Origin of the sequence: Bartonella sp. PS17NMGDW, from assembly GCF_042193555.1 — a bacterium.
Classification (GTDB): Bacteria; Pseudomonadota; Alphaproteobacteria; order Rhizobiales; family Rhizobiaceae; genus Bartonella; species Bartonella grahamii.
This window is the reverse complement of record NZ_JBHILY010000003.1, coordinates 193,722-283,478: the sequence shown is the minus strand read 5'-3', so window position 1 is coordinate 283,478 and position 89,757 is coordinate 193,722. Positions and strand designations below refer to the sequence as shown.

Below are 89,757 nucleotides of genomic sequence, written 5' to 3'. Positions count from 1 at the left end.
GATCAATTTTACTGAAAAGTTGCGTGAACACTGTAAAGTCCATGGAATTCCTCTTTAACGAATTTTCAACTTTTTATATGATTTTTAAGCATTTTTCGTTGATTTTTTTAGGATAGAATTAAATTTCCTAGATCTTTTCAGTCTATGGGAGAGAACTGAATATTATGCACTAACCTTTGCTTTTTACGAGCATACAGGAAAAATAATACACGAAATATTGTTATAAAAAGCCTTATTTAATAAATCTTATGGTAGGCATTTTCGTGTTTTTACTATTCAAAATTTTTATGTTATGTTTGTCCTTCTGCTGTTTGATAAGTGTATATTCAGCATTGCGTAAATGTGTGACCATTTGTAGTTTTGCTGTTTCATTTTGTAGCATAGCGAGCATTCCAATTATATGTGCTTGTAACTCAGCAATACTTTTTAGATCTTTTGTTGTCTTGATTTCGTTTAATAGTTCTTCAATTTGCTGAAAACGATTATTTGCTTCTTCAAAAGTCTTTAGACTTACGGCTTTATCAGTGATGGCTGCATATTGGCTACGCTTGTTGATAAAACTGCTAGATTCATGGACAGAGATAGGAATTTCTTCTTCTTTTAAAATATTTTCAAGTGATGTAGCTAGAGCAGAAGATTTATTTCTATTGTAGAGCGTCTCCGGATTTTTGAGAAAAAAACTGCTGTGATCTGTTTGTGCATTTTTAAGTTTTTTAGTGTCGAACTTTTGGTTTCCCGTTATAGACTCGTGTATCTTTTTTACTTCCTCAAGTTGTTTTTTTAGTGTTTCGAGAAGTGGGTCAGGTGGCGCTTCCTTTTGTTGTGGAGGTGTTTTCTTTGATGTTTTTGAACTCCCAAAAAAATTGGGCCACGTCGTTGGAACTGATGATGACAAATCCGCTGCTCCAGCGCCCCAAATCCAAGCCATTGCTGGGTCTGAAATTCCTAAAGTTATTACAACTACTATTGAAATGACCTTTTTTTTCATGTTTCCCTCCTGTCATTTTTTGCGTGCTGTAAGAAAATTGGTAACCATATTGCCGGATCATCACCAACTTCCGCGATAATGCTTTCGGCTAATTCTGCGTTATCAGGTGTGCCTGATAACACCAAGAGCTCGTCACTAAAGTCGTGTTCGATGGTTTTTCCACTGCTTGTCAGATGAAATTTACCAAGATTCAGTTCTGCAAGCGCAGATTGATCACCCTGCTTAATGAGGAATTGGCGACTAAACTCACCAAGTCCTTTAACGAGTTCAAATTCGGTATCTGTTAGTTTAAAACCTTTTGTATAATCTTCATAGTTTGCCTTGGGATTGGCTAGAAAAATGTAAGTCGCACACTGTTGAATGAGTGTTTTGGCAATATTACTTTCTAAGGCATCGCTAGGCTCTTGTGTTGCGTAAACAAAAATACCATTTTGTTTACGGATAGTTTTTTGCTTATTTTTCGCCAAATCTTCAAAGTACGGATCTTGTAAAGGCTTCCAAAACTCATCAAAGATATACATAAATCGCTGTCCGCTAATCATGCCTTCTGTGCGGTAAAGCAAATACATCATCACTGGGGTGCGAGTTTCAAAATTATCTAAGAATTCCGTGATATCAAAGCCGTAAATTTGATGTGTTGAGAGATCAAGAGCATCGTGGGGATTATCAAACAACCATCCATAATCACCACCTTCACACCATTTTAGTAAGCGAGCATGAACAGATGGGTGAGCATTATAATCACTTAAACGTGGATTTGGTAAAAATTGTACTAGAAAGGACAAACGACGGAGTGATCGGTCAATGTTACTGCTCATAACAGACATAACTGCTTTGTTAATTTCTTCTTCGTCGTGATGCGTGACTTCACCACCAGCTTCTGCCAATTTTTTAACAAATTGTTTCAGAAAAATAAGATTTTCTTGTGTGGGTGGGAGTTGGAAAGGATTGAAACCACTTCTCCTGCCTGGCTTGAATGTTAAATATTTTCCACCCATCGCTCGAATGGCAACTTCCATGCCACGATCTTTATCAAAAACAACAGTTGTCGGCTTAAATTTTTGTGCTTGTGCTAACAAAAAGCCAAGTAACACGGTTTTACCGGAACCAGATTGTCCGATAAGTGCGGTATTACCGAGCAAACGTTTATCTGTTGAGTCCTCTTCAAGTTTGGAGGCATGAAAGTTGAAATAAAGCGGTGTTTTACTGGTTGTTTTAAGAATTGTGACGGCTGGGCCCCATGGGTTACCAGTGGGTTTTCCTGACATAAAATTATGAAAAGATGAAAATGATAAAAAGTTTAATGATGTAATCGGAGCAGGACGTGGTCTCCATTTCCAATTGCCAGGAAGTTGTGCCCAATAGCCAGCCTCTATCGCTAAGTCTACAGGTTTGGGGAGTAGCGCAACGTCTAGTAATGCTGCACTCGCTTTGGCCATATGGTCGCGAACTTGTTGAATTGTATCACCATAGATAGTCAATGTGCAGTGATGTTCTCCCATGACAAAATGCCCGCTGATAAGCTGGTTTAGTGCTTCGTCAATTTGTTCAATTTGGCTCGTTGCCACATCTCGTGCATCAATAAGGTTACGCTGATGCCGTTGTAAATAGTCTTTAGCAGCATGTCGAGAAAGCACCGAAAAGCTCTGTGTCAATATGAACTCGAAGTCACTTTCCAACAAAACATTTAATTGTCCCGGTTTGGTTGTTGCATCATATTCTTTAACTTCCAGCATTCCAAATCGACGCATTCCACTGGTTGTTCGCAGTTCACCAAGAGCACCCCATTTTGAGAAAAAAGGTCGATTGATAGACATATAGTCAGCAAAACGGTCATGGCAAATTGGCATGGGGCGATATTCACCATTGACAAGCATTCCAAGGAACTCAAGTGCAGAAGAATAAGCATGTCCATTTTTTTCATAAGCACCAAGAAGTTCTGCACCGTAACGGTTTAAAGATTGGCCTAAAGTACGATTGATGTCATTGAGTTCTTTGATACATGAGTCTTGTCGCATCTTTTTTTGGTCAAGCGTTTCACGTTCATGTTGAGAAAAGAACGACATAATTTTATCCGCTATCGGCTGAAAAATGACAGTCAGATATAAATCATTGACCATCAAATTATAACCAGTAAAGCTTTGCCGATATTTTTCATCAAGTTGATAGCAAAACATTTGATCAAATGTTGAATCAGGATATTCATAAACACGGCGGCGCACAATATGTGTCCAAAATGATAAATTGGCTGATGAAATACCCCGTAGAGTATTATTAAGCTCTTTTATCCATTGAAAGATATCTTCTTCTGAAGCGCTTTGATGTGAACGCCCGTCAATCTTCCAAATCGATAAATATTCCGCATTTTTAGTAGAGATAATCGTATCTGTAATATGATGTGAATAAGGCAGAAATAGGCTTACAGGTGTCTCTGATGCAAGGCGTTTGCTACTTTCAACAACTGTCATGTTTATCTCCTTTTACTGTAATCAGAGGGACTATAACTTGATGCGCCCCAAAAACCTTTGTTTCGATTGCGAAATTTAGTATCGATCCATAACCACCAGATACGAAATGCCTTATCATCGTTTTTAGTAATTTGCACCATAATGAACCATAATGGAGGCGCTATAATCCACAAAAAGATACTTACTGTCATAGCAATAACAGCAACCCCCATAACCATAACGATAAATGGCATCATGGGGACACCCCATATTGTTGGAACACGTGTTGCTCCTTTGAATAGGGGGAATTCTTTTTTTTCTTGTGATTTCATAGGGTGCTCTTGTCAGTGGAGGTAAAATAATATGTGGCTAATATAAAAGGCTGCACCAGCAATAATGACACTGAATGCCCATCGCATAAATGTAGCTCTTGCGATGATGCGAAATATATAAATAAGCAAAAGAAATAAAAGAATAATGATGGCGACGATAGGAATAAGTATACTTAATCCATATTGCATTCCTATGAAGGCATCCAAGCTTTCAGTTTCCGTCTGAGCATATGCAGATTTCGTTATTAATAACATTATTGAAGTGATAATAATAACATTAATCCTGTTGCACGCCTTCGCTTGAAACGTATTTGATTGTTTCATATCCTTTATCCCCTTTTGATTAAAGTTGCTATAAATAATATTCCTTTTTTCAGTATGGCTACATTATTACTGGTACTCACCTAATAATCGATGGATGTTAAAAACATTATGTATTATACTGATTCATGAATTACCTTTCAATAGTATTGAAGTAAGTTTGGTTGTAGAGAACACGATAATAATACTGGTTGTTTATCGTATAAACGTATCGTGTTGTATTATTTATAATTAATGCCATTATTACGCTGTTTTAAATAGCAATGTAACAAGTTGGGTTGCAGAACCTGCGATGACAACACCGATTGCCCATCGTACAAATGTGTCTTTTCCTATGTAGCGCCCTGCATAGCCGATTGCTAAGCACAAAAGTATAACGGCAGCAGCGATAGGGATAATCACTTTCAAGTCTGCCTGTAAATCTGTTAGAGCTGTCTTCGCATTTGTTAAAACTTTTGCGTTTTGTGCATGAGCAGAACTATTCATAAAGAATGCAGTCATAGCTGCAGAAATTGTGATGATTTTGTTGTGACTTTTCGATTGAATACTATTTAATCTTTTCATATTTCACTCTTATTAAAATCTAGATAACATTTTTATACAAATAAACATATTGTATTTTATAATTAACGCTATCACTTAAATAGCAATGTAACAAGTTGGGTTGCAGAACCTGCGATGACAACACCGATTGCCCAACGTACAAATGTATCTTTTCCGATGTAGCGTCCCGCATAACCAATTGCTAAACATAAAAGTATAACGGCAGCAGCGATAGGGATAATTACTTTTAAGTCTGTCTGTAACTCTGTTAGAGCGTCCGATGCATTTTGTAAAGTTTTGACTTTGGCTTGTGCATGAGCAGAACTATTCATAAAAAATATGGTTAAAGCTGCTGAAAATGCAGCAATTTTATTACGAGCTGTTGTGTGAAGAATATTTAATTGTTTCATGTTGTTTATCCTGATTAAGATTAAAACTCCCACAAATGACCCCTCGTTCATGAAGAAACTTAAAGAGATATTTTGGATCAGCCCAAGTTCTTAGTTTTCCTCTTTGTGTAAGTAACGTATATTTATTTGGCTTTCCGGTGATTGGATCATCGGAAATAAACGTAAAATACCATTCTCTTTCTGAAAGCATCACGACTGTAATCTCACGTGCTGCTTTTTGACTAAATGCTATGTCAACGCTGTTTTGTTCTATCATTTTCATTATCTTTGCCCTCAATTAGAAGAGATTTTGTCCAATCTTACTAATTAGAGCTTTAACATTTTCTTATCTACCTTTCATTATAATATCCTATCAAAATTCTAGAGTTTCGTGAAAATATCAGTTGTCACTCTGCGATCTTCTCGATGAAGAAAAATCTTCAGCTGAAAAAGCATCGCGGGCGCTACTTTCTTTATGTGTAAATGCATCTTCTTCTCCTTTTGAAGAGAGAGGAAGAGAATCTACGTTAGTTGCCTGTTCTAGTTCTTCTTTTTTAAGCTTTACAGGCTCCTGCAAATCTTCATTTTCTCGTACAGCAGCTTTTACTCCAATATATGAAGTAACTTTTTGTATAGAGGTGTGGTTTGAGTTTTCTGTGTTGTAGAAATTTAGCACAGATTGCAAAGTCGCTTTTTCAAAGATGCACTTTGATGTTGTTTGTTCATAGCAGTAAGTTAGAGCGTTTTGTACAGCTGTAAGATTTCCGCAAAAATCAAATGCATCAAAAAGAGAAAACAATTTCACATTTCCAACACCAATTTGCCCTAAAATTATGTTAAAATTATGTTCTCTCTGTTCAGTTGTTGCGATTGTTTCCTTAAGCTGAGATGATTGATAGAAGAAGTTATCTTTATCATCTGTTACGTAGACATTGTCCCGCGCTTCTTGTTCGGCGATAACTGAAAATGTTATGGGGGGCGTATTGGATATGTATGCCGCAGCAAAAAATGTGAAATCTGGAACAATCATTAGCAATACACCTTATTATGAAGAATTTTATTAATACAAATGCTCATTCTTTGTGGTGCATTTTCTCGTTGTTTTTTGATTTTATAAATTTGCAGAACGAGATTGTTTAGCTTAGAATATTCCTTGTGATTATTGTTTTGTTCTCTTCTAAAAATATTTCTAATATATGCGAGTATCCAACCAACAAGATAAAAGTGCGGAATAAAATAGAGCACGTTATGCCAACCAATATTATTGGAATCACGAAAAAAGGCGCTGCTTTTAAAAAATAATAATCTTTGATACTGTATTGAAGCTGCTTGTTTTACATAATTCTCTGGTTGCAAAAATCTTTTCAAAAAAAATTTATACGAAGTAAAAAGCCGTTGTGTGTAAGGGGAGGTTTTATTGTCATAATGAACTACACTATCATTATACAGAGAGGGCTTGTTCTTTGTTGCGTATTGCCATAACTTATAGAGTGACGATTTATATTTACTTTTGACTACTGATTCATGAGAGTCAGAGAGGTGTGATGGCGTTTGAGCACTGCATTTAGTAGTTTCAGCGATTGAGCTGAAAAAAGATGCAGTGATGGTAATTGATGTACCAATAAACAGTTCTTTGTGGTCCAAAGCACATCTCCGTCAAAGTGATATATGCATCGTAATTTTAATTTCGATAATAAATGGACAGAAATTGTCTATAATTGTGTTTAAAATATGGCAAGAAAAAAATTCTTTTTTGCAAGGGGAGTAATTAAGGTGAATGATCTCAAAAATATGAATTTTGATGAACTACAAGAGATGCGTACACAAATCGATGTGGAATTAAAAAAACGGCAAGCAAAGGAAAAGCAAAATGCGCGACGAAAAATTCTTGAAATTGCTAATGCCCATGGAATTGATATCGCTGATCTTGTGAGCAAAGAGCGCCATTATAGAAATCCCAATAACCAATGGGAATTATGGAATGGGCGTGGACGTAGACCTAAGTGGATTAAAGAGTGGCTGGAGAATGGGTATACACTTGATGAACTCGAAGTAACGTAACACGTGTGCGATATTTAAAAGATAAGGGAATACCAATGAATGTAAATGCAAGAAGTATGCTCTTTTGGGTAATTTGATTATATAAACATACTGAATGAATATATTAAAGTATTGAGTGATCAAATAAAATGATAGGGGGTATGAACAAATGTATTTAAGTGAAAAAGGTCTTGTTGTTATAATCTGGCAAGCATAATGATGATGCCGGATTAAAATATTGTAATTGCTTTTTGCATTTGAGAGAGGGGGATATTTTACTTCTTTTTATAGTTTTATTGACTCTTTACAAAAATGGTCGAAATGAGAATGATTTATTGCATAGGGATTTTACTCAATATGTAAAATAATAATTTTATCAATTAATATGTTAATAAATTAGCATACTTATATTTTTGAAATACTGTTCTGTAAAACAAGCCTGATGTTATAGATTTTGTTTGGTCTTTTTTCTGTAAGATTATATATGAGGCATTTACTTTATTTATCGATTTATCGTTCGTTTAGTTGAGATGAGTGAGTGTGTAGGAAATGAAAAATCTCTATGGCTGTTATGAGTTTTATAGAATTTATGACATATTTCTGAGCGTTTGTGATTAAAATTCATTTATGAGCATTTATGAATAATGAATTATGAATAAAGAGCGTATTTGAAAATAAAAGGATTAAGCCATTCTATTGCGGTTTATCTTCTTTTATGGTGTGAAATAGGGGGGTGATATGCACGTTTACAATTTTGTGTGATGGTATAGAGTACGGAACACTTTGTTATATATCGGAATATTTTTTCTAAAATTGTGTGGTATTCCACAATAAGTTAAAGGGTTTGTCTGAGGAACAGAATACCCCAAACGGAATACAGTTGTGTTACCAATTTACGCGCTTGTTTTAAAAGAAAAATTTTTCAATGCAACGAAGCTTATTTTATGATGCTTTTCGTGAATAGTATAACGTGAAAGTCCCTATGATTACATAAAATCCATTTTTGTACACCAGCTTTTATTTCAATAAAAAATATAAGCCGGCGTCCTTATACACTTTACTCGCCTCCAATATTGCTAAAGTCCTTAGTTCTTGAGAGAGGGAGGTTTTTTTTATTGCTTTGTTTAATTTTTTTTATTTATACGACACTCTCGTTCGTGATGTGCAAGTGAATGATTTTGATTGCTTCAACATGAGAGAGATTTGAAATAAGGGTATTTTATGATCGTTAGATTTCTTACTCAATATGAGAACAATGAATTTATTATTATAAATAAAATGTTGTGTGCTAAAAAGTCTTGTTTATTTCGTTATGACGTGAAATGCCTTCTTTTAAGGTGTGGTGATATAAGGCAACCTCTTTGAGACATTATTTTTCAGTGCGTGGTGAATATTCTTAGAATGTACTCGCTTGTCGAGTCTTATGTTAAGTGAAATATGGGAGGAGGAAGTCAAGAGAAAATTACTCGACAGGAATCTGGTTTGTAAACAGATTGGATGAGATAGGAATTTTTTGTTCTTTGAAGGAGGAAGGCAAAGGTTGTAAAAAAGTGAAATAGGATGAATTTTTGCTTAAAGTGGGAAGCCGTGTAGAAGACGTGGGGCATTGGGAGTGAGACCGGCAGCTTCTTGAATGAAGTATTTTTTTATTTTTGGCGCTTGATTAACGATACCAAGGCCGGTATCGCGGAGCATCCGTAAAAGAAGGCTATCATTAGAAAAGAGTTTATTAAGCCAATCATTGCTTAAAGCCATACGGACAACTTCAAAACGTCTCCAGCTTTGATAGCGCTCTAAAGCAGTGAGGGAGCCAATGTCAAGACCTAGTCGTGCTGCTTCAATAATCACTTCAGCGAGGGCAGCGCTATCGCGTAATCCTAAATTGAGTCCTTGTCCTGCAATGGGGTGGATGGTATGGGCGGCGTCGCCAACGAGAGCAAAACGTGGTTTAACGCATTGACGTGTTAAAGAAAGACTTAAAGGAAAAGCTTGACGTTCGCCATTCCAAGAGAGTTTGCCTAATCGATGGCCAATGCGTCTTTCGAGTTCTGTTTCAAAAATAAGGGCATTAGCTTTGAGATAATATTGCGCAGTTTTATGATCTTCATTCCACACAATGGCAGATCGGTTGCCTTTGAGAGGGAGAAGAGCAAAAGGACCGGCAGGTAAAAAATGTTGAATTGCTTGACCATTATGGGGTTTTTCATGTTCAACTGTGCAGATGATTGCTGTTTGTTTATAGGGATGAGAAAAGTTTTTAAGACCTGCTTTTTGGCGTAATTTCGAATGGGCTCCGTCGGCTGCAATAAGCAATTTTGTTTGCCAAACCTCTTCATTATTTAAAGTGACGGTTTTATGTTGGTCTTCTTGATGAAAATCAATGACACGTGTGTTTGCAATAACAGGGATATTGAGATCTTTGACACGTTTTTTTAAAGTGTTGATGAGTTCTCTCTGCTCTACCATAGCAGCAAAGGGCTCACCAGGGGTAATGTCGCCTTCAAAGGTTAAAAGAGTGGGTTTGACAGGGTCACTTGTGCTTGTATCTGTGATGATCATTGAATGAATGGGTTGCGCATAGGGTTTTATAGGTTCCCAACATTGTAATTGTTTTAACATACGAATAGAAGCGGCAGCAAGGGCAATGGTTCGTATGTTAGAAGCAGGAGTATCTCCTTGCGGAGCAGCATCAACGATTTTTATTTTCAGATTAGGGGCTGTTTGCTTGAGTGCTATCGCTAAGGTTAAACCGACAGCCGCCCCCCCTGCAATGAGCAGATCACATTGTTTCGTTTTATGAGATTTAATTTTTTTATTGGGCTGTACGTCTTTATTGCGATTAGAACACACAATACTTCTTCCATTGTTTACAGTTTGCTTTTTTTAAAAAAGAATATCTTTTTAAATTGCCTAAAATATCTTAACGTTTACTTTTCTTTCTACTTTACAAAACGAGGTTTCTTTTTGGCACCAATCTGATGACAGATTGGTTTTTCAGAGTTCTTCTGCTTCATCATTTATGTGATTCATTTTACAGATTTATCGGATAAGCTTTTTTGAATGTCCTCTTCAATTCTTTTTACACTTGGTTGATAAAAAAGAAAACTAAAAATAACCAAAGATGGTCGTGTATTTTTTTAAGTTGTATGAATTACTTTAGTATGCCTGTCCTGAAGGGGGACATTTAGTTAGTATGATAAATAAAAAACTGTGTTCATTCGTGATGGTTAAAACAGTATTCATATTTTGCCGTTATCATGATGTAGCGTAAAAAACATCGTCTGTTTAGGAGGTGCCTATAGGACCCATGTAAAACTTTACACATGAGGTGTTTTTTGGTTGATCGTGTGATAAAATATTCAGCGAGAGCTTTTTGTGCGCCTTATGAAGGATAGTCTCTTAGGGTGGTGATGTATGAGTGATATGAAGTGGTTAGAAGGTAGAATGCGCTAGACTAGATAAAAAGCCGGATTGTTTACAGGTTATTTGTTTACAGATTGGCACAGAGTTTAAGCTTCATCCTTTTTTACGAGAGAGAGTTATAACTCTTTAAAATATGAAAGTTTTGTATTTGGAATTGATAGATGCACCGAAGTTCTTCTCCTTATGATTCATTAGAAGTGCGAAATTCTCAAGGTTCGCGTCTTATTGAGATGTTTTTACGTCAGATAGGGGTATTTATTGGGCTTGGGCTTTTGGGCTTTATTATTTTTTGTGTATTTGCTTTGGCGACGTGGAATGTTGAGGATCCATCTTTAACCCATGCAAGTACAAATGAGGTTACAAACCTTATGGGGTGGATGGGGGCAATTTTTTCAGATTTTATTATGCAGTTTTTTGGCTTGGCAAGTCTTGCTGTTTTGTTACCGCCATTATTTTGGTCTTTTCTCTTGTTGGCGCAAAAGAATATCTACAATTTGACTTTGCGCTTTTTTTTATGGGCGCTATCAACGATTTGTTTTTTAATTGCTTTTGCCCTTATGTCACCTGTTGCTTCTTTTACTTATTGGCCATTGCCAATGGGATTGGGAGGGGTTTTAGGAGATAAAGCTTTAAGTGTTGCTTCTTCAGTTTTTCCTCTTTTTCTTTCTCCTCTTTACACGGTGTTTTTCAGTGTTGTTTTTATTCTTTTAGGTTTTTTCACTGCTGCTTTTGCTGGCAATGTGATATGGCGGCGTCGAACAAAGAAAAGAAAAGAAAAAAGCATTCCAAAAGATGCAATCGTTAATCCAGTTTTTGAATTGGAAGAAGATACGGAATATGCTGCAGAGGATGATCGTGAAAATCATGGTTTTTTTGCGACAACTTTTGGCGCTCTTTTACATCTTTTTTATTTTTTACAAGCGCGTTTCTTTCGTTTTTTCTGTTTCAAAAGGCGTTTTCAGAGTAAGGTGCAAGGAAAGCCATTTGATCGGATTGAGCCAACTTTTTTGGGTGAAAAAGTAAAGTGTGAGGAAAATCAAAATAAAACCTATGTTGCTTCTGTTAAAAATCGAAAGTCTTTAACAGCTTCTTCAAATGGTGATTTTGTTCTTCCTCTTGTAGATTATCTTTCGGTTCCACCACCGTCTGTTAGAGATGCAAAACTTTCTCCTGCTGTTTTAAGAGCAAATTCTCAGGAACTTGAAGGGGTTTTGTTAGATTTTGGAGTTAAAGGGCAAATTATTGATGCTTGTCCTGGACCGGTGGTGACTTTGTATGAATTTGAACCGGCTGCTGGCATTAAGTCCTCCCGTATTATTGGTTTGGCAGATGATATTGCACGCTCGATGCGTGCGATTTCAGCGCGTGTTGCGGTGGTTCCAGGACGCAATGTGATTGGAATAGAATTGCCTAATGCAAAGCGTGAGATGGTTTATTTACGAGAAATGTTGCAGGCGCAAGAATTTATTGACAGCAAAGCAAAGCTAGGACTTGCTTTAGGTAAGACAATCGGGGGGGAAGCTGTTATTGCAGATTTAGCAAAAATGCCCCATCTTTTGGTTGCTGGTACAACAGGATCGGGAAAGTCTGTTGCTATCAATACAATGATTTTATCATTGCTTTATCGTATGACACCTGAACAATGTCGTCTCATTATGGTGGATCCGAAAATGCTTGAGCTTTCGGTTTATGATGGCATTCCTCATTTATTAACACCCGTGGTGACAGATCCTAAAAAAGCCGTGATTGCTTTAAAGTGGGCTGTTCGTGAAATGGAAGAGCGCTATAGTAAAATGTCAAAATTAGGCGTTCGTAATATTGATGGGTTTAATGCACGTCTTAGGGAAGCAGCAAGTCAGGGAGAGACAATGGCGCGGACAATTCAAGTTGGATTTGATCGCGAGACTGGTGAGCCTCTTTATGAAACGGAAACACTTGATTTTAGTCCTATGCCCTATATTGTTGTCATTATTGATGAAATGGCTGATTTGATGATGGTTGCTGGTAAAGACATTGAAGGCGCGGTTCAACGCTTGGCACAAATGGCACGTGCTGCCGGTATCCACGTGATTATGGCGACGCAGCGTCCTTCTGTCGATGTTATTACTGGGACGATCAAAGCCAATTTTCCTACACGTATTTCTTTTTCTGTAAGTTCAAAAATCGATAGCCGAACAATTTTGGGCGAACAGGGGGCTGAGCAATTATTGGGACAAGGAGATATGCTCTTTATGATGGGAGGAGGACGTGTTCAACGTGTGCATGGTCCTTTTGTTGCAGATGATGAAGTGGAGCAGGTTGTTGCGCATCTCAAAGCGCAAGCACGACCTGATTATTTGGAAACAATTACGCAAGAAGTTGAAGAGGATGGTGCTGATGTTTCTTTAGCTTCTCCTTCAGAAGATGATCCCTATAGCCAAGCTGTTGCTATTGTGCTTCGTGATCGTAAGGCTTCGACTTCTTATATTCAACGCCGTTTAGGCATTGGTTATAACCGTGCTGCTACATTGATTGAGAGGATGGAAGAAGAAGGTATCATTAGTCCAGCAAATCACGCAGGGAAACGAGAAATTTTAGTGCCTGCCGAAGAAGAACGCTTTTGAAAAATCTTTATAGTTGCTTTCTATAACATCTTATAAAACAAGTGTTTATCCTACTGTATCGTAGAAAGTCTGTATTTTCATATACCAGTTCTCGATTTGCGATAGCTCCTTGGCACTTGAGACTCTTTATAAGGGGATTCTTTATCTTATATAACTTTTATCCATACACCAACCTTGCTTGTAACGTGCAAGCAAATGATTTGAGTTGATTCAATATGAGAGAGTATGAGATGAGAGAATCTTCCTGTATTTGGCGTTATGATTTAAGTTAAAAAGATAATTTATTATAAATCAATATCTTGGTATAAAATAATGTCATTGCGAGTGTAGGGGTATAAAAGCATGTAAGGCTTGATATTTAAGTGTCTTTTTAAGTGCGCTCTAAATATTTAGGGGCAAGGCTTATCTGTGGAGCCTTATATAGATGAATCATATGGGGTGGGAAGCCAAGTGAAATCTGCTAAACTCCAAACTGTTTACAGACTGGTTTGAGTGAAAATTTTTATTCTTTTGGATTGGAAGGAAGTCAAAAAAGCATTTTTGCCACTTAAAGGAGTTTTCAGGTTCGCGAGCAATATATGTTTAGTACTTAATCCGTTATGTATTGACTATAATTTATATTGCTTCACAGATTAGGGGTGGGAAAGAATATATAAAGAATATATTATGCGTTTAGAAAATCAGCAGAAAAGCGGGAAATTTGAATGCCTTCGGAAATTTAAACGCAGACTGATTATTTGGAAACGATACCGCAGGCAATAAAGAAGGATGTTTCTTTGGCTTTTTCTTTAGCAGATGATCCCTATAGTCAAGCTGTTGCTATTGTGCTTCAACTTCTCATATTCAACATTGTTTAGGTATTGGTTATAACCGTGCCGCAACATTGATTGAAAAGATGGAAGAAGAAGGCATTATTAGTCTAGTAAATGATATGGGTAAGCAAAAAGTTTTGGAGATTGTCGAAGAAGAATACTGTTAAAAATATTTTGATATTTTTTTCAAACAATATCTTTATTTTATAAAGAAGGGTATTTATTCATCGTTGATCACTTAAGTTATAAATTATAAAGTCAATTAAACATTGCTTGGGAGCATTTTTTATGAAAACGTCTTTTTTTCCGCAAAGAAGAGTCTTTGGGTTGGTGGGAATTATTATCTTTTGGTGTTTAACTTTTCCTGTTTTTTCGCAAGCGTCTAATAAAGTGATAAAGGCGCAAAATGTTGTAAATCACTTTGCGGCAATCAAAACAATGACAGGTGATTTTATTCAGTTTAGTCCAAAGGGAAAAATGTCCCAAGGGACATTTTATTTAGAGCGCCCAGGGAAAATTCGTTTTATTTATAAGAAAATGCCTTTACAGATTATTGCAGATGGCCAATTTGTAGGTATTAACAATCGGGCTTTGAATACTTGGAACTTTTCACAACTTTCGCAAACGCCAATGAAGTTTCTGTTGGCTGATAAAATTGATATATCTTCTGGGCGCTTGTTGGCATTTCGCGAAGATCCAGGGGCTGTGACGATTGTTCTGCGTGATAAAACGATTGGGGCAGGGAAAATAAGGATGGTTTTTGATTCTAAAGGCTCTGCTTTGCGGCAGTGGACAATTGTTGACCAACAAAATTTGGAAACTACTGTGCAGATTATGAATGTGCGGACAGACGTCCGTTTCGCTAATGGAATGTTTGCACTTCCTTCGAAGAAATAGTGCGGTGTTGTTTCATTGGGATTGAAATGGATGTTATTTCGTATTGCAACTTGGAATATTAATTCTATTCGTTTGCGTCTTGCACAGGTTTTTCAGTATTTGGAACTCTTTTCCGCAGATGTTTTGTGTCTACAGGAAACAAAATGTCCAGATGCTTTATTTCCAGTGGGGGCTTTTGAAGCAGCGGGTTATGAGCATATCGCATTGAGTGGACAAAAATCTTATAACGGGGTGGCTATTGTTTCTCGTTTGCCTTTTAAAAAGGTAGAAAAGCGTTTCTTTTGCCAAAACCAAGATTGTCGCTATATCTCAGTTATTGTGGAAGCCCATGGGAGAAGCTTGCGGATTCATAATTTTTATGTTCCTGCTGGGGGAGATATTCCAGATGCTGATGTGAATGAAAAATTTCGGCATAAGCTTGATTTTTTAGAAGAAATGTCCTCTATACGTGCGGATCAAGGAGATGGTCTTTCTTCTCTTTTGGTGGGCGATTTAAATATTGCTCCTTTGGCAGAGGATGTTTGGTCTCATCAGCAATTGTTGAAGGTTGTAAGCCATACTCCCATTGAAACCGAGCGTTTACAGGACTTGTGTTGTCAAGGTGGATGGGTTGATCTGATGCGGTTTCATATTCCTGCTCCTACCAAGCTTTATACATGGTGGAGTTATCGTGCACGCGATTGGGCATTTACCGATTATGGACGGCGGCTTGATCATGTTTGGTCTTCTCCTGATTTAGCACCTTTTGTTGTAGATCTTTCGATTTTTCGTGATGCGCGCGGATGGGAACGCCCTTCAGATCATATTCCTGTGCAAACTGTATTTGATTTTTCACGTCAAGTTTGAAATAAGAGGTAAATAAAGTATTAATATTAAATAATGATTCTGAAAGAATGCGGGAGACTAGATGTATATCAGAAATCTCAAAAGGGGCGCTTCTCGTGGATTACTTTCTTGTGTCTTGTTGTGTTTGCTTTTGTCAGGATGTATGGTTGGTCCTAATTACCAGAAAACATCTTTTCGTGTTCCAGCAGTTTGGGGAGAAAAATCTGCACAGACTGTAGGACAGCCAGTTGCGCTTGCCGGATGGTGGCGGCGTTTGAATGACCCTGTTCTAGATGCATTAATGGATTATGCGATTTCTGGAAATAATAATGTTGCTGTTGCCAAAGCTCGGGTACGTGAGGCACGTGCGGGTTTAGGACAGGTTGTGGGAACTCTTTTGCCAAATGTGTCCAATTCAATTTCAGGAACCCGTAGTTATTCTGGACAGTCTGATGCATTGTTAAACCAATATCATAGTGGTTTTGATGCAAGCTGGGAGCTTGATTTTTTTGGTGGGCATAAACGAGCGGTTGAAGCAGCGCGTTATGGTCTTGATGCGGCTGTGGAAGATATGCGCGCTACCATGGTGACATTGTTAGGAGATGTGGCAACAAATTATGTACAAATGCGTGGTTGGCAACAGAAATTGTTAATTGTGCGGCAAATTGCAGTATCACAACGTAAAACCTATGAATTGATGCGTGCTAGATTAACAGCTGGTGATGTTTCTGAGCTCGATGTTTCAAATGCGCAAGCACAAATGGCAAATACAGAAGCAGATATATCACAGATGGAAGCGAATTTAGCAATGAGCGTTCATCGTCTTTCTGTCTTAACTGGTCGTGTGCCTACGGCATTGAAGGCTCTTTTACAAAAAAATGCTAAGCATACAAAGATTCCACAACCGCACTGGCCGATACCAGCAGGAATTCCAGCTGATATTTTGTTAACACGTCCGGATTTACGACGGGCAGAGCGTCAATATGCGCAAGCGACAGCGCGGATTGGTCAACGTGAAGCAGATCGCTATCCCTCACTTACTTTAACAGGTAATATTTCGACAGCCGCAACGGCGATAGATCAGTTATGGAAAAATTCAACGATTGGTTGGTCTTTTGGGCCTGGTTTGCGTTTTCCTTTTTTTAATGGAGGTCAGGTTGAGGCTTCTATTGCGGTAGCGCGTGCACAGCGTGATCAAGCTTTTATTACTTATCGGGCTGCTGTTTTGGGAGCTTTAGAAGATGTAGAAAATGCGCTGGTAAGATTAACTAAAGAACATCAACGCTTAGAAAAGCTGATCATTGCGAATAAAGCTTCTCTTCATTCCTTAAAACTTTCACGGAGTCTTTTTGAGAATGGAAATACCAGTTTTCTTGAATTGTTAAACGCTGATCGCTCTTATTATTCTGCACAAATGGCACTTAAAGATAGCCGTGTTTCTTTGGTTACGCAATATATCACGTTGATGAAAGCATTGGGGGGGGGCTGGGATGGCGTTGTTGATGTATCACGTCCGGAAGTCGTTGATGGTGCACCTCGTTCGCGTGCAAAGGTAGGAAAATGAAAAAAAGTCTACTCAAAAATTTCATTACAAAACACAAAAAACTTTCTTTCTTTTTAGCTGCTATATTTCTTCTTCTCTTGTTTTTATGGTTGCGTTCTGTTGTTTTTGGAACATCTAGCCCAACTTATATAACTGCGGTGGTGAAGCGTGGGGATATTGAGGAAAGTGTTTTAGCTTCTGGTCTTGTACGTCCTTATCGGTTGGTGGCTGTTGGTGCGCGTGCAACAGGGCGTGTGGTGTCAATGCGCGTTTCTCCTGGGAGTGTTGTGAAAGAAGGCGATCTCTTGGCAGAAATTGATCCTACAGATCAAGAAAATGATTTAAAAAGAAAAAAAGCAGCATTATCTCACTATTATGCGAGTTTGGTAGAACAAGAAGCCCATCTTTCTCTTGCGCAGAAAAATTTAGCACGTCAGAAAAAAATGATCGAGTCACGTGCGGTTTCACGGGCTAATCTCGATGATGCTGCGACACAAGTAAAAATACGTGAGGCACAAATTGCTCAACTTCAACAGCAGATTGTGCAAGCACAAATTGATGTGGATAGTGCAGAGGTCAATTTAGGTTATACACGCATCATTGCTCCTTCAGCGGGAACGGTTTTGGCAACAGTTGTGGAAGAAGGACAGAATGTGAATGCGGTTCAGTCGGCGCCAACAATTGTTATTTTGGGCGATTTGTCAAAGATGACGATCAAGGCGCAAATTTCAGAAGCTGATGTTCTTAAAGTTCAAGCTGGACAACCACTTTATTTTACAGTTTTAGGGAATTCGCAGCGTCGTTATGAGGGCGTTTTAGAAAAGATAGAGCCGGCTCCTGAAGCAATTCGTGCTGATGTGAGTATTAATCCTGGTATGGTAGGGGGGTCTAGTGCTTTAATCTCATCAGCTATTTATTATAACGGAATTTTACATGTTGATAATGCGGACAATTTTTTGCGAACCTATATGACTGCTCAAGTTCATATTATCTTAGGGCGTGCTCAAAATGTTTTGTTGGTTCCAAGCGATGCTTTACGCGATGAGACAAAAGAGCATAAGGCATGGGTTTCTGTTTTGGAGGGGGGGAACAAGGTGGTTACTAAACAGGTGAGCGTTGGTTTGAATAATAAAGTGATGGCAGAGATTGTTTCAGGACTTAATGAGGGTGATGTTGTTATCACCGGCTCGCCTGATGGGGTGATGCCAGAACCTTCTGACGTGCATAGTGAAGACGAGATTTAAGCCATGAACACAAACCAAGCAGATGCTGTCCTTGTGTTGGAAAATATTGTACGTAAATTTCCAGCGGGCGAAACATTTGTTACTGTTTTGAAGGATATCAATCTTACCATTAAGCGCGGTGAAATGGTAGCGATTGTGGGAGCTTCTGGTTCAGGAAAATCTACATTAATGAATATCTTAGGCTGTCTTGATCGGGCAACTTCTGGTCGTTATTGGATTGCAGGGAAAGAAACAGCCTCTCTTTCAGCTGATGAATTGTCGGCTTTGCGGCGCAATCATTTTGGTTTTATTTTCCAGCGCTATCATTTGTTGAATGAATTGACAGCTCTTGGGAATGTTGAAATTCCGGCTATTTATGCAGGATGTGCTGTGGAAGCAAGGAAAAAGCGTGCACAAGATCTTTTAACGCGCTTGGGCATGGGCGATCGGGTGAATCATCGTCCAAATCAACTCTCAGGTGGTCAACAACAACGGGTGTCTATTGCTCGAGCGTTGATGAATAATGCGGAGGTTATTCTTGCCGATGAGCCAACAGGTGCACTGGATAAACAGAGTGGACAGGAAGTGTTGCGTATTTTGGATGAGCTTCATCAAGAAGGTCGTACTATTATCATTGTAACTCACGATATGCAGGTGGCCAAAAGAGCGGAGCGTATTATCGAAATCAGTGATGGAGAAATTATTGCTGACAGTATGACAAAGGTTGCGAAGAAAAGAGCAGCGGGGGCAAAGATAAAAACGGATAGTCAGTCTTTTTACGAAAAACAGACACTAAAAGTTAAACAACAGCTTGGCTCTTTTCGGTCTTTTGTTGAACGTTTTCGTGAGGCATTTGTTATGGCTTTGTTGGCAATGAATGCACATCGAATGCGAACTTTTTTAACAATGCTTGGGGTGATTATCGGTATTGGGGCGATTATTGCTATGGTCGCTTTGGGAAATGGTACACGAGAGAAAATTTTGGAAAATTTTAAAAGCTTGGGTGCTAATACATTAACAATTTTACCTGGCAAAAGTTTTTCTGATCCACAAGCAGAGAAAATAACAACTCTTGTTGAAGCTGATGCAGAAGCATTGTCTGGGTTACCTTATGTTTCTGGTGTAACACCTCAGATTTCAACAAGCTCGAAAGTGCGTTTTGGTGCAGTTGAAGTCAATGCCGTCATTGTGGGGGTGGGAGAACAATTCTTTCAGACACAGGGGCTTAAGGTTTTCAAAGGACAGTTTTTTGATCAAAAAAGTGTGCAGGATCGGGCGGTTGATCTCGTGATTGAGAAAGAAGCATTGTCTGTTCTTTTTCCCCATAGCCATGAAAGCCCCCTTGGCAAAGTGGTGCTTGTGGGTAATGTTCCAGCACGTATTATTGGTGTTGTTGATTCACAAAATAACGCAAATGGAAATACATCAAATACATTACAGCTTTATTTGCCCTATACAACAGTGCAAACGCGTTTTCTTGGCACAACAGAAGTTCGTGCGATTACCGTTAGGATTGCTGATGATGTCGATTCACATTTAGCGGAAAACATGGTGAAACGTTTTCTCATTATGCGGCATGGTGGAGAGGATTTTTTCATTAGAAATTCAGAATTCTTTCGTGAACGTATCATGGAGAGTACACATATCTTAACACTTTTAATTTCTTCAATTGCAGCGATTTCCCTGATTGTGGGTGGTATTGGGGTGATGAATATTATGCTGGTCACCGTTTCTGAGCGGATCAATGAAATTGGTGTACGTATGGCAGTTGGTGCACGCCAAAGTGATATTTTGCAGCAGTTTCTCATTGAAGCGGTTTTGGTTTGTGTCATTGGTGGTGGTTTGGGGATTCTGTTTGGGCTTTCTATCGGTGGTTTATTTCTTCTGTTTAAGGCGCCTATCCACTTGGTTTATACGATTGATTCGATCATCCTATCCCTTACTTTTTCGACCCTCATTGGAATATGTTTTGGCTTTTCTCCAGCGCGGCAAGCTTCACGGCTTGACCCTGTTGTCGCTCTTTCACGCGATTAAGCTTTATCAATTGGAGCATATTTGTTGTGATGTTTACCACTTGGAAGAAGCGTTTATGAAGCGAAACATGGATGGGAAAAGTTTAGCATTATTCCCTGTTCCATTTTAGAAAACGCTTTATTCGTTAAGTGGAGCGTGCTCTATATAACGTTAAAGGATGACGTTTTACGGCCCAACGTATCATGAATAAATTTCCCTTGTATTTTTATAACTATACAAAATACAAGGCGCGATAACTTTAGGATTTTAACCTAAAAGTTAAGAGGGGAAGGGGAGTGTATATCTGTTAACAAACAAGATAAAAAAGAAGAAAATTTAAACGAAAAACAGCTTATATCTCAAAAAAACGAACGGGTATACGAGGCGAGTTGGTCTTCTATAGTTTTTCTTTTCCTTTTGTTTATTCGTGCCCCTGTTTTTTGTCACAAATTGTATGGCAAAGGGAGGGGCGTTGGCATTGGTAACGTTTGGTTTTAAGATTCTTTATGGCTTTATGCGACGGAGATATAGGTTTTTACGAAGCTCCAATTTTGTAGGGAGAATGAGATGAATGCACTTACGGGCTCATGTTGCTGGGAATGTTAATTACTGCATTCATTATTATGTGTATTGGTATAGCTGGTAATTGGTTTTATGATATGCTTTTATTGCGTTTAGCACCTTCTGAGTATGAACTTATACTCTTTCAATAGATAAATATCAAGAAGAAGCTCACCCAAATAATAAAGTAAATCTCTACATTTTTGTAAGTGATTACATGATATTTATCAGAGATGAGTAGGAAGCAGATTCCACTCTTTTGCTGATAAGTAAAACTTTATTCATTTGTTTTGCTTAGTACATATTCCATTATTAAATAGTCGGTTCATTCAGTAAATCGAGTTATCTAAAGTCTTTTGGGTGAAACAATAGGCATTAACCAGTTTGGCTAGACTCGATAGTTGAAAGTATTTTTCATTGGGGGGAAGCATGAAGCTGCAATCGCTTTTACAGACATATCGTGACGAAGCGCGTACCGAACGGGACAAAGGTACGTATTTTGAGCGTTTTGCTCTTGCTTATCTGACACATGATCCTCTTCAGTCTGGATGTTATGAAAAGGTTCAAACCTTTAAAGATTGGGCTCGTGAAAATGATTGGGATGGTCGTGATACTGGTATCGATCTTGTGGCAAAGATTCGTGATGGAGAGGGTTTTGCAGCAATCCAATGTAAATTTTATGATGCAGCCTATCGGATTAGAAAAGCAGATATTGATAGTTTTATTTCGGCATCAGGGAAAGCTCCATTTAAGCGGCGTGTTATTATAGATAGTACTGAAAGTGCTTGGAGTGATAACGCTGAAACAATGATACGGGGGCAGGATATTCCTGTTATACGGATTAATCTTTCCGATATACAACAAAGTCCGATCCGTTGGGAAACTTTTGCAGTCCAGGGCAAAGTTGTGTTGGAGGATAAAAAGAAAATCCGTCCACATCAGCAGGAGGCGTTGCGTGATGTGCGTGCTGGGCTTGCTCAAGCAGATCGGGGTAAGCTTATTATGGCTTGTGGTACTGGTAAGACATTTACCAGTCTTAAAATTGCTGAGGATTTTGCGGGTGAAGGCAAGTTTGTTTTGTTTCTTGTTCCTTCCTTGGCACTGATGTCACAGACGGTTCGTGAATGGACAACGGATGCAGAAATTGGATTGAGATCCTTTGCTGTCTGTTCAGATACACAAGTGGGAAAGCGTCGTAAAAATAGTGATGATGTTGCTGAAATTGATGTGTTTGATCTTGCTTTTCCGGCGACAACCGATGCTGCTAAACTTGCAGAACAGGCGGGTAAGAGTGTTGCAGATAGGATGAGCGTTGTGTTTGCAACCTATCATTCGATTCAGGTGGTTGCGGATGCTCAGAAAAAGTATGGTTTGCCAACATTTGATCTTATCATTTGTGATGAAGCGCACCGTACAACAGGGGCAACGCTGGTTGGAGAGGATGAATCCAATTTTGTTAAGGTGCATTCTAATGATGTTATTCGTGCCAAGAAGCGCCTTTATATGACAGCGACACCACGCATTTTTGGTGATAACGCAAAAAGTCGTGCGAATGAAGTTAATGCCGTTCTTGCTTCGATGGATGATGAAAAGCTTTTTGGTAAAACACTTTTTTATCGGGGTTTTTCTTGGGCAGTACAGAATGATCTTTTAACGGATTATAAGGTTATTGTCTTAGCAGTGGACGAAAAATTGGTCAGTTCCGCTGTTCAGAAGCGTCTTAGTGATGACCAGTCTGAGCTTGTTCTTGATGATGCAACGAAGATTATTGGCTGTTATAAGGCGCTGACAAAACAAGATCTGAAGGCTGATGTTGGTGCGGATCCACACCCCATGCGTCGTGCTTTAGCGTTTTGCAAAACTATTAAAAGTTCTGAACTGGTGCGTGATGAATTTTCTGCGGTTGTTAGAGAATATCTTGATTATACGAAAGAGGATACGGAAAATGAGCACTTTCTGAAGTGTGAAATTGAGCATGTTGATGGCACTTTCAATGCGAAGGATCGTGGTGCATTACTTGATTGGTTGAAAGCTGATAGTGGTGAGGATGTTTGTCGTATTTTGACCAATGCACGGTGTTTGTCTGAGGGGGTGGATGTTCCGGCTCTGGATGCGATCATGTTTTTAAATCCACGCAAGAGCCAGATTGATGTTGTGCAAGCGGTTGGGCGGGTGATGCGTCGGTCTGAGGGCAAAAAGATGGGGTATGTCATTTTGCCAATTGGTATTCCCTCTGGGATTCCAGTGGAACAGGCTTTGAACAACAATGATAAATATCGGGTTGTTTGGCAAATTTTAAATGCTTTGCGTGCGCATGATGATCGTTTTGATGCGACGATTAATAAGGCATCGCTGAGCCAAGATATCAGCAATGTGATTGAGATTATTGGCGTCACACAGAGCACGGAGTTACAGGCTGTTACAGCTGTTGTAGACAATCTTCCACTACGCTCACAGCCTGCACGAGCGGGAATTGGAGCACCGGAATATGATTTAACTCGTACAGATCAGCTAAACAAGGAGTTTTCTTTCTGTGTGGATGAACTGTCTCGTGCGATTTTGGCAAAGATCGTCAAGAAATGTGGGACACGTGATTATTGGGAAGATTGGGCGAGCAACATTGCTGAAATTGCTAAGAATCATATCACGCGCTTAACAGGTATTCTGGCAGAGCCAGATACTGAGGCGCGTCAAGCCTTTGATAGGTTTGTGGCAGAACTGCGTGATGATTTAAATGATGCGATTACAGAGGCTGATGCGATTGAGATGTTGGCACAACATATTATCACGCGTCCTGTCTTTCAGGTGTTGTTTGAAGGGTATCAGTTCACACGTGAGAATCCTGTCTCGCGTGCTATGCAGCGTATGCTTGATGTGCTTGATGAGGCGAATCTTGATAAGGAATCCAAAGATCTGGAAAAATTTTACACAAGTGTAAAGTTACGCGCCAGTGGCATTACGGATCCAAAAGCAAAACAGAGGTTAATTATAGAGCTTTATGATAAGTTTTTTCGTTATGCTTTTCCACGTACTGTAGAAAAACTAGGCATTGTTTATACTCCCGTTGAGGTTGTGGATTTTATTTTGCACTCTGTCAATGATGTCTTAGAGCAAGAATTTGCGCAAACGCTTGGCTCATCGGGTGTGCACATCATGGATCCCTTTACAGGAACGGGGACTTTTATCACGCGGCTTTTGCAATCGGGTTTGATAAAACCAGAGGAGATGAAACAAAAATTTTGTCATGAAATTCATGCCAATGAAATTGTGCTTTTAGCCTATTATATTGCAGCCATTAATATTGAGACAACCTATCATGGTCTGATGGGGGGAGGTTATGTTCCGTTTGAGGGAATTTGTTTGACCGATACATTCCAGCTTTATGAGCAAGAAAAAGACTTGATCAGTGATTTGCTGGTGGATAACAGTACACGTCGGGCACACCAGAAGGAACTGGATATTCGTGTTATTGTTGGCAACCCCCCTTATTCTTCTGGACAAAAAAGTGAAAACGACAATGCACAAAATATTGCCTATCCTAAATTGGATCGTCGCATTCGTGAAACCTATGCCGCTCAATCCAAAGCAAGCAATGTTAATGGACTTTATGACAGTTATATTCGTGCCATTCGGTGGGCAAGTGATCGCATAAAAGACTGTGGTGTTATTGGTTTTGTGACAAATTCAGGTTTTATCAATGGATACTCTACGAATGGCTTACGAAAAGAATTGAGTGAAGAATTCTCGAGCATTTATGTTCTCAATTTGCGTGGTGATATTCGCAAAAATATGTTGAGCAAAGGACGTGCTCAAGAAGGGCAAAATGTTTTCGGCAGTGGAAGCATGACAGGAATTGCTGTTACACTATTTGTTAAAAATCCAAATGTTACGGAGCAGTGCAAAATTCATTATTACGATATTGGTGATAATCTCACGACAAAAGAGAAATTATCTCAACTTCAGCGGTTGAGTAGTGTTGGTGGTATCAAGTGTGAACACGGTTGGCAGATGATTACACCAGATGAGCATGGTGATTGGCTGGATCAGCGCAACAATGATTTTGAAAAATTTCTAGCCTTAGGTGATAAGAAGGGCAGTGATAAAAAGCTATTCAAAATTTTTTCTCGTGGTATACAAACTGGTCGTGATGCTTGGGCATACAACTCAAGCCGTGAAGTTTTAGCGAAAAATATGAGCAATATGATTACTTTTTATAACGGTGAAGTAGAGCGTTTTAATAATGCCTACACACATGCTGATCGCAAGGCGCGTGCGAATGCCGTGAATGATTTTGTTAACACGGATGCCAAAAAGATTAGTTGGAGCAGTAGTCTTAAAGAAGAACTGGTAAGAGGAAAGTTTTCTGAATTTGAAAGTGATTGCTTAATTCAAGGTCTTCATCGTCCTTTTACACAGCAATGGCTTTATTATAACCGCATCTTTAATGAGAGAGTTTATCAAATGCCGCGTATATTTCCTATGAAGCAAGCGGTTGAGAATAGGGTAATACAAGTTACCGGTATAGGAGCAAGCAGTGGTTTTTCTGTCCTTATGAGCAGGGTTTTGCCTAGCTTAGATGCAATGGAAAAAGGTCAGTGTTTTCCACGGTATGTTTATGAGGATTCTGCGTCCTTGAAAAATAAAAAGGAAGAGCAGGTTCATTTATTTGCAAATTTTGCAGAGGAAAGCAAAGAAACTGGTTTAGAGCGGCGTGATGCTCTCACGGATGAAGGGTTGGCTTATTTTAATGCAGCATATCCTGGTGAAATGATAACAAAGGATGATTTGTTTTATTATGTTTATGGGATTTTGCATTCAGAAGATTATCGTGCTCGTTATGCGCATAATTTATCTAAACAATTGCCACGTATCCCAACAGTTAAAAAGGTAGAGGATTTTTGGGCTTTTGTAACAGCGGGGCGAAAGCTTGGTGATTTGCATATGAATTATGAAGAGGTTGAGCCCTATCCTGTTACCTATAAACAGGGTGATCCAAGAACTTGGATGATTTCTGATGAGAAGAGTTTCTATCGTGTTGAGGCGATGAAATTTGCTGGTAAGCGTGGTGCTATTGATAAAAGTACAGTGGTTTATAATGCGCATATCACGATGCAGAATATTCCTCTTGAAGCTTATGATTATGTGGTCAATGGCAGGTCTGCTCTTGAATGGATTATGGAACGGCAGATTGTCAAAACGGACAAAGCGAGCGGTCTTGTTAATGATGCTAATCGCTATGCTGTTGAAACGGTGGGTAATCCAGCTTATCCATTGGAATTGTTTCAGCGGGTTATTACAGTAAGCTTGGAAACAATGAAAATTGTGCGCAGTCTTCCAAAATTGGAAGTGAGAGAAACTGAAAAAGTGAAGTTATCCATTGTGCGGTAAACAGCGCTGTGTCGTAACAAACTGGCACTATCATATACTTTGCCAGCTCGTGGGTATTGCGACAGCTCTTGGCACTTGAGACGGTACATAAGAGGCATGCCTTTCTTGTACAGTTTTACGCCACGCAGGCTCTCTTCCCTTGTGATGTGCAAGTCCTTTATGATGTGCAAGAAAATGGTTTTGATTGATTCAACAGAGAATAGATTTAAAATGAGAGAGTTTTACGCTATTCAAAATCCTTATTTAAGATGAAGAATACTTATCTTTATAAATCAATATGTTGCATGTGATAAAACATCATAGGTAGTAAGGTCGCTAAAATGATGACACATGGGCTTTAGCGACAGTGATGAATATTCTCAGGCAGGGTTTTCTTGTCGAGCTTTATGTGAGTAAACCATATAAATGGGGAAGCTGAGAGGAACCTGCCCAGAGAAGTAGGATTGTTTACAAACCTTTGCTGATAGGAATCGTTGTCCTTTGAGACGTTGGGAGGAAATCACAACTCTCATGAAATTTGTCTTTTGAGCAGGGGTGATCGGAAGTGAGCAGGGGGAACCCGTTAGACAAGAAGCTGGATTGTTATTGTTTACAGATCGCTAGAGTTTAAAAATTTTCGTTCTTTTTTGGGGAGGCTGCCAAACAAAAAGTGTTTTTAGAGGGAAATGATTTATGCCAAAAGATATTGCGATAAAAAACGTGGGGTATTTGTAGCGGTGTGCGTTTTGAGCTTATTCCTATCTGTGATCTAAAATGCTCTTATGAAGGTGCTTTTTAGAATGAAGAGATTGTTACTAATATATTGATTTATCATGATCGTTTAACCTTCTCTCTGTTGAATGAGAAATCTAATTATCATAAATTTTCTTATTTTAAACCTATTAAAATTACTTTTTTGCATGTCATATGAGATTAGTATGCTCGTGTTTAAGAAAGGCGTAAAGTATGCCTCTTACTAATCATCCCAAGTGGCTTAAGAGCTATCGTAATATTGGGCGGGGCGGTAAAATATAGGATGGGGCGGTTTGTATTTTTTATGAAGCGTAAAGACAGTGGTATAAATAGATCTCTATAACAAGTCGGGAGATCTTATAGTTGTCTGGGCGCTCTATTTACAAGAGCTTATATATTGGGATGGCATGTACAGATCCCGTGCTGTGAGATATGTTTGAGATGTAAGAGATGTCTTTGGGTGAATGTGCAATACAGTGATACGTGTATTGTGGGGTATTCTGTGTTATATGAGGGTAGCTCTGTCGAGCTTTTATAGAGGCAACTTCGTGTGGAAGGATATGGAAAGAACGGTATGAAGCCGTCAGAAGATGGCAAGGTTTTTAAAAAGTCAGAAGGATAAAGATTAGAATGCGGTTCTGATATAGACTTGGAGCGTTTTAATATATTGGAATATGAGAATGCGGATTTGATTGATCTGTTGTATTGCGCTTTCAGCATCGCTCTTTTTAACAGGATAAGCAATGAAATGGATATCAGGCATTAAATACTTAAGTTCTCGCATCGAGCGCCACATATGGTAATCATGGGTGACGATATAAAGGGTCTTATAGTGGTGTTTTTTGATCCAAGCAGCACTTTCTTCGGCGTTTCCTCTGGTGTTAATCGCTTGATGCCCAATGTCAATACAACAGGAGACAAGTCGTGGGGTAATATGCCTGTTATGCATGAAACCTTTCAGATTGGTTGTGCTGTTTACGCCACTGATAAGGAGTCGTGAACCAAGCCCCCTTTGTAAGAGATTAAGTCCTGTCTCTATTCGGTTTTCTCCGCCTGTCAGCACAATGATGGCATCAGCTTTGGGGAGAGGCTTTGGGGGAGAAAGTCGTTCAGTTTTTTCAGAAAAAACAATAAAACCGCCCCAGAAAATAAAAACAATGATTGCAAGAGTAAGTGTTGTCGGTGGAAAATAGCAAAATAAAAAGCGCATAGACCAACGATAATGGGGTCGTTTTGGAAGAGGACGTTTTAAATCATTTTGCGTCAATGAGTTGGAATGGTAGGAGTGGTGAGTCATAAAATTAAAATAAACCGTTTTCACATTGATCGATTTTTTTCAGTTGCGCTAAAATAGTCATGCGGTTTGTAAGGGTGGTAAGAAAAGAAACGAAAATAATAAGAAAAATGATTTTTCCGTAAGGAACGGAACTTATGGAAATATGTCCAAACAAAGCTGTTACTTGGCTAGCTTCCACTCTTCCCAAGTTATAATTCGTCCAGAGACAAAAGGCTAAAAACAGAAATATGCTTGTGAGACCACCATATAAAGCACCACGCAGTGCAGTTTTAAAAAAATGCCAGTCAAATTGGCGGGCAATGAAAATAGTTTCAGTACCAAGGAAGTATAAGACATTGATAATATGTGCATTTTCTGCCAATGCATTGCGGGTGGTAAAAATGATGGTAAGAATAAGAGAGCCTAGAACCAATGCTAAAATTGAAAAGCCAATGAAAACAGTGGTGTATGCCATGGTCGCAAAACGATGGACCCAAACACGGTGATCATCAAATTGACCTCCTGGAATTTGGGTTTTAATGGCGTGATTAATGGCTGCAAAATTGATTTTTTCATCTCTCTTCAGAGTCACAATGATAAGGCGGGGAAGGGGCAGTTCATTGATATTGAAGCCTGTTCCAAGCCATGGCTCCAGTAATTTTTCTGTAGCTTTTTGGTCAACAATTTTTGCATCTTGTACACCAGAAAATGTTTTGACCAATTGTACGGCATCACGGAGAGCTTTGTTGATATCAACATTGTCAATGGGGCGTATTTGTATTGTTGCTTCATAGCTAATCTGATTACTCCAATTTTGGGCGGCACGTTGGACTAAATCAACACCGATTAAGGTGAGGCTTGAAAGAAATGTCATAATAGCAATAACGGCAACCAATGCTTTTCCAGAAATATTACCACTGGGAATAATCGCTGTTGTATTTTTTTTATTGCTTGTAAAAATGGGGAAAGACTTATTCATGAATCGTCATCCGTCCGTTATGGAGAAGCATACGTCGTGCTGCAACTTGTTCCATTAAGGCAATATCATGGGTAGCAATGATCACAGCTGTTCCAAAACGATTTAATTCAATAAACAAACGGAGTAGGCGTTTTGCTAAGGGCGGATCGACATTTCCGGTTGGTTCATCGGCAAGTAGAATTTCAGGTTGATCAATGAGCGCGCGTGCAATGGCTACCCTTTGTTTTTCTCCGCCAGAAAGAACTGGTGGTAAAACATGAATATGATCTCCCAGACCTACCCAACAGAGAAGATCTTCCACTTCACTGCGATAGGTTGCTTCTTCTTGTCCTTTAATGCGTAAAGGTAAGGAGACATTTTCATAAGTGGTCATGTGGTCGAGTAAACGAAAATCTTGAAAAACTACACCGATACGTTGTCGCAGCGCAGGGAGCTCTTGCCGTTTGAGTAATGCTGTGTCTGTTCCAAATAAATCAATATGACCGCGGGTGGGTTTGAGTGCCAAAAACATAAGACGCATCAACGACGTTTTCCCTGCTCCAGAGGCGCCAGTGAGAAATTGAAATGATCCAGGAGGAATATGAAAGCTAATATCACGAAGGACCTCAGGTCCCATTCCATAGCGTAGACCGACATTTTCAAAATGAATCACTTTTTATTATTACTCCTGATTTTATATTGCATCATTTATTCTAAGAACTCTTACTTTCATTACTTTAGATTTTTGTTTTAAGCTTGTTTATTTTAGATTTCATGGTTTTCAATATTTTTTATACACCCTCGTTATAGATAAATATTTTTGCTCAAGAATATTATCACGTATACTTTCTCTTTTTAGCTTTATTTATGATTTTAGCAGGAATTTCAAAGGGATTCTAGCATAAACATCAGAACTATTTTTTCTTCTTTCTCAGAGGCTTTTTTGCATTGAGTGGGTACTGAGCGATTTTAAAAAGCTATGTTGCTCTTTTTATCTTACTTTCTTATTCTTATCTGTATTCATATTCCAATCTTAGTATCTTCCAATCGTGAAGTTTTTTCTTAAAATTACTTCTTGCCTGTTATAAAGAAAGGCGTTTGTTGTTAGAGTTGTTGAGCTTCCCATGAGTTGTTTTGTTTTTTATTCTCATCGGTGGTTTTCGTAACAATGCTGAGATAATTTTAGCAAAAAACAAAAACCACCGTATGTTATATTTCTTCGTGGGTTCTTTAGTTTTGTCGGTTGGCAATCAGATCTTCAACAACTTGTGGTTCGGCAAGAGTTGAGATATCTCCGAGAGTATCAAAATTGTTTTCGGCAATTTTTCGTAAAATACGTCTCATAATTTTTCCTGATCGCGTTTTGGGAAGCTGTGGGGAAAATTGAATTTTATCCAATATGGCAATGGAGCCTATTTCCTTTCTTACATGTTTAATAAGCTCTTTTTGTAACTCTTCACTTGGAGCTGTCCCTTCCATTAAGGTGATAAAACTATAAATTCCTTGTCCTTTAATGGGATGCGGGTAACCCACAATGGCTGCTTCTGATACAGCGGGATGAGAAACAAGGGCTGATTCAATTTCAGCAGTTCCTAACCTGTGCCCCGAGACATTGAGTATGTCATCAACCCGCCCTGTAATCCAGTAATAGCCGTCACTATCGCGCCTACAACCATCGCCTGTAAAATATCTTCCTTTATAGGAGGAAAAATAAGTTTGAATAAAGCGCTCATGATCTTTATAAAGCGTGCGCATTTGTCCTGGCCATGAATCACTGATACAAAGATTGCCTTCTGCTTCACCTTCTAAAATATTGCCTTGGGCATCAACAATTTGGGGTTGAACACCAAAAAAAGGACGTGTGGCCGATCCTGCTTTGAGGGGGGTTGCACCAGGCAAGGGCGTGATCATATGCCCTCCTGTTTCCGTTTGCCACCATGTATCGAGAATCGGACAACGGTCATTTCCAACTGTATGATAAAACCATTCCCATGCTTCTGGATTAATCGGTTCGCCTACCGTACCTAAAAGACGCAACGATGTCCTGTTTGAGTGTTCAACAAACGAATTTCCTGCTCCCATCAAGGCGCGGATAGCTGTTGGTGCGGTATAGAGTGTATTAACTTGGTGTTTGTCAATAATTTCCCAAAATCTTCCTTTGTCAGGAAAGGTTGGTGTGCCTTCAAACATTAAAGTAGTCGCACCATTGCATAAAGGTCCATAAACCAAGTAAGAATGACCGGTTATCCAACCAATATCAGCTGTACACCAGTAAACTTCATCGGGATGGTAATCAAAAACGTATTGATGTGTCATCGCGGCATAAACAAGATAGCCCGCTGTGGTATGCAAAACGCCTTTGGGTTTACCGGTGGAGCCTGAAGTATAAAGAATAAAAAGTGGATCTTCAGCGTTCATTGGTTCTGGTGGGCATTCTGTTTTGGCATGAGCTATCTCTTCGTAGTACCAAAAATCACGCCCCTCTATCCATTGAATGGGTCCACAAGTCCGCCGTATAACCATGACTTGGTCTACATGCACGTTTTGGCGTGCTGCTATCTCAATAGCATGATCAACATTGTCTTTTAAGTTGATCCGTTTGCCGCCACGCAAGCCGTGATCAGCGGTAATGATGAAGGTTGATTCGCAGTCAACAAGGCGTCCTGCTATTGCCTCTGCAGAAAAGCCAGCAAAGATAACCGAATGAACAGCACCAATGCGGGCACACGCGAGCATAGCATAGGCTGCTTCGGGAATCATGGGGAGATAAATGGTTACTTTATCGCCTTTTTTAATACCACGACTTTTCAAAAGATTGGCAAAACGACAAACATGTTCATAAAGCTCGTTATAGGTTATTTTTTTATCATGATAAGGATTATCTCCTTCCCAAATAAGCGCGATTTTGTCTCCATGGGTTTTCAGGTGGCGATCAATGCAATTATAGGCAACATTTGTTATCCCATCTTCGTACCATTGAATGGAGACATCTCCGTTAAAAGAAGTGTTTTTTACTTTTGTAAAGGGTTTAAACCATTCAATGCGTTGACCATGTTTGGCCCAGAAGCTTTCTGGATCATCGATGCTTTCTCGATACCATTGTTGATAAGTTTCCTCGTCGAGCAAAGTATTTTTTTTGATCTCTTCTGATACTGGATAGATTTTTTCAGTCATGCTTCCCTCTTTTTATTTTTTAGAAAAATCAGCCATTGTATTTTTATATTTGTGGCAGAGTCGTCCCTAAAGCTTTTCATTGTGAGGTTAGACTAAATGACAAAGATTAGAATAGTCAATTTTTAAAATCTGATGTGATGATATTAAAGAGGGTATTCTATGTTTTTAGGATACTCAAATGTGGCAAAGCCTATTGCGGTATAGAGCTTTTTATAAACGCATAAAGATATCTATTATAAAATATTCCTTATAAGTTGATATAAACCAATATCGTTAAATAAAAGACTAACAAGAAAGAATATACAGCTTATTAATAATGAATTTTTTAGAGAATCTTCCCAATTGTAATAAATAAACTTATAATAAAAAATATATATAAAACCAGAAAAAAACGTTGCTATAAGCGATTCAATAATTTTATGAGTAAAATCTGTCATTATAAATCATAACCACTCATTAATAGTATCGTCGCTACTTTATTCAGCGTGCTCGGAACTCATCCAATAAAGATTAATATAACCCAAAATATCTACGCAAAAAATTAGAAATAAAGAACATAATAAATGACGATAATGCCATTATAATAGACAATCTCCAACCTACGCCATTGAATATTTTAAAAGAAATGGCAATTATAGGAGTAATTATAATTAACATGCAAAACATTCTTACAACTTCATAATGAATATCCATTATAACAAAATCCTAGTTATAGTAATGAGATTAATAAATACTTATGAAAAAATTTGTTCAGTATACTCGAAACTCATCCGATAAATATTAATATAAACCGAAGTATCTACACAAACTATCAAAAATAAAAAACACAATAACTGACAATAAGGCTATTTTTATAGATAGTTTCCAACTGTAGCCACCAATTTTTTTTAAACCAATAGCATATATAGGGATAACGATAATGAGAATGCAAAACAGTCTTATGATTTCATAAAGAATATTCATTATAACAAAATCCTGATTATAAGAGGTGATCCGCAATAGATATCCCTGAAAAATATTTTATCCATAGATGTAGATACTTAACTTTGGTATATTCTTTCAAATATACTTACAAAAATACTAATTTCAGAGATATCTTTGTCGCTATTCTCTATAAATTAGAACTAACACTCATGACCTTTTTCTATAAAGCCCCAAGCAGCACCTCCTATGTATCCCAATGACAAAGCTCCCATTCCACCTGTAAATGCACCCACTGGTCCCCCAGTTATACCACCTTGAATTGCACCAACTACTCCTGCCGGAACTCCTACTTCCCTGCCACGTGCATTCATGTGAGACATAAAAGCACCAGGACTACATGCATTTCCATGAGTAGGTCTTGAATTGTGCGAATGACCAAAAGAAGGCTTTGTCACCATATGACCGAATGTGTTGAATGAACCAAACATATTAATTCTCCTTAATTATCCACATTAAAAGTAGTATCATAATGATACATTTGAAATGGCTATCGCGTATTTTTAGAAAAATGTAAAATATAAACTTTAAAAATGGCAATAAAATACTGTATAAATAATAACTATATTATGTATATGAAATATTATTCTTTATAATATAATAATATTATTTATAATATTTTTAAACACAAGAAATGACACCATATTTTTTATTAATTAAAGTTTAAAATTAGAAAAATGTGCATCTGAAAAAATTGGTGTTTTTCTCTTTGTTTATGAGAACGATAAAGAAATAATGATAAAGAAATATCGTTATTGGGATCGATCTCATTGCCATTGTTTTGCCTGCATGTATTATGTGCATATGAACGGGATTCGTTCTTTTATTTTTCAGGCGAATATTGACCGTATTTTACGCTTTGTAGAGCATAGAAAGTCTTTATGCTATTGTTGGACCTTATAGATTGCTATTCATGTTGTTTAGCGCGGCTCTTGGTGCTCTATTGGGCAATTGAGATGTTTATTTTTCTCAAGTGGCTTACATGAAAGAGTTTTGTTATTGTATTATGCAGCCATAAGCCTCTTTTTGCCTGCTTTACGCCATTGGCATGTGGGGAAATTGTTTACGCGTGTTGGAGAAGTTTAAGAGAATTCATGATTTTTAATGGAAATCATTGCGATAATCGTATTGAATATTCTTTTGCTATTAGTGATTTTGCGATAGTTTTTTCATTTATGCGCAACGCTTCTCTTATCATTTTGCCTTTATATAAGGATTTATTTTTTACGTTGCTTTTGCTGGAGAGGCGGTCAGAGGAGAGGTGAAGTAGAACCAATGTGCGAGAATATGAGAGCCAAATTGCAATGCTATCTTAAATCTATTGTACGTGTTGTGGATGTGCTGGTGAGAATTTTGAGAAGACCAGCTTTTTTGCTTATTTTGCTAACAGGATGAAAGAGGGACTGGAATCTTTTTTGCTAGAATTGCTCTTATTGATATTGAAGGAAATATTTTTTCTCATTTCTGTTGTTTTTGGCTTGTTCGTAGAATTTTCAATGGGAATTTATATGAAGGGGGAATGAATTTATATGAGAGGAAATTGCTTTACACAGGGCGTTTTCCAAATAAAGCGGAGCCAATGCGAAGGACGTTAGAGCCAAACTGTAGAGCAGTTTTGAAGTCACTGGACATACCCATGGAAAGCTTTGGAAGACCTGCTTGTTTTGCTAATTTTGCTAAGAGCGCGAAATAGGGTCCGGGGTTTTCATCGACAGGGGGGATGCCCATAAGACCGATGATATCAAGTCCATAGTTGTTTTTGCATTGGTTGACAAAAGATGTCGCTTCTTGTGGTGCGATACCACTTTTTTGCGGTTCTAAGCCAATGTTAACCTGAACATAGCAAGGAAGATGCCTTTTTTGTTTTTCCATTTCTTCAGATAAGCTTTTTGCTATTTTTTCACGGTCAACCGTTTGAATAACATCAAAAAGTTTGATCGCTTCTGCTGTTTTATTTGATTGTAGGGGACCGATGAGATGAAGCTTAATATTTTCAAATTGTTGACGTAAAGCAGGCCATTTTTGTGCCGCTTCTTGTACGCGGTTTTCTGCAAACAAAGATTGGCCTGCTTGTAAAAGGGGACGTATATCAGCGGCAGAAACAGTTTTTGAAACAGCGATAAGTTCAATTTCTTCTATAGGGCGTTGTAGCTCTTGACATGTTTCAGCAATGTCTTTTTGAAGGTTTTGCCATGCTTCAATGGAAGGGGCATTGAGGGGCGTTTGTGTATTCATATTTTTGTGCTTTACCTTTTTTGTTCAAGAGTTGGTCGTTTTTTTAAAAGTTTTATAAAATACTTAGGGAAATATTTCACGAAAATGTTGACGATGAGCTTAATCCATGGTCAAGCATAATAAAACAAGTTTTTGGTTCTGTTTTATTAAAAGAGTATAATGGGAATGACGATTGAACATTATAATATAGGCGAACGCTATAATCCACGTGCGAGAGAAAAAAAATGGCAAGAAATTTGGGATGAAAAGAAAATTTTTCAGACTGTTCAAGAAGATGCTCGTGAAAAATATTATGTTTTAGAAATGTTTCCTTATCCGTCAGGCCGCATTCACATGGGGCATGTGCGCAATTATGCCATGGGGGATGTGGTGGCACGCTATAAAAGGGCAATGGGTTTTAATGTGCTTCATCCTATGGGGTGGGATGCTTTTGGTATGCCGGCTGAGAATGCTGCTCTGCAAAGTAAAGTGCATCCTAAAACTTGGACTTATCAAAATATTGCTGTAATGCGCGGGCAATTAAAGCAATTAGGGCTCTCTTTAGATTGGACGCGTGAATTTGCGACTTGTGATGTGGAATATTACCATCGTCAACAAATGTTGTTCCTTGATTTCTATCAAAAGGGGTTGGTTGCACGTAAAGTGGCTAAGGTGAATTGGGACCCTGTTGACCACACCGTTTTGGCCAATGAGCAGGTTGTTGATGGGCGGGGTTGGCGTTCTGGTGCGTTGGTGGAACAGCGTGAATTGACGCAGTGGTTTTTCAAAATTAGCGACTTTAGTGAAGAGCTCTTGGCTGGGCTTGAAGAGCTGGAGCAGTGGCCCGAAAAAGTTCGCACTATGCAGAAAAATTGGATTGGAAAATCACAAGGTTTGCTGATTCGTTGGGCTTTAAAGTCGGCGGGTGGTGTTGATGATGTTTGTGAGAAATTTGATGAGGTTGTTTGTTATTCAACGCGTCCTGATACACTGTTTGGCGCTTCCTTTTTGGCTCTGTCTGTTGATCATCCTATTGCACAAGCTTTGGCAAAAAAAGACAAAGCGTTGAGTGCTTTTATTGAAAATTGTCGGTGTGGTGGGACGACAACAGCAGCACTTGAAACAGCTGAAAAACAAGGATTTCTTACGCCCCTTTTGGCAGTTCATCCTTTTGATTCAACAGTACATATTCCTGTTTATATCGCTAATTTTGTGCTTATGGACTATGGAACAGGGGTTGTTTTTGGTTGTCCGGCTCATGATCAGAGAGATTTTGATTTTGCGCGTAAATATGATCTTCCAATAAAACCGGTGGTTTTGCCAAAAGGAGAGCAAGCAGAAGATTTTGTCATTGCTGAAACAGCTTATACGGGTGATGGTGTGATGATCAACTCCAGCTTTTTGGATGGTTTGACACCTCAACAAGCTTTTGAAGAAGCAGCCAAAAGGCTTGAAGAACAAATGCTCAATGGGCAACCGCAAGGGAAAAAAACAGTGCAATTTCGTTTGCGTGATTGGGGGATTTCGCGGCAACGTTATTGGGGGTGCCCCATTCCGATGATCCATTGTACATCTTGCGGAGTGATTCCAGTGCCACGTACCGATTTACCGGTTGTGTTGCCTGATGATGTTACTTTTGATCAACCTGGAAATCCTCTTGCACGGCATGAAAGGTGGCAGAATGTTACTTGTCCTTCCTGTGGTCAACCTGCCAAACGTGAAACCGATACTATGGATACATTTGTTGACTCTTCTTGGTATTATGCACGCTTTACGGCTCCTTTTGCGCAGGAACCTGTCGACAAACAAGCAATCTCTGAATGGTTGCCTGTGCAACAATATATTGGTGGAATTGAGCATGCCATTCTTCATCTTCTTTATGCACGCTTTTTTATGCGTGCCATGAAATTGATCGGCCATGCGACTGTTGATGAGCCTTTTAAGGGGCTTTTTACCCAAGGTATGGTGGTTCATGAAACCTATCGGGATGATCAAGGGTGGGTTTCTCCAGCAGAAATTTCCATTGTTGAAAAGGATGGAAAACGACAGGCTTATAAATTGACTGATCAAAGTGAAGTGATGATTGGTTCGATTGAAAAAATGTCGAAATCAAAAAAGAATGTCGTTGATCCTGATGATATTATCGCATCCTATGGTGCTGATACTGTGCGTTGGTTTGTGTTGTCAGATTCTCCCCCTGATCGGGATGTCATCTGGACAGAATCTGGTGTTGAAGGAGCCCATCGCTTTGTACAGCGTGTTTGGCGCCATGTGGCTTTGAGTGCTTCTGTTTTAAAGGATGTGGCGCCTTGTGCAGGGCATCAGGGGGCAGCTTTGGAACTCTCAAAAGCTGCACATCGCACGCTTTGCGCTGTAGAAGATGATTTGGAAAAATTTGCTTTTAATCGGGCTATTGCACGCCTTTATGAATTCTTGAATATTATGGCACCGTTGCTCAACAAGATAGCAAGTGTTGACGATGAAATGAAAGCTTCTTTACGTCAAGCCATGGATTTTTTTCTTGCCATGATTGCACCGATGATGCCTCATTTAGCAGAAGAATGTCATGCTGCTTTAGGGGGAAAAACTTTAATGTCTGCGCTTGCTTGGCCTGTTTATGACAGCGCGTTAACCGTTGCGGAATGCTATACTTTGCCAGTACAAATTAATGGTAAGAAACGCGGTGAGGTGAGCGTTGCAGCAACAGCAAATGAAACGATGATTAAAGAAGCGGTTTTGGCTTTAGATTTTGTAAAGGCACAGCTGGTTGAAAAGCCTGTGAAAAAAATCATTATTGTTCCACAAAGGATTGTGAATGTCGTTTTTTAAAAGTTTGATTCTTGTCGTTTTAGCTGGTGTATTCACACTGTTGTGTGGATGCAAAGTTGAACCGCTTTATCGTCAAGAATTGCAGAGTGCAATGACAATGAATTCTGCTTCTTATGGGAAGCCTGTTTCTGGGCAAGCTTCTTTGGGGCTTTCAGCAAAGCTTGCTTCTATTGTTGTGGAAGAGCCTTCGGATCGTTTTGGTCAAATGGTGCGCAATCATCTGCTTTTTCTTTTGTATGGAAATGGTGCTAAACCTTCTCTACCTGCTTATCGATTGGCATTGCAGATATCTGTATCTACAAGAGAATCTATGCAGATAGAGGTTGATTTCGAGAAAAAACGAAAAGGACGACCTTCTGTTGGAACTGTTATGAGCAGAGCTTCTTATACTTTGCAGGATATGAAAAATACTCTTGTTGCAAAAGGAACAGCAATGATGAATGCATCTTTTGACCGACTTCGTCAAGAATATGCAACGATGCAAGCAGAAGAAGATGCAAAAAAACGGGTTGCTGAAGAGTTGGCTGAACAGATTTTTTTGTTACTTTCAAAAGATCTTTCCAATAAAAACTCTAGATATTAAGCAATATTTTGTCCTGTTTTTTTCCAGTCGTTGAGAAATATTTGCAACCCTTTATCAGTGAGAGGGTGTTTGACCAGTGCTTTTAAGATTGCTGGTGGAACTGTTGCAACGTCAGCACCACTGAGTGCTGCTTCTTTGACATGATTAACGGTGCGGATTGAAGCGGCCAAGATTTGTGTTTCAAAGTTATAGTTATCATAAATTGTGCGAATTTCATGAAGCAGTTCACTTCCATCATTTCCACAATCATCCAGTCTACCAATAAAAGGTGAAACGAATGTTGCGCCTGCTTTGGCAGCAAGTAAGGCTTGATTGGCAGAAAAACAAAGTGTGAGATTTGTTTTTAGTCCTTCTGTTGTAAGGGCTTTACAGGCTTTTAATCCATCGAATGTTAAAGGAAGCTTGATACAAATATTGTCGGCAATCTTTGCTAAAACAGCCGCTTCTTTCATCATGCTTTCAAATTCCGTTGCTGCAACTTCAGCAGAAACAGGTCCGCTAATGAGAGCACAAATTTCTTTTGTAACATCAAGAATATTGCGTCCTGATTTTAGGATAAGAGAGGGATTGGTGGTGACACCATCAACAAGGCTTAAATTCTGTAACTCTTGAATTTCTTCAATATTGGCGCTATCCACAAAAAACTTCATCTCTAACCTCTTCTTGTTAGCTTTTATCATATTTTTTGTTATGCGCTATTGTTGATTGCAAAAGCAAGAGAAAGAATTAATCTCTGTATAAAGAACAAGAATGCTATGATGTTAACCATGTACTCGTTTTCGGTAAAGAAATATGATTTATTGTTTCCACACCCATTTTGTAACGTTGTTCGGGATAAGGTATAGGGCTCATTGCGTACCAACATTTTTGCGTATTGGAATCTTTGCGTAGCGGTATTTTTATACTTATGAAAATAAGCTAGCATTATCACACACTTTGCTCATTTCCTATTTGCGATTGCTCTTGATATTTGAGAGAGCATCATAAGATACCTCCTTTTTTCAGGGGGGTACGTTTAACCTCATTTTTGATAGAAGTGAATGGATTTATTTTATCGTAAAACACCATTGAAGAAGGCATGTAAATTTTACATATGAAGTGTTTTTTTATGGTCAATACATTGATTTATTCTGTGTTACCCATTCTTCAACAATACGCTTTTGTGCTACTTGTATTGTTGCTTGATTCTCAATCAAGCTGAAAGATGTAGGCACGTGTTTTCACTTTTTGGCACAAAGCCAAGGTGAATATTGTAACGGTTCCATTTGCAATACTATTCTCCCTGTAATTCAAATCATAGGAGACTCTCTCATTGATAAGGATTTACAAATGTTCCTCGATGAGTTTGAAATGAGAAAAATTCATCGTACTGATGGTTTTTATTACAATAGGTATAATGATGATTATATTTTTATAAATCAGTTTGTTGAAGATAAATTGAGATATGAAGCGGTAAAAAAATAAACGTGTGTGTTGGGAAGAAGTTACACTATGGGATCGCTTTGTTGAAGAGCGCACTGACGATATCATGTTGAATGCTTAATAGTGATGCGCTTTATTTGCACAGAAGAAAGGCGCTAGTTTTTTTGCTATAAAGTTTTTTGTTATAGAGGATGAGATTGGTTCTTTTATTGACACTTTGGTGATGGAATGAGTGTTAAAAAGAATTCTTTTGAGAAAAGTGTTGTGATAGGGGGGATTGAATCCTGTAATGAATTTTATAAGAGTGTTTAAAGATAAGGTTTAGACCTGTTGGTGTTTAAGAGGTCGTAGATTGGTTTAAAAGATGAATTCAAACATGATAGAGGAAAAGATTGTATCCGTATTGGTTCCTCTTCCTGTTGCTCACGCTTATAGTTATAAAGTTCCATCTTCTATGGAGGTGAATGTTGGTTCCTTTGTTCGGGTTCCGGTGATGGGGCGTGAGCTTTGCGGTTTTGTTGTGGATGTTGGAGAGAAGGCAGCCGATGGGCAAAGGTCTGGTTCGGTGGCGCGTGAAAAATTACGCTCTTTGCTTCATGTTTTTGATTGTCCCCCCTTAAAGGCAGAAATGATCACATTTTTGCGTTTTGTTAGTCGCTATACAATGGCGCCTTTTGGTCTTGTGGCGCGATTGGTTTTGTCTGTACCGGCTGCTTTAGAGCCGGAAGCGCAGATGCTGGGTTTGCGATATTGTGGTGGAAATGTAGAACGTCTCACACCAGCGCGATTACGGGTTTTGGAATTGGTGCGTAATGAGAAGATATGGACACGTTCTGGTCTTGCGCATGCGGCTGGAACTTCGGTTTCTGTTGTTGAAGGTTTAAAAGCGCTAGGGGTTTTTGAAGATATTATAGTTCCTGCTCCTGATCTTGTGGCAATGCCTGATCCTGACTTTTGTCCTCCTCAGTTGCAGGGAGCGCAAAATGAAGCAGCAACAATGTTGCGGGAAGGTGTTTTATCTTCTCAGTTTCAAGTTTTTTTGCTTGATGGTGTTACGGGATCAGGAAAGACAGAGGTTTATTTTGAAGCGGTTGCTCAAGCCTTCAAAGGGGGCAAGCAGGTTTTAATTTTATTGCCGGAAATTGCTTTAACACAGCAGTTTTTAGATCGTTTTTATGCACGCTTTGGAGCTGCAGCAGCAGAATGGCATTCTGATTTGACGCCACGTCGTAGAGAACGTGTCTGGCGGCAAGTTGCAGAAGGGCGGGTGCGTGTTGTTGCGGGGGCTCGTTCAGCGCTTTTTCTTCCCTTTCATGAGCTTGGCTTGATTGTTGTTGATGAAGAACATGATAGCGCTTATAAACAAGAAGAGCGCATTTTTTACCATGCGCGTGATATGGCTGTTGCTCGGGGCTCTTTTGAGCATTTTCCTGTTATTTTATCTTCAGCAACACCGTCGATTGAAAGCCAAGCTAATGTTTTAAAAGGGCGTTATAAAAAGGTGCATTTACCTTCCCGTTTTAAAGAAGTAGCACTTCCACAGTTGCGGGTGGTTGATATGCGCCAAGGAGGGGTGCAAAAGGGGCGCTTTATTTCCTTTGCTCTTGAAAGGGCTTTAAAACAAACGCTTGATAAGGGCGAACAAGCTCTTCTTTTTCTTAATCGTCGTGGTTATGCACCTTTAACTTTATGCCGAATTTGCGGACATCGTTTTCATTGTACTGATTGTTCAAGTTGGTTGGTAGAACATCGTGCGCAAGGGCAATTGAAATGTCATCATTGTGGGTATCATGAACCACTTCCTCAAGCCTGTCCTGAATGTGGGACATTAGATCATCTCGTGGCTTGTGGACCGGGTGTGGAAAGAATTGCAGAAGAAACACAAATGCTTTTTCCTCAAGCGCGATCATTGATTCTTTCAACAGATCTCAAAGGAGGGATTGGGCAATTGCGAAGCGAATTACAAGCCATTGCAAATGGCGATGTGGACATTATTATTGGAACACAGTTGGTCGCTAAAGGACATCATTTTCCCAAGCTCTCTCTGGTTGGCGTTATTGATGCTGATCTTGGTCTTGCCAATGGCGATTTACGCGCAAGTGAACGTACCTACCAGCTGCTTTCCCAAGTTACCGGAAGAGCAGGGCGTGTGGGATTGGAAAGCTTAGGATTATTGCAAACTTATCAACCAGATCATCCTGTCATCAAAGCCCTACTTTCATGTCAGCCAGAAGATTTTTATACACGTGAGATTACAGCGCGTCAGCATTATCATTTGCCTCCCTATGGGCGGCTTGCCTCTTTGATTGTGTCTGCACAACAGCGCCAAGCAGCAGAACATTATGCGCGCGCATTGCGTCAAGCAGCGCCACGGGAAAAAAATATCTCGGTTATGGGACCAGCAGAAGCGCCTTTGGCTTTGGTTCGGGGGCGTTATCGTTTTCGGCTTTTGCTGCAAGGACAGCGCTCCTTTGATATACAAGGGTTTATACGTGCAATGCTTAGTGGTACACCCAAAATGCCCAGTTCTGTTCGGGTTCAAATTGATATTGATCCGCAAAGTTTTTTCTAAAACCAGTATCGCATAAAGTGAAGGTCTCTTTGCTTAAGATGCTTTACTTTAATATTATATATTTCAGAATAAGCATCCTAGCAGCAGAATATGATACATGTGCATTGCATTAAGCAGAGCTACGGGAAAAAATATCTTTGTTATGGAACCAGCAGAAGCGTCTCTATTATTCGAGGACACTATCATTTCGGCTTTTACTCCTTTTTTGTTTTAGGGACAGTACCCTTTTGATAGGCGGATTCTTTTTATAAGGGCGGATTATAGGGTCTGAAAATGCTTAGCTGTACACCCAAAATATCCAATTTTATACGGGTTCAAATTGATATTTATCTATGCTTTTTCTAAAATCAGTGCAATATAGTGCCATATAATATAGTGCCGTATAAAGTGAAGCTACGTGGGCTTAATGAAGGTCGTGTTTTTGATATTATTTGACCTTAAAACCTTATGCAGCAGCGTTCATAAGATGTATCAGCGCTGTACGAGTCGTACTTGCTTTTGTATGTTAGATTAGGGCGAGAGTATTGCATATATCTATTTTATTTATCTTTGACGAGCACACAGACTCATTTGGGAGCGTAAAGGTTAAAATGAGCATTTATCGTTGTCGTCCTTATTTATGGCTCTAGAATTTTCAAAAGCGCCCATAATTATAATTTTATAAATAATAACATATTGATTTATAGTGATAATATGCCGTTATTCGCTTTAGAAGCTCAACTATTTTAGGATTCTCTTATTTCAAATCTGTTTATATTGATCAATCAAAACCATTCGTTTGCATGTTACAGATGGGGGGAGCCTGTGTCGAGTGAAACTATATAAGAAAGGACTAAAATACCTCATCATCTCAAGTGTTAAGGGCTGTCGTAAAATTGGGAGATGGCAAAGTATGTGATGGTGCCAGCTTGTTCTTTCATAAGTGTGAAGATGAGGTTGCTCAATGGAGTTATCATTATAGCATTTATGGGTGCTGTCGTGAAATAGAGATTCTCCATTGTTTCATGCTTTTGTTACTTTCGTTCTCTAATGGGGGCACATTTTTCATGTAAAGCAGAACGTCCAAAACGGAATATTACAGAACATCTATTGTATTACTGTATTCATATGCTTGTTTAAACAAATGTTTTTCAGCATGCTCGAATTCATTTTACGATGTTTCTCGAGTGTAGAATGTAAAAGCTTTTATGAATGAAAACACCGCGTTAAGGTTTCCCATTTTTATTTCATAAAGGTATAAAATGGCGCCATTTATTATTCAGCTTTTAGGATTATGAAAGCTCTTGGTACTTGAGAGCGTTTATACGAGGTGTTTTTTTCTTTAATCATTTTCTTTTTTGTTTGTGATGGAGCAAGGGAGTGATTTTGATAAAAAGATTTGAAATAAGAGAATCTTTCGATGTTTGGGGCTCATCTGGTATGAAAAATGATATATTATCATTATAAATCAATATGTTGTATACTTAAAGAGTGTGTTTACAAGAAAATATACTTGGTGAATTTTTTTAAAAGGAGTGGGTATTTGAAGAAAAAAGATCAATTTTTTCTTTAATTTTTAGGAGGATATTCATTACTTTTTTTCTTATCAGTTTGCAATAATAGACTTTTTCAGTCGCATTCGCATCTCGTTAAAGGTCTTGTGGTGATAAAGGGAGTATTTTGTTATGGTGGCAAGAGCATTTGAAGCAAAATCAAAGAGAGTGAAAAAATCGCTCAGAGAATGTCAAAAAGAGGCATAAAAAAACTGTGTTGCCATCTTGTATATCTAAAAAAAATTCTTTTCAAAAATATTTTGAATATTTTATTAAAATTTTTAAAAAGCAGCGATTTGTGGTGTTGCGAGTCGGCTATGTCTATGCTAGAAACCAAGAGGTTTTTGTTCTAGGTTTTAAGAAGAAGATTCTTAAGATTGAGAATGTCTGTTTCATTTCATCTGATAACTATCAGAGAGTCGCTCAAGGGAAAGAGGCGGTATTTCGTGTCGGATTCATTTTCTCTCATACCGCTGCCGTTGGTAGATCAACGCTATGCGCAAGCGCTTTTTGATTGCGTTCAAGAAGCTGGAAACGTTGAAAAGGTTGAAAAGGCAGTGGAAGATCTTTTGCTTGTTTTGGAGCAAAATAAAGATTTAAAACGCTTTGTGCTTAGTCCATTCTTTTCAGTTAAAGAGCAAATTAAGGTGATGCAATCTGTTTGTGCAAACATCAAATTTGCTGATAAAAACGCAGGGCAGGTTATTGGTAATTTTTTACGCGTTATTGCAACAAATCGTAGGCTTAGTGCCGTATTTGGTATTTTACATGCTTTTCAGCGTTGCGTTGCGCGCGCTCGTAGGCAGGTTACTGCGCAAATTATTTCTGCGCGCCCCTTAAGTTCTCAACAAAGACAAGAGTTGTGTGAGGCTTTGGAAGGTGTCGTTGGAGGAAAAGTTTTGCTACACAGCATTGTGAATCCAACAATTCTTGGTGGATTAATCGTTCGTGTGGGATCGTCTCAAATTGATACGTCTCTTCTCACAAAATTGTCTTCGCTTAAGCTTGCATTGAAAAAAGAGGTCAGCTGATGGATATTAGACCATCTGAAATTTCAAAAATTCTAAAAGAGCAAATCAAAAACTTTGACCAAAAGGCTGAGGTTTCAGAAATTGGTTGGGTTCTCTCTGTAGGGGATGGTATCGCTCGCGTTTATGGTTTGGATAATGTCCAAGCAGGGGAAATGGTCGCCTTTCCAAACGGTGTGCGCGGTATGGCCCTCAATTTGGAAGTTGATAATGTTGGTGTGGTCATTTTTGGCTCAGATCGTGATATTCGTGAAGGTGATTGTGTAAAGCGATTGGGCACTATCGTCGATGTTCCTGTGGGGCCCGCTTTGCTGGGGCGTGTGGTTGATGCGTTGGGAAACCCTATCGATGGTAAGGGTCCCATTAAAGCAACAGAGCGTCGTCGTGTTGATGTTAAGGCTCCTGGAATTATTCCGCGTCAGTCTGTCCATGAACCGATGTCGACCGGATTGAAAGCGATTGACGCACTTATCCCTATCGGACGGGGGCAGCGTGAATTGGTGATTGGTGATCGCCAAACAGGAAAAACAGCGATTTTGCTCGATACATTTTTAAACCAAAAACCTTTTCATGAAAAAGGGGCTGGACGAGAGCAAGACAAAGTTTATTGTATTTATGTGGCTATCGGTCAAAAACGTTCGACGGTGGCACAATTCGTTAAAGTTTTAGAAGAACGTGGAGCGTTGGAATATTCTATTATTGTTGCAGCGACCGCTTCTGATCCAGCACCACTGCAATTTATTGCACCTCTTTCTGGATGTGCTATGGGTGAGTATTTCCGTGATAATGGGCAACATGCTTTGATCGGTTATGATGATTTGTCAAAACAGGCGGTGGCGTATCGTCAAATGTCTCTTTTATTGCGTCGTCCTCCAGGTCGTGAAGCTTATCCGGGGGACGTTTTCTATCTGCATTCGCGTCTTTTAGAGCGGGCTGCGAAGTTGAATGCGGAAAATGGATCTGGGTCGTTGACAGCTTTGCCGGTTATTGAAACGCAAGCAAATGATGTTTCTGCCTATATTCCTACAAATGTGATTTCGATTACTGATGGGCAAATTTTTCTAGAGACTAATTTGTTTTATCAAGGAATTCGTCCTGCTGTAAATGTTGGTCTTTCTGTGTCGCGTGTTGGTTCTGCTGCACAAATTAAGGCGATGAAGCAAGTTGCTGGCTCGATTAAAGGTGAATTGGCACAATATCGTGAAATGGCAGCTTTTGCGCAGTTTGGCTCTGATTTGGATGCGTCAACTCAGCGTCTATTGAATCGGGGTGCACGTTTGACTGAGCTTTTGAAACAGCCGCAATTTTCTCCACTTAAAACGGAAGAACAAGTGGTGGTTATTTTCGCCGGTGTGAATGGCTATCTTGATGCTTTGGCGGTTTCTGATGTTGCGCGGTTTGAGCAGGGACTTTTGGTGCTTTTGCGTAGTGATTATCAAGATCTCTTAAAGGCAATTGCTGAGCAAAAGCAAATAACAGACGAGCTGAAAGATAAGTTGATAACTGTTCTTAATACTTATGCGAAAAATTTCTCGTGATGAATTGATGGAATGCTTGAATGGCTTCACTAAAAGATCTTAGAGACCGTATCGCTTCGGTTAAAGCAACACAAAAGATCACCAAAGCTATGCAGATGGTTGCAGCGGCAAGGTTGCATCGTGCTCAAGAGGCAGCGCAGTCTGCGCGTCCTTATGCGAAGAAGATGGCTGATATTTTGACCAGTCTTGCTGCTGATGTAGATGGTGTTGATGCGCCTGCTCTTATGCGTGGTACGGGGCGAGATGATGTGCATCTCTTGGTGGTGTGTACTGCTGAGCGCGGTTTGTGTGGTGCTTTTAATGTGCAAATTGCTCGTCGTGCACGTGAACAGATTAAGGCATTGTTGGCATCTGGTAAAATAGTGAAAATTATCACTGTGGGCAAAAAAGGTGCGGATATTTTATCGCGTGATTACAAAGGTTTGATAATTGATCATATCGATTTGCATGCTGTAAAGCGCATTGGTTTTGCAGAGGCGGTGATGATTAGTCAACGGATTGTTGATTTATTCAATGAAGGCGCTTTCGATGTCTGTACGCTGTTTTATTCTGAATTTATTTCTGTGATTAATCAGCGTCCAACAGCTTTTGGCTTGATTCCGATGATTGCTCCAAAAGCAGCTGTTGAGGCAATAGATGTTGAGGAGCAAACAGATCATAGTAAAGGTTCACAATCAATTGTCTATGAGTATGAACCTGATGCGGCTTCTCTTTTAGAGGCGCTTGTGCCACGCAATCTTTCGGTGCAAATCTTTCGGGCTTTGCTAGAAAATATTGCTGGTGAGATGGGTGCCAAGATGACAGCTATGGACAATGCATCGCGCAATGCAGGTGAAATGATTAATAAATTGACGGTAGCTTATAATCGTCAACGTCAGGCACAGATTACGACAGAATTGATCGAAATTATTGCGGGCGCTGAAGCGCTTTAAATGGAAAAGGTAAGGATTGATGGTAAAAGCAGTAACCTCAAGCAAAGGAACAGAAAAAGGTGAAAAAAAGAAACCAGCTGTTCGTTCCGGCGTGAAAAAAGCCGCTTCGAAGTCTCAAGTGGATGTAACGGCTTCAGTGGATGTAAAGGCTTCCTCTGCGTCTGCGCGTAGTGCAGCTAAAGATACACCTGTAAAAAAAGATGCATCCGCAAAAAAAGAAGAGCGTGCACAAGCCGCTGTTGGTGAGATCAAGCAGGTTATTGGTGCTGTCGTTGATGTGCAATTTGAAGGTGAACTGCCAAATATTCTTAACGCTTTGGAAACAGAGAATTTGGGCAATCGCTTGGTATTAGAAGTTGCGCAGCATTTGGGTGAAAATACCGTGCGTACGATTGCTATGGATACTACTGATGGTTTGATGCGGGGCCAAAAGGTTGTGGATACAGGTACGCAAATTAGCGTTCCTGTAGGAGAAGCAACATTGGGACGTATTATGAATGTGATTGGAGAGCCGGTGGATAATGTGGGACCAATTCCTGCAACCAAAACGCGTTCTATTCACCAAGATGCACCTGCATATGTTGAGCAATCAACCATTTCAGAAATTCTCGTCACCGGTATTAAAGTTGTGGATTTGTTAGCTCCTTATTCTAAAGGAGGTAAAATTGGCTTGTTTGGTGGCGCTGGTGTTGGAAAAACCGTTCTTATTATGGAGCTTATAAACAATATTGCAAAGGCTCATGGTGGCTATTCTGTATTTGCTGGTGTGGGAGAACGTACACGGGAAGGAAATGATCTTTATTATGAAATGATTGAAAGCCGCGTGAATGTGAATCCAAAAGAGAATAATGGTTCAACGGAAGGGTCGAAGTGTGCCCTTGTTTACGGGCAAATGAATGAACCACCAGGAGCGCGTGCGCGTGTGGCTCTCTCAGGATTGACAATTGCAGAAAGTTTCCGTGATGAAGGACAAGATGTTCTCTTCTTTGTAGATAATATTTTCCGTTTCACGCAAGCTGGTGCTGAAGTGTCAGCGCTTTTAGGGCGTATCCCTTCTGCTGTGGGGTATCAGCCTACCTTGGCAACGGATATGGGGGCTTTGCAAGAACGTATTACCAGTACAAAAACAGGCTCTATTACTTCCGTTCAGGCAATTTATGTTCCTGCCGATGACTTGACGGATCCAGCGCCGGCAACGTCTTTTGCTCATTTGGATGCAACAACTGTTCTTTCGCGCTCTATTGCGGAAAAGGGAATTTATCCGGCGGTTGATCCGCTTGACTCCTTCTCGCGTATGTTGGATCCATTGATTGTAGGAGAAGAGCATTACACTGTTGCTTGTCAAGTGCAAACCATTTTACAACGTTATAGAGCGCTTCAGGATATTATTGCTATTCTTGGAATGGATGAACTTTCTGAAGATGACAAATTGCTGGTGGGACGGGCGCGTAAAATTGAACGTTTCCTTTCGCAACCTTTCCATGTTGCGGAAGCCTTTACTGGTTCGCCAGGGAAACTCGTTCCTTTAGAAGAGACAATCAAAGGCTTTAAAGGTCTTTGTGCTGGCGATTATGATGATTTGCCAGAAGCTGCTTTTTATATGGTTGGTTCGATTGATGAAGCACTTGAAAAAGGAAAGCGTCTCATGGCAGAGGCGTCTTAATAAGAAGCTTCTTGTTCAAGAGAAAACTGTCATGAATATTTTTCGTTAAAAAGGACAAGTCGTTGAAGAAAACAGAGAGTCCTTATATCGGGTATTGTGGAGACTTTTGTGGAAAACAATAGAGAAGAGCATTTTTTATTTGAGCTTGTATCGCCTGAAAAAATTGTGTTTTCAGAGCAGGTAGTGTCTGTTGTTCTTCCTTCAGCTTCAGGTTATTTGACAGTTATGGCGCATCATGCGCCATTGGTAGCAAGCATTGTGTTGGGTAGTGTGCGTGTTCGCACCTCTTTGGGTGAAAAATTGTTTGCTGTATGTGGGGGCGTTGCAAATATCACCTTTTCGGGCTGCTCTTTATTGGTAGAGCACGTTGTGGCTGTAGAGCATCTTTCTTTTGATGTATTGGAACAGCGGATTTTGCAGGTTCAAGCGACATTAGAAGGAGGGACAAGAGATGAGGATAATCACAAAATAGAGGCTTTTTTCCAGCAATTGTCAGCTGATGGTGCTGTGTTGATAGAAGCGTAGCAGCGTATACAGGAAAAAGGTGACATGAGCGGAAAAAAGAGTACGGTTGTGTTTGCTAAAAGGGGCGGAAAACCTTTTCCTCGTCCTGGTCGTGTTTTTGCAGGACCTTTGCCGAAATGTTTTGTTTATATTTTTGCTTCTCTTATTTTGCAATGGGCTTATGGTTTAGGGGCTAATATTGTTCAGTCTAACATTGTCCATCTTACGGGTGATTTTCACGCAACTTTGACCGAGACAACATGGTTGGTAGCGGCCTATATGGCGCCAAATGTGAGTGTAGCGATTATGTTGATCAAAATCCGCTATCAATTTGGGTTGCGTGCTTTTGCTGAATTATCAATCCTTGGTTTCGTTTTGGTTTGCGTGTTGCAACTCTTTGTTACGGATTTGCGTTCTGCATTGATTATTCGCTTTTTTGCTGGGATTGCTGCTGCTCCTTTGGCTTCACTTGCGCTGCTTTATATGATGGAGGCTTTTGCTCCAGCAAAGAAGTTTACTGTTGGTCTTAGTTTGAATTATATGAATGCGGCTTTAGCGGCACCTTTATCGCGTTTGATTTCTCCTGATTTGCTGGAAAATGGTGGTTTTTCTAGTCTTTCCGCTTTGGAAATGGGGTTGGTTCTCATCAGCTTGGTCTGTATCTATACTTTGCCTTTAACGCCTGTTGTCCGCAGTAAGGTTATTCAAAAGTTAGATTGGATAAGTTATGGTTTGATTGCTCTTGGTCTTGGATTAAATGCCGTGATTATGTCTGTTGGCATATTGTATTGGTGGTATGAAGCGCCATGGATTGGTTGGGGGCTTGCACTTGCTATTTTCTCGTTGGCTATTGCTATTATTATTGAGCTTAATAGAGAAAAACCGCTGATTGATTTACGTTGGATTTTCAGTAAAGAAATGGTTCAATCTGTTTTTATTTTATTGATCTTTCATGTTTTTTTGTTGGAACGGTCAAATTTGCCCGTAGGTTTTTTTAATCTTTTTGGTTTGCTTAATCGTGAGATGGCGCCCATGTATCTTGCGGTGACATTGGGTACTCTGTTAGGGGGGGCTGTTTGTGTCTTTTTTTTACGGGCGGGGCGTGAAGATTATTTTTATTTGTTATCTTTAGGTTGTTTGGCGCTGGGAGCTTATTTAGACAGTCGTGTAAACTATTTAACACGTCCGAAAGATATGATGTTGAGCCAAGGGTTGGTGAGTTTTAGTTATGCACTTTTTTTGCCTCCTGCTCTTTTCAAAGGGTTTGTGATTGCTGGTGAGCGAGGACCGCGTTATGTTTTGAGTTTTATTGCGGTTTTTTTGCTAACACAAGTGACAGGGGGATTGATGGGATCGGCTTTTTTTGGCAGCCTACAGTTTTATTTTGCCCATAAAAACTTTGAGTCCTTAACACAAAATATTGTTGTGACTGATCCGCTTATTTCTGGTGAGATGAATACTTTGTTTTCGCCTTCTTATGGTGCTTCTGTTCCCCATGGCTTGAGCAGTGAACAGGGTACTTCTATGTTGATAGAAAAATTTAAGTTAATAGCAAATATTTTTGCTTATGATGACGTTTTTCGGCTTTATTTTTATATTTCAATGATTGTATTCATTATTTTTCTTGTCACAATGGTTGTTAAGTCATGCTCTTTGCAGGCGTTAGAAAAGTAGAATGATGCCCATAGAAGAGGGGTGCAAAAAATGATAAAAGCATTACGGTCAAAAGCTACGATTGTTGCATTCTTGTCAGGTGTTACGGGTGTTTTGCTGATTTTGTGGGCTTGGAGACTTCCTCCTTTTGTGAGTAACATTCAAATAACGGATAATGCTTCCATTAAGGGCAATGTTACTCTGGTTAGTTCACAGATCTCTGGGGTGATTGCACGGATTTATGTGCAAGATTATCAACGTGTTGAAAAAGGAATGCTGCTCTTTGAGCTTGATGATTCTCTTCTTCGTCAGCAGCTTGCACGGGCACAGGCTGTTCTCGATTCAAAAAATGCAAAACTGGCAAGTATTGAATTGCAAGCTCAGATTTTACAGGGAGAAGTTAATGCTGCAGAAGCAGAATTAACGCGTTCACGAGCATTCTCTAATGTTGTTCCTGATAGTAAAAAGTTAGGCTTTGGTGATGCTGCAATTTCTGTTTCTCGCCCTCTTTCACAACTCTTGGCAGCCCTAGAAACAAAACGACAATTGCAAAAACAATTAAATCTTGAACGGCAAAGTTTACAGTCAGAAGTTTCGGGAGCAAAGGTGAGTGTTGAGTTGGCAAAACTTAATCTTGATCATACGAAGATTTTATCTCCTAGAACAGGCTATATTGGATTGGTTGGCGCTAAGGTAGGGCAATATGTTATGCCGGGTACGCAATTGGTTTCTGTTATTTCTGATGATATTTGGATTATTGCTAATTATAAGGAAACGCAACTTTCTCAGATGCGTGTGGGACAACCGGTTGTTTTTTCTGTTGATGCATTGAACAACAAAAAGTTAACGGGGCGTGTGGTTCGTTTTGCTCCGGCGACAGGTTCAGAGTTTTCATTGTTAAAAACAGATACGACAATTGGTAATTTTATCAAAATTGCGCAACGTATTTCAGTACGGATTTCTTTAGATCCTGGGCAGGAGGGGATTGAAAAGCTCATTCCTGGGATGTCTGTGGTTACGTATGTGGATACTTCGCAGCGGGTCGATTCTGGAGGATAAATTTTGGGTTTTTTCAGTTTAATTCTTGTGTCATTTACTTATAGCAAATGGGTATTCACATTGGAAGATTTCGTTTGGTTTTTTATAATACATCTTTTAAAGCTCTTAGGCTCCTTAATCTTCTATATCATGATGTAAAATAATGTTCCTTAAAATATTAAAGCGCATGCATCTTTACTGACTTCCATTTCTTTTGAAATAACTCAGTAGGGGGGATAGATGCAATGTTGAAAACTTTTCTTATAGTTTCTCACAACACTGTCCTTTGAGATGTGGTGCTACCGCGTGTTTTGAGGATAGGGGTAAGGAGACTGCCAGATAGAAAATTGGATAATAGATTGGTGGAATGGATGGAAAACTTATCTTTTGGAGGAAAGCGTAAAGTTAGGGGGAAAGATGTAAAGTTTATATTTTGTAAACTATAAAAAATGCCCGCTTTGAGTCGGGCATTAAAAGGGAAGGTTGTTGGTTGTGTTGTTAATTTTTACGGATCAGCAAGAAGCTTACTAAAACGACTCCTGCTGTTAGTGCGAGGGTTTTTTTAGGATTTTCTTTCGCTTTTTTCTTTAATTCTGCAGCATGTTCGTTGAGGTGATAAAGCGCGTGACGGCCTTTTTGTTTCCATGTGTTAAACAGCTCAGAAATGTTTTCAAAGTTATCATTTTGAGAACTCCAATGATTTACGGGGACCAGCTCTCTTTTTAATTGTGCTATACGTTTTTTAATTTTAGCATTTTTTCTATGGGGTGAAAATAGACACATTTATTGACTCCTTCATGTGTTAAATTGTTGTGTGACAGTTGGAATTGTGTTTGGGGTTTTGCTATAACGGCTTGAAAATTGAAAGGTTGCATTGATAATGCCGCGCGTGGGTGAGATGAGAATTAAGAGTTTGGTTTTAATGAGGCATTTCTTAATGTGCTCGAGTTCATTTCGTGATGGTGTTTGTTAAGGATTTAAGGTAAAAATTTTTACAAAATGGTGTAAAATTCATTCTATCATCTTTATTTCATAAAGATGTAAGTCGGTGTCTTCATTTTTTTGTTTGTTTAAAGTGTTGGGATAGCTTTTGGCACTTGAAATAGTTTATAAGGAATTTTTATCTACTTGTTCTTTTGTGGCTTTAGGGAGTGGTATTGATTCAATTAAGAAGATTTAAAATGAGAAAATCTTACGATATTTGGGGTTGCCATTCAAATTTGTAAAAAATTGATTATTATAAATCAATGTGTTGGATTAATTGGGCGGTGTCTTTCATGCATTTTTAAAAATTGCGCTTTGATAGGTGTTATCTGTTGTGTTGTAAAGCACTGTTTTGCGATGACGTGGATGTGCGGTATAGGCATGCAACTTAAAAATACAGTATTGTCTCTGTTTGGTTTCAGTTTCTTTTTGAATCAACCAAGTGTAGAAGTATAAACTTGAACAGAAGTAGTAGAACTTATCCGGTGCGTCTATAGGATGAATCGCACCTATGAGTTGAATTGCATCAGTGGTTAGTAGGTGGAACCTTTTGAGAGTAATCTGTTAAGATTGGGGGGCGGTGTAATTTTCGTCCTTTGAAGCGTGGAGGAAGTCAATGTAAATGATGATTGATAGCGCAGGTTTTAAAAATTTGAGGACTTGATGAGTACGACCTATTTTTTATCTAAACCACTTGAGCGTCGTCGATCTGTTGGTGTTGCTGTTGGTGATGTGATCATTGGGGGGCAGAGCCCGATAGTTGTACAGTCAATGACCAATACGGATACAGCTGATGTTGATGCAACTGTTGCTCAAGTGGCTGCTCTTTGGCAAGCTGGTTCACAATTGGTTCGGATTACTGTTGATCGTGATGAAGCGGCGGCAGCTGTACCAAAAATACGGGAGCGATTGGAGAGGTTAGGATTTTTTGTACCCTTGGTTGGGGATTTTCATTATATTGGACATAAGCTTTTATCTGATCATCCTGCGTGTGCTGAGGCGCTTGCAAAATATCGCATCAATCCTGGAAATGTTGGTTTTGGCGCAAAAAAAGATCGTCAATTTGCAGAAATTATAGAGATTGCTTGTCGGTATCATAAACCTATTCGCATTGGCGTGAATTGGGGCTCTCTTGATAATGCATTGTTAACACGGCTTATGAATGAAAATGCACAGCAAGAAAATCCTTTATCGGTTGCTGAAGTGATGCGGGAAACTGTTGTGCAGTCTGCTCTGCAATCGGCTCTTTGCGCTGAAGAGATGGGGTTGGGACGTGATAAAATTATTCTCTCTGCTAAAGTGAGTGATGTCCAAGATCTTATTGCTGTTTATACCACCTTGGCGGCGCGTTGTGATTATGCTCTTCATTTGGGATTAACGGAAGCTGGGATGGGAACAAAGGGCGTTGTTGCTTCTTCGGTGGCTTTGGGCATTTTATTACAACAAGGGATTGGCGATACAATACGAATTTCCTTAACACCAAAACCTGGTGGTGATCGGACACGAGAAGTAAAGGTGGGGCAAGAACTTTTGCAAGTAATGGGTTTTCGGCAATTTTTGCCTGTGGTTGCGGCTTGTCCTGGTTGTGGGCGCACAACCTCAACGGTCTTTCAACAATTGGCGCAAAAAATTGAAGCAGATTTATACAAAAATATGCCTGTTTGGCGTGAAAAATACCCTGGCGTTGAAAGTTTGAAGGTTGCCGTGATGGGATGTATCGTCAATGGACCGGGGGAGTCAAAACATGCAGATATTGGAATCTCTTTGCCTGGAGTGGGGGAAAGTCCTGCGGCACCTGTTTTTATTGAGGGACAAAAGGTAAAAACTTTGCGGGGTGATCACATTGCTGAAGAATTTGAAGCGCTTTTGAGTGATTATATTCATACACGCTTTGGACAGGGTTGAAATAAATTCTTGGAGTGCATTTTTTCTTCATTAAAGGCTGTGTTTTTGCTTGTAAATCAATATTCAGTCCTCATTGTGGTTGCATGTTGAGAACAAGATGATCGTTCATAAATTGAGGCGCTTCTTCATTGTTTTCAAGTATTTCTCTTTGATAATACTGTCTTCAAACAGATCCAATAGAAAACTAAACGTGACATTATTTCCAGCAATTTTCAGAATATCAAATTGATAGGATTGGAGTTCTATATAGCGGCTATTGCCATATTTGTTATAAAATTTAAGCTTTTATCTTTATATAAAAGGATGTATTGACACCTTTCGTGGTGTTATTGGGGAATAGATGACAAATATATTAGCGTTTGGATTTTTATTTAACGGTATAAGAATTTTAACAGGTGCCTTTATTGTATTTTATATGCTTGAAAAAGGGCTAACTCTTATTGATATCGGGATCATTAAGTCGTTTCAGGCTTTTATTATGATGGTTACAGATATTCCTCTGGGATATTTTGCCGATAGAAAAAGTTATAAAATATCTATCGTTTTGGCAGCGGCTTTTGCTGCTACATGGCTATGTCTCATGGGATTTTCTACAAGCTTTTATGGTTTTCTTTTGGCAGAATCTTTTAATGCCTTATCGCTGACATTGATTGCTGGCGCCTATAATGCTTTACTTGTTCAATATGCAAAAGCAAAATTGACATCGACTAAAAAAGTGCTTGGTTCTAGCTCTCAATATAATTACATCGGCATGTTTATATTCAGTTTAATCGGCGCATATTTTGCTGATTATTCTAGCCAATATATATGGTATATCGCGGCGTTTTTAATGTTGATGACAACACTATTTGGTTTGTTTTTTCTTGATGACCTGAAAGGAGAAAAACAACCAAATAAAGCGAATTCTCTCATTTATGATGCTAAAGAGATGTTGTCTATTTTTATTAAAGTTCCTTATATCTCTTTATGCTTTTATTTTTCACTGATCTTTTTCAATATATTCTCGCAGTATTGGCAGTGGATATTTAAAGATCATAATATTAATGTCACTTATTTTGATCTTGGTGTGACATTTTCACTGATATTGCTCTCTCAGCTCTTGGCTAGTTTTCTCTTTACAAAACTAAGTGAAAGAGTGAATTTTATTTTACTACTGTTTCTTTCGGCTTCACTGATTTTTACAATGGTTTTCTTTGAGCCAAGAAAAGAAATTGCTGTTATTTTAGTCTGTATGATTTTTTACTTAATTAAGTATACATATCTTCGTGTAGAAGTTATTTTGCACGATAGTATTAGTGATCATTTCAGGGCTACATATGAATCTTTTTTGTCAACCGTTGGGAGATTTAGCTTATTGGTATTTTTTTACATGAGTGCGTATATGGTCAATATATTTGGCTTTTTCTCACTCGTTTATATTTTTGCTATTTATTTATTGATTTACTTGTTGACGGTATTTTTTTTAGAAGGAACTCTCAAAAAAGTTCAGTGAGAATATTAACTTATTACGATACGTGTTTTATAGGGTTTCATAGTGGAGCAAGGCTTTTATTTATTAAGGCGCATCGTTGTTTTGCATGTTGAATGAGAAAGCTGAATAGTGTCAGTTATTCTTATTTAAAATCTATGTATGTTGAAGCAATCAAAGTCATCTGCTTATACGTTATAAGTGGGCATGGCATAACAATCATTAAAAAGGAAATAAAAATGCTTCTCATGAATATTGTGTCAAGAGTTGCTGACAAGATTGGACGCTGATAAAGAAAATGATTGTGCTGGATTATATGCTTATTAAGGAATGGTAATGGAGCAGTTTTCCTATTTTCTTTCATTCTTTAATGGAAGGCACTTTTCATGCAAAATAGGATACCCAGAATACACTTGTGTTATAAATTCACGCGGCTTGTTTTAATGAAATTCCTCTCAAGATTTGTCGCATCCATTTCATGATAAGGACTATAATGGAGATTAATGGTAACGTTTCTTTGAAAAGTCTATTATGCATTTAACAAAGATGACGATTTACACTACGTGCAATAGCGTGGATGAAGTTTAATTTTTGCGTAGTGCACTAAAGTGTGCTGCTTGTTGGAGGGGGAGTGCTTTAGCGCCAAAAGGATGTAAGAATGCTTCTGCTTTACTGATGAGTGTATCTCGCTTTTTTTGGGTTTCTTCAATGCCGTAAAGATGAACAAAAGTTGCTTTTTGTGCCGTTTCATCTTTCCCAGCCGTTTTTCCTAGGGTTTGCGTGTTGGCGGTGACATCAAGAAGGTCATCGGTTAATTGAAAGGCTAAACCAAGATAGGTACCAAAATCAGTAAGCTTTTCGGTTAATTCTTTGGACGCATTGCCAATGATGGCGCCTGCTTGGCAAGCAAAGCTTATCAGGGCTGCTGTTTTCATGCGTTGTAGAGTGGTGATGTCAGTACTTTCTTGCGGTCTTTTTTCAGCTTCGAGGTCCAGCATTTGTCCACCTAACATACCGCCAAGTCCTGCCGATTGTGCAAGAGACGTGATCAGCTTTATTCTAATGTCTGTCGATAGAGTACTGGCTTTATGGGCAATGATTTCAAAGGCAAATGTTAAGAGGGCATTGCCTGCTAGAATTGCTGTTGCTTCATCAAATGCTATATGGACGGTGGGTTTTCCACGCCGGAGTATATCGTTATCCATAGCGGGAAGATCATCATGAATGAGCGAATAACAATGGATACATTCTAAGGCACATGCAACATCAAGAGAATGTTCTACAGGAACATCAAAAAGTGCAGCACTTTGAATCACAAGAAAAGGACGCAGGCGTTTTCCACCGTTCAGCACACCATAGCGCATGGCTTTGATTAAGTTTTTAGGGCGTGAAATTTCACCATTTTGGATTTGATCACTTAATAGGGTATCAAGCCGCTTTTCAACGGTGTATCCATGTTTTGCAAGAAGGGTGGTAAATTCGTGCATTCTTGCTTCCTTTGTTTTTACAAAAATGAAATTATGAAGTTTTAAAAGAAAGGTTGTCGCTTTTTCTTGTTTTCATAAATTGGCGTCGTTTTTTATTAAAAATCAACTTCTCTTTTTATCCATATCTCTATTGTATGTGCAAATCCCTTTTTAAGCCAAATAAAAATTGAATGAAGGTCTTATAAAAAAGATTTCATTGGTGTATAAAATTCTCAAATTTTGCGGTGTTTTGGATATTCATTTGATCATTTTGACATCATTTTTGATAAAAAGAAGGTCATTTTTGGTAAGAGGAGGAGCATTTTGACATTGCCTCTTCTTGTTTATCAGTGTATAACGTCTTAAAATTTTATGGTGTTTTTAAATGAAGCATTGTCATTTTTGACATTGCTTTTTCTGTTTTAATGGATTTGGAGTGTCTTTTTATGGCTGTACCTAAACGAAAAACCTCTCCAGCGAAGAGGGGCATGCGCCGTTCGGCTGATGCTCTGAAGGCGCCGACTTATATTGAAGATAAAAATTCTGGTGAATTACGTCGTCCTCATCACATTGATTTGAAAACGGGAATGTATCGCGGGCGTTCCGTTTTAGTGGTTAAAGACTGAGCGTTTTATCTCTTTTCCAGTAGTAAACTTCTTTTGATTCATGAGTGAATGCACGTTTGTGGCGTGCATTTTCGCTTTAAGATGGATGTTGAGGTGTCTTTGCATCGCTCTCATCACATTGATTTGAAAATGGGAATGTATCGCGGGCGTTCCGTTTTAGTGGTTAAAACTTTAGCGTTTTATCTCTTTTCCGGTAGTAAGCTTCTTTTGATTCATGAGTGAATGCATTGGGTAAGATGCGTTTTTCGCTTTTTCTTGAGAACATGTGTGGGATAAGGCTTTGCCATAGAAAAATGATTCTATTGTGAGAGATGATTTTTTTGTTTTTTTGAGAGGTTATAAAGGATTGCTTGTGTCAGTGTCTTTTATGATGATTTTGTTAAGAGCTGGGGTATTGATATAAGGTCAGTAATGGAATCATTTTGTATTGCACTTAATTTTTGCTTACTGTAGAGGGAATCCTATTAGATCGTAAAATATCGTCGTTTAAGGCGGTTGACCCATGTAAGGCTTTAAGCATACTGGTGTTTTTTATGAGAATATTTAAGGCAATGGTTTGTCTATAGGCTTATATTGTGACATGTGATTCTCAGTAAAAAAATAAAGATTTACATCACATTGATTTATAAAGATCATTCGTTTTTTTTTACGCCTTTAATGAAAGGTCTATCGTAGGATTCTTTCATTTTGAATCAATGACAATGACTTGCTTTTCGCTCACAAGTGGGGCTGGCATGTGGGTAAAAACTCTATAAGAAAGGAAAAAATGTCTATAATGAATATTTTCAAATGTAAGGATTGTTGTAACATTGGGGGTTAAGTGTATGATGATGCCAGCGTGTTTTCTTATAAGCAGAAAAGAGAAAACCGTTACAAGACAAAAGGTGTACACATTCAATACTCTTTAGTGCTTTTGATGATAAAGACATATGAGACTTTTCTGTGAATATCACGCTTTCTTTTCATATTTTTGTGAATATAAGGGATTTGTTACGAACAGCTTGTAAAATAAGTAAACTTAAAACCAGATGTGTTATATGTGGGGTTGAGAAAAGTATTTTATCAAAGCCGGTATGGTTCTCCAGTTCATAGCTGGTTTATAAATGGTTTTAGGGTGTTACTTACCTAAGTTTGTGATTTTTTTGTTATCTGTTCATCAATATCTAATCTTTAGCGGTCTGTTTAAAACAGAGGTTCAGACTTTTAAGAGTTCTATGAATCATTTTAGATTTTGTATGTCCGATTGGGGTAAGAATATTGCGTACATCTCGTAATCTCTGAAATGAGAATATAACCTCATTTTGGAAAAATATGAAGTTGCAAGGGATAATACCAACGCTCGTTTGTATTGTTATTTTTTAAGTTAACTTTACAGCTTTCAAAAATATTTGGAATGCCTTTTATAGAATGGAGATGATGGTTTATTTCATGCTTTTGTTTATCGCGTTCTTTAATGAGGGAATGCTTCTCATGCAAAATAGAGCGACCAAGACAAAATATGCTTATGTTGTACCGTTACGCATTTTTTAAAAGGAATATTTTTCAATATTTGTTGCATCCATTTTATGATGGCATTTTTGAATGTTCTAATGGTTTTGTAGAAGGGCAAAAGGTAAAGTCTCGGTGCAGTGTATAAACGGTACTATGATCTTTACGCTTAATGAAAAAGTAAGCCAGCAGTCTTACACATTTTGCTAGATTCCAATGTTGGTATGTCCTTTGGCACTTGAGACAGTGTCTCGCTCTTTTTGTATAGTTTTTACCCACAGATCAGCCCCGCTTGTGATTGACAAGCAAGTGATTTTGATTGATTCAACACGAGAGAAATTTGAAATGAGAAATCTTACGATATTCAAGATTCTAATTTAATATGAATAATGCTAGATTATGATGATTAATCAATTTTTTATCTATGAAGCAAGAAAATGAGGAGGAGGGATTTGTCGAAAAGTTAGATTGTTTATAGATTGGCGCTGGTTAAGAAACTTTGTCCTTAAGGGCAGAGAGGATGTTAAAAAATAAAACCAGCGAAAAGCTGGTTTTATCAAAATATCTCATTATGATGAAAGAGTGTGTTATGCAGCGTAGACAGCTTTACTGTTTTCATCTGTTTCTTCTCTCTCAGTTTTAAATTCGCATTTTGGCTTGTTGGAGAGATGCATCTCTATGAGATTGATAGCTTCTGTTTCAGAAAGACTATTAATAACTGCAATTTCGCGGGCCATTCTTTCAAGAGCAGCTGTATAAAGTTGGCGCTCAGAGTAAGATTGTTCAGGCTGTAGATTAGAGCGAAAAAGATCACGGACCACTTCGGCGATACAAATAAGATCTCCGGAGTTGATTTTAGCATCATATTCTTGCGCACGACGTGACCACATGGTTCGTTTAACGCGTGCTTTTCCACGTAAAACTTTTAAGGCGCGTTCGACAGAGTCACTAGCAGATAATTTACGCATTCCAACGGAAAGGGCTTTTGCAATGGGGACTTTGACATCCATCTTATCTTTCGCGAAATGAATGACAAAAAGTTTTAGTTTATGTCCTGCAACTTCTTGATCTTCAATCGCTATAATTTGTCCTACTCCATGCGTAGGGTAGACGATATATTCAGAGGTTGCAAATTCTTTGGTCTTGGAAGACGCTCCATGTTGGGATGCCATATTTTAGTTTACTCCCTTATGATCAACAAATGTATCGGAAAACAGGTTATAAACCTGAGGGTTGAGTTTTCTTTAACCAAGTATATTGTACCAATTAAGTGAGCATAAAAGCCGAGTACTTTTAAATCCAAAAAAAATACACTGCTTTACTATAAAAAGCAAAGAAAAATACTTAGAAAGATGATCATGTTAAAATAACACTAACATCAAACTTCCAAAGAATCAATCATTTCGCTTAAGGATTTTTTTATTTTTAAAAGGGAAGTCTGTCAATTGTTGAAGGAGGAGGGTTCGCACTGTATCATTAGTCTTCGCCGCTTCCTGGATTTTCTGAAAAATACTTTTCTAATTTATTTGGAACGCCATCCATTTCTTTTGCTTGAGGAAGAGGATCTTTTTGGGTGGTTATATTAGGCCATTTGTTTGCATAATGAAGATTAAGTTCTAACCACTTTTCTAATCCTGGTTCTGTATCAGGTAAAATTGCTTCTGCTGGGCATTCTGGCACACAAACACCACAATCGATGCATTCGTCGGGGTGAATAACAAGCATGTTTTTCCCTTCATAAAAACAATCAACAGGGCAGACTTCAACGCAATCCGTATATTTGCAGTGAATGCAGTTGTCGGTTACTACGTGGGTCAAGATCAAACTCCATTTGTTACTTTAATTCTCTTTAGAGGAAAGTGTATGCGTGTTTTTATGATTGGTGAGTTGATCGCGTAGTATAGCTAGTTTCGCAAAAGGTGAATCAGGATTAAGGCGCTTTTCTTTTTGAAAAGGCTTATGATTTGCATGTTTGCCTTGGGATTTGTGGAACTTATAAGAGCGTTTTGTTTGTGATGGAGCTTCTTGAGGGGAATTTTCATTTGTGTGTTCCGCTTTTTTTACAGCGCTCTTCGATTTATTTTGCCACTTATTTCCTAATTTATCACGTTTTTTTTGTGCGTGGTGGTGAAATTGATGTCTATAATGCCATAGTAAAATAACTTTATCTTCTTGTGTAGGGAGAGGGGGGGGGGCAAAATTCCCAACAGGTTCAGCTGCCGGTAAATGATTGGTTTTATGGGGATATTTTTCAATACCAGAGGATAAAGTATTTGGGTATGAGGTATTTTTTTCTTCTCGTGTTGTTTCTGTATCGCTTATTGTTTTCCATTGACTGCCAACGCATTCTGCTGCAGGAACATCTTGCATTGTTCCATTGACAGAGGAAGAGGCTTGGTGTGCAAGGAGATTTTGTTCAAAAACAGTATTGCTTATGCTGTACGATTGGTAACCAAGTCCTTTGAGGATTTCTTCCATATCGTTTCCATTGGCCCCAAGAATGGACATCATGGTTGGTGTAACAAAAAAACTTTTGCCATCATAGGCGCCATCGGGTTTGGGATCATTTCCTTGTTTCCAATGAAGTGCGGGGCGGATGAGATTGGCGAGACGTTCTAAAATATCAATCCTTACAGCACGTTGTCCTAAGATTCGGTAGCCGGCTAATTGATAAAATTGGCGGTTATAGGTAGGGTCAACAATCAAAGAGGTTCGACCAGCAGATAATGCTGACAAAATTTCACCCACACCAGTTTGATCTTGTTCCGCATTTTGAAGATTCCACAGGAGAGTAATGGCTTGAACCGGAGCAGGTTTAAGCATTCCGGCAACATAGATGTGAAAAGCGCCAAAACGTACGCCTAGACGCCGAAGCACGGCACGTGATTCTTGCGCAAGTTCTTTGACAATGTCTAAGACTTCGCGGCGTGGTAAAATCCCTAAAGAGTTAAAAAGTTGTAAAGCAAGACTGTTTGTTGAATCCGTTAAACTATCAGCATTACGCAAATCAAACAGGGGTTTTAAAGTCGTTTCAAAATGAAAGGTGACAAAGCGTTCTAATCGCTTCACAACGTTATTGCGGGATTCTCCAGTGAGTTGTTCATCTGCTAAAACAATCAGTTTTGGTTTGAAAAAATCTTCTGTTGCTACAAGCTGTCCTACGGGTTGACCAATCCAGCGCACAATTCCATCAGAACTGAGGGTAAAATCTCCATTTGCACAAGCACAAAAACGTGTCGCGCGTTTGGAAAAAGCAAGAATCAAATTTTCATTCTCTGTTGAAATTTGCTTCTCATCTATTTGATCAGTACTGTTTTTGTTGGCATAAAAACGAAAACCTTCAAATTTACCCCTTCCGTGTTTTTCAATGAGAATATCATCTTGAAGAATTTCATCCTGTTGAACAATCTTGCTATCCATGATCATTTTCTTTCTCAGTGCGAAATTGGTCAAAAGCTTTTTGCGACAATTTCATAATGCTTCTTTTTCTTTAACACGTTTGTTGCGTTTGCTTCAATCACTCTTGTCGTTTTTTGCTGTTTCTTTTTGCGTCTTTAAAACTTGGATGATTCTTTTTTTTATTCAGTTTTCATTCAGTTTTGATGCTTTATATTTGTAAATTACACTTATTGGTTGTATTGTAAAGCTGAAAGCATAAATAAATTCTTCAATTTAAAAGGAAACAGAACCGGTTATTAAAAAACAGCTTTTGTTTTACATGATCATTTTATTTTTTTTGTTGTTTTGTCATGAAAAGTGAAGAGAAAGTTTTTTCAAATATTTCATAGGCTAAAAGGCATATTGTAAAGGCATTTTGCAGGTGAAATTGTGTCTTATGACAAGAATTTTTACCATGACAGTAAAAAAAAACAATTGCGATTATAAAAATACACGTTAAAGTAGTGGGTACAGAAGTTAACAACTTTTGCGTTCTTTTTAAGCAAAGAACAATGATGTCGTTGCCAAATCAATTTTGATAATTTTAATCGCAAGGGGTTATTATGGGTAATCTTTCAAATGCTGTTTATAAAAGCAGCAAAAATTATAGCGATGCAGACAAAAGCTTAGGACGTAATATGATGCGTTCTGCTATGCAAGCGCCTTATCTTGAACGGCAAAAAGAGCATGATTTGGCTCTGCGGTGGAAAGACAAACGTGATGATGATGCCATGCATCAAATTGCAGCAGCTCATATGCGTTTAGTGATTGCTATTGCTAACCGCTTTAAACGTTTCAAAATGCCATTGGGGGATTTGGTACAAGAAGGGTATGTGGGGCTATTAGAGGCAGCTGCACGTTTTGAACCTGATCGGGAAGTGCGTTTTTCAACGTATGCAACGTGGTGGATACGCGCTTCTATTCAAGATTATATTTTGCGAAATTGGTCAATTGTTCGAGGGGGAACGAGTTCTTCGCAAAAAGCACTTTTCTTTAATCTTCGGCGTTTGCGTGCAAAGCTGATACAAGATGATAGTGCTTTGTCAAAACAGGATATCTTTCGCACAATCGCTGAAAAGCTTGGCGTTTCCGTGCGCGATGTTGAAACGATGGATTTTCGTTTTTCCAGTTCTGATAATTCCTTGAGTGTTTCTGTTTCTGAGAACAGTGATAATCCCATTGCTAAGATGGATGTTTTGGTGGATGATAGTCCTCTTCCTGATGCTTTAATTGAGCAAGTAATTGATGGTCAACGGCGTACACAATGGCTTTACGACGCGTTACAAATTCTCAATGAACGGGAGTTGGAAATTATTCGCTTTCGTCGCTTAAATGAAGAGGGTGCGACTCTTGAAGTTTTGGGTGAAAAATTAGGAATCTCAAAAGAGCGCGTGCGTCAAATTGAAGCTCGGGCTTTGCAGAAATTGCGTTCTGCTCTTCTTACGGTTCATTCAGAAGATGCTTACGATATATAAGCAGTAAAAGGCTTTGTGGGAGGAAGAGAGAGAACGTATAAGTAAGGGGGTATATGAGAGTATGATGAAGTTGGATTTAGGGGATTACCAGATTTGTCTAGGAATATGCCTCCTTGGGGATGCTTTTGGTGCTATTGATGAACAGAGGAAGATTGGGGGTGATGTTGGTTGGTAGGAAATATGTATCAAACGGAGACCTTATAAAAGCATGATGAAGTTGGATTTTAAAGTGTTTCTCTTTGTTTTCGAATATGCTTTAAGGGGGAGGACATGATACAGATAGAAAAGAATCAAAGCTGTAGAAGATGAGAAAAAGGCTTATTCTGTAATAATTTTCACTTTTGTACCTGCGGGTAAAGTTTGTGTTGGTGAGAGGGCGTTGAGGATGCGAAAGAGTTTTTCTTTATCTGGTGTGTGTTGCATTTTATTGGCTAGGTTTGCAACGTTTTCTCCTTGTTTAACGCGGACAACACGGATTTTTAAGGGCTTCAGTTTTTTTAATTGTGAAGATGAAAGAGAATGAAAGCTTTGTAGCGTTTTTTGGGCAACCTCTACAAAATTTTGAGAATTATGTGGGGCGGCTGTCAGAAAACGAAAGATATGGTTGTTGAGTGGAATGACAACTACATCAAATTGCCATTGCTCATTGGTAGCATGGGCTCGTGCTCCAAGTAAACTTTGGCTTTGGAATCCTTGACGCGTAAACTCTTGACTGGGGAGACTTTGAATTGTGATGGGGCGGATAGATGATTGGTCTAGCCCGATAATCCAGCCGCTTTTCAAATAATCACTCGCAGATATTCCAGTAGGATGCGGAATAGCATCAAAACGAATCGCAATTTTATCTGGTCCACTGGCCCAAACAGTGTGTGCTGAATGTTCTATTGTAAAATTATTTGGAACAGAAAAAGCTATGCGCAACTGTGGGTGAATAAATTGGTTACCTCGTACAAAACCTGTATAAAACCCTCCTCCAAAAATCATGCCATCAATGCTTTTGAGAAAAGAATCGCGATCGGTTGTTTTACTATTCCCTTTACTGATTTTACGCGCCTTTTCTATCGCAAGCCGAATGCGTTGAGGGGTGGTTGGGTGAGAAGCTAGAAAATCTAGAGAAGCATTTTGAGTGCCGGAGATATTACGCAAAGCACTATAGGCTTCCATTGTTTGAAGAAAGCGCGGTGAAGCAAATGGATCATATCCTGCTTGTTGGAGCATTTCAAGTGCAAGGGAATCAGCTTCCAGCTCTTGATTGCGGGAAAATTGCGCGAGTTGTTGCTTGTTTTGCACAGGGTTATGAAGTTTTTTGCCAATAGAAGAAAGAAGATGTGAAGATATGTGATTTGCCATCTTTAATTGGGCTTCTTTTTGCAGGCGTAAAATGCCATGATTGGCTCTAATATGTGCTATCTCATGGGCTAAAATGGCTGCAACTTCTGAAGAATCATTGGCTAATGCCAGCATACCACGAGTGATGTAGATTGCGCCATTGGGGAGCGCAAATGCGTTAATACTTTCTGAGTTTAAAATTGTTACAGAATAGTTTTGATGAGAACTATGGGATGCAACTGTCAGTTTACGGACAATCTTTGCTAAAAGGTGTTCAAGTTTTGCATTATAATAAGCGCCGCCATACATTTGCAAAATACGCGGGTGTTGCAAAGCGCTTAATGTGACATAGATATTGTGATTGTTGGTACGTTTGATTGTTTTAGAAGAAGTGGAAGAAAGCTTATCATTTTGAGAGAGGGGCGTATGACAAGCCGAAAGGAGAAACGTTAAACTTATGAGAGTGGCTTTATACAGGCACGAGTGAAAAAGAAAATTGCGTTGAAAAATGGGGTGCGTTGGACCATGGTGCACATTATTTCTGCGGAGTAATTTGGCAAATTGCATTTGTATCTTTTGTATCTTTGTATCGTATGTTTCTTTAAGAAAGACATTAGGGATAAGGATTCGTTGGGCTATATCACGCTTTTTGTTTATAAAAAATGACTCTCACTTATAAAAGGATGCGCTGTAAAGGAAATTTTGTGAAAGGCAAAGTATGGCATGACAACATTTACGATATTATTAAATGGAGATGTTCATATCACTGATCGTTTGCTTAATCAAATTCAAAACAGTCGGGTGATTGCTGCTGATGGTGGTATGCGTCATGCGGCAGCGCTTAATGTGTCGCCTGAGTTGTGGTTAGGCGATTTTGATTCGTCAGATGAGAATTTAATACGCAAATATAGTCATGTTCCGCGTGAAGTTTTTCCCTCTGATAAAGATATGACAGATAGTGCTCTGGCTTGTGAAAGAGCGCTGCAAAATGGCGCTAAAAAGCTTATTTTGTGCGGTGCTTTGGGAGGTGAGCGAAGTGATCATAGCCTTTCTCATATGACGCAAGCGTTAATGATGGCTGAAAGGGGCATTTCAGTGTTGTTGACAAGCGGTTTGGAAGAAGGCTGGCCGGTTTTGTCAAAACCCTGTTCGTATGATTTGCCTAAGGGATGTTTGTTTAGTATTATCGGTTTTTCTGATTTAAAAGGCTTAACTCTTAAAGGGGTAAAATGGCCAATTTGTGACAAAAATGTGTCATTTGGCTCTTCTTTAACACTTTCTAACCGTATTTGTGGAACCTTTTCTTGCCATTTAGGTTCTGGAAAAGCTATATTGTTAGCGTCTGTGCCTATTCCATAAAGCTCTTCCAATAATATTTTGAATAAGGCAGGGGGGGGCCTAGTGATTAAGTGCCGACATAAACGATATATTATGTATTGATCTTGAGAAGGAAAGGTTTTGATATGCTAAAATCAATTTTTAAAGTGGCTGTTGTTTCAGCCATTGGTTTCAGTTCAGTTGCTTGTACCACAAACGATGAACGCGTTGCACGTTACGGCGTAGGAGGAGCAGCAATTGGTGCTTTGGCTGGAACTGCTATTGCTGGAAGTACTCCTGGAGCAGCACTTACCGGTGCAGCATTTGGTGCTTTGGCTGGAACAGTAACAGGTGCAGCTGCAAATCAAAGAAAACAACAAAGACAGGCATCACAATTGTGCACGTATCGTGGTCGTAGAGGGCATGTTTACCAAGCACCTTGTGCACAAAGAGTCCCTGTACGACAATTATGTGCTTACCGTGATGCAAGAGGGGTGATGTATAAAGCACCTTGTCCGCGCCGCGTTCGTTAATGGCGGTGCCGCTTCTGCGGCTTGACCGCATTTTCTTAAATTTTGGAAAAACGCCTTTGCTCAATCAAGCTTCTTTATCGGTTGAGCAGGGGGCGCGTATTGCGCTGGTCGGCCGTAATGGTTGTGGAAAATCGACCTTATTAAAAATTGCCGCAGGAATATTAGAACCTCATGGTGGCGAAATTTTTCGCCACCCGCGAGTAACGCTCCGTTATGTCTCACAAAATCCGGATTGTTCAGGATTTGAAGATATTAACGCTTATATGGAAGCGGGGCTGGACAGTACATCTGATGTCCAGTGGATCAATACGCTTCGCACAAATTTAGGGTTTTCGGGGGCGGAAAAATTGGAAACGCTTTCGGGAGGCGAAAAGCGACGTGTTTCGTTGTTACGGGCCATTGCTGCAAAACCCGATATTTTGTTCTTAGATGAACCAACCAACCATCTTGATTTACCAACCATTGAATGGCTGGAAGCTGTTTTGTGTTCTTTGCGTTCAGCGATGGTGGTGATTTCCCATGATCGGCGATTTTTAGAAAATGTTACGCGGTCAACGGTATGGCTTGATCGTGGCACAACCAAAAGACTGGAAAAGCGTTTTTCTGAGTTTGAAAATTGGCGTGATAAAGCACTGGAAGAAGAAGCCATCGAACAGCATAAATTGGGGCGCCAAATTGTTCGTGAAGAGCAATGGTTGCGTTATGGTGTGAGCGCACGGCGTAAGCGTAATGTACGGCGCTTAGGCGAATTAAAAGACTTAAGACAGCGTCATCAAACCTATAAAGGGCAGCCGGGAAATGCACTTTTGACAGCAGCGAAAAGTCATGATTCTGGGCAATTGGTGCTTGAAGCAAAGAAAATTTCAAAATCCTATGGTGATCGCATTATCGTGAAAGATTTCTCTTTGCGCATTCAGCGTGGTGATCGGATCGGTTTGGTAGGACCCAATGGAATCGGAAAGACAACTCTCATTTCTGCATTAATTGGGCAAGAAGCCGTGGATAGTGGAACGGTGAGGCATGGCTATAACCTCTCTATGGCATTGCTTGATCAGCAACGTATTTTAAATGAAGAAGAAACTTTAGCGCATTATTTAACGGGAGGAAGAGGTGATACTCTTGTGATCAATGGGCTGGAGCGGCATGTCGTTTCTTATATGAAAGACTTTTTATTTTCACCTGAACAAGCACGCACTCCCCTTAAAGAATTTTCCGGGGGAGAAAGAGCACGCCTCATGCTTGCACGACTTCTTTCACGTCCTGCAAACTTTTTGATTCTTGATGAACCGACCAATGATTTGGATATGGAAACTTTGGATTTGTTGCAAGAATTTATTGCTGATTTTGCGGGAACAGTATTGTTGGTTAGCCATGACAGAGACTTTTTAGATCGTACTGTAACGCATATGTTGGCACCTCAAGGTGATGGTCAGTGGGTTTTGTATGCGGGCGGTTATAGTGATATGATGGCGCAAAACCAGCATGCTCTGAGTTTACAACGCAAAAAAACAGAATTATCGCAGCGTAATGCATCTTCAAAATTTCATGCGGGAAAGCTTTCAAAGCAGGACACATCAACAGATCATGGCTTGATAGGGCGGGAGAAAAAAACACGAGGTAAATTGTCTTATAAGCAGGTTTATGCATTGGAAAAATTGCCTGAAGAAATTGCTGTTTTGCAGGACGAAATCAAAAAAATTGAACAAGAGCTCTCTGATCCAGCCCTTTATCGCAGTGATAAAGAGCGTTTTGAGCGTTTATCAACAGCGTTGGAAAAAAAGAAAAATACTTGCACACAAAAAGAAGAAGAATGGTTAGAACTTGAAATTTTACGCGAAGAAATGGAAGCGTGTTCACGGTAATGTCTAAAACATTTTAAAAGATTTGTATTGCATTATCACTTTTCTTGGATTTGTTACAAGAGTTTGTGGCTGATTTAGCGGGAACAGTGTTGTTGATGAGTCATAGCAGAAACTTTTTAAATCCCACTGTAATATATAGCTTTTCAAGGTGATGGTCATTGGGTTTTGTATGTGGGCAGTGATATGATAGCGCAAAACAAGCGTGCTCTGAGCTTACAAGGCAAAGAAACAAAACTATCTTTGCCGTGAGTTTTTTCAAAATTTTGTATATGGAAGTATACCAGTTCCATTACACACTTTGCCAGTTCCCAATGTTGCTACAGCGCTCCTTGGAACTTGAGAGCATTCGTAAAAAACATTTCCTTGTCTTTACCTTATGCTTTAAACATACCACACCCCCGCTTATGACGGAAAAGCAAATGATCCTCATTGATTCTAACGTAAGAAGTGTTGTGATGAGGAAAGCTTACTGTATTCGACGTTATGATTTAAGTTTAAAAATGATGATTTGTTAGGATAAATCAACGTGTTATTGTAACATTGTCTAGGAGGAGAAAATGATAGCAATTAAAACAAAGCGAACAATTTCCACATTGATCGGTTTAGAAGATGCAGCTGAACTGTCTTCTTATTACCTCCGTAATGCGAATCATCTGCGTCCTTTTGAACCTGTTAGATCTGATGGTTACCACAGCCTAACAGCTTGGGAAACACGAGCCAATGCATTTGCTTATGAAAATGCACAAGGACAAGCATACCGATATGCTGTACGATTAAAAAATGAAAACACAATTATCGGTGTTGTCAATTTTACAAATGTGGTTCTGGGTGTTTTTCAAGCCTGTCATCTTGGTTTTTCTCTTGATGAAAAAAAACAAGGCAAAGGTCTCATGTTTGAGAGTTTATCGGCTCTAATACGCCATATCTTTTATGTTTATCATCTGCATAGAGTGATGGCAAATTATAGACCTGAGAACATAAAAAGCGAACGTTTATTAAAGCGCCTTCATTTTGAAAAAGAAGGCTATGCCAAAGACTATTTGATGATTTCTGGAAAATGGAGAGACCACATTCTAACCTCTCGAATCAATGATCTGTATGAGTCCGTTAATAGATTCGAATAAAGTTTTATTAAAAGTTCTATCAAGGGGCTTTTTATCAAATGTGTAAATATGCCGAATTTCTGCCTATCCTAAAAGATAAAGATCCTTAACCAGCTCTTCTTTTGTAAACAGTTCAGACTCTCATTTAGCGGATTTCAACTGCTGACCACTTTATATGTTTCTTTTTGTAGATAATGAATTGATTTATCATCATAATTCATTTCTTCAATTTGAAGGAAGAGAGTCCTTAATATCGTAAGACTTTCTCATTTCAAATCTATTGATGTTTAATCATAAAAATTACCTCTCTTGCACATCACAAATTGGATTGGCGTACAAGTGAGGGGTTGTGTGGATAAAAATGATTGGAGGAGAGGGATAAAAATGCTCTGTATAAATCCTTTTAATGTGAGGGCTGTTGCAATATTGTGTATTTTGTGACCGATAGTCTCGTTACAAGTTACACAAACAGCTTATTATTGGGTGAAATTTTTATACATTCATTTGTTTTTTTGCATTTTCTTTTCTTAAGAAATTTTCCAATTTTATCAATAGCTTTAACTCATACCAAGCGCATTTTTATAAAGCTCAATGATTGCTTCTTCTTCCATTCGTTCATGCTCTTCTTTTTTACGCAACCGTATAATGCTGCGAACGGCTTTACTATCAAAACCAGAGCCTTTAAGTTCAGTGTAAACGTCTTTAATATCATCAGAAATGGTTTTTTTCTCTTCTTCTAGTCGTTCAATACGTTCGATAAAAGAGCGTAATTGGTTTACGGATATGGCGTGTGTTTGATCGGTTACTGTATCGTTCATTGTATTTTTCTCCAAGTTATATATTCTAAGTTGTTTTTCGACGACGAATTTATGTTGAAAAAGCTTGAAAAACAAAAAGCAAATCAAGCTACACTGTTTTTTTACAAATTGACTTTAAATATTTTGTAAAATTTTTAAGATATATGCATTGATAAAAGGGCTATAAAAAGAAAAATATAAAAATATACGTTTTAGACTTGAAAAGCTTTTGAAAAAGAAGTGTGTAATTTCTTTTGAGAATTTGACATTATAGAGGAAGTTTTGTGATTTTAAAAAAACGATATTGGGTGTTTCAGAAAGGATTGAAGGTTTTTCTCTTGAGCATTTTGCTCTTGTTTTCCCTTGTTGTTTTTGCAAAAGCTGACTTTAGGGTTTGTAATACAACCCAACAGTCTGTAGGGATTGCTCTTGGATATCGTACATTTTCAGGGTGGGTGAGCGAAGGCTGGTGGACGGTACCCGTGACGGAGTGTAAAACCTTAATTGAAGGGCCTCTTGCTTCACGGTTTTATTATTTTTATGCGGAAGGGGCACAAAAAAAAGGGAATTGGGCAGGCTCTGTAACCATGTGTGTGCAAGATAGCCAATTTACCATTCAAGGGGTTCATGATTGTTTCCCTCGAGGATATCAAAAGGCTGAATTTAAAGAAATCGATACCGGAAATCAAACCAGTTGGATGATACAGTTGACGGATGAGTCTTTGTTAAACAATTCAGTTGTCCCTTCTCTTTCAGGAAATTCTCCACCGTGAAACGTGCACGTAAAGTGAAAATTATTGCGACTCTTGGTCCTTCTTCTTTTTCCAGTGAAATGATTGAGAAGCTTTTTAGGGCAGGAGCAGATGTTTTTCGTCTTAATATGAGCCATACTGACCGTGATATGATGGGTGATTTGGTCAAGTCTATACGAGAAGTTGAAAAAACAGTTCGGCGACCCATTGGTATTTTAGTGGATCTTCAGGGGCCAAAACTGCGTGTGGGTCGTTTTACTAAGGGTCAAGAAGATTTGCGTGTTGGGCAAAGCTTTACGTTAGATAATCGCGATGTGTTAGGTGATGCACAGCGTGTTTTTTTCCCTCATGAGGATGTATTTTCGGCTGTTAAACCAGGGGATCGGTTATTAATTGATGACGGAAAACTGGAACTGCGTGCGCAAGTTTGTGATGGTCATTCTGTACAATGTCGCGTGGTTGCTGGAACACGTATTTCTGATCGAAAGGGTGTCAGTTTTCCCGATACAATTTTGCCTTTTGATTCGATGACGTCAAAAGATAAGGAGGATCTTCAGGCTCTTTTACAGCAGCCTGTTGATTGGGTTGCTCTTTCTTTTATTCAACGTCCAGAAGATATTATGGCGGTGCGTCGGTTGACGAAAAGCAAGGTGTCTTTGATGGCTAAAATCGAAAAGCCTCAAGCCTTAGAGCATATAGAGAAAATTATTGATGTATCCGATGGTATTATGATTGCACGGGGTGATCTTGGAGTGGAAATGCCTTTGGAAAGGGTTCCTGCACTTCAGATGGAGCTCATAAAAGCTTGTCGTTTAGCAGGGAAGCCTGTTGTGGTGGCAACACAAATGCTCGAATCAATGATCACATCTTCTGTTCCGACACGCGCAGAAGTGTCGGATGTTGCTACAGCAGTTTATGCAGGAACAGATGCGGTGATGTTGTCTGCTGAATCTGCTTCTGGTCGCTATCCTGAAGAAGCTGTGCTTATGATGGACCGAATCGCGCGGCAAATCGAACAAGATCACACTTATGCCGCTCAGGTTGGGGCACAACATCCAGCACCAGAATCAACAGGAACGGATGCGATTTCTCTTGCTGCGCGTCAGATTGCTGAAACACTTGCGCTATCAGCTATCGTTGCCTATACGGCTTCCGGAACAACGGGGGTGCGTGCCTCTCGTGAACGCCCTAATAGACCGATTATTGCTTTATCGCCCATTGTGGAAACAGCACGGCGTTTGGCTTTAGTTTGGGGGCTTCATTGTGTGGTCACGCAAGATGCACGGAGTTTAGAGGATATGGTTGATCGTGCAGCAGCCATTGCATTTCAGGAAGGCTTTTGCAAAGGGGGAGATCGCTTTCTTGTGACAGCTGGGGTTCCCCTTGGAACGCCTGGAGCGACAAATCTCTTGCGTATTGCTTCTGTCTCTCAAGATGGAACGAAAGGGATTTGAGCCGTTTATGCATGATGTTTTTTTATGCGCCTTTAAACAGGCTTTAAAAACAACGGGTGTGCGTTTTTTGTGAATGCTTCCATAGACCTATTATTCTTTTACCTCCCATTGTAAAGATAGCAAGGTGTTGCGTTAGGTTATAAGGTTTGGTGATGGGAGCAGATGCGGTGATGTTGTCTGTTGATTTTCTTTTAGTTCTGAGGAAGCTGCTTTTACGGTAGGGTATTGAATGGAAGCCCCTCTTTTATTTCATTGAGGCATATTGGGGATTGCTTTATTGATGTTTATACGAGCCAGATGTTCATTGATAATGAGAATTTATTCTTTTTCTTTTTAAATGAGAGCCTTGAAATTGTTCTCATTTTAAAATTTTGCAAACAGAATTGAATAAAATTAGAATTATGTGCCTAAAAAATCGTACTGGTATGTTATGAGAAAAAGTGATGGGTGAATGTGTTTTAAAAATATGCTTTGTCGGCGCGTTTGCAACATATTGATTTATAATGATAACATAGCGTTCTTTATATTGAATTAAAACCCTGAATACCGCAAGGTTCTCTTAACTTTAAATTTGTTTATGTTTTGTCAATCATAACTATTTGCTTGCACGTCACAAGCGGGGCTCTTGTGGGTAAAAACTGTACAAGAAAGGTGTCCCTCTTATGAATCCTTTTAAGAGCCAAGGGGGCTGTCGCAATATTGAGGGCTGTTTATAATGATGGTGCCGGTTTGCTCTTTTATTAAGCGTGGAGATTTTGAGGGGTGGGGAGAGAGGTATGGATGAATTGTTTGTTATAAGGATAAAGATGGTGGTAGAGGATGTTTTCAAGAGCTATTATTGTCGTTTATGATGTTTGAGGTTGTATGAGATTAACATAATCTTCGGGTTTGGCTTTTTTCCTGCTCTGAAGGATGAAAATACTAAAGTTCACGCTGGTTTATAAATGATACGGTTCTTCTAGGTGGGTTTCATCTGATGGACATTCTAGGTGCAAAGACTCCATGGTGCTTATATTATCAAATGGCGGTGTTTTACGGGATAATAGATAAGGTTATTTTTTAAATATATTTTGAATCTGCTTGACCTTATCTAAGGACAAGGACTTTATGGTATGCATTCAGAGGAAACATGAATAGAGTTCTTTTTTTCGAAGGATGCTTTATTTGTTTGTTGCTGTTGTCATTTATATGATTTTTTTACAATGATGTTGGTTTTGTTATCTTGTTGCACTGTTAAAGACATCTCATTTGAAGTGTGGTGATATAAGGTTGCCTCTTTGATATAGGAAGTGTTTGTGCGGAGATGAAAGATTCAGGGTCAGGCTTTCTTGTTGAGTTTTAAGTTAATCCCATAAGTGGTGAGTAGCTGGAATCCTTCCTATAAGAAACCAGACTGTTTACAGACTGGTGTGGGTTTAAGAGTTTTTATCCTGTGAGGTGTGGCGGACAAGTCAAGTCTCTGGTTTATTACGCGCTGATGTACTTTTAGAAATCTTCCTGTTCTTGTTCTTGAATGTTTGTGCTGTTTTGATCATCTTTGAGCAATTGGTTGGTGAGATTTTCAATGCGTTGGGTGGTGTCACGCATAATTTTTCCCATGGTGCGGTCTCTTTCGTTGTGGAGTCGTAAAAGAGCATTGTAGTCTTCTTGTAATTTTTTATTTTCTCGTTTTATTTCTTCCATTTCATCAATAATCATTATGCCAGCCATAACCGATAAACGATGGTCGCCAATTTCACCAAAATTGTTCTTTAAATGTGTGATATATTGATCTAATTGAGCAGCAAGCGCAATAAGACGACGTTCTTGTCCTTTGTCACAAGCCATGCGATAAACTTTACCATCAATGGTAACGGAAACAGTTTCCATACATTCAAACCTTTATCTATCAATGACAACACGAATTGTTTCCATTGCTTTAATAAGACGTTTGGAAACTTCTTTGTTTACGGACTCTAAGCGTTCAATTTGGGCTTCAGCTTTGTCAAGCGCTTGGGCAAGATGGCTGCGGTCAGCATTCATTCGTTGGATTTCTTCTTCCCATTCGTTATTTTTATCAATAACGGCATTGCGGTTTATTATGGTGATCTCTAAAGTTCTAAGTGCCTTTTCTAGGTGCTCTAAAGCATCTTGTAGAACTGTAGTCTCTTGGTTCATTGCCTTTATCCTTTGGGTAATTGTATCCTTTATCAATGTGTTATGCAAAAACGAATCACTTTCACTCTTGTATTGTGCGCATTTTATTTTTAAGTATGTAGGATATTTTAGCAAGCAAAGCAGGGGATGGATATAAATTAAAAGCTGGATTTTTTGCGCGTATTGGCATAAATGACATGGATATACAGGACGCGTGAGGGGAATGTTATTAATGTTATTGAAGTGGTGGCAAGAAGTCTCACACTAATGGTTAAAAAATAGTATTTCTTGAGAGTTTTAAGAGAATACGGAAAAAGCAACAGAATAACGTATTTAACGAAATGGTCGATTATTCATGACAAATACCCACCAACAGAATCAGATGGCCAATGCTATCCGTTTTCTTGCTATTGATGCGATTGAAAAAGCAAATTCTGGTCATCCGGGCTTACCAATGGGGGCAGCCGACATTGCTACAGTCCTTTATACACAATTCCTTGCTCATGATCCTAAAAATCCTCGCTGGCCTAATCGTGATCGTTTTGTGTTATCGGCGGGGCATGGGTCTATGTTGCTTTATGCTCTCTTGTATCTTTCTGGTTATGAAGATATTGGCATTGAAGATCTCAAAAATTTTCGCCAATTAGGGGCAAAGCTTGCTGGGCATCCAGAATATGGGCATGTGGCGGGAATCGAAACAACCACTGGACCACTTGGACAAGGGTTGGCAAATGCCGTGGGAATGGCTCTTGGGGAGCGTTTGCAAAATGCCCGTTTTGGTGATCTCATCAATCATTACACTTACGCGTTGGTGGGCGATGGATGCCTTATGGAAGGAATATCTCAAGAAGCGATTTCCCTTGCTGGTCATTTGAAACTCAATAAGCTTATTGTGTTGTGGGACGATAATAATATTTCCATTGATGGAGAGATTTCCCTTGCTGATAGTACTGATCAGATTGCGCGTTTTAAAGCTTCTGGTTGGGAGACACATAAAGTCAATGGGCATGATCAAGCAGCAATTGCACGGGCTATTGAGGCGGCACAAAATTCCGATAAACCAACTTTGATTGCTTGTAAAACAACAATTGGTTTTGGAGCGCCAAATAAAGTGGGTACCAATAAAGTTCATGGGTCCCCTTTGGGCGCACGAGAAATTACTGAAACCCGTATCGCTTTAGGGTGGGATGCTGAGCCTTTCATTATTCCAGCCGATATTCTCGATAATTGGCGCTTGGCTAGTCTCAATGCTGCTAAAAAACGCCAAAAGTGGGAAGCAAAATTTGCTGATCTTCCTGTCTCAGAGCGTGTGGAGTTTGAAAGATTGATGCGGGGCGATCTCGTGGGCGGATTTGATGGCGCTATTGATACTTATAAACAGAAACTGGTTGAAGAGCGGCCTGTTGTTGCTACGCGTAAAGCTTCGGAAATGGCTCTTGAAGTTATCAATGGAGTCGTTACTGAAACTATTGGTGGTTCGGCTGATCTAACCGGATCTAATAATACAAAAAGCAGCCAGATGAAAAGTATCTCTGCTGAAGATTTTTCAGGGCGTTATCTGCATTATGGAATTCGCGAACATGTAATGGGAGCCGTGATGAATGGTCTTGCCCTTTATGGCGGCTTTATTCCTTATGGGGGAACCTTTTTATGCTTTTCTGACTATATGCGTCCTGCTATGCGGCTCTCTTCTCTTATGGGATTGCGGGTGATTTATGTCATGACACATGATTCTATTGGTCTTGGTGAGGATGGTCCGACCCATCAACCCGTGGAACATTTGGCTTGCCTGCGCGCAATGCCTAATCATCTTGTGTTTCGACCTGCTGATGCTATGGAGACAGTCGAGTGTTGGCAATTGGCTTTGAAAGCACGCAAAACGCCTTCTACTTTGGCTTTGAGTCGACAAAATCTACCGCTTTTGCGTCAAGAGTATGAAGAAGAAAATCTCTGTATGCTCGGTGCTTATGAATTCCTAACAGCTAGTGATGATGCACAAGTGACGCTGTTTGCTTCTGGTTCAGAATTGCAAATTGCGGTGGAGGCACATGCGGTGTTAGAAGAAAAAGGCATCCCAACGCGTGTGGTTTCTGTGCCTTGTTTTGAACTCTTTTCTCAACAGTCTCTCTCTTATCAGCGTGCTCTCATTGGGGAGGCACCGATTAAAATTGCCATTGAAGCTGCTGTCGCCCAAGGGTGGGATCGTTTTATTGGCTGTGATGGTGTGTTTATTGGTATGGAGGGCTTTGGGGCAAGTGGAACAATTGATGCCCTTTATGCGCATTTTGGTATTACTTGTGAGAATGTGGTCGCTACCGTTGAAAAAGAGCTTGGAAAGATCAAAGAGGAAAAGACAAAGTGATAGTTTGTGTTGTCATGAATGGGGTGGTTTTAGGGCATCATATTCTGTCCAGTGTTGTGGATGATCTTGTGCATTATTGTGGATAAGTGAGTGATTGATCAAGATATTGACATTGTGGGAATTAATGATTTTGGATTGGTACCCATTTATTGTGTTTTAAATGTTGTGCTTAAAAAATTGATGAGGAAACATGTGAAATGACAGTTCGTGTTGCAATTAATGGGTTTGGTCGTATTGGTCGCAATATTTTACGTGCACTTGTGGAAAGTGAACGGCAAGATATTGAAGTGGTCGCAATTAATGATTTGGGATCGGTGGAAACAAATGCCCATTTATTGCGCTATGATTCAGTTCATGGGCGTTTTCCTGGGACCGTTAAGGTGGTAGGGGATGCCATTGATGTGGGGGGTGGTTTAATAAAGGTATGCGCAGAGCGTGATCCTGCTCAATTGCCTTGGAAAGATTTGGATATCGATATTGCTTTAGAATGTACGGGCATTTTTACTACGCGTGATAAAGCAAGTGCTCATTTGGATGCGGGGGCAAAGCGTGTTCTTGTTTCTGCGCCTTCTGAAGGAGCAGATCTTACGGTTGTCTATGGGGTTAATCATCTCTCTTTAAGCAAGGAGCATCGTGTTGTTTCAAACGCCTCTTGTACTACCAATTGCTTGGCGCCTGTAGCACAAGTTTTGCACAACACGGTGGGTATTGAAAAGGGCTTCATGACAACAATCCATTCTTATACGGGTGATCAACCTGTGTTGGATACAATGCATCGTGACCTTTATCGTGCACGTGCAGCAGCTCTTTCTATGATTCCTACCTCAACAGGAGCGGCAAAAGCTGTGGGATTGGTCTTACCAGAATTAAAGGGATTGCTTGATGGTGTATCGATTCGTGTTCCGACCCCTAATGTTTCTGTAGTTGATTTGACATTTATCGCTAAGCGTTCCACAACAATTGAAGAAATTAATACAGCTATTGCTGCTGCTGCACAAGGTCCTTTGAAGGGCATTTTGGACACTACAGAAGAAAAACTCGTGAGTTGTGATTTTAATCATAATCCTCATTCAGCTATTTTCCACAATGATCAAACAAAAGTGATTGATGGTAAGCTCTGTCGCGTTCTGGTTTGGTATGATAATGAATGGGGCTTTTCTAACCGTATGAGTGATACGGCTGTGGCTTTTGCTAAGACAATATAAGAGGACCTCAGGGTCCTCTTTTTATAGGGAAAAGTCTCATTTTTGTACAATTTTGAGAAAAACAGATAGAGGCTGTTGTTCTCATACGCTAGAGAGAAGAGAATATTGAAAAATTGATGATGTGTTTTGTTTTAATACCGTGTCAATACGTGCTTTTAAAAGCTGCATGAAAGAGTAAACTTTGAAAAAGTAAGATCTGAACGAGATACCCTTTGAGAAAACGTTAGAAAATTAGGAGATGTAAACTCTCTTGCTTAGAAGTAAAAGGAAAGCTTTAATAGAGATCAAGTTGAGCGAATGCATTTGTTTGCCACAATTTGTTTGCTACAATGGGATATGAAGATTAAGAGCAATGGTGGGCTTTTGTACATTTGACGATGAAGCTTTGGCTTTTCAAGCAGAGGGTGAGAGATAAGCTGTCGTGGATCTCTTGTAAAAGCAAAGAGGGGATAAGTGGAAAGAAAAGTGGGCAGGGTTGTTGGATGCGTTTTTATTTGAAACAATGGAAAGTGAAGAGGAAGCAGTGATGGGGTTTCGTACACTTGATGATGTTGATGTCACTGGAAAACGTGTTCTTGTGCGGGTGGATTTTAATGTGCCAATGGCACACGGCAAGGTCTGTGATACGACGCGCTTAGAGCGACATAAAGAGACAATCATTGAGCTGCAAAAGCGGGGTGCTAAACTTATTCTGCTTTCTCATTGTGGTCGCCCTAAAGGAAAGGTAGAGCCAGAGTTTTCACTCCGTCCTGTTGTGCAAGTGCTGGAAAAGATCATTAATCAGCCTGTTTCTTTTGCTCCTGACTGTATCGGTTCGGTGGTGCAGGTTGCGGTTGAGTCATTACAAAATGGGGGTGTTTTACTGCTTGAAAATGTTCGTTTTTATGCTGGTGAAGAAAAGAATGATTGTTCTTTTGCGGAAGCTTTGGCTCATAATGGGGATCTCTATGTCAATGATGCTTTTTCAGTTTCTCATCGTGCCCATGCTTCGGTGGAGGGAATAACGCATTTGTTGCCTTCTTATGCAGGGCGCTCTTTGCAAGGTGAGATGCAGGCATTAGAAAAAGGACTTGGCAATCCAGCACGTCCTGTGGTTGCCATTGTGGGAGGAGCGAAAGTTTCTAGCAAGCTTTTTGTGCTCAATCATTTGGTGGAAAAGGTTGATCATCTCGTGATTGGTGGGGGCATGGCTAACAGTTTTTTAGCAGCGCAAGGTGTGTCTGTTGGTAAGTCACTGTGTGAACATGCACTGATGGACACGATAAAAAAAATCATTAAAAAAGCACAAGAGTGTCAATGTACGCTTCTGCTCCCTGTGGATGCTGTCGTTGGATTTCGCTTTGAAAAAGATGCACCGCATCGTCTTTATGACATTGAAGATATTCCACAAGATGGCATGATATTGGATATTGGGACACGCTCTATTGCGCATATCAATACTGTGATAGATAAAGCTGCTACTCTTGTGTGGAATGGACCCCTTGGTGTTTTTGAGATGTCTCCCTTTGATAAGGGAACCATTGCCGTTGCACGCCATGCAGCAGAACGTAGTTTGACGGGAAAGTTGGTTTCAATTGCGGGAGGGGGCGATACAGTTTTTGCTCTTAATCATGCTGGTGTTGCCAATGATTTTACTTATCTCTCGACTGCTGGAGGGGCTTTTTTGGAATGGATGGAAGGTAAGGTTCTGCCTGGCATTCTTGCCCTTATGCAGGCTTAAGGGGTTTCTTTGAAGGGAAGGTTAAAGAAAAACTATACGGTCTTGTAGAGTGTTTTGATAGTGTTGCGCATTTTTAGAAATTAAGACAAAATAAAGAGGAATTTTTTATGAATGAACGGCTTGAAGATATTGCACTTGCTTTGGTGCATGCGGGTAAAGGTATTTTGGCGGCAGATGAAAGTACGGCGACCATTGGAAAGCGTTTTGAAAGTATTGGTGTTGAATCCAATGAAGATAAGCGCCGTGCTTATCGTGAAATGCTTTTTAGTACAAAAGAAGCGATGGAAAACGCCATCTCTGGGGTTATTTTATTTGATGAAACCATTCGGCAAAAAGCATCAACTGGGAAAATGTTGACGGATCTTATTCGGGATTCAGGCGCTTTGCCAGGGATTAAAGTTGATACCGGTGCAAAACCTTTGGCCGCTTTTCCTCAAGAGACAATTACCGAAGGGTTGGATGGTCTTCGTGAGCGGCTAAAAGACTATTATGCTTTGGGAGCACGTTTTGCTAAATGGCGTGCGGTGATTGCTATTGATGAACACACTTTGCCAACAAGAGGAGCCATAAGACAAAACGCACAAGCTCTTGCACGCTATGCTGCCTTGTGTCAGGAGTCCAATATTGTGCCGATTGTTGAGCCGGAAGTGTTGATGGATGGACCATCGTGTGGGCATTCCATTACACGTTGCTTTGAGGTGACAAAAGCTGTTTTACAGACCGTCTTTAAAGAATTGTTTGAAGCTCGTGTTCTTTTGGAGGGGATGATTTTAAAGCCCAATATGGTGATTGATGGAAAGGATGCCCGCAACGCTTCTGTTGAAGAAGTTGCTGAAAAGACCGTCCAAGTGCTTAAACAGACTGTTCCTGCTGCTGTTCCTGGAATTGCTTTTCTTTCTGGAGGACAGTCTGATAAGGAAGCAACGGCGCATTTATCTGCTATGAATTCTTTGGGCGCATTTCCTTGGAAATTGACTTTTTCTTATGGACGGGCATTACAAGCAGCTGCTTTAAAAGCATGGACTGGAAAGGATGAGAATATTGCTGTTGCACAGAAGGCATTTAGTCATCGGGCTTTGATGAATCATCTTGCGGCTTTGGGACAATGGACAACAGAACAAGAAAAAGCGTGCGCTTGAAGCACAAACTCTGTTTTTAAATGCGGAGAGATTTTGCTTGTTTCTGCGTGTTTTTTGGGTGCCCTCATCATGATAAAAATGGCGGGGGCGTTTTAGGCTTGAAAGCTTTCTCAGAGAGTTTTCTCCTTGGACCTTTTAAAAGTTTCTAATGGGTGCTATCGAGAGATAAGATTGCGCAAGAGGTGCGATTTCGGGAAGGGGAGATGGTGCTTTAAAGGAAATTTGTGAATGCGCAGCACTTTAGTATGGTGTCGTTCATGGGTGGGCACTTGCTTTTTGAGTGAAAATCATAAAGCTAAGACTGTATTGAAGAGTTTGATATTGTGATATTTTTTCTTTTTCATGTTATCATTACTTGTCATCAGCAGAATCCATTTTATTACAGTTTCAAAGGTGGAAAAGCGGGTAGATTGGAGAGTTGCGATTTCTGAGCGGATTGGAATACAGCTTATGAAGCTTTTGTGCGTCAGGATAGCTTCCTCTGTAAGGGAGTAGTTTTTCTATTGACGAACGGATTGAATAACTCTTGCTAACAAAATAGATTTGCACCTCAATAAAACACCTATTTTTTCGTTAAAATGGATAAATTTTTCTTGTATTTTATGATGATATAATTAAAAATGAATAACTTCATAGCATCTTGGCTTAAAACGGGGGGAGTTGTGGACGGTATATCTTCTAAAAATAACAGTATATCTTCTAAGAATACAAGCATCAAAAGAAAAAATCGATACGCAGAACAGAGCTTTTCTGCAATTATGATGCGAAAATTGTGCAATATGGTGCGTAGAACATTCGCTGTAATATTTGGAGTGTTTACTTTCATAATTTTTCTTATCCTGTTCCGCATGCGTGGATTGGTTCATGCCGTACTAAGCTTCTTTGCGGGTGCGAGTGGATTAGCGTGCTTTTTATTTTTTTTCGGATACCTCTTGGAACACCGTGAAGCAACGGCAGATGAAGCCGGTATATCGCTCACATTACTCTTAGCAATTAGTGAAGGCGTTTTTTCTGTTTGCTGCATGTCTGCTGCGTGGGGTTACGACGCTCTTTTATTCCGTTTAGCACCTCCTGAGTATGAAATTATGCTCTTTGAATAAATAGGGTGCAATTCGTTTGTGTATAAATCAAGATGAGAGGCTGTTTGCCTCTCAAATTCTTAATAATCGCTCTCCAAAATCGTAACATTAGACCCGCGTTTAATGAGAGGACTAACAAGCCTTGGTCCTTAAGCTTAAGGCAATCCTTTAAAGGTTACGCCTATCGGCATCCTTGACCTTAAGACACCCAAACGGCTTATTTTGTTTTTCTCATGCGGCTTTTGAAATCATGATATAAGGGGAAAGCTTCTCATGGTGCCTAAATGGTACCTTATCGTGTGTTAAATGGAAAAATGAGAAGTTCAAATTGATAAGCCTGTCTGAAAAGGAGTGCTGTTTATGTCCTTAAAGATATTGTCTTTATAATGATCACTTACTCAGGTGAAAATTGGAGTTTTGCCAAATAGGCATAGACGCCATTTCTTGCCACAAGTTCTGCATGGGTTTCCTCTTCCACAGGAGCGCCTTTATCCATCACGAGAATACGATCAGCTTTTAAAATTGTTGCCAAACGATGTGCAATTACCAAGGTTGTACGATTTTGCATCAATCCTTCTAAGGCGTCTTGCACCAACTTTTCACTGTTTGCATCTAAAGCAGATGTTGCTTCATAAAGCAGCAATGTTTTGATTTATAATAATAATTCACTGTTTTGTATGTTGCATGGGGATCCCGAATATTACAGGATTTTTTCATTTCAAACCTGTTCCGTGTTGAATCAACAAAAACCATGTCTCTTGCACGTTACAAGCGGGGAGAGACCGCGTGAATAAAAAAATATTAAGGAAGGACTTAAAATGTCTATAATAAATCGTCTCAAGTGCCAAGGGCTGTAGCAACACCCATGAGCTGGCAAATATAATGATGGTGCCGGCTTGCAGCAACAGGGGTGTATTTCTTAGAATTGACCATACAATACCGATGCGTTGTCTTGTCCCTCAGAAAGCATGGTACCACGTTCTTCTATTCACGTATCCAAGCCAATCTGGTAAAGCTCGAATCAATTCAAGCGTATTAGCCGCTTTAGCGGCGACAAGAATGCTCTCTTCATGGGTATTTTTCAGTTCCAAAAAAAGAAGGATAGTTTGTAATTATTTTATTTCAGGTCGTTATACTCTAAGAGGAAGGATTTATGCTCGTATTTCAAACTGATTTTTAAATTTAAAAACGCAGCCACCAAGATTTATTAGTGCCTAAGATCCTATCTATTTATGTTGGATGCGTTTTTGAATTAATATTTAAAGTGCACTCTTTACAGCATAAAAAAACCAATCACTTACAATAGAGCAATCATTTTTTAAAACTTGTGCTCTTTATAATTAGTAATAGGCTTTTACATGCCAATATTACCAAAACGATTTTTGAATTTAGAAAGACGACCGCCACGGTCTACGAGTGTTTGGGAGCCACCTGTCCATGCTGGATGCGTTCTTGGGTCAATATCTAGATTAAGAGTATCGCCTTCTTTTCCCCAAGTAGAGCGCGTTTTATATTGGGTTCCATCCGTCATAACAACGGTAATTGTGTGATAGTTGGGATGAATATTCGCTTTCATGCGTAAAAACCTTTTGCGTTTACAGAATGAAACAGCACTTGCTCGATTTTTTTAAGTGCGCTTCCTTTGTCTTTTTGATACATTGATTAAAGTATTTATTCCTATAGCTGAGCACACATAAAAAAACAAGTGTTCAAGATGCATCATTGTATCAAGTGTTATAAATTCAATATAGTGAGCGAAACCTTATGAATCTCTTTAATCATTCAGAAAAATCTACAAAATCTTCTCCTAGAAAATCTTCATTCTCTTCGCTTGCAATTTTTTTTCCTTATCTTTTGCGCTATCGTTGGTTGTTTATCTTTGCCTTTCTAGCGTTATCTGTTGCGGCTCTTGTCACATTAGCTTTGCCTGTGGCTATCCGCCAAATGTTTGATCATGGGTTTTCTACTTCAAGCCATGGACATATCAATTTTTACTTCGGAATTTTGTTTATCTTAGCCTTGCTTCTCGCATTTGCTTCTGCTGGCCGTTATTATTGTGTTATCACATTAGGAGAGCGGATTGTTGCCGATTTACGGCGTGATGTGTTTATTCATATTATGAAACTTTCTCCTGCTTTTTTTGATCGGTCGCATTCAGGAGAAATTGTTTCAAGGCTTCTAACAGATACAACACAAATAAAATTAGCTGTGGGTTCTACCGCCTCTACTGCTTTGCGTCAGTTGATTATAGTGATCGGAGCCGTCGTGATGATGGTGATTACCAATGCTAAATTGTCTTTGTTGGTTTTGGTTGCTATTCCTGTTGTGGCCATTCCCTTAGTGGTTTTTGGGCGGAAAGTTCGCTCTCGTACACGTGCGGCGCAAGATCGTCTCGCAGATGCCAATGCTGTTGCTACAGAACAGGTGAGTGCTATTCGCACTGTGCAAGCTTTTACCGCAGAAAAACTCGTTGCAACACGTTTTTCACAATTGATAGAACGTGCTTTTCAAACAGCACGTGCTTCCGTGATCCTGCGCTCCTTTTTTACGGGTTTTGCAATTTTTTTGGTTTTTAGCAGTGTGGTTGCTGTTTTATGGATTGGGTCGCGCGATGTTTTAAATGGAACGATGACAGGCGGGACATTAGGGCAATTTGTCCTTTATGCAGTTTTTGGAGCTTCTACTTTTGCGCAATTATCGGAACTGGGGGCAGAGTTAATCCAAGCCGCAGGCGCTGCTGAGCGGCTTTCCGAATTGCTACAAGAACAACCTACTATTGTAGCTCCTAAAAATCCTTTATCATTGGAACAACCTGTTCGAGGCGAACTTGTTTTTGATCAGGTTGATTTTACCTATCCTTCTAGACCACAAGAGAAGGTTTTACGCTCGCTTTCATTTTCTGTAAAGGCAGGCGAAACGGTTGCTTTTGTTGGGGCTTCCGGAGCAGGAAAAAGCACTATTTTTTCTTTGATCCTTCGTTTTTATGACCCGATAAGTGGAACAATTCGGTTAGATGACATGGAAATTAATCGCCTTTCTTTACAAGATTTACGCAGCGCAATTTCCTATGTTCCACAGGATGTCGCCATTTTTGATGGAACATTGCGTGATAATATTATTTTTGGAACTGAAAATACCCATGAAGAGGAAATCCTTGCTGCCGCTAAAGCGGCTAATGCACTTGAATTTATTCAAGCTTTACCAGATGGCTTGGATACGCAAGTAGGAGAACGTGGTACCATGCTTTCTGGGGGGCAAAAACAACGCATTGGTATTGCACGGGCAATTCTAAGAAATGCACCCCTGTTGCTTCTTGATGAAGCAACATCTGCTTTAGATGCAAACAGTGAAAAGTTGGTGCAAGATGCCTTAGAAGGATTGATGCAAAATCGTACAACCTTGGTAATTGCACATCGTTTGGCAACAATTTTAAAAGCTGATCGCATTCTCGTGATGGATAAAGGCGCTCTTGTTGAAGAAGGAACCCATGCAGAACTTGTGGCAAGAAATGGCGTCTATGCCTATTTGGCAAAACTCCAATTTTCACCGGAGTAAGTGATCTTGATACAAGAGCAGTATCTTTAGGGACATAAACAGCACTCTTTTCAGACAGGCTTATCAATTTGAATCTCTCATGGAAAAAGAGGGCAAGCATTGTGGTGTTTTTCTTTTTAAAGTCTTAACGGGCTGTTTTTTTCTGCGTGAGACGGGCATTTTTATAAAAATACTTCATCTGTGTACAGAATATAAAATGACACCCAGTTAATCTCTATGAACTATTAAGATGTGCAAGGAGTTCTCTTCATAACAGCACTGTCACGTTTATTTAACTGTCACGTTTATTTATAAGAGTAATTCATTGTTTTTCATGAGAGATCATGAATACCATAGGATTTTCTCGTTTCAAATTTAGTTATGTTGTATTAGTTAAAACCATGTCTCTTGTATGTGGCAAGCAGAGAGAGCCCGCGTGAATAAAACACTTTAGAAAGAATAAGTCCTCTTCATGAATCGTCTCAAGTTTTAGGGACTGTCACAACATTGGGGCGCTGGCATAAGAGTATGATGGTGCTGGGCTACTTAAAGAAGAACTGATAAATAGGCAGAGAGGCGCTTTTTATCGTTGTTATAAACAGTGTGAGCACGCAGCATATTTTGCTGTTTGGTTGGATTAAGGTTTTTATTACTTTGAAAATCAATATTTCATGGATCATGCATTTTGAGGGCTTATAAGGCTTTTCTTTAAAGTACATAAATCACTAAAACAGCATTATTTAAATACAAATTGTTCTATTTTACCAACAAAAACATCTATATTTTGTGTATTATTTTTATTAAAATATAATATGTAGTGATTTTCAAATCAGATGTACACACAATGATACAATATCGAGAAATCGATGAGAAAGCTGCGTTAAATGTTGGTGAGAATAAAAGAGAGCAAGAATGGAAGAAGACATAAAATGGGCAATAGCTTTCATAATAGCTATAATTAAGGTCATTTGGAAATGGGGGAAAGAATTTGGGAGTATAAGATTCGGCGGTATGATTTGCTGCATCATATTCATGGGGAAGTCGTGGTATTCGGGATACTCAGTGGATTTTTTGTTTGGTTTTGCAATGATAGTGTGTTGTGGGGGAAGCTTAATGCTTGCATTGGCAATTTATCAGAACAAGCATTTAACTAAACAACTTGAGCAAAAAGAGCAAGATTGCGCTGGATATCAAGATATTATTGAACAAGGGGAACAGAAATGTCTTCAATTGACTGAACAACTTGAGCGAAAAGAGCAAGAGTGCGCTGGACATAAAGATATTATTACACAATGGGAACAGAATTGTCTTCAATTGACTGACCAACTTGAGCAAAAAGAGCAAGATTGCGCTGGATATCAAGATATTATTGCACAAGGGGAACAGAGTTGTCTTCAATTGACTGAACAACTTGAGCGAAAAGAGCAAGAGTGCGCTGGACATAAAGATATTATTGCACAATGGGAACAGAATTGTCTTCAATTGACTGAACAACTTGAGCGAAAAGAGCAAGAGTGCGCTGGACATAAAGATATTATTGCACAATGGGAACAGAATTGTCTTCAATTGACTGAACAACTTGAGCGAAAAGAGCAAGAGTGCGCTGGA

General features: G+C 39.2%; 62 protein-coding genes and 4 pseudogenes. 38 read left to right on the top strand and 28 right to left on the bottom strand.

The annotated features are described in order from the left end of the window. Positions 1 to 232: 232 nt before the first annotated feature. The 9 genes from ACFIJK_RS03935 to ACFIJK_RS03895 all read right to left on the bottom strand — a co-directional run bounded on the left by ACFIJK_RS03935 (position 233) and on the right by ACFIJK_RS03895 (position 6,664). Positions 233 to 988, bottom strand: a complete 756-nt coding sequence (locus ACFIJK_RS03935) for a type IV secretion system protein (RefSeq protein ID WP_375626648.1) — start codon at positions 986 to 988, stop codon at positions 233 to 235. Next, positions 985 to 3,456, bottom strand: coding sequence for a VirB4 family type IV secretion/conjugal transfer ATPase (locus ACFIJK_RS03930; RefSeq protein WP_375626646.1), 2,472 nt, complete (start codon positions 3,454 to 3,456; stop codon positions 985 to 987). The genes ACFIJK_RS03935 and ACFIJK_RS03930 overlap by 4 nt, the downstream gene beginning before the upstream one ends. Positions 3,457 to 3,458: 2 nt before the next feature. Continuing rightward, the gene (locus ACFIJK_RS03925; RefSeq protein ID WP_375613868.1) at positions 3,459 to 3,767 is read right to left on the bottom strand and encodes a type IV secretion system protein VirB3; all 309 of its coding nucleotides are present in this window, start codon (positions 3,765 to 3,767) and stop codon (positions 3,459 to 3,461) included. A gap of 12 nt (positions 3,768 to 3,779) precedes the next feature. Next, positions 3,780 to 4,091, bottom strand: a complete 312-nt coding sequence (locus ACFIJK_RS03920; RefSeq protein WP_375626644.1) for a conjugal transfer protein — start codon at positions 4,089 to 4,091, stop codon at positions 3,780 to 3,782. A gap of 240 nt (positions 4,092 to 4,331) precedes the next feature. Then, entirely contained in the window at positions 4,332 to 4,652 is a 321-nt protein-coding gene (trwL, locus tag ACFIJK_RS03915) for a VirB2 family type IV secretion system major pilin TrwL (RefSeq protein ID WP_375626642.1), read from the bottom strand. A 71-nt stretch (positions 4,653 to 4,723) separates the two neighbouring features. Continuing rightward, positions 4,724 to 5,041 (bottom strand): VirB2 family type IV secretion system major pilin TrwL, encoded by a 318-nt coding sequence (gene trwL, locus ACFIJK_RS03910; RefSeq protein WP_375626640.1) that lies wholly within the window; start codon positions 5,039 to 5,041, stop codon positions 4,724 to 4,726. Beyond that, positions 5,004 to 5,303 (bottom strand): KorA family transcriptional regulator, encoded by a 300-nt coding sequence (gene korA, locus ACFIJK_RS03905; protein ID WP_375626638.1) that lies wholly within the window; start codon positions 5,301 to 5,303, stop codon positions 5,004 to 5,006. Before korA ends, trwL (ACFIJK_RS03910) begins: the two co-directional genes overlap by 38 nt. Positions 5,304 to 5,420: 117 nt before the next feature. Beyond that, the gene (locus ACFIJK_RS03900; RefSeq protein ID WP_375626636.1) at positions 5,421 to 6,050 is read right to left on the bottom strand and encodes a TrwN protein; all 630 of its coding nucleotides are present in this window, start codon (positions 6,048 to 6,050) and stop codon (positions 5,421 to 5,423) included. Next, the gene (locus tag ACFIJK_RS03895) at positions 6,050 to 6,664 is read right to left on the bottom strand and encodes a hypothetical protein (protein WP_375626634.1); all 615 of its coding nucleotides are present in this window, start codon (positions 6,662 to 6,664) and stop codon (positions 6,050 to 6,052) included. Before ACFIJK_RS03895 ends, ACFIJK_RS03900 begins: the two co-directional genes overlap by 1 nt. 129 nt (positions 6,665 to 6,793) lie before the next feature. Between ACFIJK_RS03895 and ACFIJK_RS03890 the strand changes: the two genes are divergently transcribed. After that, a complete protein-coding gene (locus tag ACFIJK_RS03890; protein WP_015857007.1) occupies positions 6,794 to 7,081 on the top strand; it encodes an H-NS family nucleoid-associated regulatory protein in 288 nt (95 codons plus the stop codon). Between the two features lie 1,551 nt (positions 7,082 to 8,632). Here ACFIJK_RS03890 and ACFIJK_RS03885 read toward each other — a convergent pair. Next, positions 8,633 to 9,910, bottom strand: coding sequence for a ubiquinone biosynthesis hydroxylase (locus ACFIJK_RS03885; RefSeq protein WP_375626632.1), 1,278 nt, complete (start codon positions 9,908 to 9,910; stop codon positions 8,633 to 8,635). Between the two features lie 734 nt (positions 9,911 to 10,644). Here ACFIJK_RS03885 and ACFIJK_RS03880 point away from each other — a divergent pair. The 8 genes and pseudogenes from ACFIJK_RS03880 (at position 10,645) to ACFIJK_RS03845 (ending at position 26,348) form a co-directional block, all read left to right on the top strand. Beyond that, a complete protein-coding gene (locus ACFIJK_RS03880; RefSeq protein ID WP_375626630.1) occupies positions 10,645 to 13,086 on the top strand; it encodes a DNA translocase FtsK 4TM domain-containing protein in 2,442 nt (813 codons plus the stop codon). A gap of 731 nt (positions 13,087 to 13,817) precedes the next feature. Next, positions 13,818 to 14,065 (top strand): annotated as a pseudogene (locus tag ACFIJK_RS03875) (DNA translocase FtsK); the annotation flags it as partial. A 121-nt stretch (positions 14,066 to 14,186) separates the two neighbouring features. Beyond that, positions 14,187 to 14,795 (top strand): outer membrane lipoprotein carrier protein LolA, encoded by a 609-nt coding sequence (locus ACFIJK_RS03870; protein ID WP_375626628.1) that lies wholly within the window; start codon positions 14,187 to 14,189, stop codon positions 14,793 to 14,795. Positions 14,796 to 14,825: 30 nt separating this feature from the next. Further along, entirely contained in the window at positions 14,826 to 15,641 is an 816-nt protein-coding gene (locus tag ACFIJK_RS03865) for an exodeoxyribonuclease III (protein WP_375626626.1), read from the top strand. 61 nt (positions 15,642 to 15,702) lie between these two features. Continuing rightward, positions 15,703 to 17,184: an efflux transporter outer membrane subunit gene (locus ACFIJK_RS03860; RefSeq protein WP_375626624.1), complete on the top strand. Its 1,482-nt coding sequence runs from the start codon at positions 15,703 to 15,705 to the stop codon at positions 17,182 to 17,184. Beyond that, positions 17,181 to 18,407 carry an efflux RND transporter periplasmic adaptor subunit gene (locus tag ACFIJK_RS03855; RefSeq protein WP_375625213.1) on the top strand — a complete coding sequence of 409 codons (1,227 nt, stop codon included), beginning with the start codon at positions 17,181 to 17,183 and terminating at the stop codon, positions 18,405 to 18,407. The genes ACFIJK_RS03860 and ACFIJK_RS03855 overlap by 4 nt, the downstream gene beginning before the upstream one ends. Before the next feature lie 3 nt (positions 18,408 to 18,410). Further along, entirely contained in the window at positions 18,411 to 20,420 is a 2,010-nt protein-coding gene (locus ACFIJK_RS03850) for a MacB family efflux pump subunit (protein WP_375625214.1), read from the top strand. A gap of 969 nt (positions 20,421 to 21,389) precedes the next feature. Beyond that, positions 21,390 to 26,348 (top strand): DEAD/DEAH box helicase, encoded by a 4,959-nt coding sequence (locus ACFIJK_RS03845; RefSeq protein ID WP_375626621.1) that lies wholly within the window; start codon positions 21,390 to 21,392, stop codon positions 26,346 to 26,348. Between the two features lie 1,357 nt (positions 26,349 to 27,705). On the opposite strand, the gene ACFIJK_RS03840 is transcribed toward ACFIJK_RS03845, so the two are convergent. From ACFIJK_RS03840 to ACFIJK_RS03815, 6 genes are all read right to left on the bottom strand, one after another. Continuing rightward, entirely contained in the window at positions 27,706 to 28,377 is a 672-nt protein-coding gene (locus ACFIJK_RS03840; RefSeq protein WP_375626619.1) for a YdcF family protein, read from the bottom strand. 4 nt (positions 28,378 to 28,381) lie between these two features. Continuing rightward, positions 28,382 to 29,335 (bottom strand): cell division protein FtsX, encoded by a 954-nt coding sequence (locus ACFIJK_RS03835; RefSeq protein ID WP_375625217.1) that lies wholly within the window; start codon positions 29,333 to 29,335, stop codon positions 28,382 to 28,384. Then, complete coding sequence (gene ftsE / locus ACFIJK_RS03830; protein WP_273723097.1) at positions 29,328 to 29,987, bottom strand: cell division ATP-binding protein FtsE; 660 nt, start codon at positions 29,985 to 29,987, stop codon at positions 29,328 to 29,330. Before ftsE ends, ACFIJK_RS03835 begins: the two co-directional genes overlap by 8 nt. 557 nt (positions 29,988 to 30,544) lie before the next feature. After that, positions 30,545 to 32,488 carry an acetate--CoA ligase gene (acs, locus tag ACFIJK_RS03825; protein ID WP_375626617.1) on the bottom strand — a complete coding sequence of 648 codons (1,944 nt, stop codon included), beginning with the start codon at positions 32,486 to 32,488 and terminating at the stop codon, positions 30,545 to 30,547. Positions 32,489 to 33,612: 1,124 nt separating this feature from the next. After that, the gene (locus ACFIJK_RS03820; protein ID WP_375626615.1) at positions 33,613 to 33,900 is read right to left on the bottom strand and encodes a hypothetical protein; all 288 of its coding nucleotides are present in this window, start codon (positions 33,898 to 33,900) and stop codon (positions 33,613 to 33,615) included. A gap of 1,114 nt (positions 33,901 to 35,014) precedes the next feature. Continuing rightward, positions 35,015 to 35,704: a YggS family pyridoxal phosphate-dependent enzyme gene (locus ACFIJK_RS03815; RefSeq protein WP_375625220.1), complete on the bottom strand. Its 690-nt coding sequence runs from the start codon at positions 35,702 to 35,704 to the stop codon at positions 35,015 to 35,017. Positions 35,705 to 35,869: 165 nt separating this feature from the next. On the opposite strand from ACFIJK_RS03815, the gene leuS reads away from it, so the two are divergent. Together leuS and lptE are read left to right on the top strand one after the other, a co-directional pair. Then, on the top strand, positions 35,870 to 38,512 hold the full coding sequence (leuS, locus tag ACFIJK_RS03810; RefSeq protein WP_375626662.1) for a leucine--tRNA ligase: 2,643 nt from the start codon (positions 35,870 to 35,872) through the stop codon (positions 38,510 to 38,512). Further along, on the top strand, positions 38,499 to 39,095 hold the full coding sequence (gene lptE / locus ACFIJK_RS03805; RefSeq protein ID WP_375626612.1) for an LPS assembly lipoprotein LptE: 597 nt from the start codon (positions 38,499 to 38,501) through the stop codon (positions 39,093 to 39,095). The genes leuS and lptE overlap by 14 nt, the downstream gene beginning before the upstream one ends. Here lptE and fsa read toward each other — a convergent pair. After that, complete coding sequence (gene fsa, locus ACFIJK_RS03800; RefSeq protein WP_375626610.1) at positions 39,092 to 39,745, bottom strand: fructose-6-phosphate aldolase; 654 nt, start codon at positions 39,743 to 39,745, stop codon at positions 39,092 to 39,094. The two genes, lptE and fsa, sit on opposite strands and share 4 nt — an antisense overlap. Before the next feature lie 577 nt (positions 39,746 to 40,322). Between fsa and ACFIJK_RS03795 the strand changes: the two genes are divergently transcribed. The 9 genes from ACFIJK_RS03795 to ACFIJK_RS03755 all read left to right on the top strand — a co-directional run bounded on the left by ACFIJK_RS03795 (position 40,323) and on the right by ACFIJK_RS03755 (position 52,998). Beyond that, a complete protein-coding gene (locus ACFIJK_RS03795; protein ID WP_375625223.1) occupies positions 40,323 to 40,559 on the top strand; it encodes a hypothetical protein in 237 nt (78 codons plus the stop codon). 334 nt (positions 40,560 to 40,893) lie between these two features. Further along, complete coding sequence (locus tag ACFIJK_RS03790) at positions 40,894 to 43,089, top strand: primosomal protein N' (RefSeq protein ID WP_375626608.1); 2,196 nt, start codon at positions 40,894 to 40,896, stop codon at positions 43,087 to 43,089. Between the two features lie 1,978 nt (positions 43,090 to 45,067). Further along, on the top strand, positions 45,068 to 45,652 hold the full coding sequence (gene atpH, locus ACFIJK_RS03785; protein ID WP_375626606.1) for an ATP synthase F1 subunit delta: 585 nt from the start codon (positions 45,068 to 45,070) through the stop codon (positions 45,650 to 45,652). Next, entirely contained in the window at positions 45,652 to 47,187 is a 1,536-nt protein-coding gene (gene atpA / locus ACFIJK_RS03780) for a F0F1 ATP synthase subunit alpha (RefSeq protein WP_375625226.1), read from the top strand. The genes atpH and atpA overlap by 1 nt, the downstream gene beginning before the upstream one ends. Positions 47,188 to 47,207: 20 nt before the next feature. Further along, positions 47,208 to 48,119, top strand: coding sequence for a F0F1 ATP synthase subunit gamma (locus ACFIJK_RS03775; protein WP_375625227.1), 912 nt, complete (start codon positions 47,208 to 47,210; stop codon positions 48,117 to 48,119). Positions 48,120 to 48,138: 19 nt separating this feature from the next. Then, a complete protein-coding gene (gene atpD, locus ACFIJK_RS03770; protein WP_375626603.1) occupies positions 48,139 to 49,782 on the top strand; it encodes a F0F1 ATP synthase subunit beta in 1,644 nt (547 codons plus the stop codon). Between the two features lie 108 nt (positions 49,783 to 49,890). After that, complete coding sequence (atpC, locus tag ACFIJK_RS03765) at positions 49,891 to 50,307, top strand: ATP synthase F1 subunit epsilon (protein WP_375625229.1); 417 nt, start codon at positions 49,891 to 49,893, stop codon at positions 50,305 to 50,307. A 24-nt stretch (positions 50,308 to 50,331) separates the two neighbouring features. Continuing rightward, the gene (locus ACFIJK_RS03760; protein WP_375625230.1) at positions 50,332 to 51,960 is read left to right on the top strand and encodes an MFS transporter; all 1,629 of its coding nucleotides are present in this window, start codon (positions 50,332 to 50,334) and stop codon (positions 51,958 to 51,960) included. Positions 51,961 to 51,990: 30 nt separating this feature from the next. Continuing rightward, complete coding sequence (locus ACFIJK_RS03755) at positions 51,991 to 52,998, top strand: HlyD family secretion protein (RefSeq protein ID WP_375625231.1); 1,008 nt, start codon at positions 51,991 to 51,993, stop codon at positions 52,996 to 52,998. A 477-nt stretch (positions 52,999 to 53,475) separates the two neighbouring features. Here ACFIJK_RS03755 and ACFIJK_RS03750 read toward each other — a convergent pair whose 3' ends face one another. Then, positions 53,476 to 53,760: a hypothetical protein gene (locus ACFIJK_RS03750; protein WP_375625232.1), complete on the bottom strand. Its 285-nt coding sequence runs from the start codon at positions 53,758 to 53,760 to the stop codon at positions 53,476 to 53,478. Positions 53,761 to 54,624: 864 nt separating this feature from the next. Here ACFIJK_RS03750 and ispG point away from each other — a divergent pair. Then, on the top strand, positions 54,625 to 55,866 hold the full coding sequence (ispG, locus tag ACFIJK_RS03745) for a flavodoxin-dependent (E)-4-hydroxy-3-methylbut-2-enyl-diphosphate synthase (RefSeq protein WP_375626599.1): 1,242 nt from the start codon (positions 54,625 to 54,627) through the stop codon (positions 55,864 to 55,866). A gap of 340 nt (positions 55,867 to 56,206) precedes the next feature. Then, on the top strand, positions 56,207 to 57,358 hold the full coding sequence (locus ACFIJK_RS03740) for an MFS transporter (protein WP_375626597.1): 1,152 nt from the start codon (positions 56,207 to 56,209) through the stop codon (positions 57,356 to 57,358). Between the two features lie 560 nt (positions 57,359 to 57,918). Here ACFIJK_RS03740 and ACFIJK_RS03735 read toward each other — a convergent pair. Continuing rightward, positions 57,919 to 58,821, bottom strand: coding sequence for a polyprenyl synthetase family protein (locus ACFIJK_RS03735; protein WP_375626595.1), 903 nt, complete (start codon positions 58,819 to 58,821; stop codon positions 57,919 to 57,921). 425 nt (positions 58,822 to 59,246) lie between these two features. Between ACFIJK_RS03735 and rpmF the strand changes: the two genes are divergently transcribed. Beyond that, positions 59,247 to 59,426: a 50S ribosomal protein L32 gene (gene rpmF, locus ACFIJK_RS03730; RefSeq protein WP_005774555.1), complete on the top strand. Its 180-nt coding sequence runs from the start codon at positions 59,247 to 59,249 to the stop codon at positions 59,424 to 59,426. Between the two features lie 2,075 nt (positions 59,427 to 61,501). Here rpmF and ACFIJK_RS03725 read toward each other — a convergent pair. The 3 genes from ACFIJK_RS03725 to ACFIJK_RS03715 form a co-directional block, all read right to left on the bottom strand. Further along, positions 61,502 to 62,086, bottom strand: coding sequence for a CarD family transcriptional regulator (locus ACFIJK_RS03725; protein ID WP_375626593.1), 585 nt, complete (start codon positions 62,084 to 62,086; stop codon positions 61,502 to 61,504). Positions 62,087 to 62,390: 304 nt separating this feature from the next. After that, on the bottom strand, positions 62,391 to 62,732 hold the full coding sequence (fdxA, locus tag ACFIJK_RS03720; protein WP_375626591.1) for a ferredoxin FdxA: 342 nt from the start codon (positions 62,730 to 62,732) through the stop codon (positions 62,391 to 62,393). A 21-nt stretch (positions 62,733 to 62,753) separates the two neighbouring features. Beyond that, complete coding sequence (locus tag ACFIJK_RS03715) at positions 62,754 to 64,334, bottom strand: hypothetical protein (RefSeq protein ID WP_375626589.1); 1,581 nt, start codon at positions 64,332 to 64,334, stop codon at positions 62,754 to 62,756. Positions 64,335 to 64,915: 581 nt separating this feature from the next. On the opposite strand from ACFIJK_RS03715, the gene ACFIJK_RS03710 reads away from it, so the two are divergent. Continuing rightward, on the top strand, positions 64,916 to 65,827 hold the full coding sequence (locus ACFIJK_RS03710; protein ID WP_015856975.1) for an RNA polymerase factor sigma-32: 912 nt from the start codon (positions 64,916 to 64,918) through the stop codon (positions 65,825 to 65,827). Between the two features lie 318 nt (positions 65,828 to 66,145). Here ACFIJK_RS03710 and ACFIJK_RS03705 read toward each other — a convergent pair whose 3' ends face one another. Beyond that, positions 66,146 to 67,723 carry a M48 family metalloprotease gene (locus tag ACFIJK_RS03705; protein ID WP_375626586.1) on the bottom strand — a complete coding sequence of 526 codons (1,578 nt, stop codon included), beginning with the start codon at positions 67,721 to 67,723 and terminating at the stop codon, positions 66,146 to 66,148. Between the two features lie 156 nt (positions 67,724 to 67,879). On the opposite strand from ACFIJK_RS03705, the gene ACFIJK_RS03700 reads away from it, so the two are divergent. The 5 genes and pseudogenes from ACFIJK_RS03700 to rimJ all read left to right on the top strand — a co-directional run bounded on the left by ACFIJK_RS03700 (position 67,880) and on the right by rimJ (position 71,992). Further along, complete coding sequence (locus ACFIJK_RS03700) at positions 67,880 to 68,515, top strand: thiamine diphosphokinase (protein WP_375625240.1); 636 nt, start codon at positions 67,880 to 67,882, stop codon at positions 68,513 to 68,515. Positions 68,516 to 68,619: 104 nt separating this feature from the next. After that, the gene (locus ACFIJK_RS03695) at positions 68,620 to 69,006 is read left to right on the top strand and encodes a hypothetical protein (RefSeq protein ID WP_375625241.1); all 387 of its coding nucleotides are present in this window, start codon (positions 68,620 to 68,622) and stop codon (positions 69,004 to 69,006) included. Next, positions 69,006 to 70,868, top strand: coding sequence for an ABC-F family ATP-binding cassette domain-containing protein (locus ACFIJK_RS03690; RefSeq protein ID WP_375626660.1), 1,863 nt, complete (start codon positions 69,006 to 69,008; stop codon positions 70,866 to 70,868). Before ACFIJK_RS03695 ends, ACFIJK_RS03690 begins: the two co-directional genes overlap by 1 nt. 44 nt (positions 70,869 to 70,912) lie before the next feature. Continuing rightward, positions 70,913 to 71,105 (top strand): annotated as a pseudogene (locus ACFIJK_RS03685) (ABC transporter ATP-binding protein); the annotation flags it as partial. A gap of 320 nt (positions 71,106 to 71,425) precedes the next feature. After that, a complete protein-coding gene (gene rimJ / locus ACFIJK_RS03680; RefSeq protein ID WP_375626584.1) occupies positions 71,426 to 71,992 on the top strand; it encodes a ribosomal protein S5-alanine N-acetyltransferase in 567 nt (188 codons plus the stop codon). 536 nt (positions 71,993 to 72,528) lie between these two features. On the opposite strand, the gene ACFIJK_RS03675 is transcribed toward rimJ, so the two are convergent. Next, positions 72,529 to 72,789 (bottom strand): DUF2312 domain-containing protein, encoded by a 261-nt coding sequence (locus ACFIJK_RS03675; RefSeq protein ID WP_039760779.1) that lies wholly within the window; start codon positions 72,787 to 72,789, stop codon positions 72,529 to 72,531. Positions 72,790 to 73,052: 263 nt separating this feature from the next. On the opposite strand from ACFIJK_RS03675, the gene ACFIJK_RS03670 reads away from it, so the two are divergent. Continuing rightward, positions 73,053 to 73,541, top strand: a complete 489-nt coding sequence (locus ACFIJK_RS03670) for a DUF1036 domain-containing protein (RefSeq protein WP_375626582.1) — start codon at positions 73,053 to 73,055, stop codon at positions 73,539 to 73,541. Then, a complete protein-coding gene (gene pyk / locus ACFIJK_RS03665) occupies positions 73,538 to 74,974 on the top strand; it encodes a pyruvate kinase (protein WP_375626580.1) in 1,437 nt (478 codons plus the stop codon). The genes ACFIJK_RS03670 and pyk overlap by 4 nt, the downstream gene beginning before the upstream one ends. A gap of 1,485 nt (positions 74,975 to 76,459) precedes the next feature. Here pyk and ACFIJK_RS03660 read toward each other — a convergent pair. Both ACFIJK_RS03660 and ACFIJK_RS03655 read right to left on the bottom strand, forming a co-directional pair. Further along, positions 76,460 to 76,843, bottom strand: coding sequence for a cell division protein ZapA (locus ACFIJK_RS03660; protein WP_375626578.1), 384 nt, complete (start codon positions 76,841 to 76,843; stop codon positions 76,460 to 76,462). Positions 76,844 to 76,855: 12 nt separating this feature from the next. Next, positions 76,856 to 77,131 carry a DUF4164 domain-containing protein gene (locus tag ACFIJK_RS03655; RefSeq protein WP_005774573.1) on the bottom strand — a complete coding sequence of 92 codons (276 nt, stop codon included), beginning with the start codon at positions 77,129 to 77,131 and terminating at the stop codon, positions 76,856 to 76,858. Between the two features lie 334 nt (positions 77,132 to 77,465). Between ACFIJK_RS03655 and tkt the strand changes: the two genes are divergently transcribed. The 5 genes from tkt to ACFIJK_RS03630 all read left to right on the top strand — a co-directional run bounded on the left by tkt (position 77,466) and on the right by ACFIJK_RS03630 (position 84,636). Continuing rightward, positions 77,466 to 79,472 (top strand): transketolase, encoded by a 2,007-nt coding sequence (gene tkt, locus ACFIJK_RS03650; RefSeq protein ID WP_375626576.1) that lies wholly within the window; start codon positions 77,466 to 77,468, stop codon positions 79,470 to 79,472. Between the two features lie 197 nt (positions 79,473 to 79,669). Further along, positions 79,670 to 80,677 carry a type I glyceraldehyde-3-phosphate dehydrogenase gene (gene gap, locus ACFIJK_RS03645; RefSeq protein ID WP_375626574.1) on the top strand — a complete coding sequence of 336 codons (1,008 nt, stop codon included), beginning with the start codon at positions 79,670 to 79,672 and terminating at the stop codon, positions 80,675 to 80,677. Positions 80,678 to 81,203: 526 nt separating this feature from the next. After that, positions 81,204 to 82,397 carry a phosphoglycerate kinase gene (locus ACFIJK_RS03640; RefSeq protein WP_375626658.1) on the top strand — a complete coding sequence of 398 codons (1,194 nt, stop codon included), beginning with the start codon at positions 81,204 to 81,206 and terminating at the stop codon, positions 82,395 to 82,397. 107 nt (positions 82,398 to 82,504) lie between these two features. Continuing rightward, positions 82,505 to 83,536, top strand: a complete 1,032-nt coding sequence (locus tag ACFIJK_RS03635) for a class I fructose-bisphosphate aldolase (RefSeq protein WP_375626572.1) — start codon at positions 82,505 to 82,507, stop codon at positions 83,534 to 83,536. Positions 83,537 to 84,468: 932 nt separating this feature from the next. Continuing rightward, a complete protein-coding gene (locus tag ACFIJK_RS03630; protein WP_375626570.1) occupies positions 84,469 to 84,636 on the top strand; it encodes a hypothetical protein in 168 nt (55 codons plus the stop codon). A 373-nt stretch (positions 84,637 to 85,009) separates the two neighbouring features. Here ACFIJK_RS03630 and ACFIJK_RS03625 read toward each other — a convergent pair. Together ACFIJK_RS03625 and rpmE are read right to left on the bottom strand one after the other, a co-directional pair. Further along, positions 85,010 to 85,258 (bottom strand): annotated as a pseudogene (locus tag ACFIJK_RS03625) (ABC transporter); the annotation flags it as partial. Positions 85,259 to 85,969: 711 nt separating this feature from the next. Next, the gene (rpmE, locus tag ACFIJK_RS03620) at positions 85,970 to 86,191 is read right to left on the bottom strand and encodes a 50S ribosomal protein L31 (RefSeq protein WP_015856961.1); all 222 of its coding nucleotides are present in this window, start codon (positions 86,189 to 86,191) and stop codon (positions 85,970 to 85,972) included. A gap of 188 nt (positions 86,192 to 86,379) precedes the next feature. Here rpmE and ACFIJK_RS03615 point away from each other — a divergent pair, with 188 nt between their 5' ends. Next, positions 86,380 to 88,170 carry an ABC transporter transmembrane domain-containing protein gene (locus ACFIJK_RS03615; protein WP_375626568.1) on the top strand — a complete coding sequence of 597 codons (1,791 nt, stop codon included), beginning with the start codon at positions 86,380 to 86,382 and terminating at the stop codon, positions 88,168 to 88,170. Positions 88,171 to 89,211: 1,041 nt separating this feature from the next. Then, positions 89,212 to 89,757 (top strand): annotated as a pseudogene (locus ACFIJK_RS03610) (hypothetical protein); the annotation flags it as partial.

What these genes read in the sequence shown, in the direction of transcription:
- trwL (WP_375626640.1), bottom strand. Translation starts at nt 5,041, where the DNA reads ATGAAACAATTAAATATTCTTCACACAACAGCTCGTAATAAAATTGCT.
- ACFIJK_RS03850 (WP_375625214.1), top strand. Translation starts at nt 18,411, where the DNA reads ATGAACACAAACCAAGCAGATGCTGTCCTTGTGTTGGAAAATATTGTA.
- atpD (WP_375626603.1), top strand. Translation starts at nt 48,139, where the DNA reads ATGGTAAAAGCAGTAACCTCAAGCAAAGGAACAGAAAAAGGTGAAAAA.
- ACFIJK_RS03740 (WP_375626597.1), top strand. Translation starts at nt 56,207, where the DNA reads ATGACAAATATATTAGCGTTTGGATTTTTATTTAACGGTATAAGAATT.
- atpA (WP_375625226.1), top strand. Translation starts at nt 45,652, where the DNA reads ATGGATATTAGACCATCTGAAATTTCAAAAATTCTAAAAGAGCAAATC.
- ACFIJK_RS03845 (WP_375626621.1), top strand. Translation starts at nt 21,390, where the DNA reads ATGAAGCTGCAATCGCTTTTACAGACATATCGTGACGAAGCGCGTACC.
- ACFIJK_RS03755 (WP_375625231.1), top strand. Translation starts at nt 51,991, where the DNA reads ATGATAAAAGCATTACGGTCAAAAGCTACGATTGTTGCATTCTTGTCA.
- tkt (WP_375626576.1), top strand. Translation starts at nt 77,466, where the DNA reads ATGACAAATACCCACCAACAGAATCAGATGGCCAATGCTATCCGTTTT.
- ACFIJK_RS03935 (WP_375626648.1), bottom strand. Translation starts at nt 988, where the DNA reads ATGAAAAAAAAGGTCATTTCAATAGTAGTTGTAATAACTTTAGGAATT.
- ACFIJK_RS03715 (WP_375626589.1), bottom strand. Translation starts at nt 64,334, where the DNA reads ATGGATAGCAAGATTGTTCAACAGGATGAAATTCTTCAAGATGATATT.
- ACFIJK_RS03655 (WP_005774573.1), bottom strand. Translation starts at nt 77,131, where the DNA reads ATGAACCAAGAGACTACAGTTCTACAAGATGCTTTAGAGCACCTAGAA.
- lptE (WP_375626612.1), top strand. Translation starts at nt 38,499, where the DNA reads ATGTCGTTTTTTAAAAGTTTGATTCTTGTCGTTTTAGCTGGTGTATTC.
- ACFIJK_RS03835 (WP_375625217.1), bottom strand. Translation starts at nt 29,335, where the DNA reads ATGAATAAGTCTTTCCCCATTTTTACAAGCAATAAAAAAAATACAACA.
- ACFIJK_RS03775 (WP_375625227.1), top strand. Translation starts at nt 47,208, where the DNA reads ATGGCTTCACTAAAAGATCTTAGAGACCGTATCGCTTCGGTTAAAGCA.
- trwL (WP_375626642.1), bottom strand. Translation starts at nt 4,652, where the DNA reads ATGAAAAGATTAAATAGTATTCAATCGAAAAGTCACAACAAAATCATC.
- ACFIJK_RS03635 (WP_375626572.1), top strand. Translation starts at nt 82,505, where the DNA reads ATGAATGAACGGCTTGAAGATATTGCACTTGCTTTGGTGCATGCGGGT.
- ACFIJK_RS03840 (WP_375626619.1), bottom strand. Translation starts at nt 28,377, where the DNA reads ATGACTCACCACTCCTACCATTCCAACTCATTGACGCAAAATGATTTA.
- ACFIJK_RS03690 (WP_375626660.1), top strand. Translation starts at nt 69,006, where the DNA reads ATGGCGGTGCCGCTTCTGCGGCTTGACCGCATTTTCTTAAATTTTGGA.
- ispG (WP_375626599.1), top strand. Translation starts at nt 54,625, where the DNA reads ATGAGTACGACCTATTTTTTATCTAAACCACTTGAGCGTCGTCGATCT.
- ACFIJK_RS03660 (WP_375626578.1), bottom strand. Translation starts at nt 76,843, where the DNA reads ATGGAAACTGTTTCCGTTACCATTGATGGTAAAGTTTATCGCATGGCT.
- rpmF (WP_005774555.1), top strand. Translation starts at nt 59,247, where the DNA reads ATGGCTGTACCTAAACGAAAAACCTCTCCAGCGAAGAGGGGCATGCGC.
- ACFIJK_RS03870 (WP_375626628.1), top strand. Translation starts at nt 14,187, where the DNA reads ATGAAAACGTCTTTTTTTCCGCAAAGAAGAGTCTTTGGGTTGGTGGGA.
- ACFIJK_RS03615 (WP_375626568.1), top strand. Translation starts at nt 86,380, where the DNA reads ATGAATCTCTTTAATCATTCAGAAAAATCTACAAAATCTTCTCCTAGA.
- ACFIJK_RS03925 (WP_375613868.1), bottom strand. Translation starts at nt 3,767, where the DNA reads ATGAAATCACAAGAAAAAAAAGAATTCCCCCTATTCAAAGGAGCAACA.
- fsa (WP_375626610.1), bottom strand. Translation starts at nt 39,745, where the DNA reads ATGAAGTTTTTTGTGGATAGCGCCAATATTGAAGAAATTCAAGAGTTA.
- korA (WP_375626638.1), bottom strand. Translation starts at nt 5,303, where the DNA reads ATGAAAATGATAGAACAAAACAGCGTTGACATAGCATTTAGTCAAAAA.
- ACFIJK_RS03920 (WP_375626644.1), bottom strand. Translation starts at nt 4,091, where the DNA reads ATGAAACAATCAAATACGTTTCAAGCGAAGGCGTGCAACAGGATTAAT.
- acs (WP_375626617.1), bottom strand. Translation starts at nt 32,488, where the DNA reads ATGACTGAAAAAATCTATCCAGTATCAGAAGAGATCAAAAAAAATACT.
- rpmE (WP_015856961.1), bottom strand. Translation starts at nt 86,191, where the DNA reads ATGAAAGCGAATATTCATCCCAACTATCACACAATTACCGTTGTTATG.
- ACFIJK_RS03705 (WP_375626586.1), bottom strand. Translation starts at nt 67,723, where the DNA reads ATGCAATTTGCCAAATTACTCCGCAGAAATAATGTGCACCATGGTCCA.
- ACFIJK_RS03855 (WP_375625213.1), top strand. Translation starts at nt 17,181, where the DNA reads ATGAAAAAAAGTCTACTCAAAAATTTCATTACAAAACACAAAAAACTT.
- ACFIJK_RS03710 (WP_015856975.1), top strand. Translation starts at nt 64,916, where the DNA reads ATGGGTAATCTTTCAAATGCTGTTTATAAAAGCAGCAAAAATTATAGC.
- ACFIJK_RS03880 (WP_375626630.1), top strand. Translation starts at nt 10,645, where the DNA reads ATGCACCGAAGTTCTTCTCCTTATGATTCATTAGAAGTGCGAAATTCT.
- leuS (WP_375626662.1), top strand. Translation starts at nt 35,870, where the DNA reads ATGACGATTGAACATTATAATATAGGCGAACGCTATAATCCACGTGCG.
- ACFIJK_RS03820 (WP_375626615.1), bottom strand. Translation starts at nt 33,900, where the DNA reads ATGTTTGGTTCATTCAACACATTCGGTCATATGGTGACAAAGCCTTCT.
- rimJ (WP_375626584.1), top strand. Translation starts at nt 71,426, where the DNA reads ATGATAGCAATTAAAACAAAGCGAACAATTTCCACATTGATCGGTTTA.
- ACFIJK_RS03865 (WP_375626626.1), top strand. Translation starts at nt 14,826, where the DNA reads ATGTTATTTCGTATTGCAACTTGGAATATTAATTCTATTCGTTTGCGT.
- ACFIJK_RS03700 (WP_375625240.1), top strand. Translation starts at nt 67,880, where the DNA reads ATGACAACATTTACGATATTATTAAATGGAGATGTTCATATCACTGAT.
- ACFIJK_RS03750 (WP_375625232.1), bottom strand. Translation starts at nt 53,760, where the DNA reads ATGTGTCTATTTTCACCCCATAGAAAAAATGCTAAAATTAAAAAACGT.
- gap (WP_375626574.1), top strand. Translation starts at nt 79,670, where the DNA reads ATGACAGTTCGTGTTGCAATTAATGGGTTTGGTCGTATTGGTCGCAAT.
- ACFIJK_RS03900 (WP_375626636.1), bottom strand. Translation starts at nt 6,050, where the DNA reads ATGATTGTTCCAGATTTCACATTTTTTGCTGCGGCATACATATCCAAT.
- ACFIJK_RS03675 (WP_039760779.1), bottom strand. Translation starts at nt 72,789, where the DNA reads ATGAACGATACAGTAACCGATCAAACACACGCCATATCCGTAAACCAA.
- ACFIJK_RS03930 (WP_375626646.1), bottom strand. Translation starts at nt 3,456, where the DNA reads ATGACAGTTGTTGAAAGTAGCAAACGCCTTGCATCAGAGACACCTGTA.
- ACFIJK_RS03760 (WP_375625230.1), top strand. Translation starts at nt 50,332, where the DNA reads ATGAGCGGAAAAAAGAGTACGGTTGTGTTTGCTAAAAGGGGCGGAAAA.
- ACFIJK_RS03695 (WP_375625241.1), top strand. Translation starts at nt 68,620, where the DNA reads ATGCTAAAATCAATTTTTAAAGTGGCTGTTGTTTCAGCCATTGGTTTC.
- ACFIJK_RS03725 (WP_375626593.1), bottom strand. Translation starts at nt 62,086, where the DNA reads ATGGCATCCCAACATGGAGCGTCTTCCAAGACCAAAGAATTTGCAACC.
- ACFIJK_RS03860 (WP_375626624.1), top strand. Translation starts at nt 15,703, where the DNA reads ATGTATATCAGAAATCTCAAAAGGGGCGCTTCTCGTGGATTACTTTCT.
- ACFIJK_RS03790 (WP_375626608.1), top strand. Translation starts at nt 40,894, where the DNA reads ATGATAGAGGAAAAGATTGTATCCGTATTGGTTCCTCTTCCTGTTGCT.
- ACFIJK_RS03735 (WP_375626595.1), bottom strand. Translation starts at nt 58,821, where the DNA reads ATGCACGAATTTACCACCCTTCTTGCAAAACATGGATACACCGTTGAA.
- ACFIJK_RS03640 (WP_375626658.1), top strand. Translation starts at nt 81,204, where the DNA reads ATGGGGTTTCGTACACTTGATGATGTTGATGTCACTGGAAAACGTGTT.
- ACFIJK_RS03815 (WP_375625220.1), bottom strand. Translation starts at nt 35,704, where the DNA reads ATGAATACACAAACGCCCCTCAATGCCCCTTCCATTGAAGCATGGCAA.